The 113,380-nt window shown below is 72.5% G+C and carries 101 protein-coding genes, 4 tRNA genes and 1 pseudogene (2 of these 106 cut by a window edge); 57 read left to right on the top strand and 49 right to left on the bottom strand.

What is annotated here, in order from left to right; translation table 11 throughout:
* Positions 1-891 carry the 5' portion of an SEC-C domain-containing protein gene (locus R4Z62_RS11895; protein WP_491519796.1) on the bottom strand. The gene continues 237 nt to the left of window position 1, outside the view, so only the first 891 of its 1,128 coding nucleotides appear in the window; the start codon lies at positions 889-891; the stop codon falls past the left edge of the window.
* A 123-nt stretch (positions 892-1,014) separates the two neighbouring features.
* Here R4Z62_RS11895 and R4Z62_RS11890 point away from each other — a divergent pair, with 123 nt between their 5' ends.
* From R4Z62_RS11890 to R4Z62_RS11880, 3 genes are all read left to right on the top strand, one after another.
* Positions 1,015-1,329 (top strand): DUF6412 domain-containing protein, encoded by a 315-nt coding sequence (locus tag R4Z62_RS11890; protein ID WP_237305346.1) that lies wholly within the window; start codon positions 1,015-1,017, stop codon positions 1,327-1,329.
* A 168-nt stretch (positions 1,330-1,497) separates the two neighbouring features.
* The gene (yidC, locus tag R4Z62_RS11885; protein WP_491519795.1) at positions 1,498-2,295 is read left to right on the top strand and encodes a membrane protein insertase YidC; all 798 of its coding nucleotides are present in this window, start codon (positions 1,498-1,500) and stop codon (positions 2,293-2,295) included.
* 161 nt (positions 2,296-2,456) lie between these two features.
* Positions 2,457-3,314, top strand: a complete 858-nt coding sequence (locus tag R4Z62_RS11880; RefSeq protein WP_355477017.1) for a fumarylacetoacetate hydrolase family protein — start codon at positions 2,457-2,459, stop codon at positions 3,312-3,314.
* Between the two features lie 154 nt (positions 3,315-3,468).
* Here the strand turns inward: R4Z62_RS11880 and R4Z62_RS11875 are convergent, their stop codons facing one another.
* The 3 genes from R4Z62_RS11875 to R4Z62_RS11865 all read right to left on the bottom strand — a co-directional run bounded on the left by R4Z62_RS11875 (position 3,469) and on the right by R4Z62_RS11865 (position 6,312).
* Positions 3,469-4,365, bottom strand: a complete 897-nt coding sequence (locus tag R4Z62_RS11875; RefSeq protein WP_064533328.1) for an LLM class F420-dependent oxidoreductase — start codon at positions 4,363-4,365, stop codon at positions 3,469-3,471.
* A 253-nt stretch (positions 4,366-4,618) separates the two neighbouring features.
* The gene (locus tag R4Z62_RS11870) at positions 4,619-5,071 is read right to left on the bottom strand and encodes a heme-degrading domain-containing protein (RefSeq protein ID WP_064537438.1); all 453 of its coding nucleotides are present in this window, start codon (positions 5,069-5,071) and stop codon (positions 4,619-4,621) included.
* A 125-nt stretch (positions 5,072-5,196) separates the two neighbouring features.
* Complete coding sequence (locus R4Z62_RS11865) at positions 5,197-6,312, bottom strand: Gfo/Idh/MocA family oxidoreductase (RefSeq protein WP_491519794.1); 1,116 nt, start codon at positions 6,310-6,312, stop codon at positions 5,197-5,199.
* Positions 6,313-6,422: 110 nt separating this feature from the next.
* Here R4Z62_RS11865 and R4Z62_RS11860 point away from each other — a divergent pair, with 110 nt between their 5' ends.
* From R4Z62_RS11860 to R4Z62_RS11805, 12 genes are all read left to right on the top strand, one after another.
* Positions 6,423-7,610, top strand: coding sequence for an ROK family transcriptional regulator (locus R4Z62_RS11860; protein ID WP_491519793.1), 1,188 nt, complete (start codon positions 6,423-6,425; stop codon positions 7,608-7,610).
* Positions 7,611-7,776: 166 nt separating this feature from the next.
* Positions 7,777-8,532: a GntR family transcriptional regulator gene (locus tag R4Z62_RS11855; RefSeq protein WP_491519792.1), complete on the top strand. Its 756-nt coding sequence runs from the start codon at positions 7,777-7,779 to the stop codon at positions 8,530-8,532.
* 143 nt (positions 8,533-8,675) lie between these two features.
* Positions 8,676-9,800 (top strand): TIGR03364 family FAD-dependent oxidoreductase, encoded by a 1,125-nt coding sequence (locus R4Z62_RS11850; protein ID WP_355477011.1) that lies wholly within the window; start codon positions 8,676-8,678, stop codon positions 9,798-9,800.
* Between the two features lie 8 nt (positions 9,801-9,808).
* Positions 9,809-10,594: a phosphonatase-like hydrolase gene (locus R4Z62_RS11845; RefSeq protein ID WP_491519791.1), complete on the top strand. Its 786-nt coding sequence runs from the start codon at positions 9,809-9,811 to the stop codon at positions 10,592-10,594.
* 1 nt (position 10,595) lies between these two features.
* Entirely contained in the window at positions 10,596-11,648 is a 1,053-nt protein-coding gene (locus R4Z62_RS11840) for an ABC transporter ATP-binding protein (RefSeq protein ID WP_064533323.1), read from the top strand.
* Positions 11,638-12,558 carry a 2-aminoethylphosphonate ABC transporter permease subunit gene (locus R4Z62_RS11835; protein WP_491519790.1) on the top strand — a complete coding sequence of 307 codons (921 nt, stop codon included), beginning with the start codon at positions 11,638-11,640 and terminating at the stop codon, positions 12,556-12,558. The genes R4Z62_RS11840 and R4Z62_RS11835 overlap by 11 nt, the downstream gene beginning before the upstream one ends.
* Positions 12,545-13,342, top strand: a complete 798-nt coding sequence (locus tag R4Z62_RS11830) for an ABC transporter permease (protein ID WP_382846658.1) — start codon at positions 12,545-12,547, stop codon at positions 13,340-13,342. The genes R4Z62_RS11835 and R4Z62_RS11830 overlap by 14 nt, the downstream gene beginning before the upstream one ends.
* An 84-nt stretch (positions 13,343-13,426) precedes the next feature.
* On the top strand, positions 13,427-14,482 hold the full coding sequence (locus R4Z62_RS11825) for a 2-aminoethylphosphonate ABC transporter substrate-binding protein (RefSeq protein ID WP_491519789.1): 1,056 nt from the start codon (positions 13,427-13,429) through the stop codon (positions 14,480-14,482).
* Between the two features lie 74 nt (positions 14,483-14,556).
* On the top strand, positions 14,557-15,336 hold the full coding sequence (locus R4Z62_RS11820; protein WP_018565629.1) for an HAD-IIA family hydrolase: 780 nt from the start codon (positions 14,557-14,559) through the stop codon (positions 15,334-15,336).
* A gap of 157 nt (positions 15,337-15,493) precedes the next feature.
* Entirely contained in the window at positions 15,494-15,856 is a 363-nt protein-coding gene (locus tag R4Z62_RS11815) for a hypothetical protein (RefSeq protein WP_382846656.1), read from the top strand.
* 27 nt (positions 15,857-15,883) lie between these two features.
* A complete protein-coding gene (locus R4Z62_RS11810) occupies positions 15,884-16,120 on the top strand; it encodes a hypothetical protein (RefSeq protein ID WP_064533319.1) in 237 nt (78 codons plus the stop codon).
* A 108-nt stretch (positions 16,121-16,228) separates the two neighbouring features.
* The gene (locus R4Z62_RS11805) at positions 16,229-17,251 is read left to right on the top strand and encodes a glycoside hydrolase family 6 protein (protein WP_382846654.1); all 1,023 of its coding nucleotides are present in this window, start codon (positions 16,229-16,231) and stop codon (positions 17,249-17,251) included.
* Between the two features lie 23 nt (positions 17,252-17,274).
* On the opposite strand, the gene glxA is transcribed toward R4Z62_RS11805, so the two are convergent.
* From glxA to R4Z62_RS11775, 6 genes are all read right to left on the bottom strand, one after another.
* Positions 17,275-19,209 (bottom strand): radical copper oxidase GlxA, encoded by a 1,935-nt coding sequence (glxA, locus tag R4Z62_RS11800; protein WP_491519788.1) that lies wholly within the window; start codon positions 19,207-19,209, stop codon positions 17,275-17,277.
* On the bottom strand, positions 19,206-21,107 hold the full coding sequence (locus R4Z62_RS11795) for a glycosyltransferase family 2 protein (protein ID WP_491519787.1): 1,902 nt from the start codon (positions 21,105-21,107) through the stop codon (positions 19,206-19,208). Before R4Z62_RS11795 ends, glxA begins: the two co-directional genes overlap by 4 nt.
* A gap of 239 nt (positions 21,108-21,346) precedes the next feature.
* Positions 21,347-21,520: a hypothetical protein gene (locus R4Z62_RS11790; protein ID WP_491519786.1), complete on the bottom strand. Its 174-nt coding sequence runs from the start codon at positions 21,518-21,520 to the stop codon at positions 21,347-21,349.
* Entirely contained in the window at positions 21,517-21,717 is a 201-nt protein-coding gene (locus tag R4Z62_RS11785) for an ATP-binding protein (RefSeq protein WP_491519785.1), read from the bottom strand. Before R4Z62_RS11785 ends, R4Z62_RS11790 begins: the two co-directional genes overlap by 4 nt.
* Before the next feature lie 159 nt (positions 21,718-21,876).
* Complete coding sequence (locus R4Z62_RS11780) at positions 21,877-23,679, bottom strand: reverse transcriptase/maturase family protein (protein ID WP_491519784.1); 1,803 nt, start codon at positions 23,677-23,679, stop codon at positions 21,877-21,879.
* Positions 23,680-24,203: 524 nt separating this feature from the next.
* The gene (locus R4Z62_RS11775; RefSeq protein ID WP_491519783.1) at positions 24,204-24,398 is read right to left on the bottom strand and encodes a hypothetical protein; all 195 of its coding nucleotides are present in this window, start codon (positions 24,396-24,398) and stop codon (positions 24,204-24,206) included.
* A 159-nt stretch (positions 24,399-24,557) separates the two neighbouring features.
* Between R4Z62_RS11775 and R4Z62_RS11770 the strand changes: the two genes are divergently transcribed.
* On the top strand, positions 24,558-25,694 hold the full coding sequence (locus R4Z62_RS11770; protein ID WP_491519782.1) for an NsdA family TPR-like regulatory protein: 1,137 nt from the start codon (positions 24,558-24,560) through the stop codon (positions 25,692-25,694).
* A 102-nt stretch (positions 25,695-25,796) separates the two neighbouring features.
* On the opposite strand, the gene R4Z62_RS11765 is transcribed toward R4Z62_RS11770, so the two are convergent.
* A tRNA-Lys gene (locus R4Z62_RS11765) sits at positions 25,797-25,870 on the bottom strand.
* A gap of 189 nt (positions 25,871-26,059) precedes the next feature.
* Between R4Z62_RS11765 and R4Z62_RS11760 the strand changes: the two genes are divergently transcribed.
* The 3 genes from R4Z62_RS11760 (at position 26,060) to R4Z62_RS11750 (ending at position 28,464) form a co-directional block, all read left to right on the top strand.
* Entirely contained in the window at positions 26,060-27,184 is a 1,125-nt protein-coding gene (locus tag R4Z62_RS11760) for an SPFH domain-containing protein (protein WP_491521860.1), read from the top strand.
* A gap of 110 nt (positions 27,185-27,294) precedes the next feature.
* On the top strand, positions 27,295-27,900 hold the full coding sequence (locus R4Z62_RS11755; protein WP_018565636.1) for a lytic polysaccharide monooxygenase auxiliary activity family 9 protein: 606 nt from the start codon (positions 27,295-27,297) through the stop codon (positions 27,898-27,900).
* Positions 27,901-28,011: 111 nt separating this feature from the next.
* Positions 28,012-28,464: a DUF3592 domain-containing protein gene (locus R4Z62_RS11750; protein ID WP_491519781.1), complete on the top strand. Its 453-nt coding sequence runs from the start codon at positions 28,012-28,014 to the stop codon at positions 28,462-28,464.
* Between the two features lie 105 nt (positions 28,465-28,569).
* On the opposite strand, the gene R4Z62_RS11745 is transcribed toward R4Z62_RS11750, so the two are convergent.
* The 5 genes from R4Z62_RS11745 to ehuB all read right to left on the bottom strand — a co-directional run bounded on the left by R4Z62_RS11745 (position 28,570) and on the right by ehuB (position 31,838).
* Positions 28,570-28,643 (bottom strand) — tRNA-Lys (locus R4Z62_RS11745).
* A gap of 133 nt (positions 28,644-28,776) precedes the next feature.
* Entirely contained in the window at positions 28,777-29,577 is an 801-nt protein-coding gene (gene ehuA, locus R4Z62_RS11740; RefSeq protein ID WP_389466010.1) for an ectoine/hydroxyectoine ABC transporter ATP-binding protein EhuA, read from the bottom strand.
* A complete protein-coding gene (ehuD, locus tag R4Z62_RS11735) occupies positions 29,567-30,217 on the bottom strand; it encodes an ectoine/hydroxyectoine ABC transporter permease subunit EhuD (protein ID WP_064533310.1) in 651 nt (216 codons plus the stop codon). Before ehuD ends, ehuA begins: the two co-directional genes overlap by 11 nt.
* Positions 30,214-30,927 carry an ectoine/hydroxyectoine ABC transporter permease subunit EhuC gene (gene ehuC, locus R4Z62_RS11730; RefSeq protein WP_355476990.1) on the bottom strand — a complete coding sequence of 238 codons (714 nt, stop codon included), beginning with the start codon at positions 30,925-30,927 and terminating at the stop codon, positions 30,214-30,216. The genes ehuD and ehuC overlap by 4 nt, the downstream gene beginning before the upstream one ends.
* A complete protein-coding gene (ehuB, locus tag R4Z62_RS11725) occupies positions 30,924-31,838 on the bottom strand; it encodes an ectoine/hydroxyectoine ABC transporter substrate-binding protein EhuB (protein WP_079158914.1) in 915 nt (304 codons plus the stop codon). Before ehuB ends, ehuC begins: the two co-directional genes overlap by 4 nt.
* A 163-nt stretch (positions 31,839-32,001) precedes the next feature.
* Between ehuB and R4Z62_RS11720 the strand changes: the two genes are divergently transcribed.
* From R4Z62_RS11720 to R4Z62_RS11710, 3 genes are all read left to right on the top strand, one after another.
* Complete coding sequence (locus R4Z62_RS11720; RefSeq protein ID WP_491519780.1) at positions 32,002-32,733, top strand: maleate cis-trans isomerase family protein; 732 nt, start codon at positions 32,002-32,004, stop codon at positions 32,731-32,733.
* 234 nt (positions 32,734-32,967) lie between these two features.
* The gene (locus tag R4Z62_RS11715; protein WP_064533307.1) at positions 32,968-34,122 is read left to right on the top strand and encodes a glutathione-independent formaldehyde dehydrogenase; all 1,155 of its coding nucleotides are present in this window, start codon (positions 32,968-32,970) and stop codon (positions 34,120-34,122) included.
* A 131-nt stretch (positions 34,123-34,253) separates the two neighbouring features.
* Positions 34,254-35,342 carry an LLM class flavin-dependent oxidoreductase gene (locus tag R4Z62_RS11710; RefSeq protein ID WP_491519779.1) on the top strand — a complete coding sequence of 363 codons (1,089 nt, stop codon included), beginning with the start codon at positions 34,254-34,256 and terminating at the stop codon, positions 35,340-35,342.
* Positions 35,343-35,361: 19 nt separating this feature from the next.
* Here R4Z62_RS11710 and R4Z62_RS11705 read toward each other — a convergent pair whose 3' ends face one another.
* Positions 35,362-37,431, bottom strand: a complete 2,070-nt coding sequence (locus R4Z62_RS11705; protein ID WP_491519778.1) for a putative bifunctional diguanylate cyclase/phosphodiesterase — start codon at positions 37,429-37,431, stop codon at positions 35,362-35,364.
* Positions 37,432-37,886: 455 nt separating this feature from the next.
* On the opposite strand from R4Z62_RS11705, the gene R4Z62_RS11700 reads away from it, so the two are divergent.
* Positions 37,887-39,254, top strand: coding sequence for a M6 family metalloprotease domain-containing protein (locus R4Z62_RS11700; RefSeq protein ID WP_491519777.1), 1,368 nt, complete (start codon positions 37,887-37,889; stop codon positions 39,252-39,254).
* A 128-nt stretch (positions 39,255-39,382) separates the two neighbouring features.
* On the opposite strand, the gene R4Z62_RS11695 is transcribed toward R4Z62_RS11700, so the two are convergent.
* The 7 genes from R4Z62_RS11695 to R4Z62_RS11665 all read right to left on the bottom strand — a co-directional run bounded on the left by R4Z62_RS11695 (position 39,383) and on the right by R4Z62_RS11665 (position 45,966).
* Positions 39,383-39,459: transfer RNA gene (locus R4Z62_RS11695), tRNA-Lys, on the bottom strand.
* Positions 39,450-40,088 carry a bifunctional DNA primase/polymerase gene (locus tag R4Z62_RS11690; protein WP_064533303.1) on the bottom strand — a complete coding sequence of 213 codons (639 nt, stop codon included), beginning with the start codon at positions 40,086-40,088 and terminating at the stop codon, positions 39,450-39,452. Before R4Z62_RS11690 ends, R4Z62_RS11695 begins: the two co-directional genes overlap by 10 nt.
* A 166-nt stretch (positions 40,089-40,254) precedes the next feature.
* A complete protein-coding gene (locus R4Z62_RS11685; RefSeq protein WP_018565647.1) occupies positions 40,255-40,629 on the bottom strand; it encodes a DUF8844 domain-containing protein in 375 nt (124 codons plus the stop codon).
* Between the two features lie 271 nt (positions 40,630-40,900).
* Positions 40,901-42,280, bottom strand: a complete 1,380-nt coding sequence (locus R4Z62_RS11680) for an AAA domain-containing protein (RefSeq protein ID WP_491519776.1) — start codon at positions 42,278-42,280, stop codon at positions 40,901-40,903.
* Positions 42,277-43,872, bottom strand: a complete 1,596-nt coding sequence (locus tag R4Z62_RS11675) for a hypothetical protein (RefSeq protein WP_491519775.1) — start codon at positions 43,870-43,872, stop codon at positions 42,277-42,279. The genes R4Z62_RS11680 and R4Z62_RS11675 overlap by 4 nt, the downstream gene beginning before the upstream one ends.
* Positions 43,863-45,050 (bottom strand): hypothetical protein, encoded by a 1,188-nt coding sequence (locus R4Z62_RS11670; protein ID WP_355476977.1) that lies wholly within the window; start codon positions 45,048-45,050, stop codon positions 43,863-43,865. The genes R4Z62_RS11675 and R4Z62_RS11670 overlap by 10 nt, the downstream gene beginning before the upstream one ends.
* Positions 45,001-45,966 carry a phosphatase PAP2 family protein gene (locus tag R4Z62_RS11665; RefSeq protein ID WP_064533299.1) on the bottom strand — a complete coding sequence of 322 codons (966 nt, stop codon included), beginning with the start codon at positions 45,964-45,966 and terminating at the stop codon, positions 45,001-45,003. The genes R4Z62_RS11670 and R4Z62_RS11665 overlap by 50 nt, the downstream gene beginning before the upstream one ends.
* A gap of 222 nt (positions 45,967-46,188) precedes the next feature.
* Here R4Z62_RS11665 and R4Z62_RS11660 point away from each other — a divergent pair, with 222 nt between their 5' ends.
* Positions 46,189-46,785, top strand: a complete 597-nt coding sequence (locus R4Z62_RS11660; protein WP_355476976.1) for a histidine phosphatase family protein — start codon at positions 46,189-46,191, stop codon at positions 46,783-46,785.
* Positions 46,786-46,959: 174 nt separating this feature from the next.
* Here the strand turns inward: R4Z62_RS11660 and R4Z62_RS11655 are convergent, their stop codons facing one another.
* Positions 46,960-48,471: an NsdA family TPR-like regulatory protein gene (locus tag R4Z62_RS11655; RefSeq protein WP_491519774.1), complete on the bottom strand. Its 1,512-nt coding sequence runs from the start codon at positions 48,469-48,471 to the stop codon at positions 46,960-46,962.
* Between the two features lie 284 nt (positions 48,472-48,755).
* On the opposite strand from R4Z62_RS11655, the gene R4Z62_RS11650 reads away from it, so the two are divergent.
* Together R4Z62_RS11650 and R4Z62_RS11645 are read left to right on the top strand one after the other, a co-directional pair.
* Positions 48,756-49,166 carry a hypothetical protein gene (locus R4Z62_RS11650; protein WP_355476972.1) on the top strand — a complete coding sequence of 137 codons (411 nt, stop codon included), beginning with the start codon at positions 48,756-48,758 and terminating at the stop codon, positions 49,164-49,166.
* Positions 49,167-49,386: 220 nt separating this feature from the next.
* A complete protein-coding gene (locus tag R4Z62_RS11645; protein WP_491519773.1) occupies positions 49,387-50,256 on the top strand; it encodes a spermidine synthase in 870 nt (289 codons plus the stop codon).
* 110 nt (positions 50,257-50,366) lie between these two features.
* Here the strand turns inward: R4Z62_RS11645 and R4Z62_RS11640 are convergent, their stop codons facing one another.
* Positions 50,367-50,978 carry a hypothetical protein gene (locus R4Z62_RS11640; RefSeq protein WP_491519772.1) on the bottom strand — a complete coding sequence of 204 codons (612 nt, stop codon included), beginning with the start codon at positions 50,976-50,978 and terminating at the stop codon, positions 50,367-50,369.
* 140 nt (positions 50,979-51,118) lie between these two features.
* Between R4Z62_RS11640 and R4Z62_RS11635 the strand changes: the two genes are divergently transcribed.
* From R4Z62_RS11635 to R4Z62_RS11625, 3 genes are all read left to right on the top strand, one after another.
* The gene (locus R4Z62_RS11635) at positions 51,119-51,823 is read left to right on the top strand and encodes a response regulator transcription factor (protein ID WP_018565657.1); all 705 of its coding nucleotides are present in this window, start codon (positions 51,119-51,121) and stop codon (positions 51,821-51,823) included.
* Positions 51,820-53,202 (top strand): sensor histidine kinase, encoded by a 1,383-nt coding sequence (locus R4Z62_RS11630; protein ID WP_491519771.1) that lies wholly within the window; start codon positions 51,820-51,822, stop codon positions 53,200-53,202. Before R4Z62_RS11635 ends, R4Z62_RS11630 begins: the two co-directional genes overlap by 4 nt.
* 379 nt (positions 53,203-53,581) lie before the next feature.
* Positions 53,582-55,057, top strand: coding sequence for a glycoside hydrolase family 18 protein (locus R4Z62_RS11625; protein WP_491519770.1), 1,476 nt, complete (start codon positions 53,582-53,584; stop codon positions 55,055-55,057).
* A gap of 135 nt (positions 55,058-55,192) precedes the next feature.
* Here the strand turns inward: R4Z62_RS11625 and R4Z62_RS11620 are convergent, their stop codons facing one another.
* Both R4Z62_RS11620 and R4Z62_RS11615 read right to left on the bottom strand, forming a co-directional pair.
* Positions 55,193-56,617 carry a GH1 family beta-glucosidase gene (locus tag R4Z62_RS11620; RefSeq protein WP_491519769.1) on the bottom strand — a complete coding sequence of 475 codons (1,425 nt, stop codon included), beginning with the start codon at positions 56,615-56,617 and terminating at the stop codon, positions 55,193-55,195.
* Between the two features lie 198 nt (positions 56,618-56,815).
* A complete protein-coding gene (locus R4Z62_RS11615) occupies positions 56,816-57,859 on the bottom strand; it encodes a LacI family DNA-binding transcriptional regulator (protein ID WP_491519768.1) in 1,044 nt (347 codons plus the stop codon).
* A gap of 492 nt (positions 57,860-58,351) precedes the next feature.
* Between R4Z62_RS11615 and R4Z62_RS11610 the strand changes: the two genes are divergently transcribed.
* The 5 genes from R4Z62_RS11610 (at position 58,352) to R4Z62_RS11590 (ending at position 65,516) form a co-directional block, all read left to right on the top strand.
* A complete protein-coding gene (locus tag R4Z62_RS11610; RefSeq protein WP_064533289.1) occupies positions 58,352-59,671 on the top strand; it encodes an ABC transporter substrate-binding protein in 1,320 nt (439 codons plus the stop codon).
* A gap of 1,048 nt (positions 59,672-60,719) precedes the next feature.
* A complete protein-coding gene (locus R4Z62_RS11605; RefSeq protein ID WP_018565663.1) occupies positions 60,720-61,712 on the top strand; it encodes a carbohydrate ABC transporter permease in 993 nt (330 codons plus the stop codon).
* 14 nt (positions 61,713-61,726) lie between these two features.
* The gene (locus R4Z62_RS11600; protein ID WP_382846617.1) at positions 61,727-62,647 is read left to right on the top strand and encodes a carbohydrate ABC transporter permease; all 921 of its coding nucleotides are present in this window, start codon (positions 61,727-61,729) and stop codon (positions 62,645-62,647) included.
* A gap of 183 nt (positions 62,648-62,830) precedes the next feature.
* Positions 62,831-64,276 carry a GH1 family beta-glucosidase gene (locus R4Z62_RS11595; protein ID WP_491519767.1) on the top strand — a complete coding sequence of 482 codons (1,446 nt, stop codon included), beginning with the start codon at positions 62,831-62,833 and terminating at the stop codon, positions 64,274-64,276.
* A gap of 184 nt (positions 64,277-64,460) precedes the next feature.
* Positions 64,461-65,516, top strand: coding sequence for a LacI family DNA-binding transcriptional regulator (locus tag R4Z62_RS11590; RefSeq protein ID WP_491519766.1), 1,056 nt, complete (start codon positions 64,461-64,463; stop codon positions 65,514-65,516).
* 13 nt (positions 65,517-65,529) lie between these two features.
* Here R4Z62_RS11590 and R4Z62_RS11585 read toward each other — a convergent pair whose 3' ends face one another.
* On the bottom strand, positions 65,530-66,039 hold the full coding sequence (locus R4Z62_RS11585; protein ID WP_491519765.1) for a GNAT family N-acetyltransferase: 510 nt from the start codon (positions 66,037-66,039) through the stop codon (positions 65,530-65,532).
* A 115-nt stretch (positions 66,040-66,154) separates the two neighbouring features.
* Between R4Z62_RS11585 and R4Z62_RS11580 the strand changes: the two genes are divergently transcribed.
* Complete coding sequence (locus R4Z62_RS11580; RefSeq protein WP_491519764.1) at positions 66,155-66,619, top strand: MarR family winged helix-turn-helix transcriptional regulator; 465 nt, start codon at positions 66,155-66,157, stop codon at positions 66,617-66,619.
* 94 nt (positions 66,620-66,713) lie between these two features.
* On the opposite strand, the gene R4Z62_RS11575 is transcribed toward R4Z62_RS11580, so the two are convergent.
* The gene (locus tag R4Z62_RS11575; RefSeq protein WP_491519763.1) at positions 66,714-66,947 is read right to left on the bottom strand and encodes a hypothetical protein; all 234 of its coding nucleotides are present in this window, start codon (positions 66,945-66,947) and stop codon (positions 66,714-66,716) included.
* A complete protein-coding gene (locus tag R4Z62_RS11570) occupies positions 66,944-67,357 on the bottom strand; it encodes an ATP-binding protein (RefSeq protein WP_491519762.1) in 414 nt (137 codons plus the stop codon). The genes R4Z62_RS11575 and R4Z62_RS11570 overlap by 4 nt, the downstream gene beginning before the upstream one ends.
* Positions 67,358-67,524: 167 nt before the next feature.
* Between R4Z62_RS11570 and R4Z62_RS11565 the strand changes: the two genes are divergently transcribed.
* Together R4Z62_RS11565 and R4Z62_RS11560 are read left to right on the top strand one after the other, a co-directional pair.
* Positions 67,525-68,787 carry a helix-turn-helix domain-containing protein gene (locus R4Z62_RS11565; protein WP_491519761.1) on the top strand — a complete coding sequence of 421 codons (1,263 nt, stop codon included), beginning with the start codon at positions 67,525-67,527 and terminating at the stop codon, positions 68,785-68,787.
* Positions 68,784-69,311, top strand: coding sequence for a GNAT family N-acetyltransferase (locus R4Z62_RS11560; RefSeq protein ID WP_491519760.1), 528 nt, complete (start codon positions 68,784-68,786; stop codon positions 69,309-69,311). Before R4Z62_RS11565 ends, R4Z62_RS11560 begins: the two co-directional genes overlap by 4 nt.
* A gap of 9 nt (positions 69,312-69,320) precedes the next feature.
* On the opposite strand, the gene R4Z62_RS11555 is transcribed toward R4Z62_RS11560, so the two are convergent.
* The 6 genes from R4Z62_RS11555 to R4Z62_RS11530 form a co-directional block, all read right to left on the bottom strand.
* A complete protein-coding gene (locus tag R4Z62_RS11555; protein WP_491519759.1) occupies positions 69,321-70,058 on the bottom strand; it encodes a TIGR02391 family protein in 738 nt (245 codons plus the stop codon).
* An 82-nt stretch (positions 70,059-70,140) separates the two neighbouring features.
* Positions 70,141-70,515 carry a hypothetical protein gene (locus R4Z62_RS11550; protein WP_491519758.1) on the bottom strand — a complete coding sequence of 125 codons (375 nt, stop codon included), beginning with the start codon at positions 70,513-70,515 and terminating at the stop codon, positions 70,141-70,143.
* Between the two features lie 83 nt (positions 70,516-70,598).
* Positions 70,599-70,671: transfer RNA gene (locus tag R4Z62_RS11545), tRNA-His, on the bottom strand.
* Positions 70,672-70,783: 112 nt separating this feature from the next.
* Positions 70,784-71,392 (bottom strand): oligoribonuclease, encoded by a 609-nt coding sequence (gene orn, locus R4Z62_RS11540; protein ID WP_018565674.1) that lies wholly within the window; start codon positions 71,390-71,392, stop codon positions 70,784-70,786.
* A 178-nt stretch (positions 71,393-71,570) separates the two neighbouring features.
* Positions 71,571-72,788 carry a helix-turn-helix domain-containing protein gene (locus tag R4Z62_RS11535; protein ID WP_064533281.1) on the bottom strand — a complete coding sequence of 406 codons (1,218 nt, stop codon included), beginning with the start codon at positions 72,786-72,788 and terminating at the stop codon, positions 71,571-71,573.
* A gap of 377 nt (positions 72,789-73,165) precedes the next feature.
* A complete protein-coding gene (locus R4Z62_RS11530; protein WP_491519757.1) occupies positions 73,166-73,576 on the bottom strand; it encodes a hypothetical protein in 411 nt (136 codons plus the stop codon).
* 376 nt (positions 73,577-73,952) lie between these two features.
* Between R4Z62_RS11530 and R4Z62_RS11525 the strand changes: the two genes are divergently transcribed.
* Positions 73,953-74,480 carry a universal stress protein gene (locus R4Z62_RS11525; protein ID WP_018565676.1) on the top strand — a complete coding sequence of 176 codons (528 nt, stop codon included), beginning with the start codon at positions 73,953-73,955 and terminating at the stop codon, positions 74,478-74,480.
* A gap of 500 nt (positions 74,481-74,980) precedes the next feature.
* Here the strand turns inward: R4Z62_RS11525 and glmS are convergent, their stop codons facing one another.
* Positions 74,981-76,798, bottom strand: coding sequence for a glutamine--fructose-6-phosphate transaminase (isomerizing) (gene glmS / locus R4Z62_RS11520; protein WP_064533279.1), 1,818 nt, complete (start codon positions 76,796-76,798; stop codon positions 74,981-74,983).
* Positions 76,799-76,936: 138 nt separating this feature from the next.
* Positions 76,937-77,194 (bottom strand): hypothetical protein, encoded by a 258-nt coding sequence (locus R4Z62_RS11515; RefSeq protein WP_018565679.1) that lies wholly within the window; start codon positions 77,192-77,194, stop codon positions 76,937-76,939.
* A 165-nt stretch (positions 77,195-77,359) separates the two neighbouring features.
* On the opposite strand from R4Z62_RS11515, the gene R4Z62_RS11510 reads away from it, so the two are divergent.
* Positions 77,360-78,943, top strand: coding sequence for a purple acid phosphatase family protein (locus R4Z62_RS11510; RefSeq protein ID WP_491519756.1), 1,584 nt, complete (start codon positions 77,360-77,362; stop codon positions 78,941-78,943).
* A gap of 38 nt (positions 78,944-78,981) precedes the next feature.
* Here R4Z62_RS11510 and R4Z62_RS11505 read toward each other — a convergent pair whose 3' ends face one another.
* Positions 78,982-79,911 carry a DUF4429 domain-containing protein gene (locus R4Z62_RS11505; protein ID WP_491519755.1) on the bottom strand — a complete coding sequence of 310 codons (930 nt, stop codon included), beginning with the start codon at positions 79,909-79,911 and terminating at the stop codon, positions 78,982-78,984.
* 66 nt (positions 79,912-79,977) lie between these two features.
* Here R4Z62_RS11505 and R4Z62_RS11500 point away from each other — a divergent pair, with 66 nt between their 5' ends.
* Entirely contained in the window at positions 79,978-81,666 is a 1,689-nt protein-coding gene (locus tag R4Z62_RS11500) for a beta-N-acetylhexosaminidase (RefSeq protein ID WP_491519754.1), read from the top strand.
* 138 nt (positions 81,667-81,804) lie between these two features.
* On the opposite strand, the gene R4Z62_RS11495 is transcribed toward R4Z62_RS11500, so the two are convergent.
* From R4Z62_RS11495 to R4Z62_RS11475, 5 genes are all read right to left on the bottom strand, one after another.
* On the bottom strand, positions 81,805-82,854 hold the full coding sequence (locus R4Z62_RS11495) for an ABC transporter substrate-binding protein (protein WP_491519753.1): 1,050 nt from the start codon (positions 82,852-82,854) through the stop codon (positions 81,805-81,807).
* 119 nt (positions 82,855-82,973) lie between these two features.
* Positions 82,974-84,134: an acyl-CoA dehydrogenase family protein gene (locus tag R4Z62_RS11490; RefSeq protein ID WP_355483170.1), complete on the bottom strand. Its 1,161-nt coding sequence runs from the start codon at positions 84,132-84,134 to the stop codon at positions 82,974-82,976.
* Between the two features lie 6 nt (positions 84,135-84,140).
* Positions 84,141-85,085, bottom strand: coding sequence for a hydroxymethylglutaryl-CoA lyase (locus R4Z62_RS11485; RefSeq protein WP_064533275.1), 945 nt, complete (start codon positions 85,083-85,085; stop codon positions 84,141-84,143).
* A complete protein-coding gene (locus R4Z62_RS11480; protein WP_491519752.1) occupies positions 85,082-87,064 on the bottom strand; it encodes an acetyl/propionyl/methylcrotonyl-CoA carboxylase subunit alpha in 1,983 nt (660 codons plus the stop codon). The genes R4Z62_RS11485 and R4Z62_RS11480 overlap by 4 nt, the downstream gene beginning before the upstream one ends.
* A 16-nt stretch (positions 87,065-87,080) precedes the next feature.
* Positions 87,081-88,697 (bottom strand): carboxyl transferase domain-containing protein, encoded by a 1,617-nt coding sequence (locus R4Z62_RS11475; RefSeq protein ID WP_491519751.1) that lies wholly within the window; start codon positions 88,695-88,697, stop codon positions 87,081-87,083.
* Between the two features lie 97 nt (positions 88,698-88,794).
* On the opposite strand from R4Z62_RS11475, the gene R4Z62_RS11470 reads away from it, so the two are divergent.
* The 4 genes from R4Z62_RS11470 (at position 88,795) to R4Z62_RS11455 (ending at position 92,644) form a co-directional block, all read left to right on the top strand.
* The gene (locus tag R4Z62_RS11470; protein WP_064533272.1) at positions 88,795-89,403 is read left to right on the top strand and encodes an SACE_7040 family transcriptional regulator; all 609 of its coding nucleotides are present in this window, start codon (positions 88,795-88,797) and stop codon (positions 89,401-89,403) included.
* A gap of 201 nt (positions 89,404-89,604) precedes the next feature.
* A complete protein-coding gene (locus R4Z62_RS11465; RefSeq protein ID WP_491519750.1) occupies positions 89,605-90,762 on the top strand; it encodes an acyl-CoA dehydrogenase family protein in 1,158 nt (385 codons plus the stop codon).
* A gap of 5 nt (positions 90,763-90,767) precedes the next feature.
* Positions 90,768-91,658 (top strand): acyl-CoA thioesterase, encoded by an 891-nt coding sequence (locus tag R4Z62_RS11460; RefSeq protein WP_064533271.1) that lies wholly within the window; start codon positions 90,768-90,770, stop codon positions 91,656-91,658.
* A gap of 5 nt (positions 91,659-91,663) precedes the next feature.
* Positions 91,664-92,644: a cation diffusion facilitator family transporter gene (locus R4Z62_RS11455; RefSeq protein WP_491519749.1), complete on the top strand. Its 981-nt coding sequence runs from the start codon at positions 91,664-91,666 to the stop codon at positions 92,642-92,644.
* Positions 92,645-92,654: 10 nt separating this feature from the next.
* Here R4Z62_RS11455 and R4Z62_RS11450 read toward each other — a convergent pair whose 3' ends face one another.
* Positions 92,655-93,443: a phosphatase gene (locus R4Z62_RS11450; protein ID WP_064533269.1), complete on the bottom strand. Its 789-nt coding sequence runs from the start codon at positions 93,441-93,443 to the stop codon at positions 92,655-92,657.
* 62 nt (positions 93,444-93,505) lie between these two features.
* Positions 93,506-95,074 carry a PucR family transcriptional regulator gene (locus R4Z62_RS11445; protein WP_491519748.1) on the bottom strand — a complete coding sequence of 523 codons (1,569 nt, stop codon included), beginning with the start codon at positions 95,072-95,074 and terminating at the stop codon, positions 93,506-93,508.
* A 245-nt stretch (positions 95,075-95,319) separates the two neighbouring features.
* Here R4Z62_RS11445 and speB point away from each other — a divergent pair, with 245 nt between their 5' ends.
* From speB to R4Z62_RS11415, 6 genes are all read left to right on the top strand, one after another.
* Positions 95,320-96,291, top strand: coding sequence for an agmatinase (gene speB / locus R4Z62_RS11440; protein WP_491519747.1), 972 nt, complete (start codon positions 95,320-95,322; stop codon positions 96,289-96,291).
* On the top strand, positions 96,288-97,979 hold the full coding sequence (locus tag R4Z62_RS11435; protein WP_491519746.1) for a thiamine pyrophosphate-binding protein: 1,692 nt from the start codon (positions 96,288-96,290) through the stop codon (positions 97,977-97,979). Before speB ends, R4Z62_RS11435 begins: the two co-directional genes overlap by 4 nt.
* Positions 97,980-98,096: 117 nt before the next feature.
* The gene (locus tag R4Z62_RS11430; RefSeq protein ID WP_491519745.1) at positions 98,097-99,374 is read left to right on the top strand and encodes an AAA family ATPase; all 1,278 of its coding nucleotides are present in this window, start codon (positions 98,097-98,099) and stop codon (positions 99,372-99,374) included.
* A complete protein-coding gene (locus tag R4Z62_RS11425; RefSeq protein ID WP_491519744.1) occupies positions 99,374-100,054 on the top strand; it encodes an RloB family protein in 681 nt (226 codons plus the stop codon). The genes R4Z62_RS11430 and R4Z62_RS11425 overlap by 1 nt, the downstream gene beginning before the upstream one ends.
* Before the next feature lie 96 nt (positions 100,055-100,150).
* Positions 100,151-102,772 (top strand): type I restriction-modification system subunit M, encoded by a 2,622-nt coding sequence (locus R4Z62_RS11420; protein ID WP_491519743.1) that lies wholly within the window; start codon positions 100,151-100,153, stop codon positions 102,770-102,772.
* 46 nt (positions 102,773-102,818) lie between these two features.
* Positions 102,819-103,991, top strand: a complete 1,173-nt coding sequence (locus tag R4Z62_RS11415) for a restriction endonuclease subunit S (RefSeq protein ID WP_491519742.1) — start codon at positions 102,819-102,821, stop codon at positions 103,989-103,991.
* A gap of 59 nt (positions 103,992-104,050) precedes the next feature.
* Here R4Z62_RS11415 and R4Z62_RS11410 read toward each other — a convergent pair.
* Positions 104,051-104,273, bottom strand: a pseudogene (locus R4Z62_RS11410) (DUF397 domain-containing protein).
* 206 nt (positions 104,274-104,479) lie between these two features.
* Between R4Z62_RS11410 and R4Z62_RS11405 the strand changes: the two are divergent.
* From R4Z62_RS11405 to R4Z62_RS11390, 4 genes are all read left to right on the top strand, one after another.
* Positions 104,480-104,833: a hypothetical protein gene (locus R4Z62_RS11405; RefSeq protein WP_491519741.1), complete on the top strand. Its 354-nt coding sequence runs from the start codon at positions 104,480-104,482 to the stop codon at positions 104,831-104,833.
* The gene (locus R4Z62_RS11400; protein WP_491519740.1) at positions 104,830-105,183 is read left to right on the top strand and encodes a hypothetical protein; all 354 of its coding nucleotides are present in this window, start codon (positions 104,830-104,832) and stop codon (positions 105,181-105,183) included. The genes R4Z62_RS11405 and R4Z62_RS11400 overlap by 4 nt, the downstream gene beginning before the upstream one ends.
* 223 nt (positions 105,184-105,406) lie before the next feature.
* Positions 105,407-108,919, top strand: a complete 3,513-nt coding sequence (locus tag R4Z62_RS11395; protein WP_491519739.1) for a type I restriction endonuclease subunit R — start codon at positions 105,407-105,409, stop codon at positions 108,917-108,919.
* 79 nt (positions 108,920-108,998) lie between these two features.
* On the top strand, positions 108,999-109,703 hold the full coding sequence (locus R4Z62_RS11390) for a M48 family metallopeptidase (protein WP_491519738.1): 705 nt from the start codon (positions 108,999-109,001) through the stop codon (positions 109,701-109,703).
* A gap of 317 nt (positions 109,704-110,020) precedes the next feature.
* On the opposite strand, the gene R4Z62_RS11385 is transcribed toward R4Z62_RS11390, so the two are convergent.
* Complete coding sequence (locus R4Z62_RS11385) at positions 110,021-110,389, bottom strand: hypothetical protein (protein WP_491519737.1); 369 nt, start codon at positions 110,387-110,389, stop codon at positions 110,021-110,023.
* Positions 110,390-110,517: 128 nt separating this feature from the next.
* On the opposite strand from R4Z62_RS11385, the gene R4Z62_RS11380 reads away from it, so the two are divergent.
* From R4Z62_RS11380 to R4Z62_RS11370, 3 genes are all read left to right on the top strand, one after another.
* On the top strand, positions 110,518-111,444 hold the full coding sequence (locus R4Z62_RS11380; RefSeq protein WP_355483191.1) for a serine hydrolase: 927 nt from the start codon (positions 110,518-110,520) through the stop codon (positions 111,442-111,444).
* A gap of 53 nt (positions 111,445-111,497) precedes the next feature.
* A complete protein-coding gene (locus tag R4Z62_RS11375) occupies positions 111,498-112,550 on the top strand; it encodes an esterase-like activity of phytase family protein (RefSeq protein ID WP_355483193.1) in 1,053 nt (350 codons plus the stop codon).
* 109 nt (positions 112,551-112,659) lie between these two features.
* On the top strand, positions 112,660-113,380 hold the 5' portion of the coding sequence (locus tag R4Z62_RS11370; protein ID WP_355483195.1) for an ABC transporter ATP-binding protein. The gene runs 3,020 nt beyond the window's last position; the window shows 721 of its 3,741 coding nt (coding positions 1-721); it begins with the start codon at positions 112,660-112,662; its stop codon lies beyond the right edge, outside the window.

The following is a 113,380-nucleotide window of genomic DNA, read 5'->3' as shown; positions in this document are numbered from 1 at the left end:
GCGCTCTATCGTCGCGAGGTGGGTCTTGTGGGAGGGGTACTCCGTCGCGAGGCCGGCGTACGCCGCGACCAGTTCCTCCAGTTCCGGGGCCGGCCAGTGCAGGACCGCCACCGGGAAGGGGCGGGAGAGGGCCTCGCGGTAGGCGCCCAGCTCCGCGCGCAGGCGGACCAGTTCGGCCTGGAGCTCGGCCGGGTTCTCCGAGCCGAGGGACCAGACCCGCTTGGGGTCGTGGAGCTCGTCCAGGGAGACGGACGAGGAGTGGAGGGTGTCGGCGAGGGCGTCCCAGGAGTCGTGGGAGACCCCGAGCATGCGGCGGACGCGGTGGCGGCCGAGGAGGAGGGGGCGGGTCGCGTACGGGGGCTCCTCGACGCCGGTCAGCAGCAGCGTCACCGCCTCCGTGAACGTCTCGTGCGCCGCCTCCAGCTCGTCGTGCGACTCCAGGGACTCCGCGACGATCACCCAGGGGGCCGGGTCCCGCGGGGCGGCGGTGCGGACGCCGTCGATGATCGCCCTCGCCTCGGCCTCGTGGCCGTACTCCCACAGGTTCGACGCCTTCAGGGCGCGCACCAGCGTGGCGTTCTCCAGGGCGTCCGCGGTGGCCAGCAGGCGGTCGTAGAGCGTTGTCGCCGCGGGGCGGTCGCCGGCCAGTTCCAGGTGGGCGGCGGCGCGCACCAGCAGGGCCTCGGCGTCCTCCGGGTACAGGCCCGCGGCCCGCTCCAGACGGGCCGCCTCGGCGGTGTGGTCGGCGTTCTCGGTCCAGCCGGTGGGGCCGGGGGCACCCGCACGGCCGGCGGGGCCGGTGGGTTCCGGGGTCTCGACGTTCGCGGCGGCTTCTGCGTTCACGGCGGCTTTGGCGTTCGCGGCGTTTTCGGCGGGCGTGTCGGGGCGCATGGGGGACACCGTACTGCCGGTCCGTGACGAAGGTGAGGCACCCGCGGGCCGGACGCCCCGACGGGTGGTCCTGTATAACCGTGGAGGAGAAGTCGTAGCCAGGGCAGGTGAGGGGGGCCGGTTGTGATCCGTCGCGTTCGCCAGCGGGTCGGTGCGCCGCTCGTCCCCGTGCTGCTGTCGCTGCTCGTCCTGGTCCTCCAGCTGTCGCTGCTCGACTCGGGCAGCCTCGCCGCGACCGTCGCCGCCGGTGCCGCGCTCGTCGCGTGCGCGCTGCTCGGCTCGCGCTGCGCGCCCGCCGTGGCGCCCACGCGGGTGCGTACGGCGATCCGGGACCGCGACCGGCGTACGGCCTTCCTGCCGCAGCGCGATCCCGACGCCGCGGGCCGGCGACGGCCCCGCGCACCCGGCCGGGCCCTTCCGGCGACCGCCGCCGCGTAGGGCACATCTCCGGACCCGCCACCCGCCGCCCGGCATCTGCCGACGGCCTCAGGGCCTGAGGCCCCGGGTTCCGCGTTCACCGCGTCCACTCCGTGACCCTGCGCCGCGGGTCGTCATGCCGCCATGTCCCGCTTCCGGCACGACGAGACCCCGAAGGGCTCCTCCATCATGTCCGTCTTCTCTGCCTTCTCTGTCTCCTCCGGTTTCTCCGGCTTCTTCTCCGGTGTCCTCACGGGCTCCGCCGCTCTGGTCGAGTGCCTCGCCGACCTGATCCAGCCGCTGTTCCACGCCTCCGCTGCCGCCGCCGCGATCGTCCTGGTCACCCTGCTCGTACGGCTGCTCGTCCATCCGCTGTCCCGGGCCGCCGCGCGCGGGCAGCGGGCGCGGGCCGCGCTCCAGCCGCGCCTGGCCGAACTGCGCAGGAAGCACCGCGGGGATCCGCAGCGCCTCCAGCAGGCCGTACTGGCGCTGCACGCCGAGGAGAAGGTGTCGCCGCTGTCCGGCTGTCTGCCGGGGCTGCTCCAGATGCCCGCCTTCTTCGTCCTCTACCGCCTGTTCTCCAGCTCGACGCTCGGCGGGGACGCCAACGGCCTGCTCGGCCACCGGCTGCTGGCCGCGCCGCTGGGCGGGCGGTGGAGCGACGCCCTCGCGTACGGCGGGGTCTTCGGGGCGGCCGGGCTGGTGTACGTCGCGCTGTTCGCGGTCGTGACCGCCGTCGCCGGCTTCAACTTCACGCGCGCCCGGCGGGCGCAGGCAGCGGCCGAGGCAGCGGCCGAGGCAGCGGCCACGACCGCCGGTGCGGGCGAGGCGGCGCAGGTCCCCGGGCTCGCGGCCGTGGGCAAAGTGATGCCGTTTCTGTCGTTCGCGACGCTCGTCACCGTGGCCGTCGTACCGCTGGCGGCCGCGCTGTACGTGGTGACCAGCTCCGCCTGGAGCGCCGTGGAGCGGGCCGTGCTCCAGAGCTGAACGCGCGCCCGCCCGGCGGCCCTACGGTCCAGTACGTGAACGGGGTATTGCGGAGTGGACGCGGACCTTGGAGGATCGACCAGTCCTCCGATGGCTGTGTCCGCCGCACCCGGACGCCGTCCCACCGGACGGGCTTCCCGCGAATCGAGGGAGTTGGGAACATGAAGCTGCTGCGAGTCGGTACGGCCGGGGCTGAGCGGCCCGCACTGCTGGACGCCGAGGGCACCGTGCGCGACCTGTCGGGCGTCGTCGCGGACATCGACGGCGCCCTGCTCGCCGACGAGGCGGCACTCGGCCGGATCCGGGCCGCCGCCGACGCGGGTCAGCTGCCCGCGCTGGACGCGGACGGCCTGCGGATCGGACCGCCGCTGGCCCGGATCGGCAAGGTGGTGTGCATCGGCCTGAACTACCACGACCACGCCCGCGAGACCGGCGCCGAGCCGCCCGCCGAGCCCGTCGTCTTCTTCAAGGCGGCAGACACGGTCGTCGGGCCGAACGACACGGTGCTGGTGCCGCGCGGCTCCGCCAAGACCGACTGGGAGGTGGAACTGGCGGTCGTCATCGGCCGTACGGCCCGCTATCTGGAGACCGACGAGGACGCCCTCGCGCACGTCGCCGGGTACGCGGTGGCGCACGACGTCTCCGAGCGGGAGTTCCAGATCGAGCGCGGCGGCACCTGGGACAAGGGGAAGAACTGCGAGACGTTCAACCCGCTCGGACCCTGGCTGGTCACCGCCGACGAGGTGCCCGACCCGCAGAACCTCTCCCTGAGGCTGTGGGTCAACGGCGAGCTGAAGCAGGACGGGACGACCGCCGAGCAGATCTTCCCGGTCGCCGAAGTGGTGCGCTACGTCAGCCACTTCATGACCCTCTACCCCGGTGACGTCATCAACACCGGTACGCCCGCCGGGGTGGCGCTCGGCCGGCCGGAGCCGAAGCCGTATCTGCGCTCCGGCGACGTGGTCGAGCTGGAGGTCGAGGGGCTGGGGCGGCAGCGGCAGGAGCTGAAGGACGCTTAGGCGCTCCGCCGTTCACCGGGGGCGGGGAACCGCGGCGCGCTTTCGCGTGCCGCGCCGTGGGGGCCGGCCGTGCGGTTCCCGGCGTGGGGGCCGGCCGTGCGGTTCCCCGCGTCGAGGCCGGCCGCGCGGTTCCCCCGCCCCTCTCCAGCGGGCTCTAGCCGAGAAGCGAGGCCAGCCGGCGCCACTCCTCCCTGGGGAGTTCGTCCGGGTCCGTCGTGCCGGTGACGACCTGGAGGGCCAGGTGGTCGGCGCCCGCCGCCAGGAACTCCTCCACCCGGGCCCGGATCCGGTCCTCGTCGCCCCAGGCGTACACCGCGTCGATCAGGCGGTCGCTGCCGCCGTCCCTGACGTCGTCCTCGGTGAAACCGAGCCGGAGGAAGTTGTTGGTGTAGTTGGGGAGCTGGAGGTACATCGCCAGATAGCCGCGGGCGGTGGCGCGGGCCCGCTCGGGGTCCTCGTCCAGCACGACCTTCAGCTCGGGGGCGAGCAGCGGGCCCTCGCCCAGGATCTCGCGGGCCTGCGCGGTGTGCTCGGTGGTGACCAGGTACGGGATCGCGCCCGCGGCCCGGTCCCGGGACAGTTCGAGGGTCCTGGGGCCGAGCGCGGCCAGGACCCGGCGCCCGGCGGGCACCCCGGCGGCGTCCAGCTCGTCCAGGTAGGCGACCAGCGCCGAGTACGGGCGGCGGTACTGCTCGGCGAGCTTGGCGTGGCTCACCCCGAGGCCCAGCACGAAGCGGCCGGGGTGGGCCGCGTCCAGCTCGGCGAAGCCGGCCGCGCTCGATCCGGCGTCGTGCTGCCAGATGCTCTGGATGCTGGTGCCGACGGTGAGTGTCCGGGTCGCGCCGAGCAGGGGCGCGGCGTTGGCGGGGGCGCTGCTGCCGCCGAGCCACGCGGTGCCGTAGCCCAGCTCCTCCAGTTCGGCGGCGGCCTCGGCGATGGCGCCGCGCCGGTCCGCCTTCTCCGAGCGGAGGCCGACGCTCCAGACGCCGTAGCGTCCGACCGCCTCCTTCAGCGGGGCGGTGGTGTCCCGTGGGGCTGCCGTGTCGCTCATTCGGTTCCGATCCTTCCGGCGGTTTCCGTCCGTCACGCGTGACCGCGTCCACGCATCACCGCTGCCCCGCATGACCATTTCGCGTACAGCCAACCCCAACCGGCCCGGCCGCCCCGCTCATTCCCCGGTTCCCGGCGGGTCCGCTCTCCGGTCCTTCCGGTCCTTCCGGTCCTTCCGGTCCCTCGGGCCCCTCTGACCCCTTCGGCCCGTACGGCCCCTCCGGCGCCCCTCCGTCTGTACGGCACCGGCCCGGCTACCGCTCCAGGTACGCCTCCAGCGCCTCCACCACGAGCCGGTGGTCCTCGGCCTGCGGCAGGCCCGACACCGTCACCGCGCCGATCACACCGGCGCCCTCCACGGCGATCGGGAAGGAGCCGCCGTGAGCCGCGTAGGTGCCGGGGTCCAGGCGGGAGGAGTCCTCGAAGGTCGTCCCCTTGGCCCGGAACCGGGCACCGACCAGGTAGGAGGCGCAGCCGTAGCGCTCCACCACCCGGCGTTTGCGGGCGATCCAGGCGTCGTTGTCGGGGGTGGAGCCGGGCAGCGCCGCGTGGAACAGCTGCTGTCCGGCGCGGTGGATGTCGACGGCGACCGGGGCCCGCCGCTCCCGCGCCAGAGCGACCAGGAGCGAGCCGAGCTCCCAGGCGTCCTCGTGGGTGAACCGGGGGAGGACCAGCCGACGTTCCTGCGCCTCCAGCTCCCCGATCAGCTCGCTCGCCGTCTCCTTGCTCGCCGTCTTCCCGCCCGCCGTCTTCTCGCTCGCCCCGGCCGGCTCCGGCCCCCCGGCCGTCGCCTTCGTCGTCGCCGTTGTCGTCCTCTCGGCGCGTCCGTTCGTCACAGCCGCACCGTCACGCCGTCGCGGGCCGAGCGGCGGGCCGCCTCCAGGACGTCCAGCGCGGCGGCGGCCTCGTGCGCGGTCACCGGGTTCGGGGCGCCCTCGCGCAGCGCGGCGGCCACGGCCGCGTAGTACGCCGGGTAGTCGCCGGGCCGCGTCGGTACGGGGCTGCCGCCGCCGGTCACCGGGGACTCTCCCGCGCCGAGACGGCCCCACAGCGACTCCTCCTCGACGCCCCAGCCGACCGGCCCGGGGCCCGCCCCCCGCTCCGGTCCCGTCCCGCTTCCGGGGCGCGCGCCCGCCCGCAGCGCCGCCTCCTGCGGATCGAGGCCGTACTTGACGTAACCGGCCCGCGAGCCCAGGACGCGGAAGCGCGGGCCCAGTTGAGCGGCCGTGGAGGAGACGTAGAGGTGGGAGCGGACCCCGCCGGTGTGCGTCAGCGCGAGGAACGTGTCGTCGTCCGCCTCGGCGCCCGCGCGCCGGACCACCGACTCGGCGTACACCTGGGTGACCGGGCCGAAGAGGACCAGGGCCTGGTCGACGACATGGCTCCCGAGGTCGTAGAGCAGACCTCCGATCTCTGCGGGGTCGCCGGACTCGCGCCAGCCGCCCTTGGGCTGCGGACGCCAGCGCTCGAAGCGGGACTCGAAGCGCCAGACGTCGCCGAGTCCGCCGCGTTCGACCAGGTCGCGCAGGGTCAGGAAGTCGTTGTCCCAGCGGCGGTTCTGGAAGACGGAGAGCAGCAGGCCGCGCTCCTCGGCGAGGGCGGCGAGAGCGCGTGCCTCGGCGGCGGTGGCGGCGACCGGCTTGTCCACGACCACCGGCAGGCCCGACTCCAGCGCCCGGGTGGCGAGCGGGACGTGGGTCCTGTTCGGGGAGGCGACGACGATCAGGTCCAGTTCGCCGGCGCGGGCGAACAGGTCGTCGGGGCCGGCCGCGAGGCGGACGTCGGGGAACTCCGCGCGGGCCTGCGCCTGCCGCTCCTCGTTCGAGGTGACGACCGTGTCGAGGGTCAGGCCCTCGGTGGCGGCGATCAGCGGGGCGTGGAAGACGGAACCGGCGAGGCCGTAACCGACGAGTCCCACACGGAGGTCGCGGAGGGGGGTGCTAGTCATGGCTCCTACTTTCGCAACGCTGTTGCCTAAGTGCAAGCGCGGGGGAGAATGAGGGGGCGGCGCCGCACGGGCGGCGGCGGGCGGACGGACGGGGAGCGACGAGGGTGGAGATGGCCGGGACGGTACGCGGCTCCGGTGCGGGCGCGCGCACCCGCGCGGGCGGGGAGGCGGATGTGGGCGGTGCGGGCTCGGGCGCGAACCTGCTCGCGCTGCGCAGCCACAACACCGCGCTCGTGCTCGACCTGCTGCGCCGGGCGGGCGCTGCCGGGATCAGCAGGCTCGAACTGGCCGAGCGGACCGGCCTCACCCCGCAGGCGGTCAGCAAGATCACGGCGCGGCTGCGGGACCGCGGGCTGGCGGCCGAGGCGGGGCGCCGGGCCTCCACCGGGGGCAAGCCGCGCACGGTGCTGCGGCTGGTCCCGGAGGCGGGCCGCGCGGTGGGCGTGCACGTCGAGCGGGACGAGGTGCGGGCCGTCCTGGTGGACCTGGACGGCACCGTGACCGGCGAGCGCCGCCGGCCGCTGGACCTGGGGGCGGAGGCGGGTGCCGTCGTGGCGGCGGTGGCGGAGCAGACCGAGGCGCTGGTGGCGGAGGCGTCCGGGGTGAGTCCCCGGGAGGCGGCCGCCGCCTCGCTGCTCGGGGCCGGGGTGGCGCTGCCCGGTCCGCTCGACCATGAAAGCGGGGTGCTGCACCGCGTCACCGGCTTCCCCGGCTGGGACGGCTTCCCGCTGCGGGACGCGCTGGAGCGGCGGCTCGGGGTGCCGGTCGTCGTGGACAAGGACACCAACGCGGCGGCGCTCGGGCTCGCGGTCGCGGGCGAGGGGCGCGGCGGCTCCTTCGCCTATCTGCACCTCGGTACGGGGCTGGGGGCCGGGCTGGTCGTCGGCGGGAGCGTGCACCGGGGCGCGCGCACCGGCGCGGGCGAGTTCGGGCACCAGGTGATCCAACTGGACGGGCCGCCGTGCGAGTGCGGGGACCGGGGGTGCGTCGAGGCGCTGTGCCTGGCGGCGGTCGCGCGCGGGGACACGGCGGAGGCGGCGCGTGTGCTGGGCGCGGGCGCCGCCAACCTCGTGGGGCTCCTGGACATCGACCTGGTGCTGCTCGGCGGGCGTACGGTCGCGGCGGACCCGGAGGCGTTCGAGGCCGGGGTGGGCGCGGTGGTCGCCGCGCGCGTCCGGCGCAACGGGCTGCCGGTGGGCGCGGTCCCGGTCCGCCGGGCGCCGACCGGAGCGCGCGGGGTCGCGGAGGGCGCGGCCCAGCTGCTGCTGGCGCCGCTGTTCGGGCGAGGGGACGGATAGGCGGGGAGGCGGCGGGAGTTACCCCCCGGCGGGAGTTACCCCCCCCGGCGGGGGGCGGCCCCCCGGCGGGAGCGCCCCCACCCCCATCGCCCCCGGAGGCGACTTTGAGCCACCCCGGATCCGGCGGCGGCGCCGAGCACGCGTCCGGGTCTGCGAACATTCCCCGGTGGACTACCCGAACGACCAGGCCCCCGGCGCGCCGGTCCGCTCCGGCATCCCGGAGCACGGCCGGATCCCCAAGTACTACGCGGTGAAGGCGCGGATCGACCGCCTCATCGGCGAACTGGGCGAGGGCGGCGCGATCCCCACCGAACGCGATCTGTCCGAGGAGTACGGCGTCGCCCGCGAGACCGTGCGCCAGGCGCTGCGCGAACTGCTCCTGGAGGGCAAACTCAGGCGCCGGGGCCGCGGGACGGTCGTCGCGGGCCCCAAGCTGGAGCAGCCGTTGTCGCTGGCCAGCTACACCGAGGGCGTGCGCCGCCAGGGCCGTACGCCGGGGCGTACGCTCGTCGGTCTCGACCGCTTCCCGTGCCCCGACGCGCTGGCCGCCGAGACCGGACTCACCCGGGGCGAGCCGGTCTGGCACCTGGAGCGGATCCTGCTCGCGGACGACGAGCGGGTCGGCCTGGAGAGCACCTATGTGGCCGTGGCGCGCGTGCCGCGCCTGGACGCCGACTTCGACCCGGACTCGTCCTTCTACGGCTACCTCCAGACCCTGGGCCTGTCCTGCGGCGACGCCGTCGAGCGCATCGAGACCGTGCTCGCCACCCCGCGCGAGGCGCTGCTCATCGGCACCCCGCCCGCGCTGCCCATGCTGCTGATCCACCGTGTCTCGCGGGACGCGGCGGGCGGGGCGCTGGAGCGGGTGCGGAGCCTGTACCGGGGGGACCGGTTCTCCTTCACCGCCCGGCTGGACGGCTGACCGCCCCCGCGAACCGTGGCGCCTTTCACGCCCTCTTCGAATAACGAAAAGGTAACGGGTCTAGCCCATTTTTGGCGCCTCGTTCAGGCTCTCGTTGTCAGCAGGACTCTTCCGGTTCGTTGTTCGAGAGGAACGTTGCCGTCGTGAAAGTGACAGTCGTCGGAGCCGGCGTGGTGGGAACCATGCACGCCTGGCAAGCAGTGGAACGCGGCCACGAGGTCGTGCAGATCGAGCGCGAGGCCGAGGCCCGCGGCGCCTCGCTGCGCAACTTCGGGCAGATCTGGGTGAGCGGGCGCGCCAGTGGTGAGGAGCTGGAGACCGCGCTGCGCGCCCGGGAGCTGTGGGAGGAGATCGGCGGCCGGGTGCCCGCGCTGGGCTTCCGCGCCAACGGCTCCCTCACCCCCGTACGCGGCGCCCTGGAGCTGGCCGTGGCCGAGGCCGCCGCCGCTGCCCCGGACGCCGCCGTACGCGGTCGCGAACTGCTCACCCCGGGCGAGGCCCGCGCCCTCAACCCCGCGCTGCGCGGGGACTTCGACGCCGCCCTCTTCTGCGAGCGGGACGCGGCCGTCGAGCCGCGCACCGCCCAGCTCGCCCTGCGGGCGGAACTGCTCAAGCGGCCGGGGTACACCTTCCTGCCGGGCCGCGAGGTGCGCGAGGTCGTCGGCGCGGGCGCCGTCCGCGACGACCACGGCGACGTGCACACCGCCGACGTGGTGGTGCTCGCCACCGGCGCCTGGCTCGGCGGACTCGTGCGCGAGCTGGCCGGACCCGGCCTGCCCGTGCGCCGCGTGCGGCTCCAGATGATGCAGACCGACCCGCTGGGCGAGCCGCTGCCCACCTCGGTCGCGGACGCCGACAGCTTCCGCTACTACCCGGCGTACGCCTCCCCGGCCCTGGACGCGCTCAACGCGGGCCAGGCCCAGACCGAGACGGCCGCAGCGCACCGGATGCAGTTGCTCATGGTGCAGCGCGCCGACGGCGGACTGACCATCGGCGACACCCACGAGTACGAACACCCCTTCGCCTTCGACACCGTCGAGGACCCCTACGAGCACCTGACGGCCGTCGTCGAGTCGCTGCTGGGCCGCCCGCTGCCGAAGATCCGCCGCCGCTGGGCCGGGGTGTACGCGCAGTGCACCGACACCAGCAGGGTCGTCCACCGCCAGCAGGTCCGCGAGGGCGTCTGGCTGGTCACCGGACCCGGCGGACGCGGCATGACCTGCTCCCCGGCGATAGCCGAACGCACCGCGAACGAACTGGGCTGGTGACAGAACCCATGACCGAGACACCCACCCCCGCCACCACCGACGCCTCCGCCCCCGCCACCACCGACGCTTCCACGGCCGCCACCACCGACGCCTCCACGCAGGCCGGCCCCGCCGGCATCCGGCTGGTCGTCCTCGACATGGCCGGGACCACCGTCGCCGACGGCGGCCTGGTCGAGCGCGCCTTCGCCGCGGCCGCCGCCGAACTGGGCGTCGAGCCCGGCTCCGCCGAGCACACCGAGCAGCTCGCCTACGTCCGCGCCACCATGGGCGAGTCGAAGATCTCCGTCTTCCGGCACCTGTTCGGCACCGAGGAGGCCGCCCAGCGGGCCAACGCCGCCTTCGAGAAGGCGTACGGCGAACTCGTCGACGACGGGCTGATCGAGCCCGTGCCCGGCGCCCGCGAGGCCATCGAGGCGATCCGGGCGAACGGCCGCACCGTCGTCCTGTCCACGGGGTTCGCACGTGTCACCCAGGACGCCATCCTCGACGCGCTCGGCTGGCGCGACCTGGTCGCGCTCACCCTGTGCCCCGCCGACGCGGGCGGGCGCGGACGCCCGTACCCGGACATGGTGCTGGAGGCGTTCCTGCGGACCGGGGCGGCCGACTCCCTGGACCAGGTGGCCGTCGTCGGGGACACCTCCTACGACATGCTCAGCGGCGTCCGCGCCGGTGCCGGGCTCGTCGCCGGCGTGCTGACCGGGGCGCACCGCGAGCCCGACCTGCGCGCCGCCGGCGCCACCCATGTCCTCCCGTCCGTCGCCGACCTGCCCGCCCTGCTCGAGGGAGCCCGGTGAGATGAGCATCCGCTTCGACTCCGTCACGGTCGCCTACGACGGCAACGTCGTCCTCGACTCGCTCGACCTCACCGTCGCGCCCGGCGAGGTGATGGCGCTCCTCGGACCGTCCGGTTCCGGCAAGACCACCGCGCTGCGGGCGGTCGCCGGGTTCGTGCGGCCCGTGTCGGGACGGGTGCTTCTCGGGGAGCGGGACGTGACGGACCTGCCTCCCCACCGCCGGGGCATCGGCATGGTCGTCCAGCAGTACGCCCTCTTCCCGCACCTGCGGGTCGAGGACAACGTGGCCTTCGGCCTGAAGGCCCGCAAGACGGCCCGGTCCGAGATCCGCGCCCGGGTGGGCGAGGCCCTGGAGATGACCGGCATGGCCGCCTACGCGCGCCGCTACCCCCGGGAGCTCTCCGGCGGCCAGCAGCAGCGCGTGGCCATCGCCCGCGCGCTCGCCATCCGGCCCGCGGTGCTGCTGCTGGACGAACCGCTGTCCGCGCTGGACGCCCGGCTGCGCTCGGGCATGCTCGCCGAACTCGCGCGCCTGCACCGCGAACTGCCCGACGTGTCCATCCTGTACGTCACCCACGACCAGATCGAGGCGCTGACCCTGGCCGACCGGATCGCGGTCATGGACAAGGCCCGGCTGCGGGCCTGCGGGACACCGCAGGAGCTGTACCGGGCCCCGGCCGACGCCTTCACGGCGTCCTTCGTCGGCAACGCCAACCTGCTGCCGGTCACCGTGACCCCCGGCGGCGCCGCCCTCGGCGCCGCCGAGCTGACGGTCGACACGGCGGGCGCGGCGGCCGGCGCGCGGGCCACCCTGTGCGTACGCCCGCACCTGGTCGGGCTCGGCGACGGACCCAACCGGCTCACCGGCACCGTCAGCGAGATCCAGTGGCGCGGCTCCACCCACCGGCTCTACGTCGACGTCGACGGCCACCCGGTGATGGCCGACCTGCCCGAGCTGCGCGAGCCGCCCGCGCACGGCGCCGAGGTCAGCCTGCACTTCGCCGCCGAGGACGCGGTGCTGCTGGCCGCGGGGGTGAGCGGCGATGAGCACTGAGCCGCTGACCACCCCGGCGCCCGCCCGCGCGGCGGGCCCCAGCGCCGCCCCGGCGCCCCCCGCCGCGGTGCGCGCCCCCGCCGCGTCCCGCACGGCCCGGCGCCTGCTGTGGGCGCTGCCCCCGGTCGTACTGCTCGCCGTCTTCTTCCTCTACCCGCTCGCCCTGGTCGTGCGGCAGTCCTTCCAGCCGGACGCGGGCGGCACCTCGGTGCAGCCGTACGCCGACGTGTTCGCCTCGGACGCCTTCCGCGAGGCGCTGTGGACCACCGTGTGGCTCGCGCTCGCCTCGACGGCGGGATGCCTGGTGCTGGGCTTCGTGCTCGCGCTGGTCATCGCCTTCGTGCCGTTCCCCGGCGCGAAGGGCGTGGCGAAGTTCATCGACGTCTTCCTCTCCTTCCCGTCCTTCCTGATCACCCTGGCGCTGCTGTTCGTCTACGGGCGCACCGGACTGGCCAACGGGCTGTGGACCCAGGTCACCGGCTCCGCCGACGGGCCCTTCGAGTTCCTGACCACGCCCTGGGGCGTGCTGCTCGCGGAGATCACCTACTTCACGCCGTTCGTGATGCGCCCGCTGCTCGCCGCGTTCACCCAGCTGGACACCGCGCAGCTGGAGGCGGCCGGCTCGCTGGGCGCCCGCGCCCCGCGCATCGTCCGGCAGGTGATCCTGCCCGAGGCGCTGCCCGCGCTCGGGGCCGGCGGGAGCCTGGTGCTCGTGCTGTGCCTCAACGAGTTCGGCATCGTCCTGTTCACCGGCGCCAAGGGCGTCACCACCCTGCCGATGCTCGTCTACAGCAAGGCGATCCTGGAGTCCGACTACCCGGGCGCCTGCGTGGTCGCCGTCGTCAACGTCCTGATCTCCGTGGGCCTCTACGGCCTCTACCGGGTGGTGAGCCGCCGTGCTGGTGCATAGCCGCAAGGGCCGCTGGGCCGTGTGGGCGGTGTTCCTCGTCCTCTTCCTGCCCCTGTTCGCCCTGCCCCTCCTCGTCGTCCTCGGCGCCTCCTTCGCCACCCACTGGTCCGGTGTGCTGCCCTCGGGCCTGACCACCGGCAACTACCGCACCGCCACCCGCGGCGACGCCCTCCAGGCGCTGACCACCAGCCTGGTCACCGCCGTCACCGCGAGCCTGCTCGCGCTGGCCGTGGGCACCTGGGCCGCGCTGGCCGGAGCGGCGCTCAGGAAGAGCCACCGCCGGGTGCTGGACGCGCTGTTCGTGCTGCCGGTCGCCGTGCCGTCGGTGGTGGTCGGCCTGTCGGTCCTGGTGGCCTTCTCCAAGCCGCCGATGCTGCTCAACGGCACCAGCTGGATCGTGATCCTCGCGCACACCGTGCTGGTCACCGCCTTCGCCCACCAGTCCGTGTCGGCGGCGATCGTCCGCCTCGACCCGGCCTACGAGCAGGCCGCCGCCTCGCTCGGCGCCCGCCCCTCCCACGTCCTGTGGCGGGTGCGGCTGCCGCTGCTGCTGCCCTCGCTCACGGCCGCCGCCGGGCTCTGCTTCGCCCTGTCCATGGGCGAGCTGAGCGCCACGATGATGCTCTACCCGCCCGACTGGACCCCGCTGCCGGTGCTGATCTTCGCCGCCACCGACCGGGGCTCCCTGTTCACCGGCTCCGCCGTCGCCGTGGTGCTGATGGCGGTCACCCTGCTCGCCCTGCTGGCCGTCTCCCGCGTCCGCACCCGGGCGACCTACCGCTGACCCAACCCCCCCCCGCGCCCCACCCCGCTGGTCCCTCCCGTCCCACGTCTCAGGCTTCCGCCCCCGCAAGGAGTCCGTCCCGTCATGCCCAGGAACACCCTCAAGCTCGCCGTCGCGCTCGCCGTGCTCGCCACCCCGCTGCTGTCCGCCTGCGGCGGCTCCTCCGCCGCCGCCGACGACAAGTCCGTCACCGTCTACAGCGCCGACGGCCTCAAGGGCGAGAACGGCGACGGCTGGTACGACCGCGTCTTCAAGGACTTCGAGAAGCAGACCGGCATCAAGGTCAAGTACGTCGAGGGCGGCTCCGGCGAGATGGTGCAGCGCGCCGTCCGCGAGAAGGCCAACCCGCAGGCCGACGTGCTGGTCACGCTGCCCCCGTTCATCCAGCAGGCCGACGGCAAGGGCCTGCTCCAGAAGTACACCCCCAAGGGCGCCGACCAGGTGGCCGCCGCCGACAAGGCCGCCGACGGCACCTGGACCTCGGTCGTCAACAACTACTTCGGCTTCGTCTACGACAAGAAGGAGCTGAAGCCCGCGCCCACCACCTGGGAGCAGCTTCTGGACGCGAAGTTCAAGAACCGGCTCCAGTACTCCACGCCCGGTGTCGCGGGCGACGGCACCGCCGTCCTGGTCAAGGCCATGCACGACTTCGGCGGCAAGGACGCGGCCCTGGAGTACCTGAAGAAGCTCCAGGCCAACAACGTCGGCCCGTCCGCCTCCACCGGCAAGCTCGCCCCCAAGGTGGACAAGGGCGAACTGCTCGTCGCCAACGGCGATGTCCAGATGAACTACGCCCAGTCCAAGACCATGCCGAACCTCGGCATCTGGTTCCCGGCCCGGCATGGCGGCCGGCCCACCACCTTCGCGCTGCCCTACGCCGCCGGGCTCGTCACCAAGGCCCCGCACTCCGACAACGGCCGCAAGCTCCTCGACTTCATGCTCGCCCGGCAGGCCCAGGAGCAGGTCAGCGAGATCGGCGGCGGCTTCAGCTCGCGCACGGACGTCAAGGCCACCGACGCCAACGCCACCGCGCTGGCCAAGCTGATGACGGGCGTCGAGGTGTTCCAGCCGGACTGGGCGGACATCGACAAGAACCTCACCGCGTACGTCGACGCGTGGAAGGCGGCCACCGGGAGCTGAACCGTTCCGGCAAGATCGGGCCACTGGTTAGGCTGGGGCGACGCAGGCCCGCGTACGGCAGGAGACCGAACCCCATGGCAGACCGCAAGCCCATCGAATCGTGGCTCACCGACATGGACGGTGTACTGATCCACGAGGGTGTCCCGATCCCCGGCGCCGACGCCTTCCTGAAGAAGCTGCGCGACTCGGGCCGTCCGTTCCTGGTGCTCACCAACAACTCCATCTACACCCAGCGCGACCTGCACGCCAGGCTGCGCCGGATGGGACTGGACGTACCGGTGGACAACATCTGGACCTCGGCCCTGGCCACCGCGCAGTTCCTGGACGACCAGCGGCCCGGCGGCAGCGCCTACGTCATCGGCGAGGCCGGTCTGACCACCGCGCTGCACGACGTCGGGTACATCCTCACCGACCACGAGCCCGACTTCGTGATCCTCGGCGAGACCCGTACGTACTCCTTCGAGGCGCTGACCAAGGCCGTGCGCCTGATCAACGACGGGGCCCGGTTCATCGCCACCAACCCCGACAACGTCGGACCGTCGGTGGAGGGCGACCTGCCCGCCACCGGCTCGGTCGCCGCGCTGATCACCGCGGCGACCGGCAAGAAGCCGTACTTCGTCGGCAAGCCCAACCCGCTGATGATGCGGGCCGGGCTGAACGCGATCGGCGCCCACTCGGAGACCTCCGCCATGATCGGGGACCGGATGGACACCGATGTGCTCGCCGGTCTGGAGGCCGGGATGCGCACCTTCCTGGTGCTGTCCGGCGTGACCCAGCCCGACGACGTCGACCGCTACCCGTTCCGCCCCTCCGAGGTCGTCGCCTCCATCGCCGACCTCGTGGAGCAGATCTGAGCGCGGGCCCAGCGGCGGCACCCCGCCTTCCGGTCCAGCGCCCGCCCGGCATCCGGGCGGGCGCTGCACCATGTGCTCACCCGTTCGGAGCAGCACCGGCCCGTTGCGGATGCGGACGCCCCTGCCGTGGAGTCTCCTGGTACCCGGAGGTCTCACGATGGGTTCACTGCGCCTGACACTCTGTACAGGACTGCTGGTGGCCGGCGCCTTCGCACCGGCCCTGGGCCCCGCCTCCGGCACCGGCGACGGCACCGCCGGGGCCGGCGGCAGCCCCGCGGCGCCGTCAGCGGCGGCCGCGCCCGCCGCCGCGCCCGCACGGGCGGCGCACCCGGAGCCCTCCCCGGCGCGGGCCACCCCCGCCGCACACGCCGTCGCACCCCTGCCCGGCACGGCGCACGCGGTGACCGGGCTGGTCCTCGCGGGCGCCGCCGCGGCCGCCGTCGTCCTCCTGCCCCGGGCCCGCGCCGCCCGCGCCGGAGACGGCGCGAGCGGGCGCGGCCGGCGGCGCACCGAGCACTGAAGGCGAGCACTGAAGGACGGGATCACGATGTCGTACACCGAACGCTTCCGCGGCGCCGGCCGCCTCCTCGCCGCGGTGCTCTGGGTGGCGCTGCTGCTCGCGCTGTGGCAGTGGGGCGCCTCGGCCGACGTACAGCGGTCACCGGCCGTGCCGACGACCGGGGACATGGCCGCGGTCGGCCGGCCCGCCCAGGACCACCCGGACCGGCGCGCCGAGCTGCCCGGCCCCGCCGTCTCGGCGTACCTCACCCGAACCGGCCCGTGAGACCGCCGTCGCCTGGCAGCATGGAACGCGGCGAATGCGCCGTATGCGGCTGAAGGGCCGAATGCGCCGGCGGGGACGAGGGGGACGAGGGGGACGAGGGGGAGTCGTATGCACGGCCACAAGGGGGCCCGCGGGCGCGTCCGCGCGGCGGCGGTGGTGCTGGGGGCGGCGCTGCTGGCGGCCGGGTGCTCCTCGGCGTCCCCGGGCGGGGACGACGGGGCGGGCGCGGCGGTCACCCAGCGGCCCGGGGCGGCCGGTGACCCGTACTGGGTGAACCCGGACAGCACGGCGGCCCGCCGCCTCGCAGGTCTGGTCCGGGCCGGGCGCACGGACGAGGCCGCGCTGCTCCGCAGGATCGCCGAGCAGCCCACCGGCCAGTGGATCGGACCGGAGAACCCCGAGCGGGAGGCGCGCGGCTTCACCGAGGCCGCCGACCGGGCGGGCCGCACCGCGCTGCTCGTCCTGTACGACATCCCGCACCGCGACTGCGGCCGCTACTCGCGCGGCGGCGCCGCCGACGGCGACGCCTACCGGGCCTGGATCGCCGCGGTGGCCCGCGGCATCGGCGGCCGCGCCGCCACGGTGGTGCTGGAGCCGGACGCCGTGCCGCACCTGGTGGACGGCTGCACCCCGGCCGAGTTCCAGGAGGAGCGCTACGACCTGCTCGCCGGGGCCGTCGCCACCCTCAAGTCCCTCGGGCGCACCGAGGTCTACCTGGACGCGGGCAACCCCGGCTGGGGCCGGCCCGGCCAGATCCACGAGCCGCTGCGGCGGGCGGGCATCGAACAGGCGGACGGCTTCGCCGTCAACGTCGCCAACTTCTACTCCACCGGCCGGTCGCTCGCCTACGGCCGACAGCTCTCCGCGCTGACCGGCGGCAAGCACTTCGTCGTCGACACCAGCCGCAACGGCAACGGCCCCGCCACGGACGGCGACCCCGGCGAACGCTGGTGCAACCCGCCGGGCCGGGCCCTCGGCGAGCCGCCCACGACACGGACCGCCGACCCGCTCGCCGACGCCTACCTCTGGGTCAAGCGCCCCGGCGAGTCCGACGGCACCTGCAAGGGCGGCCCGAAGGCGGGCGACTGGTGGGAGGAGTACGCCCTCGCGCTGGCGGGAGCGGCCCGGTAGGCGCCCGGGGCCGGGTGCGCGGCTCACCGGACCCGCACCCACCGGGCGACACTGGGCGTGCCGCGGGCGTCGTCCACGAACAGCATGTACCAGCCCGGCTGCACCAGGTTCCGGTTCTCCGGCACCCGTACGGTGACCCGGTCGCCCGACACCGTGAAGTCCAGCGCGATCGAGCGCTGGTCCACGTCCGTGACGTGCGTGGAGGCGCTCGGCCGGATCAGCCGGGCCTTCCTGATCGTCGCGGCGTCCCGCGAGACGAAGGTGGCCGGGGCGCCGCGCGCCACGGTCCCCGGGCCGCCGGACAGGGCGGGCCGCGCGCCCCGGTACAGGTAGGGCGGGGTGTAGATCTCGATGCGCTGCTCGAAGGTGCCCGGCCTGGTGCCGGCCTTGTCGCCGTAGAGCGGGTCGGAGCCGAAGAACATCACCCGGCCGTCCGGCAGCAGCAGCGAACCGGAGTGGTAGTCGCGGCCCACCAGCGGATCGGCGACCCGGCGGAAGGCGCCGGTGCGCGGGTCGTACAGCCGGGCCTGGAGGATGTCGGAAGCGCCGCGCCCCCGGTAGTCCTCGGAGCCGCCGGAGACCAGCACGGTGTCGTCGGGCAGGACCGACGCCTGCGGGTAGCGGGTGCCCCGGTCCAGCGAGGGGCCGTCGGTGAAGCGCGGGTGCGCCGCCTTCAGGTCGATCAGCCGGGTCCTGCGGCTGGAGCGCGCGGACTCCCCGACGCCCCCGCCGCCGATGACCAGGTACCGCTCGTCCTGGGCGGGCGGCAGCAGCACCGTGCCGGACGTCTCCATCAGGTCCGGGTCGCTCAGTCCGGGCAGCGGGGTGAACCGGTTGCTGTCCACGTCCCACACGCCCGGGGCGCGGCCCACGTCAGCGGGCCCGTAGCCCGCGTTGGACCCGGAGTAGAAGAGCCTGCCGTCCTGCATCAGGAACAGCGCCGGGTAGGTCGGGAACTGACGGGCCTTCGGTGTGTACGCCCACGTCCGGGTCGCCGGGTCGAAGAGCTCGTTCTTGCCGGGGACCAGCTGGCCGATGTCGTCCAGACCGGAGACGCCGAGCACCTTCCCGTCGCCGAGGGTGGTGAGCGTCGGGTACCAGCGGGCCTCGTGCATCGGGTCAGCCTTGACGTACTTCTCGGCGACCGGGTCGAACTCGAAGGTGTCCCGGATTCCCTGGAAGTCCTTCTTGTCCAGGGCGAGCTTCTGCGCGATGCCGTAGGTGTTGCGGGCGTCGGCGCCGGTCAGGCCCTGGACGCGGTAGTTGTCCTGGGTGCCGGTCTCGTAGCGGGTGCCGCGGTGCTCGGCCTCGACGTAGATCCGGCCGAGTCCCGGGGTGTTGCCGCGGAACCTCCCGGTCCGGTCGAAGTTCTTCCTCGCGCGCGGGACGAGCACCGGGTCCTTGGAGACGAACGTCCGGCCGTTGGCCTTGCCGGTGAAGCGGGTGCCCGCGGGCAGGGTGACCGGCTTGTCCGGGTTCTCGTTGTGGACGATCATCAGACCGCCGGCCTTGGTGACGTCGCCCTTCAACTTCTCGTAGCGCTTGGTGCCGCCCGCGATCAGGATGCTGCCGTCCGCGAGCTGGGTGTGGCCCGTGCAGAACAGGTCGGTCGGTGTGGGCACCTTCTTGACGGTGCCCTTCACCGGGTCCCACAGCCGGGAGTCGAACCGCCTGGCGTCGAAGTTCGCCTGGTTGTTGCCCGAGCCCGCGACCAGCAGCACCTTCCCGGTGTGCAGGAGCACCGCGTGGATGGTGTCCTGCCGGTACTCCTTCGGGAACTCCACGATGGCCCAGTGGCCGTGGGACGCCTTGTATCCCGGCTCGTCGATCTTGTACTGGTGGTAGCGCTGCGCGCCGAAGCGGTAGAGCCACGGCCCGTTCATCCCGGCCAGGGCGAGCACCACCACGGCGCCGAGCCCGACCCGGCGGGCCCGGCGCAGACCGGCCCGGTCCCTCATGCCTCACGCCCTCCCGTCCCGTGCCCGGCGTACGCCCGGGGTGCGGCGTCCCGCGCCGACGGCACCGGGTGCGCCGTGTGCGCCGAGTGCGTCGGGTGCGCCGGGTTTGCCGGGTTTGCCGGGTGCGCCTCCCGCCCGGGTCCGGTCCCTGGCCGCCGCGGCGAGCAGAGCCGGACGGCGACGGGGGAGAGGGTGATCAGCAGGGCGAGCCCGGCCCAGGTGAGCATGGCCGGGTGGGAGTGCCCGCGGACGATCCCGGCCGCGATCGAGCCGCCGAAGACCAGCACGAAGAACCAGTGCACACGGAACGTGCCGAACAGCGTGTCCGGGCTGTGCGCCGCGCCCTTGGGCGTCACCACGAACCGGCTGGGGCGGCGCAGCACCGCGTCCAGCAGCGCGCGGGCGTACACCGGCGCGGACAGCGCCGACATCACCATGCCGGCCACCCCGCCGGAGCCCTCGGGTTCGTGCGGGGAGACGTTGTGCCGGCGGTTCCAGACGTAGAGGCCGATCTGGAGCGCGGACGCGTTCCCGTACAGCATCAGCCAGACCACGGGGTCGATGTTCACGCCCGAGGCGCCGAGGCCCAGGAAGAGCGCGCAGCTCAGCGCGGCCAGGATCCAGTTGAGCGCGGACAGCGGATAGAAGGCGACCAGCATCGTGTAGTTGAGGAGGCGGCCCGGCGGCAGCGAGCCGAAGCCCTTCCAGTACTGCGTGAGGATCGTCTCGTACGTCCCCCGGGACCAGCGCAGTTGCTGGGAGAAGAAGTCCGTCCAGGAGGCGGGGCCCTCGCCGACCGCGAGCACGTCCGGGGTGTACACGGACTTCCACCGGCGGCCGGTCGCGGGGTTCTTGGCGCGGTGCATCTCGAAGCCGGTCGCCATGTCCTCGGTGATCGAGTCGTGCAGCCCGCCGATCTGCTTCAGGGCACTGATCCGCACGGCGTTGCAGGTGCCGACGAACATGGGGGCGCCGTAGCGGTTCCCGGCGCGCTGGATCAGCGCGTGGAAGAGGAACTGCTGCGACTCGGCGGCCTTGGTGACGAAGGTGTCGTAGTTGCCGTAGACCTGCGGTCCGACGACGAAGCCGACGTCCGGGTCGCGGAAGTAACCGAGCATCCGCTCCAGGTAGTTGGGCAGCGGCACATGGTCGGTGTCGACGGAGGCGAGGACGTCGTAGGCGCCGCCGTGCGCCTGGAGCCAGGCGTTGTAGTTGCCGTGCTTGGTCCTGGCCCGGTGGGGGCCGCTGGGGCGGTTCCAGCGCTCGACGCCCCGGCGGGAGAAGTGGTGCACGCCCAGGCGCGCGCAGAGCGCCTTCGCCCCGGGGTCGTCGCCCTCGTCGAGCAGCCATACGTGCATGACGCCCCGGTGCCGCAGCCGGACGGCGGCCCGCAGCGTCCTGGCGGCCAGCTCCAGCGGCTCCTTGCCGGGCACGAACGTGGTGAGGAAGGCGACCCGGGTGCCGCTCTCCGGCACCACCGGGACGGGGTCGCGGGCGACCAGGGTGGCGTGCGCGTTGGACAGCACGTTCACACAGCGGAAGAGCTCGATCAGGCCGATCGAGACCAGCATCACCGCGTCCAGGAACGGCAGCCAGGAGTGGGCCGGATGGTCGCGCTCGGTCCAGTGGGCGGGCTGCATCAGCCAGGCCAGCAGGACCAGGGAGAGCAGCGGCGCGGCCACCAGCATCAGCGTGACCCGGACCCGGTGCGGCTCCTGGGCCAGCAGGGAGCGGTGGCGCACCCGGTAGGGGCGGTCCGGGTCGGGCCGGGTGAGCGGTCCGGCCAGCCGGCTGTGGTGCTCGTAGTCGTATCTGGGCAGGGTGCTCCTGATCGTGCGGAACGCCCCGGTGGTGCTGCCGCTGCGGTGCCGGGCGCCCGGCGGCGGCGTCGATGTCATGACTCATCCCCCCACGCGCGGTCCGGCGCGTGTCGATCCCGTTTCGTACCGGTTGCATGGCTGCCCGGCCCGACCCCACTCGACGCGCGGAATCCGCGCCTTCGGGGGGTGCACATGAGTGCGAGCGAGGGGTGGGGGAGTGATCGGGGAAACGCAGAAGGCACGGAAGGCCCCCCGCTCGCGCGAGGGGCCTTCCGGTGTCGTGCGCCGCCAGGGACTCGAACCCCGGACCCGCTGCCCTATTCGTCCTCCTCCGGCTCCCCGCCCTCGGAGTCGGGAGCCGGAGCCCAGCCGGTCGCGTCGGGCTCGGAGGCGGGGCTGATGCGCAGGCACCCGCCCGAGCCGAACAACTCGATCAGCTGCGACAGGTGCGCTCGGGCCAGGCTTCGACCGGGCGTCTTTTCGACGGTCATCCGCGCCCCTCCAGGTCCGCCCACACGACCTTGCCCCAGCGCCGCACGTCCGTGCCCCAGTCGGCGGCCAGCGCCGCCACGAGGCGCAGGCCGCGCCCGCCCTCGTCACCGCCGTCCGCTTCGCGCTCCATCGGACGCGCCCGGGACAGGTCCGCGACGGCCACACGCACCGTGTCCTGGGCCGTGCGCTCCACCACCACGCGGATGCTCTCGCGCCGGGCGTGCCGGAGTACCGGTAGGCCACAGGCGAGGTGGCTGCCGCGGCAGCTCCTTTTCTGTGGCCCCCGGCCCGAACCCGCCGTGCACCTTTCGGTGCAGCGGGCTCTCCAGCGATTACTGCGTGATCCTGGGCCCGGTTATGCGTGGATGTTTTCATGGCAGGGCGGACAGACCACCAGGGTTCTGCGTCGCTTCTTGACCATTAGCTGCATCCACGGAGGCTGCTCTTTCCGCGCCTGGAGCTCTGCAAGGTGGCGAACTTGGTGGACTTGCACGGCTGTTCGCTTGTTGCAGAGTTCGCACCGTCCTTTGCGGAGCCGGTCGATGAGCTGGCTTCCGCGCGGGCGGCTGCGGGGAGTGAATTGAGTAGGCGGAAGGTCGTCAATGACGGCTTTCCGCTGCCGGATCAGGGGAATACCACCGAACCGTGCGATCAGCGGTTTCCTGCCCTCACGTTTGATCCTGGCCTCAAAACATCTGCGTGGTCCGACGGGTGTCCGGATGGTTGTTTTGTACTTGTTGGCCATCGCGGTCACCCGTGACCGATGCCTGGCGGCCAGGGTCTTGAGCATGGAGGTCAGCATGACCCCCTTGAGCCGGTCGAGTTTCCAGACATCGCCGGCCAGCAGGTAGTACTGAACGATGCCCCGGTACTGCGCTCCGTAAATGCCGATGATGTCGAAGGGTGTGCAACTCGTCAGCGGGAGCAGGTGTGTGGGTTTGCCACGGTGGAGGAACGGGGCGCATTTGGCCTTGATCACACCTTTGGGTACGCGGAGTTGGATCTTCCCGTTGATGGAGCGGAGACCGCGATTGATGCGGCCGCCCCTGGAGACCTTTTCATCTGCGTGCTGGACGGTGATCTCGTAGCCGAGGAAGCGGGCCGCTTGGGTGCGGCCATGGGTGATCAGCGTTTTGCCCTGGTTGAGTTCCAGCTTGAGGTCGTCGCGGAGGAATGCGGCCAGGCGCTGTTTGATCGTCTCGGCTTCGGCCTTGGGTCCGATGAACCCGAGGAGATGATCGTCCGCGTAGCGGATGTAGCGTAGCCGCCGGTAGCCGGGATCATGCGGATCACCGACCGGATGGTGGCGCAACTCCTTTCGCCATTGGCGGACTTGAGCGGACTCGGTATTCTCCTTCCTGTAGGCGAGTCGCTTCCGGGCAGTGCCGATTGCGTTCTCCAGCTCCTTATAGGCCGGATTCTTGCGGCGAGCTGCTCCTCGGGTGAATTCCGGGATGAGAACTGTCTCGACGAATGTGTCCAACCGGTCCATGTAGATGTTGGACAGGAGTGGGGAGAGCACACCGCCTTGCGGGGAGCCCGACAGGGTGGCGTGCCATCTCCAGTCCTCCAGGTATCCCGCCTTCAGCATCTGTCGGATGAGGCGGAGGAACCGGTTATCGTGGATCTTCTCCGATAGAATGGCCAGCAGAATCTCATGATCCAGCGAGCCGAAGCAGTCGGAGATGTCTCCTTCGATGAACCAGGTTGTCCCGGTCCAGTTGTATGTCACTTCGGACAGTGCCGTGTGACAGCCCCGGCCGGGGCGGAAACCGTGAGAGCGGCTGGAGAAACGCGGCTCGTAATACGTTTCCAGAAGAAGGCGTATCACTTCACCGACGAGTTTGTCCGACCAGGACGGCAGGCCGAGCGGGCGCGTCTTTCCGTTGGATTTCGGAATGTGGACGCGCCGCACCGGGCGGAAGCGATAGCGCTCATGACGCATGGCTTCGATGATGTGTCCGATCTTGGCTTCGGACATGCCGTCAGCGGTTTCCCCGCAGACTCCGGGTGTCATCGCGCCGTGGTTGGCGTAGATGCGCCCGTAGGCCAGTAGATACAGGCTTGGATTGAACAACTGTCGATACAGTTCATCACACGGCAGGCTTCGCCTGCCGCGTTCACGCAGGACATCAAGCACCGTTTCGGCGTTCTGCATTACGCATACCTCCCAGCATCGTGATGTCCGAATCACCTGGCCCCCTTCGCCCTGTGGACGGCTTTCCCGTCCTCCTTGGCAGGTCGTTACTCCTACGACTACTACGGGGCCTCCGTCACCTTGAGGCTCGCGCCTTTTAGGTGATCCCATGTTCGTCTCTGTTGTACGTGTCTAGCGCGAGTTAGGCGCCCCACTCATCCCCTTGAATTCCCTCACTGGGAATCATTCCGCGACCCGAAGGGTGCGATGGATACGCAGTTACTCCACCGCAGGGTGCGGCGCCGGTGTCACGTGTGGCTTTCCGGCGGATGCAGTCCATTTCATCCTTTGGAGATTGGAGTTCAGGCAGTACAGCTTTCGCCATATCGCGCGGGTCCCTCAGTGCCTCGCTTCCACACGTGAACACGAGCACTGATTTCCTGGCATGCTGCTGTCCCCTTCACCTTTCGGTTCCAAGTAAGCCATCAGACCCAGAAACCTCCCTTCAGTTCCTCCCGGTTGAACCGGGGATACAACAGAGCGCCTCATGGCGCACCGGCGTTGGACACCAGCTCGGAGACGATCAGGGCGCCGTCCTCGGCCAGTTCCTCCAGCCCCCGGACGGCGCAGGCGCCTCGGACCAGCTTCCGCGCCGTAGCGGTGCTCCCGGGTTCTCCCGGCAGCGTCTCGGAGTACCCGGTGTGGCCGGTGGGGCGGGTCCGGGTTGTAGGTTGCGGCATGTCGATCTGCTCTCTCAGGTCGGCCGAGTCCCGGGGCCGTTCGCGCGGTCGCCGGGACGCTTCGCGTTCAGGTAACCGGCGTCCCCGATCGGTGGGAGGGGCCGCACGGGGGGCCAGGGGAGGGGCCATCGCGAGTAACTTGGTGGCAGGAGGCACCGCATGAACGACCGAGCGAGACGTGCCCAGTTCGGCGCGCACCTGGCGAGCCTGCACGCAGGCGTGGGCCTCTCGCAGCGCTCCCTGGCCCACCGGCTGTGCGCCGTCGCCGGGATCACCACCCTGACGCGCAATGAGGTCTCCCGGTGGGAGCGCGGCGGGCGCATCCCGGACGCGTGGCTGCCCCCGCTCGCGCAGGTGCTCGGGCAGCCGCTGGGCGCCCTGGAGCGGGAGGCCGCGCGAGCCCGGGGGGAAGCTGAGCCGCCGGACTGCGCCGACCGTGACCCGGACACGTACGTGCAGGACGCCGTGGGGTGGCTGCTCGCGCACGACAACCGCCACGGCGGGGACCACGTGGCGGACGCGGCCCTGCAGGTGTGGGAGGCGGAGCGCGGCCGGATCACCGGCGAGGACAGACAGCACCTCGCCCAAGTGGCGGAGATCGGGGAAGTGGCCGGGTGGCTGCTCCACGACGCCGCCCGGTTCCGCGAGGCGCGCGCCACGCTGGCGGAGGCACACGCCCTGGCCCGGCTCGCCGGGGACGGCCCGCTGGAGTGGTTCATCCTGGACCTGATCGCCATGATCGACGTGCACACCGGCCGCGCCGGTGAGGCCATGGCGGTCACGGACGAGATGCTGACCGGCCGCGAGGTGCGCGGCCGCGTTGCGCTCATGGCCCGCGTACGGCGCGCGCGGAGTCTCGCGCAGGCCGGAGACCGGGCCCGCGCCCTGGACGCGCTGGAGCGGGCCACAGGAGCACTCCAGGACTCGATACAGGCCAACGATCCCGCGTTCACCTGGTGGATCGACACCACGGAAGTGGAGTTGCACACCGGTGAGGCGTTGCTCAGCCTCGGAGACCCCCGGGCAGCCCTCCCGCACCTCCAGCGGAGTTCGGAGGGCTCCAGGGGCGGCGGGGGCCGCCGGGAGTTCGGCAACGTGCTTGCGGAGCTGACCGCCCTTGTGCAGCTCGGCGCGTGGCGGGACGCCGAAGCGCCGCTGCTCCGGCTCGAACCGATCCTGCGGGCGGTCACGTCGTCCCGGACCCGTGTCCGCCTCCGGTGCACGCTGCGCACCATCGACCGGGACGCCCCGGTGTGGCTCGCGGACACGGCCCGCGAGGTCGCAGCAGCCGGGTAGGCCGTCCACGCGCACCAACAAGATCAGCCAGGGGTGGGGCGGTGGGTGGTGACCGGGGAACGCGTAAGGCCCCCCGCTCGCGCGAGGGGCCTTACGGTGTCGTGCGCCGCCAGGGACTCGAACCCCGGACCCGCTGATTAAGAGTCAGCTGCTCTAACCAACTGAGCTAGCGGCGCCTGCTGACGTGGAGAACTTTACAGGAAGCAGTGAGGTGCCTGTGACCACCGCCGGGGGGTGTGGGGCGGGCGGGGAGCGGCCCCTTTGTGTCATTCAGACCGTCAGACATGCGTATTTTTGGGCTGATTGTGGCATTGATCATCGTGCATAGATCCGGACAAGTCCGTATGGAGTGTGACGTGGATCGCATGGAGCTCCCGGCCGACCTGCCGAATCGTTCCTTCCCTCGGCTCATCCAGAACGAGGCGACCACCGAGATCCCGGTCCACCTGCTCTTCCGCGACGAGGGCGGCCCGGCCCCCGCGCGGTCCTCGCCCGCGGCACCGGCGGCCCCCGTCCGGCCCGCCGTGGTGGGCAGCAGGCGGGGCGGCCCGGACGAGCCGTCGCGCCCGCGCCGCCGGGTGCCCGCGCCGGCCCGCCCGGCGCCCGGGGCGGACCCCGGCCTGGTGGAGCGGCCGGCCCGGACGCTGCCCGGCGCGGCCGGTGTCCTGGCCGGTGCCTGCGGGGCGGCGGGCTGTGTGCTCACCTCCTGGTGGGCGGGGGTGCTGCCGCCGCTCGCGGTGGAGGCGCTGCGGCTGCCGTCGGTCACGGGGGCGGGTCTCGGCCTGCCGCAGTGGGCCGCGTACGCCGGGGCCGGGGCGCTCGGACTGCTCGGCTTCGGCGGGCTGGCCCGGGGGCGGACCGGGCGGGCCTGGGTGCTCCAGCGGTTCGGCCGCTACCGGGGGACCGTCCGGCGCGGCGGGCTGCTGTGGGTCAACCCGCTGGTGCCGCGCCGCCGGATCGACGTACGGCTGCGGCACTGGCGCAGCGAACCGCTCCCGGCCGCCGACGCGGACGGGGTCGCGCTGCGGGTGGCGGTCCTCGTCGTCTGGCGGGTGCGGGACACCGCGCGGGCCGCGCTCGGCGTCGACGATCACGAGGGGTATCTGCGGGACTGTGTGGAGGCCGCGCTGGCGCGGGTGACGGTGCGCGCGGCGGGCGGCGCGCGCCAGACGGCGGAGGCGGCCGGGGAGGCGCTGACCCGGCTGGTGGCGCGGGAGGCGGAGCCGGTCGGGATCGAGGTGTTCTCGGTCCGCCCGGCCCGGGTCGTGTACGACCCGGAGGTCGCCGGGGCCATGCACCGGCGCAGCGTGGCGGCGCTGGACGCCCGCGACCGGGCCGGTGCGCTGACCTCGGTGGTGGACTCGGTCGAGGACACGGTGACCCGGCTGACCATGCGGGGACTGGTCGATCTGGACGCCGGGGAGCGCAAGGTGCTGGTGCGGGATCTGACGGTGGCGTTCTGCGCGGGACGGCGGGAAACCATCCCGTGATTGGTATGGACATGTTCAAGTGGCGGCCATAATCTGGGCTTGGTCTAGACCAGCACACCAGCACAGTTCAGCTCAGCGAACCTCCCCACACGTTCACCAGGAGCGACTCCATGCGGACCAAGGCCAAGTTGTACGCGGCCGTGCTGGGCCTCGCCACCACCGGCGCTCTCGCGCTCTCCACCGGCGGTGCCAGCAGCCACGGCTACACCGATCTCCCCATCAGCAGGCAGCTGCTCTGTGCCAACGGCACGGTGCGCGGCTGCGGCGAGATCCAGTGGGAGCCGCAGAGCGTCGAGGGGCCCAAGGGCTTCCCGGCGAGCGGAGCGGCCGACGGGCACCTGTGCTCGGGCGGCCTGGACCGGTTCGGGCAGCTCGACGGCGCCCGGACCCCCAAGGGTGCGGACTGGCCCACCACCAAGGTGACCGGCGGCCAGAGCTACACCTTCCGCTGGCAGTTCGAGGCACGGCACGCCACGACCGACTTCAAGTACTACGCCACCAAGCAGGGCTGGAACCAGGACCACGCCCTGAGCAGGAGCGACCTCAACACCACGCCGTTCCTCACGATCCCCTACGGCGGCAAGCAGCCCCCGGCCACCCTCAGCCACAGCGGCACCCTGCCCACCGGTCTGAGCGGCCACCACGTGATCCTCGCCGTCTGGACGATCGCGGACACCGGCAACGCGTTCTACGCCTGCTCCGACGTCACCTTCTGACCCGGACACCCGGCGCCGGCCGCGCGGTTCAGAGCTTCTCCTGAGCAAAAGGCGCGGCCGGTGCGGGTAGCCTCCCTCCACGCCGGCCGGTCACGGCGTACGGGGGGTCCGATGGAAACGCTGTTCTATGTCGTCCCGGGACTCATGGCCTGCGGCGCGCTCTGCGCACTGGTCGTGGTCACGAGACGCGCCGGTGAGATACGCCGCGCCTGGCGCGGCGGGCCGACCGCCGAGGCCCGCTGCCTGCGGGTGCACCTCGCGTCCGGCGGCGGGCAGACGTCCGCCGCCTCGCACCACGTGTACGAGTTCAGCACGCCCGAGGGCCGTGTCGTGCGGTTCACCGAGCGCGGGGGACCGCTGACGACCGTCGAGGGCGACATCGTCACCGTGCGCTACCCGGCCGGGCGTCCGGAGCGGGCCACGGCCCATGCCCCGGCGTCCGGCAGGCTCCTGGCGGAGCAGGGCTGCCTCTGCGCCTTCCTCGGGGTGTTCGCCGCCGTGTGCCTCGCCTTCATGGGCGTCGCCCATCTCGCTTTCGCGGTGGCAGGCGACGTGCTGCCGTGAAGCGACGCGCGGAGAAAGGCGAAAAAGCGAGGACGGTGAGAGGCGAGGACGGTGAAAAAAGCGATGAGGCCGGCCCATGGACTCATGGACCGGCCTCGCCGTCGGTGCGCCGCCAGGGACTCGAACCCCGGACCCGCTGATTAAGAGTCAGCTGCTCTAACCAACTGAGCTAGCGGCGCATGACTCCCGCCGTCCGCTTCCCGCGTTCGGCGACGAAGAAAATACTACCCGGTCCCGAGGGGTGCTCGTGACCACCCGCGCGGCGGGCGGAGCAGGGGCGGCGCGCGCACCGGCCCCGCCCGCGCGGGCGGCTCACAGCACCGCGCTCAGGAACTCCCGGGTCCGCTCCTGCTCCGGGTCCCCGAAGATCCGCTCCGGTGGCCCGGACTCCACGACCCGCCCGGCGTCGAACATCAGCACCTGGTCGGAGATGTCCCGGGCGAAGCCCATCTCGTGGGTCACGCAGAGCATCGTGATGTCGGTGGAGCGGGCGATGTCCCGCAGCACGTCCAGCACGCCCGCGACCAGCTCCGGGTCGAGCGCCGAGGTCACCTCGTCCAGGAGCAGCACCTGCGGGCGCATCGCCAGCGCCCGCGCGATGGCCACCCGCTGCTGCTGCCCGCCGGAGAGCTGGGACGGCCGGGCGTCGCACTTGTCGGCGAGACCCACCAGCTCCAGCAGCTCCCGCGCGCGCACCTCCGCCTCGTCCCTGCTCATGCCGAGCACGGTGACGGGGGCCTCGGTGATGTTCCGCAGCACCGACATGTTCGGGAACAGGTTGAAGTGCTGGAAGACCATCCCGATCTTCTTGCGGATCTCCCGGACCTGCTTCTCGGGCGCCGGGAAGAGCTGCTCGCCGTCGACCGTGATGGTGCCCTCGTCCGGCCGGGTCAGCGTCATCAGCAGCCGCAGGATGGTGGTCTTGCCCGAGCCGGAGGGGCCGATCAGCGTGACGTGCCGGCCGGCGGCGACGGAGAAGTCGAGCCCGTCCAGGACCGTGTGGTCGCCGAAGCGCTTGGTCACGTTCTCCAGGCGGACCAGTTCGCCGCCCGCCGCGCCGCCGGACCGCGGCCCGGCGGCGTCCTCGGGGTTCTTCGTGGTGTCAACGGACAAGACGTCGCTCCAGTGCTCGCAGGAGGAGGGAGGCCAGATAGGAGACGAGGATGAAGGCCACACCGATCACGGTCAGCGGCTCGGTGAACTGGAAGTGCTGCTGCGAGTACAGGCGCGCCTGCCCGAGCATCTCCAGCACCGTGATCGCCATCAGCAGCGGTGTGTCCTTGAGCATCGAGATGACGTAGTTGCCGAGCGCCGGGACCACCCGGCGGATCGCCTGCGGCAGGATCACCGCCGTCCAGGTCCGCCGCCGCGGCAGGTTCAGCGCCGTCGCGGCCTCCCACTGGCCGGCGGGCACCGCCTCGATGCCGGCGCGGTACACCTGCATCGTGTACGTCGAGTAGTGCAGCCCGATCGCGAAGACACCGGTGGTCAGCGCGGAGAACGTCAGCCCCCACTCGGGCAGCACGTAGAAGAGGAAGAACAGCTGCACCAGCAGCGGGGTGTCCCGGACGAACTCCGTGACCACCCCGACCGGCCAGCGCACCCACCGGGTCGGCGCGCGCATCAGCAGCGCCCACACCAGGCCCAGCCCGAAGGAGATCAGCGAGCCCAGCACCAGTGCCTGGAGGGTGACCAGCAGACCGTCCCAGAAGTGCGGCAGGAAGTCGCGTACGGCGCCCCAGTCCCAGTTCACGCCGCACCACCCCCGACCGAGGTGCCCACCGGCCGCGCCGAGCGGGCGGCCGCGCCGCCCGGCGCCTTGCCGACGCCCCGCTTGAGCCGCTTCTCGAGACCGCGCATCAGCCGGGTGAGCGCGAAGGCGATCACGAAGTAGATGAGCAGGATGTACGTGTAGATGTGCGCGCTCTCCTGGAGCGCGAGCCGCACCAGGTTGCCGCTGAACGCCAGGTCGCCCATGCCCATGACCGACACCAGCGCGGTGCCCTTGAGCAGTTCGACCAGCAGGTTGCTGAAGGGCGGGATCATCTCCGGCACCGCCTGCGGCAGCAGGATCAGCCGCATCCGCTGCCAGGGCGTGAAGCTGAGCGCGATCCCGCCCTCGCGCTGCGCCGGTTCCACCGCGGTCAGCGCGCCGCGCACGATCTCGGCGCCGTACGCGCCGTACGTCAGCCCGAGCGCCAGCGTGCCCGCCCACAGCGGCACCAGCTGCCAGCCGAAGGCGGGCGGCAGCACGAAGAACACCCAGAAGATCATCACCAGCGCGGAGGTCCCGCGGAACACCTCGGTGTAGAAGCCCGCCAGGAAGCGGACGATCCACAGCCGGTGGGTGCGGGCGATACCGACCACGAAGGAGACGGCACCGGCCAGCAGCGCGCTGAGGACGAGCAGCTGGACCGTGATCCACACGCCTTGGAGTACGAGTTCCCACAGTCCCGTCGTCATCCGGCGCACAGCTCCTTCGCGGTCAGCTCCGTCATCTCGTCCTTCGAGAACCCGAAGGGCCGCAGGACGCGGAAGAGTTCGCCGCTCTTCTTCAGCTTGTGCAGCTCGGTGTTGAAGGCGTCGCGCAGCTTCGTCTCGGTCGGCCGGAAGGCGAAACCGCCGCCGTCCACATGGGGCTTGCCCTTCACCAGCGGCGCGAACGCCTCGGTGGCCTCCGCCTTGGCGGACTTCTTCACCACCGCGCGGGTGGTCAGCGCCGTCCCCGCGAAGACGTCGACGCGGCCCGCCTCCACGGCGTTCAGCCCGGCCACCTGGTCCGGCACGATCAGGATGTCGCTCTCCTTGTACCCGGCCTCCACCGCGTACTGGATCTCCGCGTAGCCGGTGCCGGTGGCGAACTTCGCCTTCTTCGCCACCACGTCCCGGTAGTCGTGCAGCCCCTTCGGATTGCCCTTGCGGACGATGAAGGAGTCGAGCATCTGGTAGTCGGGGTCGGCGAAGAGCACCTGTTCGCACCGGTCGGCGTTGATGTACATCCCGGCGGCCACGACATCGAACTGCTGGGAGTTCAGCCCGGGTATGAGCGAGCCGAACTCGGTGGGCACGGGCTGCACCCGGTCCACCCCCAGCCGCTTGAAGATCACCTTCGCCAGTTCGGGCGCCTCGCCCGTCACCTTCCCGTCCTTGCCGATGTATCCGAACGGGATCTCGCCCGCGATACCGAGCCGGACGACCCCCTGGGCCCTGAGCCGGTCCAGGAGGTCGCCACCGCCGTCCGCGGACGCCGTCGCCACGCGACTGCACCCCGCCGCCCCCAGCGCACCGGCCGCCGCGACCCCCGCGAGCAGCGACCGGCGGCTGGGCCGCGCGGGCGTCCGTCTGCCTCTTCCAAGTCCATGTGGTGGAGCCATGAGCGCGCCGCTACCCAGAGCCGGAGAACTTATGCGAAGGAAAACGCGGCCCCTCCTGGGTACCCGGAGAGGCGGCCGTGGCGGGGCTACGACCGGGCAACGGCACCGGACGCGGGCCCCGGCAGGGCCGACGACGCCCGCGAACACAGCAGAAAGGCTGGTCATGACCGCACTCGGAGTCCTCTACCCGGGCCACTTCGCCGAGGACGACTATCCGCGCATCGAACAGCTCCTGGGCAGCGACATCCGGGTCGACCTCGTCCACACCCCGCAGGACGAGGACGCGTACCGGACGGACGTGCCGCGCGCCGCCCGGCCCGTCGAGGAGCTGACGCGCGGCGCGGAGGAACTGCGGCTGTCCGGCGCCGAGGCGGCGGTGTGGGCCGGTAGCGGCGGCGGCTTCACCGCCGGCTGGGACGGCGCCCACCAGCAGGTGCGCGCCCTGGCACAGGCGATCGGCATGCCCGCCTCCGCCACCTCCTTCGGCTTCGTGCACGCGGTGCACGAGATCGGCGTACGGCGCGTCGCCGTCGCCGCCACCTACCCGGACGAGGTGACCGCCCGCTTCGCCGACTTCCTGCGCGCGGGCGGTGTCGAGGTGGCCGCCGCGCACGGCGCCGGCTGCCGCTCGGCCGTCGAGGCGGCGGCCTGGGGCGAGCCGGAGGTCCTCGCCCTGGCCCGCGCCGCCGACACCGCGCGGGCCGAGGCGGTGCTCCTGCCGGACACCGCCCTGCACACCGCCTCCCACCTCATGGCCCTGGAGAAGGACCTCGGCAAGCCCGTCCTCACCGCGAACCAGGTGACTGTCTGGGAGGGGCTGCGGCTCACCGACCGCCGGGTCAACGCCCCCGACCTGGGCGCGCTGTTCACCCGGGAACCGATCGTCCAGGTGTGAGGCCGACGGGGACCCGGCGGAAAGGTGTGAGAAGGGCGGGCGCGCTTGCGGCCGCCCGCGCCGAGGCGTTACCTGGAAGTGTCCGGCGGTGCAGCGAGAACGCCCCGGGTCCGGCGCAGACACGGACCGGCGGCACCCGCCCGTCTGTGCTCCTGCGCCCTGCCCGCGTGCCCCGCCCCTGAGACGGGCCGCCGTCGCCGCCGTCATGGAGCGATGACGCGGAGGTGACCGAAGGTGAAAGCCGTCGTCTACGAGAAGCCCTTCGACGTGGCGGTGCGCGACGTCGACGATCCCCGGATCCAGCACCCCAACGACGTGATCGTCCGCATCACGTCCAGTGCGATCTGCGGATCCGACCTGCACATGTACGAGGGCCGCACGGCCGCGAAGGCGGGCATCGTCTTCGGCCACGAGAACCTGGGCGTCGTGGAGGAGACCGGCAGCGGCGTGACCTCGCTGGCCGAGGGCGACCGGGTCGTCATGCCGTTCAACGTCGCGTGCGGGTTCTGCAAGAACTGCCTCGCCGGAAAGACCGGGTTCTGCCTCACGGTCAACCCGGGCTTCGCCGGCGGCGCCTACGGCTATGTCGCGATGGGCCCCTACACCGGTGGCCAGGCCGAGCACCTGCGGGTGCCCTTCGCCGACTTCAACTGTCTGAAGCTGCCTCCGGGCGACGAGTTCGAGACCGACTTCGTGCTGCTCGCCGACATCTTCCCGACCGGCTACCACGGCTGCGAACTCGCCCAGGTCACGCCGGGTGAGTCGGTGGCGGTGTTCGGCGCCGGGCCGGTGGGCCTGATGGCCGCCTACTCGGCGCTGCTGCGCGGCGCGTCCAAGGTGTTCACCGTGGACCGGGTGCCCGAGCGGCTGGCCAAGGCGGAGGAGATCGGGGCCGTCCCCATCGACTTCACCCGGGGTGACCCGGCCGAGCAGATCAAGGAGCAGACGGGCGGCGAGGGCACCGACAAGGGCGTGGACGCCGTCGGCTACCAGGCCCAGTCGCACAAGGACGTGGGCCACGAGGAGCCCGCCGTCGTCCTGAACACCCTGGTCGAGACGGTACGGCCCACCGGCATGCTCGGCATACCGGGCCTGTACGTCCCCTCCGACCCGGGCGGGCCCGACGAGCACGCCAAGCACGGCCAGCTGCTGGTCTCCATCGGCAAGATGTTCGAGAAGGGGCAGCGGATGGGCACCGGCCAGTGCAACGTCAAGCAGTACAACCGCCAGCTCCGCGACCTGATCATCGCCGGGCGGGCCAGGCCCAGCTTCGTCGTCTCGCACGAGCTGCCCCTGGACCAGGCACCGCAGGCGTACGAGAAGTTCGACCAGCGCGTCGAGGGCTACACCAAGGTCGTCCTGCACCCCGGGCACGCCCTGGCCGCGTGAGCCCCGCCCCCGGGCCGCCCCCCTCCGGAGGGACGGGTCTGAGGGGATCTGAGGGGAAGGGGGAACAAGCGGGGACCGTCTCCTGTTGTCGCCCGGAGGAACCAGCACGGCCAACCAGCAGGAGGCACCCCGTGGCGGCAGACGAGATCCGAGGCGAGGGGCACGGCAGCGCACCCGTACCCCTCTCCGTCCTGGACCTGGTGACGGTGGGCGCGGGCCACACCGCCACCGAGGCGCTGCGCACCAGCGTGGCCCTGTCCCGGCTGGCGGAGAGCCGCGGCTACCACCGCCTCTGGGTCGCCGAGCACCACTCCATGCCCGGAGTGGCCTCCTCCTCACCTGCCGTGATCCTCGCCCACCTCGCCGCCCACACCGAGCGCATCCGCCTCGGCTCGGGCGGCGTCATGCTGCCCAACCACGCCCCGCTGGTCATCGCCGAGCAGTTCGGCACCCTGGAGGCCATGGCCCCCGGCCGCATCGACCTCGGCCTCGGCCGCGCCCCCGGCACCGACGGCGCCACAGCCGCCGCCCTGCGCCGCACAGATCACCTCAACGAGGGCGCCGACGACTTTCCGCAGCAACTCGCCGAGCTGACCCGCTTCCTCGACGACGACTTCCCCGACGGCCACCCCTACCGCCGTATCCACGCCGTGCCCGGCCCGGTCCAGGCCACCTCGCCCGGCGGGGTGCAGTCCCCGCACCGGCCGCCGATCTGGCTGCTCGGCTCCTCCGGCTTCAGCGCCCGGCTGGCCGGCATGCTCGGCCTGCCCTTCGCCTTCGCCCACCACTTCTCCGCGCAGAACACCGTCCCGGCGCTCGACCTCTACCGCGAGTCCTTCCGCCCCAGCGCGGTCCTCGACGCCCCGTACGCCCTCATCGGGGTCGCCGCCCTCGCCACCGAGGACGAGCGCGAGGCCCGCCGCCAGGTGCTGGCCGCCGCGCTCAACATGGTCCGGCTGCGCACCGGCCGCCCGGGACTCGTCCCCACGCCCGAGGAGGCGGAGGCGTACGAGTTCAGCCCGATGGAGCAGGACTTCATCGCGTCCTGGAACGCCAATGTCGTGCACGGCACGCCCGACGAGGTCCGCTCCGGCCTCGACGACCTCCAGAAGCGCACCGGCGCCGACGAACTGATGATCACCAGCAACGCGCACAGCGGCGACGTACGGCTGCGCAGCTACGAACTCATCGCGGACGCCTACGGGCTGCCCGGCGCCTGAGCCCAGCCCGAGCCGGGGCCTACCGGCGGCCGCAGGCGTGGCCGCCCAGCAGCTCGGAGATGCGGTCCGGTGACACCGGGCGGGAGTACAGCCAGCCCTGCCCGGTGTCGCAGCCGATGCGGCGCAGCCTGCTGGCCTGGTCGGTGGTCTCCACGCACTCGGCGGTGACGGTCAGCCCCAGCCGGTGCGCGAGCTGGATCATCGCCTCGACGATCACCTCGTCGGCCGGGCTCGCGGGCTCCGCGCCCGCCTCCGGCGTCCCGGTGTCCGCGAGGGCCGGCCGGACCGCCTCCCGCTCCGCGTACTGGAAGCCCCGGACGAACGAGCCGTCCAGCTTCAGCGCCGACACCGGCAGCCGGCTGAGGTAGGCGAGGTTCGAGTAGCCGGTGCCGAAGTCGTCGATGGCGATGTGCACGCCCATGTCGCTCAGCGCCCGCAGCGCCTCCAGCGGCCGCCCGGCCGAGCCCATCACCGCCGACTCGGTCAGCTCCAGCTGGAGCAGGCCCGGCGCGAGCCCCGTCTCCGCCAGCACCTCGGCCACGTCCGCGACCAGGTCGGAGTCCCACACCTGGCGGACCGCGACATTGACGCTGACGAAGATCGGCGGCTCGTCGGGGTGGTCGAGCTGCCAGCGGCGGGCCTGGCGGCAGGCGGTCGCCAGGATCCAGCGGCCCAGCGGCACGATCGAACCGTCCTCCTCCGCCAGTGCGATGAACCGATTCGGCGTCAGCATCCCGAACTGCGGGTGCCGCCAGCGCACCAGCGCCTCCACCCCGCGCAGCCGCCCGTCCTCCATGGCGACCAGCGGCTGGTACTCCAGGGTGAACTCGCCCCGCTCCACGGCCGCGCGCAGCGTGGAGACCAGCGCCTGGCGGGTCATCCGGTGCGCGTTGCGCTCCGGGTCGAACAGGGTCCAGCGGGCCCTGCCGTCGGCCTTCGCCCAGTACAGGGTCGTGTCCGCGGCCTGCATCAGGGCGGTCGCCGAGGTCCCGGCGGTCTGCCGCTCGACCACGCCGATCGACGCCGACACCGACAGCAGGCGCCCGGCGACCTCGAACGGCGCCTGGAGCGCGGTGAGCACCGACTCGGCCAGATCGGCCAGTTGTTCGGTGCCGGTGGAGTCCTCCACGAGCAGCGCGAACTCGTCCCCGCCGAGCCGGGCCACCAGCGGGGTGCTGCCCCGGCCGGAACCGGCCTCGTCCGCGCAGCCGGTCAGCCGCCGCGCCACCGCCGCGAGCAGCCGGTCGCCGACCCGGTGTCCCAGGGTGTCGTTGACCGCCTTGAAGCCGTCGAGGTCCAGGTAGCACAGACCGATCCGGCCGGTCCCGCCGCCGTCGTACGCGTCCGCCTCCAGCACGGCCGACAGGCGCTCGAAGAACAGGGTGCGGTTGGGCAGCCGGGTCACCGGGTCGTGCATCCGCAGATGCCGCAGCCGGGACTGGAGCTCACGGCGGGCGCTGACGTCGGCGATCGACAGCAGCACGCCCGGAGGGACGTCCGGCGGCCCGCCGTCCGGGGCGCCGTCCGCGGTCCCGGGCGCGCCCCGGGGCCGGTCCTCCGGCGGCAGCGGCGCGACCGTGACCTGCGCCCACAGCGAGCGGCCGTCGGCCTGTTTGAGCCGGCGGGTGCAGCGCAGCCGGGCCTGCCGCCCGCGCAGCACCTCGCGGTACGCCTGCCAGGTGCGGGCGTCGGAGCCGAGGTCCACCAGGTCGGCGGCGGGCTGTCCGGCGAGGTCGGCGGCGGACGCGCCGACCAGGGCGGCGAAGGTGTCGTTGGCGCTGACGACCAGGCCGTCGCGGTCGACGACGGCCATCGCGAGCGGGGCGGCGCCGAAGGCCGACCGGAAGGGCGGGGCGGGGGCGGGGGACTGGTCCGGCCCGGCGAATCCGGCCCCGGCGGGGACCGGTTCCGCCATTGGGGTGACGCCGGGGCTGAGGACGGGTGCGGGTGGGGGCGCGGGTGCCCTGGTGGACAGGGCGGCGCCGTGACCGCCGTGCGGCCCCGCCACGGCCATGGTGTCCGGGCCGCCGCCGCCCGGGTCGGTACCCGGCGCCTTCATGACATCACTCTGTGTGACTTTCGGCCGCATGAAGTCTGCCGCGGGCGTCGGCCCTTCGGACGTTCCGCTCACCGCTCGCTCCCGCAGTGCACTCGTTCTTCGTATCGGTCTCGTCGGGTGGCCGGCCAGGTGGGGATCGGCCGCCGGGCCCGTGTCCGCGCAGGAAGTGCCAGGAAAGTGTGCCGATCATAGATGGTGGCGCGGGGCCCCTTCCAGCCACTTGCCGGTTCCGCCGGATGGACGACCCTTCTGGCAGATCGTTTCTGCCCACACCTGGGCAGGTTCTTCAGAAGGACGACCGATTGTGACGTTCCGTGAGTGGTCCGGGGGCGTCATCCCCGTCGCGGCCGCTACGGCTCCGTATCTCGTGAACTCGCGTCCCGCACGCTCGCGCTCACCCTTCCGGTGCAGACAAACAGGGCGTACCCCTACAAACTCGCACAGGCTGGGTTCGGTGTCCCCGCGAACCGCACCCGGAGGTCCCTGTGCCGCGTCAGCTCCCCCTGAAAGCGCTCGGCCGTGACGCTTTCCAGGCGCTGGGCCGAGCGGGGACGCGCCCCCGACTGCGCAGCACCGCCGCCGTGTTCACCACCCTCTCGGCGGTCGCCGCCACCTCGATCCTCAGCGGGCCCTCGGTCGCCGAGCCCTTCGCGGCCGCCCCCTGCGCGCTGCGCCGGACCGAGGCCCACCACTCGGAGGGCGTCGACACCTGGAACCCCTCCTACACCCGGCCGGTCAGACCGCTCGACGCCGTGATGATCTTCCTGTCCTTCCCGGACGCCGCCCCGCTCACCACCCCGGCCGAACTCGCCGCCGACCACTTCCCGGCCACCAGCCGCTTCTACGCGCAGGCGTCGTACGGCCGGTTCACGCTGCGGGCCCATCCGCTCGGGCACTGGATCCGGATGCCGCGGCCGTCCACGGCGTACGCCATGCACCGCGACTGGGACGTCCGGGACCGGGCCGCCTATCTGCGCGACGCCGTCGCCGCCGCCGATCCGCAGGTCGACTTCTCCCGCTACGACATCGTCTACCTGGTCGCCGACCCGGACGCGCCCGGCGTCGACTCCGACGCCACGAAGGTCGTCAACCTCAACACCCCGCTGCGGGCGGACGGCACGGACATCCGGCGGGTGGTGACGGTGTTCGAACGGCATCCGCCGGACCGGCTGGTCCTCGCCCACGAGACCGGGCACGTCTTCGACCTGCCGGACCTGTACCACCGGCCGGCCGACGGCAAGGGCGACTGGGACACCTATGTCGGCGACTGGGACCTGATGGGCAGCCAGTTCGCGCTCTCGCCCGACCTGTTCGCCTGGCACAAGTGGAAGCTCGGCTGGCTGGACCCGCGCCAGGTCGTGTGCGTACAGGGGACCGGGCCGACCCGGCTGACCCTGGAACCCGTGGAGGCGGGACCGGCCGGCGCGGGGCCGCCCGGGGCGGCGGAACAGCCGGACACGGGGCAGCCGGCGGACGTGGCCGGGGTGCCGCTGTTCGGGCTGGGCGGCGGCACGAAGCTCGCGGTGGTACGGACCGGGAGCGACCAGGCGCTGGCCGTCGAGGCGCGCTCCTCGGTCGGCAACGACCTCACCGGATGCCGACAGGGGGTGCTGGTGTACCGGGTGCGGGGGGACACGGAGTCGGGCGGCGGCGCGGTCCAGGTGATCGACGCCCATCCGCGCACCGGGGCGTGCGCGGGCACCTCCGTCTATCCGCCGCTCGCCGACGCGCCGATCGGCGTGGGGGAGAGCTTCACCGTGCCCGGCGACGGTGTCCGGGTGGAGGTCGAGGACCGCACGGTCTCGGGGGCGTACACCGTGAGCATCACCCCGGCTCTGGAGAGCGAGGGGTGAGGGGCGGGAGGGGGTGTGGGCGAGGCGCGCGCGGACGCGTGTGCGTGGACGGGTGCGAGTGGCCGGGTGCGAGTGCACGAGAAAGGCGATGCGTGCTCGCTGAACGCGAACCCGCATCGCCTCTGTCATGGTGCGCCGCCAGGGACTCGAACCCCGGACCCGCTGATTAAGAGTCAGCTGCTCTAACCAACTGAGCTAGCGGCGCCTGCTGACGTCGTAGACCTTAGCATCCTGATCGGGGGGAGGAAAAATCGAAATCCGCACGGCCGACCGGGCCGCCCGGACGGCCGCCCACAGCAGGATCTCGGGACCCGGCAGCCACGGTCGCCGGGTGTCCGGCGCGACCAGCCAGCGGGACGCGGCGTGCGGGCGGCCGGGGCCGCCGACCGGTGCCGGGACGGTCACCGCGTCGCCGTTGCCGTGGCACAGCAGCGGCGGGACGCCGTCCGCGCGGCCCCGTCCGGCCTCTTGGCCCCGGGAGCCGAAGTCCTCCCACTCCAGCAGCGACGGCAGCCGGTGCGCGGTGCCCGGCGCGGCGAACAGCAGCATCCGTCCGCGGTGGACGGCCACCGGGCCGGAGCCGGGCCCCTCGCCCCAGAGCCGGTCCAGCATCCGGCGGCCGAAGATCGCGGGCACGCCGACCACGTCGAAGGCGGTGCCGCAGGGCAGGACGACCGGCGCGTCCGGCTGTTCGCGCCAGTGGGCGAGTGTGCTGCGCGGATACGGCCCGGCCGAGGCGAGCCAGTCGGCTCCCTCGGCGGTGACGCGGGTGGCGCCGGTGAGGTCGGCGGCGGCGGTCCGGCCGGCGAAGAGAGACGTTTCTGTGAGGCTCATGTCCCACGTCTACCGACTGTGAGGGCTTCCTTGCGCACGGTTGCAGGAAACCGGGACAGAGCGGGGGCCCGGGGCGTATCTTGCCCCGCGGGCATATGCCAGGAGGTCCGGCGGCCGGGAGCGGCCGGGCCGGGCGGGGTGAGGGTGCCGAGTGGGGCGGCCGGGGTCAGAGGGGATCGGCCGGGTTGGCGTGCACGCTGTCCTCGGCGCCGCGCAGCAGGTCCCGTCCGAACTCGACCATCCTGTGGGCGTAGTCCTCGGTCCACTGGGCGCGCTCGGCGATGTCCGCCGGCTTCAGCCGGTCGAAGCGGCGGGGGTCGGCGAGCTGGGCCGCCGCTATCGCCTGGAACTCCACCGCCCGGTCGGCCGCCGCGCGGAACGCCGTCGTCAGTTCGGTCGCCCGCTCCAGCAGCGTCCTGGGGTCGTCGATCGACTCCAGGTCGAAGAAGTGCTCCGGGTCGGAGGCGGCTGCCACGGGCTCGAAGAGCAGGGGCGCGGGGCGTAGCCGCGGTTCGTTCCGACGCGGCGTGGGCTCCGCCATGTCTTCTCCTCCTCGTACGGTCTCGGATGGCGCCGTCCTCGTGGCGGGCCACCCTCCATTCTCTCGCGTGTGCGCAAGGGGACGGGTGCTCGCTGCCCATCCCCGGACCTTCTCAAGCCCCCGCCCCCACGGGATGTTCCCGCCGCCCCACCCGTCCGGGACGGCCGGGTGCCGGGTGCCGGGTGCCGGGCGCTGGGTGCCTCCGAGGCTCAGGGTCTCCGGGGGACCCGTCCCTGAGGCCCAGGGGTTCCGGGGCGCGCGTCCCTGTGGCTCAGGGTCTCCATGGCACCCGGTGTTCGCGCAGGCGGGCCAGGACCGCGTGGTTGGCCTCCCAGCCGTCCGGGAACTTGACCGTGACGCCCAGCTGGACCGGGTCGGTGGAGGGGTGTTCGTCGAGGAGTTCGCTCACGCCCGCGCGGCAGACGACGATGCAGGCGTGCCGGTGCCGGGAGGCCAGCACGCACAGGCGGCCGGTCTCCAGGTGGAAGGCGGTGGCGTCGGGGCGGCCGGAGAGCGGGTGGAGCACGACGGTGACGTCGAACTCGCGGCCCTGGAGCCGGTTGGCCGTGTCCACGGTCACGTCCGTGACGCCCACGGAGGCGAGGGCCGCGCGGACGGCCGCCGCCTGGTCGCGGTGGGCGGTGCCGACCGCGATCCGGTCGGCGGTCAGCGGCGCCGGTTCCTCCGGCGCCCGCTCGGACAGCGCCGCGCCGCCGCGCTCCAGCAGCCGCGCCACGACCGCCGCCACCGCCCGCACCGCCTCCGGGTCGGTGCGCGGGGTGTGCCGCGCGGGCAGCTCCAGCAGGCCCCAGCCGGACTCGGCGGCCTCGTCGATCACCCGGTCGGGGCCCGAGCCGTCCGAGGGCACCGCGAAGCCGAGCCGCCGCTGCCCGGCCGCCGTACCGCTGCGGAAGGGCGTGTACGGGTAGAACGCGTCGGACACCAGCGGCGCCGCCGACGCGGGCAGCCGCCACGACACGGGCAGCCGGTGCTGCGGCAGCTCCGGGTTGTGCGCCAGCAGTGTCGTCACCGCCGAGGCCGACGGGTCGTACGACAGCCCCGCCCACTGCTCGCCCCCGACGATCGAGAACGGGTCCAGCTGCCCGGGGTCGCCCACGAACAGCGCCCGCTCGAACAGCCCGGCCACGGCCAGCAGCGCGTCCGAGCGCATCTGGTACGCCTCGTCGACGATCGCGTGCCGCCACGGCTCGGCGGTCTTCACATGCGCCCACTTCGCGGCGGTGGACAGCACGATGCCCAGCCCGGCCAGGTCGCCCGCCTTCGCGGACGTGCGGACGTTCTCCAGGGCGTCGAGCGCCTTGTCGTACGGGTCGGAGTCGCTGCTGTGCAGCCGCCCCACGGGCAGCTCGGGCTCCTTCTCCGCGAGCCGTACCACCAGGTCGTCGACCTGCGCGTTGGTCTGCGCCACGACCATCAGCGGCCGCCCGGCGGCGGCCAGCTCCAGTGCGGCGCGCACCACCAGCGTCGACTTCCCGGCGCCCGGCGGGGAGTCGACGACCACGCCGCGGTGCGTGCCGTGCAGGGTGTCGCGGAGGATCGCCTCGGTGGCGCGGGCGGCCGCCGCGCCGGGGTCGAGGCCGGGCCCGGGGGCGCCGGCCGCGGCGGAGGTCTCCTCGGTGGGGGCGGTCACAGGACGTCCTCCTCGGTCACCGGGTCAGGGGCCTGGGCGGCGCTCTCCTCGCCCGGCGGCCCGCCGTGCGTCCACGGGGTCTGCTCCGGGTCGGGCAGCTTCGCCCCGCCGCGCTGCTCGTGCTCGAAGAGCGTGAAGCAGACCCGGTCGCCCTTCTGCGGCACCGAACCGGCCTCCGGCTCCTTGCCGCGGCCCATCTTGTCGAGGATCCGCAGCACCACCAGCGTCCCGTCCTCCTCGACGGCCACGCACTGCGCCGACTGCGGCCTGCCGTCCAGCGAGCGGTACACCTTGACCCGCTCGGCCAGATGCGGACAGTCGTCGGTGCGCACGGTGACCAGCGGGCGCGGGCTGGGCCGCTTGCCGTCGCTGTACGCCATGGTCACATCGGTGACCTCCCCGGCGAACGCCTCACCGGACAGCCGCCGCCCGGCCATGACCAGCGGGTCGTCCAGTGCCTCCTGGGCGTCCAGGCGGGCCTGCTCGCGCTCGCGGGCCGCCAGTTTGTTCGCCGCGGTGACCGCGTCGTCGCGGCGCGGCTGCGGCGGCTCCCCGGCCAGTACCCGGTCGCGGTGGGCGGTGAACGACCAGCGGTCGCGCGTCCACCGCTCCGCCACGCGAGCGCCCTGAGGCAGCTCCCGCAGCAGGTCGAGGCCCTGCCAGACCTTCTCCCAGGTGGGCAGGGCGCAGCCCAGGACCAGTTCGTGGACGCGGCGCTCGGCCGCGGTGAGCGCGGCGAGCCGGTCGTCGGCCTCCAGCCCGTCGGCCGCGGCGGCCAGCTCGCCGCGCGCGCGGTCGTAGCGCTCGATGGCGGGCGCGAGGAGCTTGTTGTCGAAGGCCGGGTCGGTGGCCGGGCCCGCGGGCGGGCACAGCAACTGTCCTGCCGCGTCCCGCTCCAGCTCGGCCCGCAGCGCGGCCTCGGCGCCCGAGAGGCCGTCCGGCGGGTCGATCCAGGCGAGCAGGGCTCCCAGGTGCTGGTCCTCCAGGGCGGACTGGCCGGTGGTCCAGTGCCGGGCCAGTACGTCGCTGAGGGCCAGCAGCAGCGAGGAGCCCGGCACCCGGGCCCGCTCGCCGAAGTGGGTCAGCCAGCGCCCCAGCAGCGGCACCCGGGGCGGCGCCGGATACGGGGTCTCCGGGTCCTGCTCGGCGGTGCGGCGGAAGCGCATGGAGCGGCCGAGCAGCCGTACGAAGTCGAGGCCCGCCCGGCTCGGCACGATCAGCTGGGGCGCGTCCGCGCACAGCTCGGTCTCGACCTTGACCCGCTTGCCGGTCTCCGGGTCGGTCTCGGTGCGCTCGGCGGCCTCCACCACGTCGGCGTAGGAGTCCAGGTAGGGCAGGACGACGTCCGCCAGCTCGGCCAGGAACGCGAACCGCAGGTCGCGGTCGCGCGGCTGCGCCACGGCCAGCAGCCGGGGCGCGTCCCGGTCGGTGCCGACCAGCGCGCCGAGCGGGGCGCCCGCCTCACCGGCGGTGGTGAGCGGCACGAGCACCAGGGGCCGCCCGGACAGATGCCGGTGCCGGACGGTCGCGGCGGGCTGGGCGTGGCCGTCGTGCACCGCCTGGAGGCGCGCGAGGGTGTCGATCAGCGACATGCGGCCCCCTGCCGGTCGTCGGCGGCCGCGGTGCGCCGCGCGGGTGCCGGGCGCGGGTGGTCCCGCAGGGCCTCCGCCCGCAGCAGCGCGGCCCGGCGCAGGGCGGCCACCGCCGGGTCGTCCGCCTCGCCCGCCTCGCCGTGGGCCGCGGCGAGCACGTCCTCGACGGTCGCCAGGCCGCCCAGCTCGGCGCGGACCGAGCGGCCCAGGGCGGTCACCGCGCCGTGCGCGCGGGAGCGGGCCCGGCAGTGGAAGGCCAGCTCGCAGGCGGCCAGGCACTCGGGCGCGTAGGCGGCGGGCACCGCCTCGACCGCCGCCGTCAGCTGCTCGGCGGGCAGCTCGGGGGAGAAGCACACGCCCTCGGGGAGCAGATCGGCGATGTCCTGCAACCGGGTCAGCCGCGCCAGCTGGCGGGCGGTCACCGCGCGCTGCTTGCGCACGTCGACGGCGGAGGCGGCGGGCAGGTTGGAGAAGTCCTTGGGGCACACCAGCAGCACGCGGTGCCGTACGCGCGGGGGCGGCGCCCCGTCCGGTGAGCACCGGGCGGCGACCTCCTCCAGGGCCAGCACGTACACCGCGGCCTGGCGGGCCGCCGCACCCACCTTCGCCGGGTCGGCGGAGCCGTCCAGCATCGGGAACGACTTGATCTCCACGACGGTCCAGGCGCCGTCGGGGTGCACCACCACCGCGTCCGGTTCCAGGAAGGCGGGGGAACCCGCCACGTCCAGGGCGAGCATCGGGTGGTCCAGCAGCGTCCAGGCGCCCGCCGCGGTGGCCTCGCGCAGCGCCAGCGCCGTACGCGCCGCGCGTCCCTCGGGGCCGGTCGCGGTCAGGTCCGGGACGTGCGCCTCGTGCGGCGGCTCGGCGCCGGGGTCGAGCCGCTGGTGCACCAGCCGCAGCAGCTCGGCGCCGCCGTCCGCCTTGACCCGCGCCTCGAACGCGTTGCCCCGGGTGAGGGCGAACTGCGACTGGCCGAACGCGGAGGGGGCGCCCAGCGCGCCGGCGAGCGCCGTCTTGTCCACGCCCGCGCCGTCCAGGATCGCGCGCCGTCTGCACCCCGGGTTGGCGGCCAGGGCCGCCAGCGCGCGGGCGTCCAGGGCACGGGCCGGTACGCCGGGGCCGCGCAGCTCAGCGAGCTGCTGCCGGAGCGCCGTCCCCGGTGTCCTGGGGGGAGGCACCCGGCTCGGCTCCGGAACCGAACCGTGTTTCGCGCTGCCGTGGAATTCGCTCACCCGCCGAAGTCTGGCACTCGCCACTGACAACGGGGGAACCCGCGCCGTCCGGGCGGCCCGCCAGGGCCGGGACCCGCGCGGCCAGCAGCGTCCGGGCCCGGTCGGCGGCGCGCAGCACGTGCGGGGCGAGCAGCAGCCCGACGCCCATCACGGCCACACCCGCGACCGCGTCCAGGAAGTAGTGGTTGGCGGTGCCCATCACCACGATCGCGGTCAGTGTCGGGTAGGCGACACCGGCCGCCTTCGCCCAGCGGGTGCCGCCGTGGCGCCACAGCATCACGCCGCACCACAGCGCCCAGCCGACGTGCAGGCTGGGCATGGCCGCGTACTGGTTGGTCATGCCGCCCATGCCGCGCGGCGCGCTGGCGTCGCCGCCCCACCAGCCGTACGAGCTGTAGTGGGCCATGGTGTCCACGAAGCCGTGACCGGGCGAGAGCAGCCGGGGCGGGCAGGTCGGCAGCAGGGTGAAGCCGATCAGCCCGATGAACGTGGACGTCATCAGCCAGGTGCGGGCCGCGCGGTAGTACGCGGTGCGCCGCCGGAACAGCCACACCAGGATCGCGGGCGTCACCACGTAGTGCAGGGACGCGTACCAGAAGTCGGCCGGGACGCCGAGCCAGGGCTCGCGGGTGAACAGCCGGTTCAGGGGGTGCTCGAAGTTGATCCGCAGCACCTTCTCGATGTGCAGGATCGACAGACCGTGGTCGACGGCGCCCGCGACGTCACCGCGGACCAGCAGCCGCCCGGCCGAGTAGCAGCCGTACACGAGCAGGATCAGCGGCAGCTCGGTCCACCAGCGCGGCCGGGTCCGCGGGGGCGCCTCGGCGCGCGGTGCACGTGCCGGTGCCTCGGTCTGCGGCATCCGATGCCCTCCCCCTTCAGGTCGCTCTTGTCGTCGCTGCGGCGCCCGGTGATCTCCGGTGGTCCCCGGCCGGTCGTGCCACTTTACGGTGTATGCGCCCGCCCGCGCGGGGCGCCCCGGCCCTCAAAGACGCGAGGGCCGCCCGCCGGGTTGCCCCCGCACAGGGTGCGCGATGATGGAAATCCCCGTCCGAAGATCTGACTTTTCCCGGAAAGGCTCCTCATGGCACCGCGCATCCTGCTGGCCCGGCACGGGCAGACCCAGTGGTCGCTGTCCGGCAAGCACACCGGCAGGACCGACGTGCCCCTCCTGGAGGAGGGCCGGCGCGGCGCCAAGCTGCTCGGCGAGCGGCTGCACCGGGCACCCTTCGACGGACTGCCGGGCGTCGAGGTCCGCACCAGCCCGCTCGTGCGCGCGCGGGAGACGTGCGAACTGGCCGGTTTCGGCGAGCGCGCCACGGACTGGGACACGCTCATGGAGTGGGACTACGGCTCCTACGAGGGCATGACGCCCCGGCAGATCCAGGACGAGGCCCCCGGCTGGCTCCTGTGGCGCGACGGTGCCCCGCGCGGGGAGACGCCCGGCGAGGTGCGGGACCGCGCCGACGAGGTGGTGGCCTGGGCCCGCGGCGAGGACCGCGACGTGCTGGTCTTCGCGCACGGGCACATCCTGCGGGCGATCGGCGCCCGCTGGCTCGGCCTGCCGCTCGACTTCGCCGCCCGCGTGCGCCTCAGCCCCACCTCGCTCTCGGTGCTGGACTGGGCCTACGGCGAACCGGTCCTGCACAGCTGGAACGACGTGGGGCACCTGGAGGGCTAGGACGGCCGCCGGAACCGCCGCGCGTGGTGCCGGGGCGCCCGCCGGGCCGGCCGTGCGCGGTGCGCGCGGGCCGTGGTGCCGGACCCACGCGCGCGTGGCTGCCGTGTCGGCGTCAGTATCGCCAACCGGCCGCCGCGCCGGACCCCCGCGCGCGTGGCTGCCGTGTGGTCGGTCTCACGCCGTCCGGGGGGTGCTCGCGTGCCGTTCCAGGAACGCCGAGACGCCGCTCGCCCGGCGGTGCGGCAGCAGCACCCGTGCCGTCCCGGCCAGCATCATCTGGATCCGTGACGACTGGACCTGGTCCAGCAGGTCCAGGACCCGCATCCCGGCCGCCGCCGCCTCGTCGGGACGCCCTCCGCGCGCGAGGTCGTCGGCCAGCTCCGCCGTGTACAGCGCGATGTTCCGGGTGAAGTGCGGGTCCTGGAGGCGGGCGGCCCGCAGTGCGTACCGGGCCGCGCGCGGCCAGTCGCCCAGCGTCGACCAGCACTGGGCCTCCAGGCCCGCCAGCTCCGCCTCGCCGTAGAAGCTCATCCACTCGGGGTCGGCGTCCGAGGGACCCCGCCCGTACAGCGCCTGCGCGCGCGCGAGCGCCTGTGCGCAGCCGGTGCGGTCGGCGAGCCCCGCCCAGCCGCCCGCCTCGCGCAGCGCCAGCAGGGACATCAGCCGGGCCGAGCCCAGCTCACGGGCGGCGCGCTGGGCCGCCTGCGCGGCGCGCACCGCCTCCCGTGGCCGTCCGGCGTCGCGCGCGAGGAACGCCGTGTTGCAGAAGGCGTGCGCCTCCACGGCCGCGTCCCCGGTCATCCGGGCCGTGGCCAGCGCCTCGGCGTAGTGCGAGCGGGCGTCGTCGAAGCGGCCCGAGTCATGGGCCAGCCAGCCCACCGAGATGGCCAGCTCACCGGCGCCCGCGTGCAGCCGGTCGGCCGTGGCCCGCCGGGTCGCTCCGGCGTCGAGCAGGGCGTAGGCGGCGCGCAGCGGAGCCGCCGCGCGCCGGTAGAGGCCGTCCGCCCCGTGCCGGTCGTCGAGCAGCCGGATCCGGCGGACGGCCTCTTCGACGGCGCCCGCCTCGCTCGCACCGGCGCGGCGGACCGGGCGGTCCGCGGCCGACGCGTCGAGGGCGAGCCCCAGGGGGCCCAGCGAGGCGGCGGCCATCGTGGCGCCCCCGCGGGTCATGAATGCGCGACGCAGCACGTCGCTCTCCTCGTGGTCCTCGTGCGGGTGGTTCGGGTCTTGCTCGTCGTGCGGGTGATCCTGGTCGCGCGGGTCGCGCGGGTCGTGCGGGTCGTACCGGTGATCCTGGTGGTACGGACGGGGCGCCCCCGTCGTCTCCAGTGGTGCGTGGGCCGGGCTCTCGGTGTGCGCGGGGGGCGCGTCGCCGCTCTCCGGGGCGCGCGCGGCGCGCCCGCGCACGGACGAGCGGGGCGCGAACCCCAGGTCGGCGAGGGTGCGGCCGGGGAACATGTGCAGGAACACACGCTCGTACGCGTAGTTGGGGCAGCGGATCTCGCCCGCCTCCACCCGGCCGATGTAGCGCGCGTCGCAGCTGACCCGCTCGCCGATCTCCCGGGCGGCACGCCGCACCGCCGCGGCGAACTCGGCCGGGGAGCGCTGTCCGCGCAGCCGCCGGAAGGCGAGGTTCGGCCGCGGTGGCCGGGGGGACGGGGACGAGGTCACCGTTGACGACGCCATGGCCGGGCCCTCTCGTGCGAACCGTCGAACCGTGCCGGAACCGAGGGGAGTTGCCCGGGTTGCCCCGGTGACGCCCTGTTTCCGACGGGCAAGAACGTACCGGTTGTGTCCGGGCCGCCACGCAGTGTTTGGCTACAAACCGGATATCTCATCCGCGATCTGCCATGAAGTGCCATCCTTTGTGGCTGACTTCGGCCGTAGCCGTTGACGCCCCCGCCGCGTTGTACCCCGTGAACCGGGAGCCGCCCGACTCCCGACCCGCTCGCGCACGAGGAGGGGTATCCGTGGTGGAGTCCGGGACGCGGACCAAGGGGAGCGCCGATCGTCGGCCGTCGCCGCCGGCACCGGAGGCCGACTGCGACCTGGTGACCGTACCGGCCCGGCAGGGTCTGGAGGCGGTCGACATCCTGCGCCGCGAGGCGGAGGAGGCGGTGGGGCCCGTCCTGCACGACGACGGCGGCGACACGCTGGGATTCGTGGTCCCGGCGGGCACCGCGGCGGGGTGGGACGTACCGGGCAGCACCTGCACCAGGACGGACGGCCGCGGTCTGCGCACCGCCCCGGAGCCGCCTGTGGAGGGCTCAGACTGGCTCCTGCCGCCCGAGGAGACCGACCTCGCGACCGACCCCGCCGTGCTGCGCCGCGCCCTGGACGAGGCGGCCCGGATGCTCGCGGTGGTGGACAACTGCTGCTGACGGCTCCGCGGCGGCTGCGGTGGCTGCGGTGTACGGCGACGCAGCGCACGGCGGGTACGGCGTACGGGCGGGTTCGGCGTACGGCGAGTACGGCGTACGGCGAGTACGGCGTACGGCGAGTACGGCGTACGGCGAGTACGGCGGGTGCGTCGGACGGGGTGCGCTCCGGACCACGCCGGGCCGCCCGGTCCGGCCGGCCGGACCTTGCGACAATGGGGGAATGGGAAGGTCCAGGAGTCCCCGGCGCGAGCGCGGGAGCACGGCAGCCGTCGCCGAACAGGTGGACGGCGGTCTCGCCGAGCTCGTGCCCGACCGGGAGCGGGCGAGGGCCTGGACGCTGCTGATCGACGGGGCACCGCAGTCGCACGTCGACCTGGACGACCCGGCGTACCTCTCCTTCGAGTACCAGCGCCGGATCGGCCATGTCATCGACCTCGCCGCCCCCGCGGGCAAGCCGGTGCACGCCGTCCACCTCGGCGGCGGCGCGCTCACCCTCGCCCGCTATGTCGCCGCCACCCGCCCCCGCTCCACCCAGCAGGTCGTCGAACGGGACGCCGCGCTGGTGGGTCTGGTGCGGCGCGAGCTGCCGCTGGACGCCAACGCCCGGATCCGGGTGCGTTCCACCGACGCCCGCGAAGGGCTCGCCAAGGTGCCCGCCGGATGGGCCGACCTCGTGATCGCCGATGTGTTCAGCGGCGCCCGCACCCCCGCCCACCTCACCTCGGCCGAGTTCCTGGACGAGGTCCGCCGGGCGCTGAAGCCCGGTGCCGTCTTCGCCGCGAACCTCGCCGACGGCCCGCCGCTCGCCCATCTGCGGGGCCAGATCGCCACCGCCGCCGCCCGGTTCGCCGAACTGGCGCTCGTCGCCGACCCGGCCGTCCTGCGCGGCAGACGCTTCGGCAACGCGGTCCTCGTCGCCTGCGACCGGCCGCTGCCGATCGCCGAACTGACCCGCCGTGCCGCCTCGGACCCGCACCCCGGCCGGGTCGAACACGGCCGTGCGCTCACCGACTTCACCGGCGGCGCCGCACCCGTCACGGACGCGGCGGCCGTCGCCTCACCGGCCCCGCCCCCGTCCGTCTTCCGCTGACGTCAGGCAGCGGCCAACGGCCAACGGGCAACGGCCAACGGTCAGTGGACGACGGACGGTGGACGACGGGCGGGGGAGCGGACGGCGGGCGGATAAGAGGGGCGCGCGGGTCAGTAGTTGCCCACCTCGACCCGGGGCGGCCCGTCGTGCCACGAGCAGATGACCGACACCCGGTCCTCGCCCGAGGTGAACTCGACCCGGATCCAGCTCGCCGTCTTCCACACCTGCATCGACCAGCCCGTGCCCGGCGTCGCCGAGACCAGGCTCGCGGAGGCCGTGTCCAGGTCGAACACCACACGCCCGCCCTCGGTGTCGTAGCCCTTGACCGTCCCGGAGCCCCCCGAACCGCCGGAAGCCCCGGATCCGCCGGTGCCGCCCGAACTCCCGGACGTGCCGGGCGCGTCGGGGGAAGCCGCGGACGCGCCGCCGGTGTCCGCGGGCGGCGCGGAGCGCGACACGCTCGGGGCGGGGGGCGACGGGGTACGGGACGGTGCGGCCGGCGGCGCGGACGGGCGCTTCGACGACGGGCGCCGCGTCGCGGAGGCCGGTGGCGGTGACTCCCGCGCGTCCGCGTCACCGGCCGTGATGGGCAGGGCGCGCGGCGGGTCGTAGGCGGTGCCCGCCAGCACCGTGTGGACACCCCACCACGACAGCGTGACCGCCGCGCTCGTCGCCAGCGACCACGCCAGTACGTGTACGAATCCTCTGAGCATCGCGGCCATCCTGCCGCACGCCTCCCACCGGCGTCTCCGCGGAGTGCCCGGAGGGCAGTTGTCCACAGGTAGGACCCGGTGGGACCCCCTCCCGGGCGGTTGTCCACAGGCGCGCACCGGCCGCGCCGGTATGGCGTACGGTGCGGCGCATGGCAAGTGTGCTCGTGGTCGAGGACGACCAGTTCGTACGCTCGGCGCTGATCCGGCATCTGACCGACGCCTCGCACACCGTGCGCAGCGTCGGTACGGCACTGGAGGCGCTGCGCGAGGTCGCCCATATCCGCTTCGACGTGGTCGTCCTGGACCTCGGACTGCCCGATCTGGACGGCGCCGAGGCCCTGAAGATGCTGCGCGGCATCACCGACGTCCCGGTCATCATCGCCACCGCCCGGGACGACGAGGCGGAGATCGTCCGCCTGCTCAACGACGGCGCGGACGACTACCTGATCAAGCCCTTCTCGGTCGAGCACCTGTCGGCCCGCATGTCCGCCGTGCTGCGCCGGGTCCGCTCGGGACCCGACCGGACCGCGCGGCCCACCGTCATCCGCGTCGGCGGCCTGACCGTCGACCCGCTGCGCCGCCAGGCCGAGCTGGACGGTGCGCGGCTCGACCTGACGCGCAGGGAGTTCGACCTGCTCGCCTTCCTCGCCGGGCGGCCGGGCGTGGTCGTCGCCCGCAAGGAGCTGCTGGCCGAGGTGTGGCAGCAGTCCTACGGCGACGACCAGACCATCGACGTGCATCTGTCCTGGCTGCGGCGGAAGCTGGGCGAGACCGCCGCGCGCCCCCGCTATCTGCACACCCTGCGGGGCGTGGGCGTGAAGCTGGAGCCGCCCGGAGCGGGGCCGGACCGATGAGATGGGCCCTGGTCAAGGTCTGCCTGGCGGTCACCGTGATGGTCGTCGTCGCCTTCGCGGTCCCGCTCGGCCTGGTCGTCAAGGAGATGGCCCGCGACCGCGCCTTCTCCAATGCCGAGCGCCAGGCCGCCGCCGTCGCCCCCGCCCTGTCCATCACCACCGACCGCGAACAACTGGAGCGGGTCGTCGCCTCGGCGGACTCGGACGGCCGGATGGCCGTCCACCTGCCGGGGGCCGGCGGCGGCGCCCCCGTCGACATCGGCCGGCACCGGTCCGCCGCCGCGGACATCGCCACGGTCCGGCGGCTCGGCCGCGCCTCCACCACCCAGGTGCCCGGCGGATCCGCGCTGCTCCAGCCGGTCGCGCTCAACTCCGGTGCCATCGCGGTCGTCGAGGTCTATGTCCCCGAGGCCGAGGTCAGCAATGGCGTGGGCACGGCCTGGGCGGTGCTCGCCGGGGTGGGTGCCGCGCTGATCGTCGGCTCGGTCGCCGTCGCCGACCGGCTCGGCGTGCGGATGGTGCGGCCCGCCCGCCGGCTCGCCGAGGGCGCGCACGAACTGGGGGAGGGCAGACTGGGCGCCCGGGTCCCGGAGGAAGGACCACCCGAACTGCGCCGGGCCGCCGTCGCGTTCAACTCCATGGCCGACCAGGTCGTCCAGCTCCTCGCCAACGAGAGGGAACTGGCCGCCGACCTGTCCCACCGGCTGCGCACCCCGCTGACCGTGCTGCGGCTCAACACCGCCTCACTCGGTGACGGCCCGGCCGCCGAGCAGACCCGGGCCGCCGTCGCCCAGTTGGAGCGCGAGGTCGACACCATCATCCGCACCGCACGCGAGGCCAAGCCGCGCACGGCGGCGGCCGGACCGGGCACGGGCGCGGGCTGCGACGCGGCCGAGGTGGTCCGGGAGCGGATGGGGTTCTGGTCCGCGCTCGCCGAGGACGAGGGCCGCACCTGGCGGCTGGCAGGAGTGGAGCGGCCGGTGCGCATCCCGGTGGCCCGCGCCGACCTCGCCGCAGCCCTGGACGCCCTGCTCGGCAACGTCTTCCGGCACACCGCCGAGGGCACCGCCTTCGCGGTGGACGTGCACACCGCCGAGGACGCGGTGATCGTGCTCGTCTCCGACGCGGGCCCCGGCATACCCGACCCCGCCGCCGCCATGCTGCGCGGCAGGGGCTCGGGGAACGACGGCTCCACCGGGCTCGGCCTGGACATCGTGCGCCGTCTGGCGGAGTCCACCGGCGGTGACGTCCGGATCGGCTCCTCCGTGCTCGGCGGCACGGAGATACGCCTCTGGCTGCAACTGGACGGCCGCCGCCCCGTACGGGGCACGGGCCACCGGGGCACGGTGCGCGGCCGCCGCCGCGCTGCCACGCGATAGGGCGAGCCGCCGCGCGGTGGGGCGAGGAAGGCCGGGCGCGGGCCGGAGGGGCAGGGGCTGAGGGGAGGGAGGGGGAGGGGGGAGGGGGGAGGGGGAGGGGCCCCGGAACGGAGGCGAGGGGGAGCAGCGAAGCGAGTCACCCCACAGGTCCGGACCTTTAACCGTCCCCGATCCCTCCCTTAAGCCAACCCTAAGATCCCCGACTCCCGCCCGGAACAGCCTGATTGCCCGGTTCCGGATCGCTAGCGTGCTGCCGCACCCCACTCGCACCGCACCCCCACCCCCCCGGCCCCCCACGCACCGCACCCCCGACCCGCACGGCACCCCCACTCCCTCGGGCACCTCAGGGCTCCCGTGAACAGCGAAGGCAGGCACCGCGATGAGCACGCACCGGCGCAGGATCAGCGGCAGGAACAAGGCGATAGGCGGCCTGGTGGCGGCGGCCGTGGCCGGTGGCGGGGTGTTCCTGTTCACCGCCACCGCGCAGGCGGCCGGGACCGGTGCCGCGTACACCAGGACCAGCGACTGGTCCACGGGCTACACCGCGCAGTACGTCGTCACCAACAACAGCGGGTCGGCCGAGAAGGACTGGACCCTGGAGTTCGACCTGCCGTCGGGCACGAAGCTGGGCTCCCTGTGGAACGGCGAGGCCGCCGTCAGCGGACAGCATGTCACCGTGAAGCCCGCCAAGTGGGACACCGCGGGGCTCGCCGCGGGACAGTCCGTCACCGTCGGCTTCGTGGTCGACGGCACCGGCGACCCGACCGGCTGCCGCATCGACGGCGCGGCCTGTTCGGCGGACGGCGGAGCGACCCCGCAGCCCAGCGGCCGGCCCACCCAGTCCGCGAGCCCGGCCCCGACGCCCACCCCCACCAGGACGTCGACGCCCGCCCCGACGGCGACCGCGACGGCTCCGACCGCGAGCCCCACGTCCTCCCAGAGCCCCGGCACCGGCACGACCGCGGGCGCCGGCTTCGCGCCCTATGTCGACACCTCCCTCTACCCCGCCTTCGACCTGCTGGGGAGCGCCGACGCGACCGGCGTGAAGAACTACAACCTCGCCTTCGTCACTGACGGCGGCGGTTGCACACCCAAGTGGGGCGGGGTGACCGACCTCGGCGGCGACGCCGTGGCCGCGCAGATCGGTGCGCTGCGGGCCAAGGGCGGGGACGTACGGGTCTCCTTCGGCGGCGCCAGCGGCTCCGAGCTGGCGACGACCTGCTCCTCGGCGGACGCGCTGGCGGCGGCGTACGGCAAGGCGGTCGACCAGTTCAAGCTGACCAAGGTCGACTTCGACATCGAGGGCGGCGCGCTGCCGAACTCCGCCGCCAACACCCGCCGCGCCCAGGCCATCGCCGCGCTCCAGCGCCAACACCCGGACCTGGACGTCTCCTTCACCCTCCCGGTCATGCCCGAGGGCCTGACCCAGGACGGCGTGAACCTGCTGGCCGGTGCGAAGTCGGGCGGGGTGAAGATCTCCACCGTCAACATCATGGCGATGGACTACGGCGCCTCGTACAACGGCGACATGGGCACGTACGCCGAGCAGGCCGCCACCGCCACCCAGGCCCAGATCAAGAGTGTCCTCGGGCTGTCCGACAGCGCCGCCTGGAAGGCCGTCGCCGTCACCCCGATGATCGGCGTCAACGACGTCTCCGCCGAGGTCTTCAAGGTCGACGACGCCGGCCAGCTGGTCGCCTTCGCCCGGTCCAAGGGGCTCGGCTGGCTGTCCATGTGGTCCGCCACCCGCGACAAGCAGTGCGCGGGCGGCCCCAAGCCCACCGCGGACGCGACGTGCAGCTCCGTCGCGCAGGAGCCGTTCGCCTTCAGCAAGGCGTTCGGCGCCTACAACTGACCGGCGCGCCCCCGCGCCACGCCGGCGGGCCGTACGGAGAGGTGTTCCGTACGGCCCGCCGCGCATCAAGAAGACGCCCGTCAGAAGACCCCCGTCAGAAGACGGCCATCAAGAGCGCCCGTCAGAAGACGTTCGTCAGAAGGCGTCCACCGGCGGCAGTTGCCCGGTCCGGGCCGCCTGCCCGTACCAGAGGGCGCTGGACTTCGGGGTGCGGTCCAGGGTGGCGTAGTCGACGTACACCGCGCCGAACCGCTTGGCGTAGCCGTAGGACCACTCGAAGTTGTCCATCAGGGACCACAGGTAGTAGCCGCGGACGTCCGCGCCGTCCGCGAGGGCCCGGTGCACCGCCGCGAGGTGGGCGTGCAGATAGGCCACGCGCTCCGGGTCGCGTACGCGGCCGTCGTCGTCGACCTTGTCGGGGCAGGCGGCGCCGTTCTCCGTGACGTGGAGCGGGAGGCCGGGTGCCTCGCGGCTGTAGCGCATGATCAGTTCGTGCAGGCCGCCCGGGTCGATCGTCCAGCCCATCTCCGTGCGGTCGCCCGGCGGCTGGTGGAACGCCACGTCCCGCGCACCGGGCCACGGTGAGTGCCCGCTCGCGCCGTGGGCGTCCGCGCGCGGGCCCTCGGGCGCGTTCCGCGCCGAGGAGACCAGCGCGGGCGTGTAGTAGTTGAGGCCCAGCGCGTCCAGCGGCTGGTGGGCGGTGGCCAGATCGCCGTCGAGGACGTACGACCAGTCGGTGACCGGTGCGGTCGCCTCCAGCAGGGTCGCCGGATACGCCCCGTGCAGCATCGGACCGTGGAAGACCCCGCAGGCCAGGTCGTCGATCTGCCGGGCCGCCGCCAGGTCCTCCGGCTGCTGCGACAGCGGGCGGATCACCTGGGAGTTGAGGCTGACGGCGACCGAGGCGCGGGCCGGGAGCACCGAGCGCAGCGCCTGGGTGCCCAGGCCGTGCGCGAGGTTGAGGTGGTGCGCGGCGCGCAGCGCGGCCACCGGGTCGGTGCGGCCGGGCGCGTGCACCCCGGAGCCGTAGCCCAGGAAGGCGCTGCACCAGGGCTCGTTGAGCGTGGTCCACTGGTCCACGCGGTCGCCGAGCGCCTCGCCGACGAGGTGCGCGTACTCCGCGAAGCGCCGCGCGGTGTCGCGCTCGGGCCAGCCGCCCGCGTCCTCCAGCTCCTGCGGCAGATCCCAGTGGTAGAGGGTGACGGAGGGCTTGATGCCGTGGGACAGCAGCTCGTCGACCAGCCGGCGGTAGAAGTCGAGACCGGCCTGCACGGCGGGCCCCCGGCCGGTGGGCTGGACGCGCGGCCAGGAGACCGAGAAGCGGTAGGCGTTCAGGCCGAGCCGGGCCATCAGGGCCACGTCGTCGCGGTAGCGGTGGTAGTGGTCGACGGCGGTGTCGCCGGTGTCGCCGCCGGCCGTCGCGCCCGGCGTATGGCTGAAGGTGTCCCAGATCGAGGGGGTGCGGCCGTTCTCCCGTACGGCGCCCTCGATCTGGTAGGCGGAGGTGGCCGCGCCCCAGAGGAAGGAGGGCGGGAAGGACACGTTCTGCGCTTCGGGCATGGAATCGCTCCCATGGGTCGGATGGGCCCATTATGCATGGGAGCGCTCCCACAACAAAGGAGGATCCCGCGCGGACCACACCCCGCCCCCCGGACCACACCCCGCCAACCGAACCCGCCCCGGAACGCAGGGCCATGATCCGGTCGGCACCCGGCCTGGCACCCAGTCGGCATCCGGCGGGCACCCGCCCGGTCCCGCTCAGGCCGACTCGCGCACCACCAGCTCCGTCGGCAGGACCACCGCGCGGTGGCCGGTGCCGCGCTGGGCGATCTCGGAGAGCAGCAGGTCCGCCATGGTGCGGCCCATCTCCTCCAGCGGCTGGCGGACGCTGGTCAGCGGCGGATCGATGTGCCGGGCCACGATCGAGTCGTCGAATCCGACGACGGCGACGTCGTGCGGCACCCGCAGCCCGGCGGCGCGCAGTTCGAGCACCGCGCCCGAGGCCATCACGTCGGAGGCGGCGAAGAGCGCGTCCAGCGCGGGCCGCCGCCGCAGCAGTTGGCGCATCGCCGCGCGTCCGCCCTCCTCCGTGAAGTCGCCCCCCGCGATCAGCTCCTCGTCGGCGGGGAGCCCGGCGTCCGCCAGCGCCGTGCGGTAGCCGTCGAGCCGGGCCTGCGCCGCGTCCATGTCGAGCGGCCCGGTGATGGTGCCGATGACCCGGCGGCCCCGGGCCAGCAGGTGCCGCACCGCGGTGCGGGCGCCGCCGCTGTTGTCCGCGCGGACGTGCCCGAGCGGTTCGCGGTGGCTGCGCCGCCCGGCCAGCACGGTGGGCACCGCCAGTTCCTCCAGCCGGTCGGGCAGAGTGTCGTCGCCGTGCACCGCCATCATCAGGACGCCGTCCACGCGTTGGGCCGACAGATAGTCGGCCAGTCGCGCGTACTCTTTCTCGTCCCGGGCCAGGACCAGCAGCAACTGCATCCCGGCGTCGGCGAGTCCGGTCGACACGCCCCGGATGATCCCGGAGAAGTACGGCTCGGAGAAGAGCCTGGTCTCGGCCTCCGGGACGACCAGGGCCACCGAGTCGGTGCGGCGGGTGACCAGGGAGCGGGCGGCGCGGTTGGGGACGTAGCCGAGTTCGGCGATGGCCTGCTCCACGGCCGCCCGGGAGTGCTCGCTCACCTGGGGCGAGCCGTTGATCACCCGGGAGACCGTGCCCCGGCCGACCCCGGCGCGGGCGGCCACGGCGTTCAGGGTGGGGCGCCGGACGTCCGCGGGCCTCGGGGGCGGTTCGGCGGGGGTCATCGTTCACCTTCCGGCGGTTGCGGTGGGGGTCCGCTCATTCTGGCCCAGAAAATCCGGCGGCCACCCCGGACGATCACCCCATGGTCGACAGGGGCCCGTTCACCCGGCTGTGACCTGCGTGAATCCTGGAGGACACCGGACGGGGGCCGCAGGGTCGCGTCGCGCCGCACGACACATTCACGTGACGTGCGGAACACGCTTGCGCAACAACGCCGTTTTCAAGTCTTGACACCTGGCCCGGCAGCAACGAGTCTTCCGGCATGCCGCATGGGAGCGGTCCCACGGAGATTCCGGGACGCTCTCCCGTGCGGACCCCCGTACCAACGGCCCTTCCCTCTACCTCATATGGCACACCGTTGACCAGCAACTTCGCACCGCACTTCGGGTGCAGTGGGCTGGCCGCTGCTCGAACCGAGAGGGCAGGTCCGCACCGCCGGGATCCGGCGGTCTGATTCCTGAGGTCCCGTTCCCCCTGGAACAAGGAGTAGTGGAATGCGCATCACCCGTACCGTCGGCGGTCCAGGCCGCGGAGCAGCGGCCCTGACCACGACGGTTCTGACGGCCTCGGCCCTGCTGCTGACCGGTTGCAGCAGCGACGGCGACTCGGACAGCTCGGATGCCAACGGGAAGATCACCCTCAAGGTGGCCGACTACGGGCAGTTCGGCTACAAGGAGGCCGGCCTGTTCGCGCAGTACGAGAAGCTGCACCCGAACATCACGGTGAAGGAAGAGACCACCGCGAACGAGCAGGACTACTACCCGAAGCTCCTTCAGCAGCTGAACTCGGGCAGCGGTCTGGGGGACGTCACGGGTATCGAGGTCGGACGCATCAAGGAGGTCGTCGACACCCAGGCGGGCAAGTTCGCCGACCTCAGCAAGACGATCAACGTCGCCGACTGGGTGTCCTGGAAGGAGAAGCAGGCCACCGCCAAGGACGGCACGGTCATCGGCGCGGGCACCGACATCGGCCCGATGTCGCTCTGCTACCGCAAGGACCTCTTCCAGCAGGCGGGTCTGCCCAGCGACCGCGAGGCCGTCGCCAAGGCGGTCGCGGGCGGCTGGGAGGACTACATCAAGCTCGGCGAGCAGTACAAGACGAAGGCGCCGTCCGGCACCTTCTTCATGGACTCCGCCAGCGCCATGTACAACGCGGTCGTCAGCTCCTCCGCGAAGCAGTACTACGACGCCGAGGGCAAGCCCGTCTACAAGGACAGCGAGGCCGTCCAGCAGGGCTGGAACCTGGCCGCCGAGGCCGCCTCGAAGAAGCTGAGCCAGGGCCTGCCGCAGTTCCAGGACGCGTGGCAGGCGGCGCTGCGCAAGGGCACCGTGGCGTCCATGGCGTGCCCCGCCTGGATGGCCGCCCAGATCGCCACCTACTCCGGTGAGACCTACAAGGGCAAGTGGGACATCGCCCGCGCGCCCGGCTCGACCGCGGCCAACTGGGGCGGCTCCTTCCTCGCCGTGCCCAAGGGCGGCAAGCACGTCAAGGAGGCCACCGAGCTGGTCAAGTGGCTGACCGCCCCCGAGCAGCAGGCCGCCGTCTTCAAGGCGGTCGGTGTCTTCCCGTCGAACAAGGGCGCGTACGAGCTGGCCGGCGTGAAGGACGCGAAGCTCCCGTACTTCAGCGACGCCCCGGTCGGCCAGATCTACGCCGACGAGGCCAAGGCCATCCCCGAGGCGGTGCTCGGCCCGAAGGACGCCGCGATCAAGGACATGATCTCGACGCAGATCAACAACATGGAGCAGCGCGGCACGGCGCCCGACAAGGCATGGAAGGCCGCGACGGAATCGATCGACAAGGCGATCGGCTGACGTCCGCCGGTGCGGACGGCCCCACCGGCCGTCCGTACCGCCCGCCCGCCCGCGTCGTCCGTACCGCCCGCCCGCCTGCGCCGCCCGCCCGCACCGCGCGCGACGGTCGCATCCCGACGGCCGGTCCCGGGCGGCGGCTCCCGGTGACGGCTCCGGGCGGTGGCTCGGGGCGGTGGCTCCGGGCGGCAGTGCCCGCACCAGGCCCGGCTGCCGGCGCCGGGCCGTACGGGCGTTCGCGGGCAGGCTGGTCGGAAGCGTCGTGGCTGTCGCGGCCGGGACGGGCCCGGACAGGTGGACCCGGAGGCAGGACCGGGCGGGGACTCGCCCGGTGGGCTCGGCGGGCCTGTGCGAATCCGGGCAGGGATCGGCCGGGTCGTCGAGCCTACGCCGGGTCGGCCGGGACAGCCGGGCCCTCGGGCCTACGCCGGTCCGGCTCGCCGGTCAGTCGCCCCGCCCCGCCTCCCTGCGCACCGCCCCGGCGGCGCGGCCGAGTCCACGGGCACGGCCGTACCCCTGGGACGGCGACCGGTCCCGTGGGACGGTGAACGCTCCCGCAAGGCCGTCCCCGGCCCTGGGGAAGGGGGCCGATCCACGGTCGGCACCCGTCCCGCGGGTCGTCGGCCGACCCGGCAGGACGGCGGCTGTCCCGTGGGCCGGGCCCCGATCCCGCGGGCCGGTCCCGTCCGGTAGGTCGGACCCGTCCCCGCAGGCCGGGCCCATCCCGCCCCGCCCCCAGGCGGCGGCGGCCGGTACCGCCGTCCGTCGCCAGGACGGCGGTACCGCCCGCACCACCCAGGAGCGGCGCCGGGACGGCAGTACCACCCGCACCGCGCAGGAGCGACGCCAGGACGGCGGTACCGCCCGCACCACCCAGGAGCGACGCCGGGACGGCAGTACCACCCGCACCGCGCAGGGACGGCGGCGGGACCCGGCGGCCCCGGCGCCCGCAGCCCGCCAGAGACCGCCGACCGCACCCCGCCCGCCCCGCCCCGCCCGCACCGCCTCCCACCCGGCCCCGGCCGCACCCTCCCAGGGAAGGACTCCCCCCGTGGCAACGACAACCCCCGTACGGGGCGCCCACACCCCGCCGCCCGGCGGTTCCGGCGCCGCGCCGAGCCGTCGCGGCACATGGCGCACCCGGCTGTGGCGCTTCGACGACAAGGCGTCGCCGTACGCGTACATCGCCCCCTTCTTCCTCGTCTTCGGCGCCTTCGGGCTGTACCCGCTCCTCTACACCGGCTGGATCGCCCTGCACCGGGTGGAGCTGACCGGGCTAGACCAGTCGCAGTGGGTCGGCTTCGACAACTTCTCGAAGATCCTCCAGGACTCCGAGTTCTGGACGGCCGTCTCCAACACCTTCGTCATCGGTGTCATCTCGACCGTCCCGCAGCTGCTCGTGGCGCTGGGCCTGGCCCATCTGCTCAACTACAAGCTGCGCGCCAGCACGTTCTGGCGGACGGTGATCCTCACCCCGTACGCCACCTCCGTGGCCACCGCCGCCCTGGTCTTCGCGCTGGTCTTCCGCGCCGACGGCGGCATCCTCAACTGGGTGCTGCACTTCTTCGGCGCGGGCAACACCGACTGGGGCAACGGGGAGTGGACCTCCAAGATCGCCGTCTCGGTCATCGTCATCTGGCGCTGGACCGGCTACAACGCCCTGATCTACCTGGCGGCCATGCAGGCGGTGCCGAGCGATCTGTACGAGGCCGCGTCGATCGACGGCGCCACGCGCTGGCAGCAGTTCCGCAAGGTGACCATCCCCTCGCTGCGGCCGACGATCCTGTTCACCATCGTCATCTCGACCATCGGATCCATGCAGCTGTTCGGTGAGCCGCTGCTGCTCCAGGGCGGCACTCTCGGATCCCAGGGCGGCAGCGAGCACCAGTACGAGACGCTCAGCATCTACCTCTACAACTACGGCTGGAAGCTGGGGCATCTGGGCCCGGCCGCGGCCGTCGCCTGGGCCATGCTCGTCCTGCTGCTGCTCATCGCCCTGATCAACTGGATCGTCGGCCGGTTCGTGCGCAAGAGCGCGGCCTGACGGGAGCGACATCGATGACCACGACCAGTCCCCTCACCCCCGTGCCGGACCTCACCCCGGCTCCGGACGCCCCTGCCCCGGGCGGGTCCCGCGGCCGTTTCAAGATCGGCGCCGGCCAGCAGCTCAAGGGCGGCCCGTTCACCTACCTCGCCCTCGTCGTCGTCGGCCTGGGCTCGGTCTTCCCGCTGTACTGGACGCTGGTGGCCGCCTCCCACGACCAGCAGCGGGTCCTGGACAGCCCGCCGCCACTGGTGCCGGGCGGCAAGCTCTGGCACAACATCCAGGCCGCCTGGGAGCAGGCCAACCTCGGCAAGGCCATCGTCAACAGCGTCATCGTGGCCGGCTGCATCACCGTGGCCACGCTGTTCTTCTGCACGCTCGCCGGTTACGCCTTCGCCAAGATGCGCTTCCGGGGCCGGGGCGCGCTGATGACCGCCGTCATCGCCACGCTGACGATCCCGCCGCAGCTCAGCGTGGTCCCGCTCTTCATGCTGATGTCGGACATCGGGTGGGGCGGCAAACTGGAGTCGGTGATCTTCCCGACCCTGGTCGGCGCCTTCGGTGTCTTCTTCATGCGCCAGTACCTGCTGGAGGCGCTGCCCTACGAACTGGTCGAGGCGGCCAAGGTGGACGGCGCGAGCAATATCCGCGTCGTGTGGAGCGTCGTCCTGCCCGCGGCCCGCCCGGCGATGATGGTGCTCGGCATGCTGACCTTCGTCCAGGCGTGGAACGACTTCTTCTGGCCCTTCCTCGCCCTCAACCAGGAGAACCCGACCCTCCAGGTCGCGCTCGGCCAGCTCAGCGCCTCCTACACCCCCGACCAGAGCATCGTCATGGCGGGCGCGCTGGTCAGCACGCTTCCGCTGCTGCTGGTCTTCATCGTCTTCGGCAAGCAGATCGTCGGAGGCATCATGGCGGGCGCGGTGAAGGGCTGACCTCCCGCACCCGCCCCGCCCCCTTCCCACACCCTCTCACCCCACCCCCCTCTCACCCTCCCCGTACCGCCTCGCCCGCGGGCCGGGCGCACACCCCGGCGCCCGCCCGCATCCCCCCACCGGACCCCGGTCCGGGCCCTTTCCGCCCGTCACCTGCACGCCACCTCTGGGAGCGCTCTCACCATGACCGCCGTACGACCCGAGACCACCGCCCGGCCGTCCTCCGGCACGTCCTTCCCCACGGGTTTCGTCTGGGGCGCCGCCACCGCCGCCTACCAGGTGGAGGGCGCCGCGGCCGAGGACGGCCGCACCCCCTCCATCTGGGACACCTTCAGCCACACCCCCGGCAAGGTCCTCAACGGCGACACCGGCGACATCGCCGCCGACCACTACCACCGCTACCGCGACGACGTGGCCCTGATGAAGGACCTCGGCCTCAAGGCGTACCGCTTCTCCGTCTCCTGGTCCCGGGTGCAGCCCACCGGCCGCGGGCCCGCCGTCGAACGCGGCCTCGACTTCTACCGCCGGCTCACCGACGAGCTGCTGGCGGCGGGCATCACCCCGGTCGCCACCCTCTACCACTGGGACCTGCCCCAGGAGCTGGAGGACGCCGGCGGCTGGCCGCACCGCGACACCGCGCACCGCTTCGCCGAGTACGCCGAGATGACCGCCCGCGCCCTCGGCGACCGCGTCGGCGTGTGGACCACCCTCAACGAGCCCTGGTGCTCGGCGTTCCTCGGCTACGGCTCCGGCGTGCACGCCCCGGGGCGTACCGACCCGGCCGCCACCCTGCGCGCCGCGCACCACCTGAACCTCGCCCACGGGCAGGCGGTCGGCGCGCTGCGTTCCGTGCTGCCCGCGTCCGCGCAAACGTCCATCACGCTCAATCTGCACCAGGTGCGCCCGCTCACCGGCAGCCCCGAGGACGCCGAGGCCGCGCGGCGCATCGACGCGGTCGGCAACCGGATCTTCACCGGCCCGATCCTGGACGGCGCCTACCCGCAGGACCTGCTCGACGACACCGCGCACCTCGTGGACTGGGGCACGCTGGTGCACGACGGCGACCTGGCGGAGATCTCCCGCCCGCTGGACGTGCTCGGCGTCAACTACTACGCGCCGACCGTGGTCTCCCACTCCGCCGACGGCGCCGCCACCAAGAACGACGGCCACGGCGCGAGCGAGCACTCCCCGTGGACCGGCTCCGACCACGTCGCCTTCCACCTGGCCAACGACCAGCTCACCGCGATGAACTGGGCCATCGACGCCAGTGGCCTGCACACCCTGCTGACCGGCCTGGCCGCCTCCCACCCCGAGCTGCCGCTGATGGTCACGGAGAACGGCGCCGCCTTCGACGACTACGTCTCGCCCGAGGGCCGGGTCAACGACCCGCGCCGGATCGCCTACCTCCACGCCCACCTGGACGCCGTGCGCCGGGCGGTGGCGGACGGGGCGGACGTGCGCGGGTACTTCCTGTGGTCGCTGCTGGACAACTTCGAGTGGTCCTACGGCTACTCGAAGCGCTTCGGCGCCGTCTACGTCGACTACGGCACCCAGCGCCGCATCCCCAAGGAGAGCGCCCACTGGTACGCCGGGGTGATCCGGGACAACGCGCTGCCCTCGGCCGGCTGAGCGCGGACGCCCCCTCTCCCTTTCGCCTCCCCTTCGCCTCCCTTTCGTGTTCCTTCCGTTCCCTTCCGTCCCCCTCTCGCCGCTGCCCGCGCGGCGGTGGGGGAGGGGGCGGCCGTGCCCCCGGCTGTTAGATTCCTGGCCTGGGTTCCCGGCCTGTCGGCGGGGTGAACGGAAGGCGGCGACTATGGCGGTCAACGGTGGGCGGGGCCGGGGTGGCGGCCGGCCGACCCTGGAGGAGGTCGCCGCCCGCGCCGGGGTGGGCCGCGGCACGGTCTCCCGCGTGATCAACGGTTCGCCCCGGGTCAGCGACGCCACCCGCGCGGCCGTGGAGGCGGCCGTCGCCGAACTCGGCTACGTCCCCAACACCGCCGCCCGCGCGCTGGCCGCCAACCGCACCGACGCCATCGCGCTGGTCGTCCCGGAGCCGGAGACCCGGTTCTTCGCCGAGCCGTACTTCTCGGACATGCTGCGCGGGGTCGGCGCCGAACTGTCCGACACCGAGATGCAGTTGCTGCTGATCTTCGCGGGCGGCGACCGGGAGCGCAGGCGGCTTGCGCAGTATCTGGCCGCGCACCGGGTGGACGGGGTGCTGCTGGTGTCCGTGCACGCCGACGACCCGCTGCCGGACCTGGTCGCCCAGCTCGGCATCCCGGCGGTGATCAGCGGACCGCGCTCGGCGGCCGAGGCGCTGACGTCCGTGGACTCCGACAACTACGGGGGCGCCCGGTCGGCGGTGGAGCACCTGCTCTCCCGGGGCCGCCGCCGCATCGCGCACATCACCGGCCACATGGACGTCTACGGTGCCCAGCGGCGCGTCGACGGCTACCGCGACGCGCTCGCCGACGCCGGTCTCACCGAGGACGAACACCTCATCGAGCAGGGCGACTTCACCGAGGAGGGCGGGCACCGGGCGATGACCCGGCTGCTGGAGCGCGAGCCCGCCCTCGACGCGGTCTTCGCCGGTTCGGACGTCACCGCAGCCGGTGCCCGCCAGGTGCTGCGGGCCTCGGGCCGCCGCATCCCGGACGACGTGGCGCTGGTCGGCTACGACGACTCGGCCATCGCCCGCCACATGGACCCGCCGCTGACCAGCGTCCGCCAGCCCATCGAGGAGATGGGCCGCGCCATGATCGACCTGCTGCTCACCGAGATCGCCGACCGCCGCCCGCCCGAGTCGGCCGCCCCCGAGCGGCGGCACGCGGTGCTGGCCACCGAACTGGTGGTCCGTACGTCCTCCTGACGCGCCCCGGCGGTCACCGTAGGGGCGCCGGTGCCGTCCCCCGCCACACCCTCTCGCCGTCCTGTGTCTCCCCGGTCGGGGCGAGCCCGGCGGCGGTGGCGACCGCGGCGGAGGCGTGGTGCCCGGGGTGGATGTGCGCGACGACCGTGCCGACACCGGCCCGCCCGAGCAGGGCGACCAGCGCCCGCGCCGCCTCGGAGGCGAACCCGCGCCCCTGCCAGGCCGTCCCCACGACCCATGCGATCTCGGCCGTCTCCCGGCCGTGCACCGTGGCCTGCACGGTGCCCGCCAACTGCCCGCCGGACCGCAGCCGCAGCACCCAGTTGCACCAGGAGACCCCCACCTCCCCGGACCCGCCCACCAGCCGCTCGTAACGCGCGGCCAGCCCCTCCTCGTCCAGCGGCTCCCCGCCGATGAACCCGTACAACTCCGCGTCACCCAGCACCCCGGCCATCTCCCGGGCGTGCTCCACCCGCAGCGGGACGAGCTCCAGCCGCTCGGTACGGACACGCTCGGCACGCACGGGGCACCCTCCAGCCTCCGGGGAACGACATCCCGGTCCTTGACCTCGACCAAACCTGAGGTTCTACGGTCATCGTATTCCGTCGATCAAGAGGCATGAGGAGAGGCAGAGGCACATGAGCGCGACGCTCAAGGAGTACACGCAGGAGGAGTTGGCCGCCCAGCCCATCGGGGCGTGGACCGGCGTGGCCTACCGGCTGGTGGTCGGCGCCATCCGTGAGCAACTGGCGGTGGAGGACCTCACACAGCCGCACTGGTGGACGCTCAACCACGTGGCCGGGGCCCCTGGCAGGTGGACCCGCGCGGCACTGACCGAGCGGCTGGCGAAGTGGGACGACCTCGGTACCGACTTCGACGCCGTCTTCGACGACCTCACCCGCCGCGGCTGGCTCACGGAGGACGCGGGACTCATGACCCTGACCGAGGCGGGCGAGAGGGGCCTCGGCCGCGCCAGGCAACGCGGCGCACGCGTCCACCGGCAGACGCACGAGGGCATCGACCCGGCCGACTTCGCGACCACGGTCGACGTCCTGCGCCGCATGGTCGCCAACCTGGGCGGCGACGGGAACCTGCCGGACTGAGGGGAGGGGCGCGGCGAGCCGCCGAGAACGATGGGAGGGCCTCGGCGCGGCCGCGGTGGTCATGGCGTCGAAGTCGCGCTGGGCGGCCGCTCGGTCAGGGAGAAGGCGGTGCCACGCTCGACCACGCCTGCCTCCACTCGCGGAGCCGCTCCTCGCGAGACACGGTGACAGCGAGCTGCGCCGGGTCGGAGGCCGGCCAGGTCCCGCCCGAGTGCCTGCCGACGGGACGCAGGATGTACGTCCCCTTCTTCACGTCGGTGATCACGCCCTCCCGGTTCGCGTGTCCGTCGTGCACCTGGTCGCCCACCCAGGGCTTCCGCTCGGTCACCGGGCGGCCTCGCGATCCAGCTCGGCCCAGACCTGCTTGCCCCAGGGGTGCGGGTCGGTTCCCCAGCGCTCGGCGAGGGCGTCGACGAGCAGGAGCCCCCGGCCGTTGGTGAGAAGGCCGTTCCTGGGCTCGGCCGGCATCGGGAGTTCCCGGGCCTTGTCGACCACGCCGATCCGTACGAACCGTTCGCCAGACCGGGGGACGACGACGCGGATCACGCGGCTGTCCGTGTGCTTGACCGCGTTGGTCACCAGCTCCGAGACGACCAGTATCGAGGTATCGGCCAGTCCCTCCAGGTGCCAGGCGGCCAGGGCCGTACGGACGAGCTTGCGGGCGGTCCCGGCACTCTCCTCCAGGGCAGGGAGGGTCTCGGAGTAGCCGGGGCGCCCCGTGGGGTGTGGCCTTGCCATCACAGTCATCAGGACCTCTGGGAGTGCGGTTGCGGTGTGGCCGTACCCGAGTGAACGGCTCATGACCTCCCAGCGGCAGGAAAAGTCCGTGCTGTGCGCGTCAGCGAGCACCGGTAATTTCGCGGCAACCCTGCTACCGAGGGGAACGCGATGGCTACTTTGGGTACGTGACGGAGAACGGGAGCTTCGCCGGTGCCCTGCGCGAGAGCGGGCTGACGCAGGCCGAGTTGGCCGACAAGGTGAACGCTCGGCTGATCTGCGCGGGACACGAGGGGACGGTGAGCGATCGCACCGTTCGCAACTGGCTGACCGGGAAGACGCTGTGGCCGCACCCCAGACAGAGGGAGGCGTTGGAGGCAGTATTCGGCTGTACCGCCGTAGAGCTGGGCTTCAGCGCACCAGAGCGACGGCGCCCCTCGAACTCTCTGGAGGACCCTGTGAACCGCAGGAACTTCCTCACCACCACCACCGGCACGACCGTCGCCGTGTCCGTCCCTCTTGTCGGCGCTCCCCCTCAGGTCGGCACCTCCGATGTCATCCGCCTCCGCCGGGGCCTGGACGCTCTGATGGAGGTCGACCGCAGCCGAGGCGGTCACGAGGGCTTGGAGCGGGCCGCCCTCCTCGGAGCCCAAGAGGCCCTGGCCAAGCAGAAGCTCGGGGCCACCCAGCGCATCCGCCGACGACTCTTCTCCGTGGCCGCCGTCTACACCGCCACGGCGGCGTGGAGTGCCATCGACGCCCGTCAGCTGGACCGGGCGCATGCCTTGCTGGGGAAAGCCCTGTACCTGGCGGGGATGGCCAAGGACCCCATCGCGGAGATGCGGGTGTGGAACTCGTACGCGATGCTCGCCCACCACCGGCACGAGTTCACCGAAGCCGTCGATGCCGCCTACGCGGCACAGGGGACGGGCATCGCCCGGCGGGTTCCTTTCTTCGCCTCTCTGGCTCACGCCCGTACGGCCGTCGGCCACGCCAACCTCAGGGACCGCCAGGCCGCGCTGCGGTCCCTGGGACACGCACAGGACGCTCTGACCAAGGTGGACGCCGCAGAGCCCACCCCGTCGTGGATCGCCTTCTACGGTTCGGCCGAGCTGTTGGCCATGACCGCGATCGTCCGTGACCGTATCGGGGACGCAGTCGAGTCCGAGGCTGCCTCTCACAACGCCCTGGCCACGATCCCAAAGGAATTCAAGCGCAACCGGGCCTTGGCCATGTGCCGCCTCGCTCTGGCCCAGCTCCACCAGCGCGACATCGACCAGGCGTGTTCGACGGCCTCTACGGTCTTCACACTGATGTCCGGACACCCGATCCCCGGCAGGATGCGCTCCCTGCTCGGCGACTACTACCGCGACTTGATCACTCTTGCGCCGGACGCTTCGATCGCCCGAGAGTGGGGCGACCGTTATCGCACTGAATGGAGTCGACTGTGAGCGCCGCCGGGCTGGACATCCGACACTTCGGGACCGATGACCTGGCGGAGATCCGTCAGACGCTCATCGCCCTGCACGCGGCAGCCGCGGGGCCCGACCGTGACGACGACTTCAAGAAGAAGTTCCCCTGGTTCGTGGATCACTGGGGAGGCAAGGACGGGTTCGCCTGCGTGATCGCTTACGACGGTGCGGAGCCGGTGGGCTTCGCCTACGGTGCCCCGTCGGACGAGGGCCGGGAGTGGTGGCGCGAGTACCTGGAGGAAGCCCCCGAGAAGCACCGGACATTCGCCTACTCCGAGCTGGCCGTCCACCCCTCCAAGCGCAGGCAAGGCGTGTCGGACGCGCTCTCCCGGGCGCTCTTCGAGGACCGTCCCGAAGACCTCGTGGTCCTCCTGGTCGACGTGACCCACCCACGCGTACAGGCCCTGTACGAGGACTGGGGCTTCCGGAAGATCGGCGAGCGGCAGCCGTTCCCGGACTCCCCGGTCTACGCCGTGATGCTCGCTGAACTGCCACTGAAGTAGGCGCGGCACTCAGGAAGCTGTCTCGACCGTGCACTCCTCGATCCACCGGGCCACGACCGAGAACGTCGCCAGGTACTCCAGCGCTTCCTGCTGGGACCAGTTCACCTCGTCCTCGTGGGCGGCCAGGTTCCGGAGCGCCAGGAAGACCCCGGCAGAGATGTACTTCGCACCGTCCTGACGCGCCTTCCAGGTCGGGGTGGTCCGGTCCCCGTCGAAGCGGAGGCGCGGCTTGCCCTCCTCGGGCGCCTTCATGTCGAAACTCTGCATGCAGAGGTCCTTCTCGCCGATGTCGTGGCGGCCGAGCTTCTGCTGAAGGCGCCGGTTGACCGTGCGAGCGTCGGCGAGGACGGCGTCCTGATGGGCTTCGGCAGCCCACAGTGGCGCGGCTGGCTCCCAGACCCACGGGTGGAGTGCGTCCGCCTGGATGGCAGGTGAGGCGGGCCGCAGGAACGCCGCGATCTCATCGGCGTGCTTGGCGTGCCCCAGGGCCTCGGCCGTCCCCAACCGTACGAGTTGCCAGTACGCGAGACTCTCTGGGGCGTACTGATCCAGCTCGGTGAGAGCGCGCGGGACGTAGGCACCGATGATCTCGCGAGCGCGCGTCATCTCGATCGCGAGGTCCTGCGGCCAGTCCGGCCAGCGATCGATACCGCTCCGACTGGCCTTGGCCGCCTCCATCTTCGCGATGTGTATGTTCACGCCCTCAAGGAAGTTCCCCAGTGTCTCGACAGCGTAGGTGTGATCCATGCTCGGACTCTAGGGTGAACCGGCCGAGTGGGGCCGTGGTTCTGACCAGAGAAGCCGGTGAGGATGGGGGACGGGACGACGGTCACTCGTCGTCGAGCCGCTGAAGAACCTGCGTGAAGTCACCGGAGTCCAGCAGACCGGCGAGCACCTGGGTCATGTTGCCGATGCCGGGATCCCGGACTATCAGTCCGTCGGAGCACCGGAAGAAGCGTCCGCTCAGCTCCTCGCCTGTCCGCTCCCACCTCTTCATCAGACGCTCCACCTCGGCGAGAGTGAGCACGGTCGCACTCCAGCGCGAGCCGTCCGCTGCCAGCCGTACCTCGACATCGACGTTGCAGACGGCATCGAGATCCTCTCCGGCGCCGGCCAGGAATGACGCCTCGAACCGGGAGGTACGGACGCGGTACCAGGGTTCGTCCCAGCCCTGCTCGGGGCTCTCGTCCCCTGTGTCGGTCATCCGGCGATTGTCCAAGTCTGCCGCGGCGGAAACGGAAGAAGCCGGTGACCCTGGATTCCCGGGTCACCGGCTTCTTCGGTGAGGGTGAGTGACGGGACTCGAACCCGCGGCATCCTGGACCACAACCAGGTGCTCTACCAGCTGAGCTACACCCACCATGACCGGTGGTGGAGGAGGCTTTCGCTTCTCCGACCGGCCGAGAAAAAGTGTACAGGGTCCGAAGGGGTGCTCGCGCACGACTTTCGCGGCGCCCCTTCGAGGGACCCTTCTAGCCCTGCTGAGCAGGCAGGACGTGCTTCGCGGCGATCGCCTTGGCGGTGTCGGAATCGGGGCCGGGCTGGGGGACGAAGACGGCCTCGCGGTAGTAGCGCAGCTCCGCGATGGACTCGCGGATGTCGGCGAGGGCGCGGTGGTTGCCGTTCTTCTCGGGGCTGTTGAAGTACGCCCTCGGGTACCAGCGGCGGGCCAGCTCCTTGATCGAGGAGACGTCGACGATGCGGTAGTGGAGGTGGCCCTCCAGGGCCGGCATGTCGCGCAGCAGGAAGCCGCGGTCGGTGCCGACCGAGTTCCCGCACAGGGGCGCCTTGCCGGGCTCCTTCACATGCTCGCGGACATAGGCGAGCACCTGCTCCTCGGCGTCCTGGAGCGTCGTGCCGCCGGGCAGTTCGGCCAGCAGGCCGGACGCGGTGTGCATCTGACGCACCACCTCCGGCATCGTCTCCAGCGCCGCGTCCGGCGGGCGGATGACGATGTCGACCCCCTCGCCGAGCACGTTCAGCTCGGAGTCGGTGACGAGGGCGGCCACCTCGATGAGAGCGTCGTCGGACAGCGAGAGGCCGGTCATCTCGCAGTCGATCCACACCATGCGATCGTTCATGTGTCTCACCTTACGGCGAGCCGCGGCGGGCCGGACCGACCGTGCACCGGTCCGGCCGGACCGGTGCGGACGGACCGGTCCGGGGCGGAAGCGCGGTGTGTGCGCTCCCGCCCCGGACCGGCGTACGTGCTTCCCGGCTTCCCTGGCTTCCCCGTTTCCCGGTTTTCCAGGGGGTGCCTCAGCCGCCGCTGCGCTGGCCCGGCAGGCTGCCCGACAGGGCCGCCGGTGCCCGGCGGACCGTGTGCTGGAGCGGACCCTCCGGGTGCAGCGCGGACACCGGGCCGGAGGGCTGCGGGACGCCCAGGATCTGGGCCGTCCCGGCACCCGGGCCCGCCGCGCCCAGCGGCGCCTCGGCGGCGTCGACCGGTCGCTCGCCCTGCGGCCTGCGCGCCCGGTACGCCGCCCGGTAGGCGGCCGGGGACGAGCCCAGCTGCCGCCGGAAGTGGCCGCGCAGCGCCACCGGCGAGCGGAAGCCGCAGCGGCCCGCGACCTCGTCCACCGAGTAGTCGGACGTCTCCAGCAGCCGCTGCGCCTGGAGCACCCGCTGGGTGATCAGCCACTGCAGCGGCGCGCTCCCGGTCAGCGAGCGGAACCGGCGGTCGAACGTACGGCGGCTCATGTACGCCCGTGCCGCGAGCGTCTCCACGTCGAACTGCTCGTGGAGGTGCTCCAGCGCCCAGGCGACGACCTCGGCGAGCGGGTCGGCGCCGATCTCCTCCGGTAAAGACCTGTCCAGGTAGCGTTCCTGGCCTCCGCTGCGGCGCGGCGGGACCACCAGGCGGCGGGCCAGCGCGCCGGCCGCCTCGTTGCCGTGGTCCGTGCGCACGATGTGCAGGCACAGGTCGATCCCGGCGGCCGTGCCCGCCGACGTCAGCACGTCGCCGTCGTCGACGAACAGCTCCCGCGGATCGACGTGCACCGACGGATAGCGCTTGGCCAGCGTCGGCGCGTACATCCAGTGGGTGGTCGCCGGGCGGCCGTCCAGCAGGCCGGCGGCGGCCAGCACGAAGGCCCCGGTGCACAGGCCCACGATGCGGGCGCCCTCTTCGTGTGCCCGGCGCAGCGCGTCGAGCGCCTCCTCGGGCGGTGGCGCGGTGATCGAACGCCAGGCGGGCACGACGACCGTGCCCGCGCGTGAGATCGCTTCCAGGCCATGTGGTGCGGTGAGTTCCAGGCCCCCTGTGGTCCGCAGCGGGCCGTCCTCGCCGGCCGCCACCAGCAGGCGGTAGCGCGGCACTCCGGCGTCCTGGCGGTCGATCCCGAACACCGAAAGCGGTATGGAACTCTCGAAGATGGGGCCGCCGCTGAACAGCAGCACCGCGACGATCTCCTTGCGGCGGCGCCCGGACAGTTTCCGGACCGCGTTTTCCGGCGCGGCAGTGGAGTCGTGGCTCATACTGCTAAGCCCCCCTCGGTGGTCGCGGCTCCTCGGTTGTGTCGCTCCTGCACGTTTCCCCTCGGTCCTGCACGAGTCCCCCGCCGTAAGACATCAAGATCGAATCTACTGTGTCCCGCCGTGCCGCGGTGACCAGTTCGACACCCGGCACATTGTCGACATGGCAACTTGGCGTGAAGCATTCGATCACGAAGCGTTGCACTCCCACAGCGCGCAGGGAAGTGCGCCTTGTGGCGGTGGCCAATCCACGTAGGGTGCGCAGGGGCCCTGAGACCCTTTTCTTGCAGGTCAAACGGGGGTTGAGGGGGTGCAGGGGCGGGGGATGCGCCAGTTCAAGAAGTTGGCTGAAAAGATACGGCCGTGTGCATGGAAACCGGTCAGTCGACCGGTGTCGTTCCCCACGGTCCTCCCGGTCTCCCGGGCACTCCCGGTCCCCCCGGTCCGCCCGGATTTCCGGGCCCGCCCGGTCCCCCCAGGTGCCGGCCGCCCCGGTGGGCGCCCGTACCGGTCCGCTGGTGGCGGCCGCGGTGCGGCGCCCGCTCCTCGGCGCGCAGCCGGGCCGCGCCGCGCTCGGACTGGCGCAGCAGCGCCCGGCAGGCCGCGGTGACGGCCGCCAGGCCCAGGGCGGTGCCGACGGCGCCGGCCGACGAGGCGCCGCACCAGAGCAGCACCACCGGAACCAGGACACAGCTGAAGGCGGCCCAGCGGACCACGTCGCCCGTGCTGTCACCGGCGGGCCGCTCCGGCGGCGAGGGGCGTTTTCCGGATGCGGTACGGGGTCCGGACACGGCGTGCTCCCTACGGTGCTCCCTGCGGCGGTGCGGCTCACGGGGTTCAACGCGTGTTCGATCCGTCGGTCACTGTACGGAACCGGAGGCCACCGGTACGGCGGCACCCCGGGCGGTGTCGAGACACCGGTCTTACGTGTTCCGGGCGGCAGGGGCAAGTGAATGCTGTGCAAACCGCCTGTACGGGGCAGCAACCATTGCGTTACGGGCGGCTGTCGTGCATGCTCCGGTGAACCGCCACGGAGAGTGCGCGGGATCTGGGCCAAGGAGGAGTGCGGCCGTACCCTTGCGGGTATGGGGACGGGAAGACGATTCCCGGACACAGCTCCGCCGCAGATTGTCGTCCCCGACAAAGGATCACCTCGCCGAGACAGCCATGGCCGGTCACGAATTCTTCGAACCCGCGGACCGCAAGCGGCCGGTCGCCGACCCCACGGCGGCCGAACCCCTGGCGGCACAAGAGCCACGCCATCCCTGCGATCCGGCGTTCAAGCACGGCGTCGTCGTCGGCTTCGACGGATCCGACTCCAGCGAGCGAGCCCTCGCCTACGCGATCGGGATGGCGCACCGCACCCGATCCGGTCTGATCATCGTGCATGTGGCCAACCGGCTGCCCACCACGGTCTGGGCGGGCTGCGAGCCCCCGGTCTTCGTGGACGTCCCCGACCACCGCACCGAGGTGCTCGGTCTCGAACTGGCCTGCGCGGAGTATCTCGCCGAGGTCCCCTGGATCCTGGTCGAGCGCGGCGGGGACATCTGCCACGAACTCGAAGAGGTCGGCAAGGAGTACGCGGCGGACGCGATCGTGGTCGGCTCCACCCACGGCATCGTGGGCCGTATCTTCGGCTCGGTCGCCGGCCGCCTCGCCAAGCGCGCGCAGCGTCCGGTCGTCGTCATCCCCTGAGAGGCGCGGCCCGGACACCACGACTACCGGCCATTCCGGCTCCCTTTGTTCAACGCTCAAGTTACCTGTGCGCAGAAGGTGATTGTGCCCTTGTGAAGTGCATATACCGGTCACCCATCACCGCACCGCACCGCACAGGCAAGAAGGGAGCCCGCCGCGGCCAACGACGTCTCTGCGGGAAGCACCACCACCACGATCGCCGGACGGCTCGCCCTGTTCGTCACCCTGCCGGCCTTCGGCCTCGGACACACCAGGGTCGTCCACTCCGCCACGGCCGCCGACGCCGTGACGATCGCTCACCATGTCGGCGGTGTCGCCCTGTTCGTCGTCGGACTGCTCGCCTTCCGGGAGGGCACCCGCTCACCCAGGGCACCTACGGGCTGTTCCTCGTCTCCCTGGTCCTGCTCGCGGTGGCGGCCTTCACCGGCGGCGACGGCCCCCCACGCGCCGACAGCGAGCGCGTGGAGGGCCGTTCCGGTGATGTCGGGCCCCGGCGGGGTCTACTCCACCGTCACCGACTTCGCCAGGTTGCGGGGCTTGTCGATGTCCCGGCCCAGGGCCAGGGCCGTGTGGTAGGAGAGGAGCTGGAGGGGGATGCCCATGAGGATGGGGTCCAGCTCGTCCTCGTTCTTGGGGACGACGATCGTGCGGTCGGCCTTCTCCTGGGGCTGGTGGGCGACGGCGAGGATCGGGCCGCTGCGGGCCTTGATCTCCTCCATGGCCGCGCGGTTCTTCTCCAGCAGGTCGTCGTCCGGGACGATCGCCACGGTCGGCAGGGCCGGCTCGATCAGGGCGAGCGGGCCGTGCTTCAGCTCGGAGGCCGGGTACGCCTCGGCGTGGATGTAGGAGACCTCCTTGAGCTTCAGGGAGGCCTCGCGGGCCACCGGGTAGCCCCGGACGCGGCCGATGAAGAGCATCGAGCGGGCGTCGGCGTAGGTCTTGGCCAGCTCCTCGATCTCCGCCTCCTGCTCCATGATCGCGGAGATCTGCTCGGGCAGCTTGCGCAGGCCCTCGATGATCCGCTTGCCGTCGCGCACCGACAGGTCGCGGATGCGGCCCAGGTGCAGGGCGAGCAGCGCGAAGGCGACGCAGGTGTTGGTGAAGCACTTGGTGGAGACGACGCACACCTCCGGCCCGGCGTGCACGTAGACGCCGCCGTCCGCCTCGCGGGCGATGGCCGAGCCGACCACGTTGACCACACCGAGGACCCGGGCGCCCTTGCGCTTCAGCTCCTGCACGGCGGCCAGCACGTCGTAGGTCTCACCGGACTGGGAGACGGCGATGTAGAGGGTGTCGGGGTCCACGACCGCGTTGCGGTAGCGGAACTCGGAGGCCGGCTCCGCGTCGGCGGGGATCCGGGCCAGCTCCTCGATCATCTGGGCGCCGATCATGCCCGCGTGGTACGAGGTGCCGCAGCCGAGGATCTTCACCCGGCGCACCGCGCGCGCCTCGCGGGCGTCCAGGTTGATGCCGCCCAGGTGCACGGTGGCGAACCGGTCGTCGATCCGTCCGCGCAGCACCCGGTCCACGGCCTCGGCCTGCTCGTGGATCTCCTTGTGCATGTACGTGTCGTGGCCGCCCATGTCGTACGACTCGGCCTCCCACTCCACGGTGGTCGGCTCGGCGGTCGTCCGGGTGCCCTCGGTGGTGTACGTACGGAAGTCGTCGGCCTTGAGGGTGGCCATCTCGCCGTCGTCGAGGGTGACTATCTGCCGGGTGTGGGCGACCAGCGCGGCCACGTCGGAGGCGACGAACATCTCCTTCTCGCCGATGCCGAGGACCACGGGGGAGCCGTTGCGGGCCACCACGATCCGGTCGGGGAAGTCGGCGTGCATGACGGCGATGCCGTAGGTGCCCTCGATCAGGCGCAGGGTCTCGCGGACCCGGTCCTCCAGCTTCTGTGCCTCCGAGCGCGCGATGAGGTGGACGAGCACCTCGGTGTCGGTCTCGGAGAGGAACTCCACGCCGTCCGCCTCCAGTTTGCGGCGCAGGTCGGCGGCGTTGTCGATGATGCCGTTGTGCACGACGGCGACCTTCTGGTCGGCCGACATGTGCGGGTGGGCGTTCACGTCGGAGGGGGCGCCGTGGGTGGCCCAGCGGGTGTGGGCGATGCCGGCGGTGCCCTTGAAGCGCGCGGGGACCTTCGCCTCCAGGTCGCGGACCCGGCCCTTGGCCTTGACCATCCGCAGGCCCGGGGTCTTCGGTGAGGTGATGACGACGCCCGCCGAGTCGTAGCCGCGGTACTCCAGGCGCTGCAGGCCCTCCAGGAGCAGCGGGGCGACGTCACGCTTCCCGATGTATCCGACGATTCCGCACATACAAGTCCCTTTTCCCCGAGTTGATGCCGTGTCGATGCGCGTCGACGCGTGTCGAGCGCCGCCTCGATGCCGTGCCGTGCCGTGTCATACCGGTGCCGTGCGGGGCACTGCCGTGCCCCGGCCCGTGTGCCGCGGGCGTCAGCCGTAGACGATGCGCCGCAGTTGCCGCAGCGAGAGGTCCGGCGGTGCCACCGCGCGGTACTTCAGGTCTGCCGCGATCCGTCCGAAGATCTCCGCGTTCACCAGGCCCTGTGCCTGGAGTTCGCGGTGCCGGCGCCGGACGAACTCCTCGGTCGTCTCGTCGAAGTAGGCGAGCACGTCCTGGACCACCCGCAGCGCCTCGCCCCGGCTCAGGGGCGTGGACCGCGTCAGATGATCTACGAGTTCGTCGTGCACCCGGTAGATCCTGGGGTACCGGGATCACTTTCGCAAGAATCCTGCCCGATATCGGGCAAGCGACAGTTCAAGCGCTGGTGAGGCGCTGTTCGCGTGCCGTCCATCTGCCGTCCCGCGCGCCGTCGCACCGGTGGACCATTTTCAGACGCCATGGACATTCCTCGCATGGGCGTACCCGAGAAGCTCGCCGAGCGCATGAGCATGGCCGAGCAGCACGAGTACCTGCGTTCCAAGTTCTCGCGGCGCACGATGATCCGGGGCGGCGCGGTCACCCTCGGCACGGTCGCGGGTGGCGCGTTCGTGACGGGCACCGCCGCGCAGGCCGCGGTGCCGGCCCAGCGCACCGCGTCCCCGGCCCCCGCCTCCTCGGCCGGTGCCGTCGACGGCGCGCTGGTCGCGCCCTTCGGCCGCCATCTCGCCTTCGGCAACGACCCGCGCACCGAGATCACCGTCTCCTGGCAGGTCCCGGTCGCCGTCAAGAAGCCGTTCATCCGGGTCGGCGCGCACCCCTGGGACCTGTCGCGGAAGATACCCGCCGAGGTCCGCACCCTCTACACCCCGGCCGGAGTCGGCGCCAGCGGCGACCGCACCCAGTACTACCTGCACGCCAAGCTCACCCATCTGCGTCCCGGCCGGACGTACTACTACGGCGTCGGCCACCAGGGCTTCGACCCGGCCGAGCGCCACCTGGCCGGCACCCTGGGCACCTTCACCACCGCGCCCTCGCACAAGGCGCCGTTCACCTTCACCGCCTTCGGCGACCAGGGCGTCAGCTACCACGGCCTGGCCAACGACGCGCTGATCCTCGGCCAGGACCCGGCCTTCCACCTGCACGCCGGTGACATCGCCTACGGCGACCCGGCCGGCCAGGGCAAGACCACCGACAGCGGCTTCGACTCCCGCGTCTGGGACCAGTTCCTGTACCAGACCGAGTCCGTCGCCAAGCAGGTCCCGTGGATGGTCTCCTACGGCAACCACGACATGGAGGCCTGGTACTCGCCCAACGGCTACGGCGGCGAGGAGGCCCGCTGGACCCTCCCGGACAACGGCCCCGACCACGAGAACCTGCCCGGCGTCTACTCCTTCATCTACGGCAACACCGCCGTCATCTCGCTGGACGCCAACGACATCTCCTTCGAGATCCCGGCCAACCTCGGCATCTCCGGCGGCACCCAGACCCGATGGCTGGAGGGTCAGCTGAAGAAGTACCGGGCCAGCCGGGACGTCGACTTCGTCGTCGTCTTCTTCCACCACTGCGCCTACTGCACCTCCACCGCGCACGCCTCGGAGGGGGGCGTGCGCCAGGAGTGGGTGCCGCTGTTCGAGAAGTACACCGTGGACCTGGTCATCAACGGCCACAACCACGTCTACGAGCGCACCGACGTGATCAAGCGCGGTCAGGTCACCAAGAAGCTCCCGATCGGCGGCACCGCCTACCCGGAGACCGACGGCGTCGTCTACGTCACCGCGGGCGCGGCCGGCAAGAGCCTGTACGCGTTCAGCGCCGACCAGACCTACGAGGGCCACGAGAAGGACATCGACGCGGTGTCCTCCTTCGTCTGCCTCAAGGACGGCGCCCGGCAGAAGGAGACCGTCGACTGGTCGCGCGTGCGCTACCTCGACTACTCCTTCCTGCGCGTGGACGTCACCCCGGCCTCCCGGGGCCGCCAGGCCACGCTGACGGTGCGCGGCATCGCCGAGACCGGCGCGCAGGTCGACCACTTCACGGTCTCGCGCCGCGCCAAGTAGGGCCCCGGCACCCGCGGGCGGTCCTCTGGCGCACGGGCTCACATGCGCTTGAGGACCGCCTGTTTGGCGAGCGCGAACTCCTCCTCGGTCAGCACCCCCGAGCGGTGCAGCTCGCCCAGCTCCCGCAGCCGGCGCAGCAGCGCGTCGTGCTCGTCCTCGGCGGGCGGCGCGCCGTGCGGGGCCGCCCGTCCGGTGCCGAGCACCGCCGGGCCGTCGGCGCCGACGTCGGCGCCGGCCGCGTCCGGACCCGGCGCCAAGGCGGCGGCAGCGGCCGGATGCGGCAGCCGGGCCTGGATCGCCGCCGCGACCAGCGCCATCAGCGGGTCCTTCTTGAAGCCCCACAGCTCGACGGCGTTCGGGTCGTACTTGGGCGGGGTGGCGTCGGGGGCGCCGCGCACGGCCAGCCGCAGATGGCCGTTCTCCAGCCCGGCGGCGGGCAGCCACTCCACCCCGGTGAGGTCGGCCGGGGTGAGGACGCGCGGACCGGCGGCGGCCTTGGCGTCCTCCGTCTTCCAGTTCCACTCCAGCCGGATCCGCTCCCCGTCGAAGCTCGCCGTGCCGTCCCCGGCGGACACCGACAGCGGCACGGCCGGGCCGGGCAGCAGATACTCCGTCACCGGACCGGTGGGCACCTGCTCCAGCAGCAGCGCGTTGCGGACCTCGTCGGCCACGTACTCGGCGACGCCGAACCGGTCGGGCTCCACCAGCAGCTGGTACGGGTCGTGCGGCTCGGCCAGCCGGCCACCGGTGGCGTGCAGCAGCGGATCGGCGCCGTCGCGCAGCCGCAGCCTGAGCCGTCCGGCCCGCTTGCCCTGCTCGAACGAGATCCCGGCCAACGCCCTGAGCGGTACGGAGAGTTCACCCAGTGTCCGGCGCAGCACGCTGATGTTCCGGTCGCGCCCCGGGGTGAGCCGCAGCGCGTCGCCGTCGAACGCCCAGGCGCCGTCCTTCTGGATGATTTCCGCCATGGGGTGATTCTTTCACCGCCGTGCGGGAGAGTGGTCGGTACTGATCCGAGTGTGAAGGGAGCGCATGTGAGACGGCACCGCGGTACGACTCTCCGCAAGTCCCTCTCCACCCGAACCACCCCCACGCCCCACGCCACCCCCACCCCCGCCCCCGGCCGGGCCCCGCGCGCCGGCCGCGTCCTGGGCGCGCTGCTGCTGGTGACGGCGGCCGGCGCCTTCGCCGTCGGCGCCGCGCCGGCCGGCCGCACCGGCGGGGGAGCGGCGCCCGCCGCGACCCCGCTGAGCCAGGTGATCCCCGCCCCGGCGGCCGTCGAGCCGGGCCGGTCCCCGTACCGGATCACGTCCGGCACCCGTATCCGTGTCGACGGCTCCCGCGAGGCGCGCCAGGTCGGCACCTATCTCGCGGACCTGCTCCGCCCGGCCACCGGCTACCGGCTGCCGCTGACCACGCACGGCACGGCGGGCATCCGGCTCCGGCTGGCCCAGGGCCCCTTCGGCGCCGAGGGCTACCGCCTGGACAGCGACGCCCGGGGGGTGACGATCACCGCGGCGAAGCCGGCCGGGCTCTTCCACGGCGTGCAGACCCTGCGGCAACTGCTGCCCGCCGCCGTCGAGAAGAAGTCCGTGCAGCGGGGCCCCTGGCTGGTCGCCGGAGGCACCGTGCGCGACACCCCGCGCTACGCCTACCGGGGCGCCATGCTGGACGTCGCCCGGCACTTCTTCACCGTCGACCAGGTCAAGCGCTACATCGACCAGCTCGCCCTGTACAAGATCAACGAGCTGCATCTGCATCTGAGCGACGACCAGGGCTGGCGCATCGCCATCGACTCCTGGCCGCGCCTGGCCACCTACGGCGGCTCCACGCAGGTGGGCGGCGGACCGGGCGGCCACTACACCAAGGCCGACTACCGGGAGATCGTCCGCTACGCCGCCTCCCGCTATCTGGAGGTCGTGCCCGAGATCGACATGCCCAGCCACACCAACGCGGCCCTCGCCTCCTACGCGGAGCTGAACTGCGACGGCGTGGCGCCCCCGCTCTACACGGGCACCCAGGTCGGCTTCAGCTCGCTGTGCGCGCCCAAGGAGGTGACGTACGACTTCGTGGACGACGTGATCCGCGAGCTGGCCGCGCTCACCCCCGGCCGCTATCTGCACATCGGCGGGGACGAGGCGCACTCCACCAGCCACGAGGACTACGCGACGCTGATGAACCGGGTGCAGCCGATCGTCGCCAAGTACGGCAAGACGGTCATCGGCTGGCACCAGCTGACCGGCGCCACCCCGGCCCCGGGCGCGCTCGCCCAGTACTGGGGCCTGGACTCCACCAGCGCCGCCGAGAAGGCCCAGGTCGCCGAGGCCGCGCGGCACGGCACCGGGCTAATCCTCTCCCCGGCCGACCGGGTGTACCTGGACATGAAGTACACCAAGGACTTCCCGCTGGGCCTGGCCTGGGCCGGGTACGTCGAGGTGCGGCGCTCCTACGACTGGGATCCGGCCGCCTATCTGCCGGGGGCGCCCGCGTCCGCGGTGCGGGGTGTCGAGGCGCCGCTGTGGTCGGAGACCCTGTCGACCTCGGCGCAGCTGGACACCATGGCCTTCCCGCGGCTGCCGGGCGCCGCCGAACTCGGCTGGTCGCCCGCCGCCACGCACGACTGGGACACCTACAAGGTCCGGCTCGCCGCGCAGGCGCCGCGCTGGGACGCCCTGGGCATCGGCTACCACCGTTCGCCGCAGGTGCCCTGGACCGACGGCTGACCTGACCGGCCCGGACGGCGGCGGACCACGGGCACCCCGGAGGACCGTCTCCGGGGCGCCCGCAGTCAACTGAGGTAAGCCTAACCTAACTCGATATGCCCTGTGAAGGCGGCGCGTGAGCGTCGGCGGCCCCGGCGGTCAGGCGACCTTCTTCGCCGTCTCCAGAGCCTTGGCCAGGTCGTCGAGGAGCGGCACGCACTTGTCGTAGGACAGGATCGGCTCCGGGTTGCGCGCGATGACCTGGCCGGCCTTGACGGCGGGGAGCTTCTTCCAGGTGGCCTGGGTGATCGCGGCGGGCTGGATGGCCGAGGTGCGGTTGTCCATCATGATGATGTCGGCCGGGTACTTGTCGATGTTCTCCCAGCTCAGCGACTCGTACCAGCCGCCGCCCTGCTTCTTGGCGCTCTCCGGGGGCTCGACCAGGTCCACGCCGAGCGCCTTGAAGTACTCCAGGTCGATGGAGAGGTTGCTGCCGGAGACATAGAACAGGTCCTGGCTGGCGGAGCCGACCAGCACCTTGAGGCCGGGTTTGGCCTTGGCGGCGGCGCGCAGCCGGGCCGCGGCGTCCTCGAAGCGCTTCTTGGCCTGCTTGACCTGCTCGCTGGTGACATCGCCGCCGAGCGACCCGGCGAGCGCCCGCATCCGCTCCAGCGGCTGGGTGAGCCGGCGGTCGTAGACGGAGATGCCGACCGTCGGGGCGCCCAGCGCGAGGATCTTCTTCTTCTGCTCCTCCGGGACGTACCAGAGGGTGCCGGCGCTGTCGAACATCGTGGAGACGAGGAGGTCGGGGGAGAGGGCCGCGTACTTCTCGATGTTGAACTGGCCCCACTCGTTGCCCAGCACCGTCACCTTGGTGACGTCCAGGTCGCCGGCCTGCACGTCCGGCTTGCCGTCCTTGGTGGTCGTCGGGCCGAAGACGCCCTTGACCGGGACGCCGTAGTCGTGGAGCGCGGCGGCGACGCCGACGAACGCGACGACGGACGAGGGCGTCTTGCCGGCCTTCGCCGTCCGGCCGCGGTCGTCCTCGAACGTCCAGGGGCCGGACTTCCCGGCGCCCGTGCCGTCGCCCGAGCCCCCGTTCTTCGCCTTCTCGCTGCCGCAGGCCGCGAGCGCGGCTCCGAGTCCGAAGGCGCCGCCCGCGGCGAGGATGCCGCGGCGGGTGAGGGTGGTGGCACGGGCGTGGGACATGGATGTGGCTGCTTTCGAACAGGGCGGGAGGCCGCCGGACCGGACCAGGGGAGGTTAGCCTAACCTCACTGCCTGTCCAGGGGTGGGGCCGGGGACCCCGGCGGCCCTCCCGCGCCGGTTCAGCTCGTGAGGCCCAGCTCCCGGGCGATCAGCATGCGCTGGACCTCGCTGGTGCCCTCGCCGATCTCCAGGATCTTGGAGTCGCGCCACATCCGGGCCACCGGGTACTCGTTCATGAAGCCGTAGCCGCCGTGGATCTGGGTGGCGTCGCGGGCGTTGTCGACGGCGATCGTCGAGGAGTACAGCTTGGCGAGGGCGGCCTCCTTCTTGAAGGGCTCGCCGGCCAGCAGCCGGTAGGCCGCGTCGCGCCAGGCCAGCCGTGAGGTGTGGGCCTTCATCTCCATGTCGGCGATCTTGAACTGCACCGCCTGGTTGGTGCCGATCGGCCGGCCGAAGGCGTGCCGCTCCTTGGCGTACTTCACCGACTCGTCCACACAGCCCTGGGCCAGACCGGTGGCCAGCGCGGCGATGGCGATGCGGCCCTCGTCCAGGATCCGCAGGAACTGCGCGTAGCCGCGCCCCTGTTCGCCCAGCAGGTTGGCCGCCGGGACCCGGACGTCGGTGAAGGACAGCTCGCGGGTGTCCGAGGCGTTCCAGCCGACCTTGGAGTAGGCGGGCGCCACGGTGAAGCCGGGGGTGCCGGACGGCACGATGATCGCGGAGATCACGGGCCTGCCGTCGCTCTTGCGGCCGGTGACCGCGGTGACCGTGACCAGACCGGTGATGTCCGTGCCGGAGTTGGTGATGAAGCACTTGGTGCCGTTGATCACCCACTCGTCGGTGTCCGGGTCCAGCCGGGCCGTCGTGCGGGTCGCGCCCGCGTCCGAGCCGCCGTCCGGCTCGGTCAGCCCGAACGCGCCCAGGATCTCGCCCGCGCACAGCCGCGGCAGCCAGGTCCGCTTCTGCTCCTCGGTGCCGAACAGGTGCACGGGCATGGCGCCCAGCGAGACGCCCGCCTCCAGGGTGATGGCCACCGACGAGTCGACCCGCGCCAGCTCCTCCAGGGCGATGCCGAGCGCCAGGTAGTCGCCGCCCATGCCGCCGTACTCCTCGGGGAACGGCAGCCCGAACAGGCCCATGCGGCCCATCTCGCGCACGATCTCGTACGGGAACTCGTGCCGCTCGTAGAAGTCGCCGATCTTGGGTGCCACCACGTCGTGCGCGAACTGCTCGACGGTGCGGCGCAGTTCCTCCAGCTCGGGGGTGAGGCGGTGGTTCATCGTCGATCACTGCTCCTTGTGGGAGAGGGCGCGGAGAGTACGGGAGGGGCTCGGGCGGCCCAGGTGCGCGGCCATCCACTCGCTCGTGGCGACGAGACGGCCGAGGTCCACCCCGGTGTCGATGCCGAGGCCCCGCAGCATCCACACCAGGTCCTCGGTGGCGAGGTTGCCGGTGGCAGACTTGGCGTACGGGCAGCCGCCGAGGCCGCCCGCGGAGGCGTCGACGGTGGTGACGCCGTGCTGGAGCGCGGCCAGGGTGTTGGCGAGCGCCTGGCCGTAGGTGTCGTGGAAGTGCACACCGAGCGCGGAGGTCGGCACCCCCTGCTCGTTCAGCGCGGCCAGCAGCTCCAGGACCTGGCCGGGGGTGGCGACCCCGATGGTGTCGCCGAGGCTCAGCTCGTCGCAGCCCATCTCCAGCAGCGCCCGGCAGACCCGGACGACCTGGTGGACCGGGACGGCGCCCTCCCAGGGATCGCCGAAGCACATGGACAGATAGCCGCGCACCCGCGCGTCCGCGTCCTTCGCGCGCCGCACCACCGGCTCGAACATGGCCAGCGCCTCGTCCACGCTCCGGTTGAGGTTGGCGCGGGCGAAGGACTCGGTGGCGCTGGCGAAGACGGCGACCCGGTCCGCGTGCAGCGCCAGGGCGCGGTCCAGGCCGCGCTCGTTGGGCACCAGCACCGGGAAGGCGCCGGGCAGGTCGCGCACCAGCGGGAACAGGGCCTCCGCGTCGGCGAGCTGGGGCACCCACTTCGGATGGACGAAGCTGGTGGCCTCGATCGTCGTCAGGCCCGCGCCGGCCAGCCGGCGGATGAACTCCGCCTTGACCTCGGTGGGCACGGTCAGCTTCTCGTTCTGCAGGCCGTCGCGCGGTCCGACCTCGTAGATCCTGACCCGCTGCGGCAGGTCGGGGGCCGGGACGACCATGGGCAGGGCCTCGGGGGCGGTCATGACCGCACCGTCCCTTCCTCGTCGGGCAGCGCGGCCGGGGCGGCGGTGTCCTCCTCGTGCGGGGCGACGACCGCGAGCACCTGGTCCATGGCGACGGTCGCGCCGGGGGAGACGTCCAGCTCGGTGACGGTCCCTGCGTGCGGGGCGGAGATGACGTGCTCCATCTTCATCGCCTCGACCACCACCAGGCTCTGTCCGGCGCTCACCTCGTCGCCGACGGCCACCTTCACCACCGTGACCGTGCCGGGCATGGGCGCGGTCAGCGAGTCGGCGCCCGCCCGGTCCGCGCGGGTGAGGGAGGCGGCCACCGGGTCGTGGTCGCGCACGTGCCAGGCGTCGCCGTCGCGGCCCAGCCAGTCACCGGCCCGCTCGAAGGTGTGGCGGACGCCGCCGAGGGTGACGGAGACCGTGTCGCCGTCGACCGTGTGGCTGCCGCGGGGGGTGTACGCGACCGGGTCGGCCGCCCGCAGCCAGAAGGACACCGGCTTCGGCTCGCCGCCCAGCCGCCAGCCGCTCGGCTCGGAGAACGGGTCGGTCCAGCCGTCCGCGCCGCCGGCCTTCGGGCGCAGCGCTTCGAGGCGGACCGCGGCGGCGGCCTCGTACACCTCCTCCGGCACGCCCGCGGGGACCAGTTCGTCCACCACCCGCGCCACCAGGCCGGTGTCCAGGTCGCCCGCCACGACCGCCGGGTGGGCCAGCAGCCGGCGCAGGAACCCGGCGTTGGTCGGCACGCCCAGCGTGACCGTCCGCGCGAGGGCCGCGCGCAGCCTGCGCAGGGCGGTGGCGCGGTCGGGGCCGTAGGCGATCACCTTGGACAGCATCGGGTCGTACAGGCTGCCGACCTCGGTGCCCTCGCTCAGCCCGGAGTCGGTGCGCACCCCGTCGCCCTGCGGCTCGCGCAGCCGCAGCACGGTGCCGCCCGAGGGCAGGAAGCCGCGCGCGGGGTCCTCCGCGCACAGCCGGGCCTCCACGGCGTGCCCGGTGAGGGTGATGTCCTCCTGCGCGTACGGCAGGGGCTCGCCGGAGGCGACGCGTAGCTGCCACTCGACCAGGTCGAGCCCGGTGACCAGCTCGGTGACCGGGTGCTCCACCTGGAGGCGGGTGTTCATCTCCATGAAGTAGTACGCGGACGGGTCGCCGCCGGGCACGATGAACTCCACCGTGCCCGCGCCCCGGTAGCCGCAGGAGCGGGCCGCCTGCACGGCCGCCTCGCCCATCGCCGCGCGCGTGGCCTCGTCGAGGAGCACGCTGGGCGCCTCCTCGATGATCTTCTGGTGGCGGCGCTGGAGCGAGCACTCGCGCTCGCCGAGGTGGATCACCCGGCCGTGTCCGTCGGCCAGGACCTGGATCTCGATGTGCCGGGGGGTGTCCACCCAGCGCTCGACCAGGAGGGTGTCGTCGCCGAAGGAGGCGCGGGCCTCGCGGCGGGCGGCGGCGATCTCCTCGGCGAGCAGCGCCTCCTCGCGCACCAGCCGCATGCCCTTGCCGCCGCCGCCCGCCGAGGGCTTGAGCAGCACCGGCATGCCGATGGCGCGGGCCGCCTCGGCGAGCTGCTCGTCGCTCAGGCCCGAGCCGCTGGAGCCGGGGACCACCGGCACCCCGGCGGCCGCGACCGTCTCCTTGGCGCGGATCTTGTCGCCCATCAGGGAGATCGCGTCGGCCGGCGGTCCGATGAAGACCAGGCCGGCCGCCTCGCAGGCGCGGGCGAACTCCGCGTTCTCCGCGAGGAAGCCGTAGCCGGGGTGGACGGCCTGGGCGCCGGTGCGGGCGGCGGCCTCCAGGATCCGGTCGGCGCGCAGATAGCTCTCGGCCGCGGCCGCCGGGCCGATGCGCACCGCGGTGTCGGCCTCGCGCACATGGCGGGCGTCCGCGTCGGCGTCGGAGAAGACGGCCACCGAGCGCACGCCCAGGGCGCGCAGGGTGCGGATGACACGGACGGCGATCTCGCCGCGGTTGGCCACCAGAACTGTGTCGAACATGGTCAGCAGGTCCCCCTCACATCCGGAAGACGCCGAACTGGGGGTCACCCAGCGGGGCGTTGGCGCACGCGGTCAGGGCCAGGCCCAGCACCTGCCGGGTCTCCAGCGGGTCGATCACGCCGTCGTCCCACAGGCGTGCGGTGGCGTAGTAGGCGTTGCCCTGGCGCTCGTACTGGGCGCGCACCGGGGCCTTGAAGGACTCCTCGTCCTCCATGGACCACTCCTCGCCGCGCGCCGCGAGCTGGTCGCGCTTGACGGTGGCCAGCACGGAGGCGGCCTGCTCGCCGCCCATCACGGAGATCTTGGCGTTGGGCCACATCCACAGGAAGCGGGGCGAGTAGGCCCGGCCGCACATGGAGTAGTTGCCCGCGCCGTAGGAGCCGCCGACGACCACGGTCAGCTTGGGCACCCGGGTGCACGCCACCGCCGTGACCATCTTGGCGCCGTGCTTGGCGATGCCGCCCGCCTCGTAGTCGCGGCCCACCATGAAGCCGGAGATGTTCTGCAGGAACAGCAACGGGATGCCGCGCTGGTCGCACAGCTCGATGAAGTGGGCGCCCTTCTGGGCGGACTCGGAGAACAGGATGCCGTTGTTGCCGATGACGCCGACCGGGTGGCCGTGGATCCGGGCGAAGCCGGTGACCAGGGTCTGCCCGAACTCGGCCTTGAACTCGGCGAAGCGCGAGCCGTCCACCACGCGCGCGATGATCTCCCGCACGTCGTAGGGGGTGCGGGAGTCCACCGGCACCGCGCCGTACAGCCCGTACGGGTCCGCCTTGGGTTCCGCCGGGGCGGTGACCTCCCAGGGCAGCGGCCCGCGCGCGGGGAGGGTGGAGACGATGGTGCGCACGATGCGCAGCGCGTGCGCGTCGTCCTCGGCGAGGTGGTCGGTGACGCCGGAGGTGCGCGCGTGCACCTCGCCGCCGCCCAGCTCCTCGGCGGTGACGACCTCGCCGGTGGCCGCCTTCACCAGCGGCGGGCCGCCCAGGAAGATCGTGCCCTGGTTGCGGACGATGACCGCCTCGTCGCTCATCGCCGGGACGTACGCCCCGCCGGCCGTGCACGAGCCGAGCACCGCGGCGATCTGCGGGATCCCGGCGCCCGACAGCCGCGCCTGGTTGTAGAAGATCCGCCCGAAGTGCTCCCGGTCGGGGAAGACCTCGTCCTGCATCGGCAGGAAGGCGCCGCCCGAGTCCACCAGGTACAGGCACGGCAGCCGGTTCTCCAGGGCCACCTCCTGCGCCCTCAGGTGCTTCTTGACCGTCATCGGGTAGTACGTCCCGCCCTTGACGGTGGCGTCGTTGGCGACGATCACGCACTCGCGTCCGCTGACCCGGCCGATGCCCGCGATGACGCCGGCGGCCGGGGCCTGCCCGTCGTACATCCCGTCGGCGGCCAGCGGTGCCAGCTCAAGGAACGGCGAACCGGGGTCGAGGAGGGTGTCCACGCGCTCGCGCGGCAGCAGCTTGCCGCGCGCGGTGTGGCGCTCGCGCGCCCGCTCCCCGCCGCCCAGCCGGGCGGCGGCCAGCTTGCCGCGCAGTTCCTCCACGAGCGCCCGGTGCGCCTGTTCGTTGGCCCGCCAGGCCTCCGACGCGGGGTCTGCCGCGCTCGTCAGCTCCGGTGCCTCCTGCATCCTCGCGGTCCCCTCACCCAGTGATCCACTGTTAATGAGCGTTAACCCATTTCCCTCAGGTTAACGACCGCTAACGCCGCTGTCTAGAATTGTTCTCATGGCCACGCGAACCGACGCCCCCACCCGCCGCGAGCAGATCCTCAGGGAGGCCGCGCGGCTCTTCGCCGAACGCGGCTTCCACGGCGTCGGCGTCGACGAGATAGGCGCCGCGGTGGGCATCAGCGGACCCGGCCTGTACCGGCACTTCCCCGGCAAGGACGCGATGCTCGCGGAGCTGCTGGTCGGCATCAGCGGGCGGCTGCTGACCGGGGCGAAGCGGCGGCTGGCGGAGGCGGACGGGTCGGCGGGGCCGGAGGCGGTCCTCGACTCGCTCATCGAGGGGCACATCGACTTCGCGCTCGACGACCGCTCCCTCATCACCTTGCACGACCGCGAGCTGGACCGCCTCCGGGACAGCGACCGCAAGCTGGTGCGCCAGCTCCAGCGGCAGTACGTCGAGCTGTGGGTGGAGGTGGTCCGCCGGGTCCACCCCGGCCTGGCGGAGTCCGCCGCGCGCTCGGCGGTGCACTCGGTGTTCGGGCTGCTGAACTCGACCCCGCACCTGGGGCGGCGCGGGACCCTGCCGGGGCGGGGGCCGATGGGGGAGCTGCTGCACCGGATGGCGCGGGGCGCGTTCGCCTCGGCGGCGTCGCCCGCGACGGACTGAGCGGGGCGCCCCGGACTGAGCGGGGCGCCCCGGGCGGCGGGCCGCGCCCCGCCCCCTTCACTCCTCCCCCTGTGCTCCCCCTGCGCTCCTCACGCTCCCGCGTGACGAGCGTTACCGGCCCGGCCCTTTACTGGCCTCGTACTCGTCGGTACGTTTGTGTGAGCAAGCGCTTAGACAGTCGAGGTCGCGGAGGTGGGCGGCGTGCGCCGTACGGTGTTCAACGAGGATCACGAGGCGTTCCGGGAGACCCTCCGCGCCTTCATCGAGGCCGAGGTCGTACCGGTGTACGACGAGTGGTTCGCGGCCGGGCAGGCCCCCCGGGACTTCTACTACAAGCTGGGCGAGCTGGGCGTCTTCGGGATCAACGTGCCCGAGGAGTTCGGCGGCGCGGGCCTGGACAGCCACAAGTTCGAGGCCGTCCTGTACGAGGAGACCGCGCGCGCGGGCGTGCAGTTCGGCGGCTCCGGCGTGCATGTGCTGCTCGCCCTGCCGTACATCAAGATGCTGGCCACCGAGGAGCAGAAGAAGCGGTACCTGCCGAAGTTCGTCACCGGCGAGGAGATGTGGGCCATCGCGATGACCGAGCCGGGCACCGGCTCCGACCTCGCGGGCATGAAGACCACCGCCAGGCTGTCCGAGGACGGCACGCACTACGTGCTCAACGGCGCCAAGACCTTCATCACCGGCGGTGTGCACGCCGACAAGGTCATCGTCTGCGCCCGCACCTCCGCGCCCAGGGAGGACGACCGCCGCTTCGGCATCTCGCTGTTCGCGGTGGACACCAAGTCGGAGGGCTACTCCGTCGGCCGCAAGCTGGACAAGCTGGGCCTGCGCACCTCCGACACCGCCGAGCTGGCCTTCGTCGACGTCAAGGTCCCGGCCGAGGACCTGCTCGGCGAGGAGAACAAGGGCTTCTCCTACCTCGGCCACAACCTGGCCTCCGAGCGCTGGGGCATCGCCTTCGGCGCCTACGCGCAGGCCAAGGCCGCCGTCCGGTTCGCCAAGAGTTACGTCCAGGACCGCACCGTCTTCGGCAAGCCGGTCGCCCACTTCCAGAACACCAAGTTCGAGCTGGCCGCCTGCCAGGCCGAGGTGGACGCGGCCGAGGCCGTCGCCGACCGGGCGACCGAGGCCCTGGACGCCGGCGAGCTGACCCCGGCCGAGGCCGCCTCCGCCAAGCTGTTCTGCACCGAGGTCGCCCACCGCGTCATCGACCGCTGCCTCCAGCTGCACGGCGGCTACGGCTACATGAACGAGTACCCGATCGCCCGTCTGTACGCCGACAACCGCGTGAACCGGATCTACGGCGGCACCAGCGAGATCATGAAGTCGATCATCGCCAAGAACATGGGCCTGTAGGACCCGTGAGCACGGCACTGCGGTCCCTGCTCGATCTGCTCGACCTGGAGCGGATCGAGCAGGACATCTTCCGGGGCCGCTCCCGCTCGGCCGTCGTCCCGCGCGTCTTCGGCGGGCAGGTCGCGGCGCAGGCGATGGTCGCCGCCGGGCGCACGGTCCCCGCCGACCGGCACGCGCACTCGCTGCACGCCTACTTCCTGCGCCCCGGAGACCCCGGCGCGCCCATCGTCTACACGGTGGACCGCATCCGCGACGGCCGCTCCTTCACCACCCGCCGGGTGGTCGCGGTCCAGCACGGGCAGCCGGTCTTCCACCTCTCGGCGTCCTTCCAGACGTACGAGGAGGGCCTGGACCACCAGGTGCCCATGCCGCCCGCGCCGGACCCGGAGACCCTGCCCACCTCCGCCGAGCGGCTGCGCGGCTACGGCCATCTGGCGCCCGAGGTGGTCGAACGGCTCCTGGAGACCCGTGAGGCCGTCGACCTGCGCTACGTCGGCGAACCCCCGTACGGCGACTACGGCACACCGCGCGAGCCGCACTCGCAGGTGTGGTTCCGGGCCAACGGCAAGCTCGACGGCGACGTCGACACCCCGCTCCTGCACGTCGTCCTCGCCACCTACGTCTCGGACATGACGCTGCTCGACTCGGTGCTGCTCGCCCACGGGCGCGGCGGCTGGGCGGTCGGCGACGTCGTCGGGGCCTCCCTGGACCACGCGATGTGGTTCCACCGGCCCTTCCGCGCCGACGAGTGGCTGCTGTACGACCAGGTCTCGCCGTCGGCGTCCGGCGGGCGCGGGCTCGGGCAGGCCCGTATCCACACCCAGGACGGGCGGCTGGCCGTCACGGTGATCCAGGAAGGCGTGGTGCGCGTTCCCCGGGAACCCCGGGAACACTGAGGGGCATGGCGCAGACCGACCAGGACGACCGGGACGGCCCACAGGCACGGCGGGGCGGCGGCGAGAGCACCACCACGGTGATCGTCGCCGCCCTCGCCAACCTGGGCATCGCGCTGGCCAAGGCGGTCGCCGGCGTGCTCAGCGGATCCAGCGCGATGCTGTCCGAGGCCGCGCACTCGGTGGCCGACACGGTCACCGAGGTGCTGCTGCTGACCGCGCTCAAGCGCAGCGAGCGCCCCGCCGACGAGGAGCACCCCCTCGGCTACGGCCCCGAGCGCTACATCTGGGCGCTGCTGGCCGCCGTCGCCACCTTCGTCGGCGGCGCGGTCTTCTCCCTCTACGACGGCGTGCACACCCTGGTCGCGGGCGAGGAGCCGGGCGATCCGCTGGTGGCGTACCTGGTGCTCGCCGTGGCCTTCCTGCTGGAGGGCTTCTCGCTGCGCACGGGCCTGCGCCAGGCGCGCGGCGAGGCCGCCCGGCTCGCGGTGCCCTTCCGCCGCTGGTTCCGGCGCACCGCCGACACCGCCGTCAAGGCCGTCGTCATGGAGGACTCCGCCGCCCTGGTCGGCCTGCTGCTCGCGGCGGGCGGCCTGCTCGGCGGCCAGCTCACCGGCTCGGGCGTCTGGGACGGTGTCGCCTCGCTGTGCATCGGCGCGCTGCTGCTGTACGTCGCCTGGGTGCTGGGCCGGTCCAACGCGGAGCTGCTGATCGGCCGCCCGCTGCCGCCCGCCGCCCGGGAGCTGATCCGGCGCGAGCTGCTGGCCCTGGACGACATCGAGGACGTACTGGAGCTGGTCACGCTGGTGCAGGGGCCCCGGGAGGCGCTGGTGGCGGCGAAGGTCGACCTCCGGGACGGGGCGAGCGCCGCCCGGATCGAGTGGACGTGCGAGCAGGCCGAGCGGCGGCTGCGCGCGGCCCTGCCCCTGGTCGGCCGGGTCTATCTGGACCCGACGCCGGGCCGCGCCCGGCGCGGCCCGCTGCCGTGAGGGGCGGCGCTCAGGCCAGGCCCGCCTGCTCCAGCAGATACGCCGTCATCGGGTCGTAGTGGCGCGGGCTGACCACGTGGTCGTCGAGCGGGACCGTCACCTGGACGGTGCCCTCGGCCTCGGCGAGGAAGAGCGCCGGGTCGTTGCAGTCGGCGTAGCCGCAGGAGTCCACGCCCAGCTGTCCGGCGCAGCCCGCCCAGCCGTGGTCGGCGACGACCAGGTCGGGCAGCGGCCGGCCCGCGCGCTCCAGACCGGTCAGGATCGCCCGCATCGGCTCACCGGAGTGGGTGTGCCACAGCGTGGCGCCGTGCTCCAGCATCGCCACGTCCGCGAACTGCATGACGTAGCCCTCGTCGGTCTGCAGGCCCTCGGGGATGACGACGATCTCGCAGCCGGCGGCCCGCAGCGCGGCGGCCGTGGCGCGGTGCACGTCCAGCAGGCCGCCGGGGTGGCCGGTGGCCAGCAGCACCCGCTGCCCGCCGTCGGCCGCCTTGCGCAGCCGCCCGGCCAGCCGCTCCAGGCCGTCCACGGTCAGCTCGGGATCGATGGTGTCCTGGCCCTGGCGGTGCTCCGGGTCGTCGACGACCCCGACCCGCTCGGCCATCACCGCGAGCACGTCCTGCTCGTCGGTCCAGCGGTCGCCGAGTTCCAGGCCGAGCCAGTAGTTCCGGTCGCCGTTGGCCAGTTTGCGGTAGTGCGACAGGTTGTTCTCGCGGGGCGTGGCGACGTCCCCCGCGATACGGGTCCTGACGAGGTGGTCGACGAGTTCGGCGCGGCTGGGTGTCCCGGGTATCGGCATGGCTCCCATTGTGGGGCAGCGGGCGGCGCGCGACCGCCGTACCCGAGAGGCTGGGACGCGGGTCACTCCCGGTGCCCGAGCGCGAACCACAGCTCCATGCGGACGTCGGGATCGTCCAGGTCGGCGCCGAGCAGGGCCGCGCACCGGGCGATCCGCTGCCGCACGGTGTTGCGGTGCACGGCCAGCGCCACCGCCGTGCGGTCCCAGCCGCCGTGCAGCGACAGCCAGGCGCGCAGCGTCTCGGTGAGCGCCGGGTGCCCGGCCAGCGGGGCGAGCACGGCACGGGCGTGGGCGGCGGCCGCACCGGGCGGCACCAGGTCGTCCAGCGCGGGCCGGTCCGCGTGGCGGACCAGGGCGGCGCGGGTGGCGCGGGCGCGGGCCAGGGCGCGGGCCGCCTGGGTGTCGGCGGCGGCCCACTGCGCGGGCGCGGCGGGCGCGCTGAGCCCGAGCGTCCAGCCGGGCTGCGCGGCCGGTGCCCGGTCGGCGGGCAGCAGCACCCGTACGACCCCCGATCCGTCGTCCGCCAGGTCCACCAGGGGCGAGCCCAGGGCGGCGCCCAGCGCCGAGGCGGCGATCCGGTCGGCGGGCCGGTCCGGCCGGTCCGGCCGGTGCTCGGGACGGGCGTGCACCACGGTCCAGGGGCCCGCGCCGAGCAGCGGCGCCACCTCCTCGGCCGGTGCGCCCAGCAGCAGCCGCACCAGCGCGGCGGACCGGTCGGCGCCGCTGCCGCCCCGGTGCTCGCCGGTGAGCAGGGACAGCAGGACCGCGGCCACCGAGGCGATGGTGTGGTCGCCGGGCTCGTGCCGCGCCGAGGCGACGGCGAGGACGAAACCCCGGCCCGCGCCCAGCGCGTAGGCGGCCAGCCGGGTCCCGGCGGCGGTGTCGGTGGCCGAGCTGGGCGCCCGCGCGCCCGCCCGCTCCCCGGGCCGCACCCGGGCGGCCAGCGCCGCCAGCGCGTCCGGCACCCCGGCCGCCGGGTCCCGCCCGGCCCGCGCGACCGGTGCGCCGTCCGGCCCGTACAGCACGGCCGCGCCGGCCAGCTCCCGGGCCAGCCGGCGCAGCACCGACGGCACCGGGTCGGGCCGCGAGGCGGCGGCGGCCAGGCCCTGCTGGGCCCCGGTGACCCGGCGCAGCTCGGCCAGCCGCGCCTCGGCCATCAGCTGCCACACGGCGCGGGCCACCGCGGCGAAGGTGGTCCGCGGGGGCACCTCGACCAGCGGCAGCCCGCGCCCGGCGCAGGCGGCGGCCAGGGCGGCGGGCACGGTGTCGTGCACCGGGGCCACACCGAAGCCGAGGGCCGCCCCGCCCGCCGCGACGATCCGGTCGACATAGGCGTCGAAGTACCCGGCGGGCACGCCCCCCTCGGCGGGCCCGGGGACATGCACGCCCGCGGTCAGCAGCAGCTCGCCGCCCAGCAGGTACGGGTAGGGGTCGGCCATCTCCGTGGTGTGCGCCCCGTGGATCACGACACCCGGGCCGCACGGCCCGGCGAGCAGGCGCAGGGCCAGGTCCTCGCGGGCCAGCAGCGCGGACAGCGGGACGGGCGGGGTCGGCGGGACCGGAGGGGCTGGCGGGGCTGGCGGGGCCGGAGATGCGGGCGGGGACTGCCGCGGTGCGGGAGTGTCCGGCATGGTGTGCGTTTCCTCCTTCCGGGGCTGCTCGGATGGAGGAAACGTACACTTCGCAGCCGCTTCCCGGCCGCCTAGTGTCGGTCGGTGCGCCCCGGGCCGTCCCGACGGCCTCCGGGGCGGCCCGGGGACCCGGCGTCCCCGCCGGGAGCGGCCCGAACGCGCGTCCGGACCCGCCCGGCGCACACCAGTAGAGTCGCCTGAAGCAGGACATGCGCGACGAAGCGCAGGAAAGAAGGCTTTTCATCATGAGCAGCAACGAGACGCCCCGCGGCCCGGTCGACTCCTCCCGTATCCCCCGCTACGCCGGCCCGGCCACCTTCGCCCGGCTGCCCCGCCTCGACGAGGTGGGCACCGCCGACGTCGCGGTGGTGGGCGTGCCGTTCGACTCCGGTGTCTCCTACCGGCCCGGCGCCCGCTTCGGCGGCAACGCCATCCGCGAGGCGTCCCGGCTGCTGCGCCCCTACAACCCGGCGCAGGACGCCACCCCGTTCGCCCTCGCCCAGGTCGCCGACGGCGGGGACATCGCCGTCAACCCGTTCGACATCAACGAGGCCGTGGAGACCGTCGAGGCCGCCGCCGCCGACCTGCTCGGCACCGGCGCCCGCCTGATGACCCTCGGCGGCGACCACACCATCGCGCTGCCGCTGCTGCGTTCGGTCGCCAGGAAGCACGGCCCGGTCGCCCTGCTGCACTTCGACGCCCACCTGGACACCTGGGACACCTACTTCGGCGCCGAGTACACGCACGGCACCCCCTTCCGCCGGGCCGTGGAGGAGGGCATCCTCGACACCTCCGCCCTCTCCCACGTCGGCACCCGCGGCCCGCTCTACGGCAAGCAGGACCTGACCGACGACGAGAAGATGGGCTTCGGCATCGTCACCTCGGCGGACGTCTACCGGCGCGGCGCCGACGAGATCGCCGACCAGCTGCGCCAGCGCATCGGCGACCGGCCGCTGTACATCTCCATCGACATCGACTGCCTGGACCCGGCCCACGCGCCCGGCACCGGCACGCCCGAGGCCGGCGGCATGACCTCGCGCGAACTCCTGGAGATCCTGCGCGGTCTGGCCTCCTGCCGTCTGGTGTCGGCCGACGTCGTCGAGGTCGCCCCGGCCTACGATCACGCCGAGATCACCTCGGTGGCGGCCTCCCACACCGCCTACGAGCTGACCACGATCATGGCCCGTCAGATCGCCGAGGAGAAGGCAGCCAAGTGACCCACGACCACGACCTGGTGCTCCGCCCGACGCCCGCCCAGACGGCGGCGGCGCTCAGTCCGCCCCCGGGCCGCACCGGCGCGGACCTGGTCGTGGAGACCCTGGCCGGGCTGGGCGCGACCACCGTCTTCGGCCTGCCCGGCCAGCACGCCCTGGGCGTGTTCGACGCGCTGTGCCGCTCGGACCTGCGCTACATCGGCCTGCGCACGGAGGGCAACGCGGGCTTCGCGGCCGACGCGTACGGCCGGATCACCGGCGAGGCCGCCCCGCTGCTGGTGTCCACCGGCCCGGGAGCCCTCACCTGCCTGCCCGCGCTCCAGGAGGCGGCGGTGGCCTCGGCGCCGGTCCTCGCCATCGGCAGCCAGGTCCCCGTCGCCGGACTCGGCGGCGGACGCCACGGCTATCTGCACGAACTGCCCGACCAGGCCGCCGTGTTCCGGGGCGTGGTGAAGTCCGTCCACCCGGTGCGTACCGCCTCCCAGATCCCGTCCGCCCTCGCGGCGGCCTGGCAGTCCGCGCTCACCGCGCCGCACGGCCCGGTCTGGGTGGAGATCCCGCACGACGTGCTGCTGGCCGAGACCGTGCTGCCGCAGGTCACGGCGGTGGACGCCACCCCGCAGGAGCTGGTGCCCCGCCCCGAACTGACCGCCGTCGCCGCCCGGTTGCTGTCCACGGCGGAGCGCCCGGCGATCATCGCGGGCGGCGGGGTGGTCCGCGCCGACGCCGCCAAGAAGCTGCGGGCGCTCGCCGAACGGCTGAACGCGCCCGTGGTCACCACCTTCGGCGGCAAGGGCGCCTTCCCCTGGAACCACCCGCTCTCCCTCCAGTCCTGGCTGGAGGACCGGCACACCACCGACTTCCTGGAGGACGCCGACGTCCTGCTGGTCGTCGGCTCCGGACTCGGCGAACTCTCCTCGAACTACCACACGTTCGCCCCGCGCGGCCGTATCGTCCAGATCGAGGCCGACCTCGGCAAGCTGGAGTCGAACCACCCGGCCCTCGGCATCCACGCGGACGCCCGCCTCGCCCTCCAGGCACTCCTGGAGACCACCGGGGAGCGCCCCGACGACACGGCCGCCGACCGGGTGCGGGAGCTGCTGGCCAAGGTCCGGGGCCGCCTCGCCGCCCAGGAACTGACCCTGGAGCAGGACGTCCTGGCCGCCGTGCGCCGCGCCCTGCCCGCCGGTTCGCCGTCCTTCTGGGACATGACGATCCTGGCGTACTGGGCGTGGTCGGCCTTCGATGCCAAGGCGCCCAACACCATGCACTCCGCCCAGGGCGCCGGCGGTCTCGGCTACGGCTTCCCGGCCGCCCTCGGCGCGGCCGTGGCCGACCCGACCCGCCCGGTCCTCGCCGTCTCCGGCGACGGCGGCGCCCTGTACTCCGTCGCCGAACTGGCCACCGCCCGCCAGTACGGCCTGGACGTCACCTGGCTGATCGTGGACGACGGCGGTTACGGCATCCTGCGCGAGTACATGACCGACGCCTTCGGCCGTGCCACCGCCACCGACCTCACCCGCCCGGACTTCACGGCCCTCGCCGAGTCCTTCGGCGTGCCGGGGGTGCGGACGTCCCCCGACATGCTGGAGGCCGACCTGGCGCTGGCGCTGGCGACGCCCGGCCCTTCGGTGGTCGTCCTCCCGGCGGTGCTGCGGATGTTCGCACCTACGCACCTGGGCTCGGGCTGATCACTCGTTCGACTGTTCGAGGTGACCGCCACAGGATATGTTCCGTGAGGTTGCAGGCTCCCCGGTCGGGCCGATGTCAGACGCGGCCATTACTCTGAGCGCGGAGAGGAGGGCAGCGTGCTGCTGAGGTTTCGCGTCGCGAACGTACGGTCCCTGCGAGACGAGCAGGAGCTGTCCTTCGTCGCGCACGGCGAGGAACAGGGGGGATCGGCAAATCCGCTGGATCTCGCAGGCGGCGGCTCCGTCTCCGTCTTCCCGCTGATCGGCATTTTCGGGGCCAACGCCTCCGGTAAGTCGAACGTGCTGACCGCGATGACGGACATGCGCAATGCGGTCCTCAACTCCTACGCGCACTGGGCCTCTTACGACGGCATCCCGCGCCAGGTCTTCTCCTTGGATCCCAAGAGCGAGGGCGAGCCCTCGTTCTTCGAGGTCGACGTCGTCATCGACGAGGTCCGCTGGACATACGGCTTCGAGCTCGGAGCCACTCGCGTCGAGTCCGAATGGCTGCACAGCTACCCGCGCGGTCGCCGTCAGGAATGGCTCGACCGCGACGCCTCCCGGCCGGACGTCTTCAAGTGGCCCGGCGGACGTGTCAAGGACCGGGCCCAGCTCGTACGGCGCACGCGGCCGAACGCACTGCTGCTCTCCACAGCCGGCACGGACAACCATCCGCAGCTCTCCCCGCTGTTCCACTGGTTCCGTCGCAACTTCTGGATGATCAGCCCGGAGGTCGAGCGGGACGAGCGCGCGCGGTACACCACGAAAGAACTGTCAGGTCCCAGGGCCACCAGGATCCAGGAGCTACTGAGGGTCGCCGACCTCGGCATCACCGGAGCTACGGTCGTCCAGGACGGCCCGGGCCGGGACACGGTGAAGCTGACACACCACTCGACTGCTGGGGACGTGTCCTTCGACTGGCAGGAGGAGTCCTACGGCACCCGCTCCTGGTTCGCCCTCCTGGGCCCACTGCTCCTCGCCCTCGACGAAGGCGCGGTCCTCCTCGTCGACGAGCTCGATGCCAGCCTGCACTCCCGTTTCGCGGCCGAGGTCGTCCGGCTCTTCCATGACACGTACGCAAACCCAAGGGGCGCCCAGCTGGTCTTCACGTCGCACGACGCGACGGTGCTCACCACCCCTAGCGGTGAGCGGCTCCTCGATCCGGCGCAGGTGTGGCTGACGGAGAAGGGCAAGGACGGCGCGACCGAGCTGTATCCGCTCACCGACGCGGAGCCGGGCGAGGACGAGGACCTCACACAGTCCTATCTCGCGGGGGCCTTCGGCGGTGTTCCGGCTCTCCTGGAGGGGCAGATCGCGCGGCGGCTGCTGGTGGCGCGTGAGGCCGGCGCGTACGACGAGACGGACGATCGAGCGGACCGGGCGGGGCGCGACTGATGGGGCGGGCGCAGAGGGGCAAGGACTCGTGGGAGCGTCCGGTCCGGCGGGGCGGGCAGCGCAAGCGCCAGGTCTTCGTCTTCACCGAGGGCAAGGTGACCGAGCCCTCGTATCTCGACATCCTCAAGGACCAGGGCGTTCCACTCGCCGGCAAGGTCCCGGTGGAAATGCACATCGCCAACCGCAAGGCGGACAGCGGGCGCAAGCCGCTCGACCTCGTCGAGCAGGCGATCAGGCTGAAGCGTGAAGAAGACCGTAAGGCGAAGCGCGCCAAGCTGGAGGAGGAGTACCTGTCTCAGGTCTGGTGCCTCTTCGACCACGACAACTACAAGTACATTCGCGACGCACTGGACCAGGCGGAGGCGGCGGGTATCGGCGTCGCCTTCTCGCATCCGTGCTTCGAGGTGTGGCGCCTCGCGCACTACAAGCCGGTCAGCGGCTCGTTCGGCGGGGTGTGCGACGGGGCGGTCGAGCGGCTCCCGTTCCAGCGAGGCTCCCAGGACGCCGCGACTCCCAAGGTCGTCCTGCCGCACCAGGTCCTGGGCCGCTACAAGACGGCGCGCAAGAACGCCGAGCGGATGAACGGCCAGCACCCGGCCCGTGTGGGCAAGTGGGACAGAGACCCTTACACGGATGTGCACAAATTTGTGGAGGACGCCCTGCACATCGACACATACTGACCTCTCTCGGCCATGATCACGCGCTGATTTCGGTATGGCCCCGGCGGAGTCATAAGGTCTCTCCGTCATCTCAGGTCGGGTCATAGGGAGTCGTACGTGGCCAAGCTCACGCTCGCCCAGCTGGAACGGCATCTGTGGGCCGCCGCGGACATTCTGCGCGGCACGATGGATGCCTCCGAGTACAAGGACTACATTTTCGGGCTGCTCTTCCTGAAGCGGGCCAACGACGAGTTCGAGGCGGCCAGGGAGCGGATCAGGCGGTACGCCGTCGAGGGGCTGAAGCTCGCCGACGAGGACGTTCCTGGTTACCTGGAGCAGCCGAGCCCCTACCGCAAGCGCGATGTGCTGTACGTGCCGGAGGCGGCTCGTTGGGCCAAGGTCTCCGCCGCCACCCACAACATCAACGAGATGACCCTGCGCCCCGCGCTGCAAGCGCTTGAGGCGCAGAACAGCAAGCTCAAGGGCCTCTTCGACCACCTGGACTTCAACCGCATCGGTGGATCGGGCGCCGCGTCCGGCGCGGCCAAGCTCGCCGACCAGCGCCTGCAGCTCCTCATCGCGCACTTCGGGCGGATCCGGCTGCGTACGGAGGACTTCGAGTTCCCCGATCTGATCGGTGCCGCGTACGAGTACCTGATCAAGGAGTTCGCGGACTCGGCCGGACGCAAGGGCGGCGAGTTCTACACCCCGCGCGCAGTGGTTCGGATGATGGTCGAGCTCCTCGCCCCCACCGAGGACATGAGGATCTACGACCCGTGCGTCGGTTCGGGCGGCATGCTCATCCACGCGGCGGAGTATGTGGAGGAGCACGGCGGCGACACGTCGTCGATGTTCTTCGCCGGTCAGGACGCCAACTCCGGCTCCTGGATCATGTCGACGATGAACATGGTCCTGCACGGGGTGCGCCGCTTCGACCTGGCCACCGGGGACACGCTCTCGCAGCCGGCGCACGTTCCGCGCTCGGACGAGGACCGCTTCGACGGAGTGCTGAGCAACCCCCCGTTCTCTTTGGACTACACCCTTGCGGACCTGGCGCACCCGGCCGAGCGCGCCAAGTACGGGGCGACGAGTGAGCGCGGCAAGGCCGACCTGATGTTCCTCCAGCACATGCTGTGGGAAGCCAAGCGGGAGGGCCCTCGCGGCGGCATGGTGATCACGGTCATGCCACACGGGGTGCTGTTCCGTGGCGGCGGTGAGAAGGCGATCCGTACGGAGCTGCTGGAGAAGGACACCATCGAGGCGGTCATCGGCCTCGCCCCGAACCTCTTCTACGGGACCGGCATCCCGGCCTGCATCCTGGTGCTCCGCCCGCCCGGCCGGAAGGACCGAAAGCGTGAGGGCACGGTGCTGTTCATCAACGCCGACCGCGAGTTCCACGCGGAGCGGGCCCAGAACATCCTGCTCCCCGAGCACGCCGAGAAGATCGTCTCGACGTTCCACGCGTACGAGGAGGTACCCGGCTTCTCGCGGATCGTGACCCGCGAGGAACTCGCCGCCAACGACGACAACCTCAACATCCGCCGGTACGTCGACAACACACCGCCGCCCGAGCCGCAGGACGTGCGGGCGCACCTGGTGGGCGGCGTCCCGCGCGCCGAGATCGAGGCGAAGAAGCCGCTGCTCGACTCGTACGGGATCGGCATGACCGATCTGTTCGTGGAGCGGAAGCCGGCGGACCCGGCGTACGTCGACTTCCGGGACGAGGTGGCGGGCGGCTGTCCCGATCTGGGCGAGCTGGCCCGGCCCCGGGAGGAGGCTCTGCGGGCGGAGTTCGGCAAGTGGTGGGAGGAGGAGGCCGCCCGCCGTCTGGAAGCGGTGGCGGCCACGCCTGAGACTCTCGCCTCGTCCACATCCTCCGAGCGTAAGGCCGCGCTGATGGCAGTGCGGGGGCAGCTGATGAAGTCGTTCGGGGAACGGCTGGGCCGGGTCGGGTTGCTGGATCGGTATGCGTTGGCGGGGGCGGTTGCGGGCTGGTGGTGGGACGCCAAGTACGACCTGCTCGCGCTGTCGGAGAACGGGTTCGGCGGTGTTCTCGACGGATGGGTCGAGAACGTCGACACGATGCTCTCGCCCGAACAGGACGCACGGACGAAGAAGCTGCGGTCGCGGACGGCGGTGGAGCGACGTCAGGCGTACGACCACAAGGTGGTCGCCGCGATCGCTCCGCAGTTTCTGGAGGAACTGGCGGAGGCGGACGCGCGTAAGGCGGAGGCGGACGCCCGGTTCAAGGATCTGAGTGCGCGGCTCTCGGGGGATGGGGAGGAATCGGAGGCCGACGGCGAGTCGACCGACGGTGAGGCTGACTCGGAGGAAGTCGCTCTGAGCGTGGAAGAGCTGGCCGAGCTGACGGCTGAGCTGGCGCGGGTGAAGAAGGCACGCACGAAGGCGGGCGCGGACATCAAACGCCTTGAGGCTGACTTCCACCGGTATCCGTACCCGAGCGATCCGCCGACGCTGGGTGAGGAGCCGCCGCGCTTGTTCCGGGCGCGGGCGGAGCTGGACGCGGAAGGGGAGCGCCGGGTGGTGCTGGACCTGCTGCGGGACGACTTGGCGGCAAAGCTGGACGGGCACGTGGTGCGGTGGCAGCGGGAGCTGGCGGCGTCTTATGAGACGTGGGAGCAGAAGTACGCCGTTTCGTTGAGGGAGATTCGGTCGGGGCGGGAGCGGGCGGCGGGTGCACTGGACGCGTTTCTGAGGGGGCTGGGCTATGTGGGATAGCGTCGAGATCCAATGGACCGCGGTTCGGAACGTCGGTGACGTCCGCATGGGGAAGCAGCTCTCGCCGGCAACCCGTGATGCGCCTGGGCAGTTCCCTTATTTGCGTGTGGCGAACGTTCATCTGGGGCGGATTGACTACGCGGACGTGAACACGATGGGGTTCACTAATGCGGAGCGTGAGCTGTACGGGCTCAAGCCGGGTGACATTGTGCTAAACGAGGGGCAGAGCCTGGAACTCGTTGGGCGTAGCGCGATTTACGACGGAGCGGAGGGAAAGTTCTGCTTTCAGAACACTTTGATCCGCTTCCGGCCAGGTGCTAATGTTCTTCCTGCGTATGCCCAGTTGGTCTTCGAGCGCTGGCTAGCGACCGGGGTCTTCGCAGCGATCGCCAAACAGACGACTAGCATTGCTCACCTAGGAGGCGACCGATTCGGGAAGCTGCTGTTCCCGTTGATTCCGGTGGCTGGGCAGCGGCGGATCGTTGAGGTGCTCGCCAGCTGCACAGAACTGGAGCGGGGTATTGAGAAATCGATCATAAAGCTCCGTAATTTGCGGCGTGGTGCTCTTCTCGCGTCTATGACGCCTGTCGCTGGTGAGAGGTCAACAGCAGGCTGGGCTCGCGTGCCATTGAAGGACATTGTTCCATCGGCCGAATATGGGATCTCTGAAGCCCTTGACAGGGACGCGCGCGGCGTACCCGTGCTGCGGATGAACAATATTCAGAGTGCCAGGATCGATACAGATGAGCTTCGCTATTGTCCGGTTCCGGTTCCTTCGAAGTTGTTTCTCCGGCGCGGAGACGTCCTGTTCAACAGAACCAACAGTATGGAACACATCGGCAAGGCGGCCATGTGGCGTGACGAGTTGCCGAGTGCGACCTTCGCCTCGTATCTGGTGCGCCTCGTTCCCGACCTGCAACGCGTGACACCGGAATACCTTGTCGAATGGCTGATGCACCCTCTCGTTCGCCAGCGGGTGCGGTCGATTTCGACCGTTGCGGTGCAGCAGGTGAATGTCAATCCATCCCGGTTGAGGGAGCTGGAGATCGACCTTCCGGTCGACCTGGCTGAACAGCGGCGCATCGTAGCGACGTTGGAGGCCTGTGACGAGCAGATCGGGCGTGAGAAAGAAGAGCTGAACAAGCTTCGTCAGCTCAAGCAAGGGCTTGTGGACGATCTGCTGTCGGGGCGAGTCGCGGCCTCTGGCGTGGCGGCCTGAGAGAGCGGTGTCCGGCCGACCCCAAGGATGCGGGCCGGATGGATCGTGGCGGCGCGCGGTCAGGCGGGAAGGTGGCCGTCCTTGACCGCTGTGACGAACGATGTCCAGCCCGTTGACGGGAAGACCAGTGCGGGTCCCTCGGGGGCCTTGGAGTCACGGACCCGGGACGCCGGCCGGGTAGCTGTCCAGGACCTCGATGCAGCTACCGCCTTCGTTGCCACTGTACGTCGACTTGCGCCAGCCGTGCAGGGAGGAGGCGTTGGGGATGGTGGGTTCATCCACGATGTTCGTAGTCGTTTGCTGTCGCCCTCATCAGGATCAGTGACTCCTTGAGCGGCATTGCGTCACCTAAGGGCTGTCCCACTCTGTGAGCGGATCGCTACACAGCGATGTCCATGCATGTCGACCTGTCCTCGGGTACGGAAGACCGCCGCGACCGCTACCGACGTCCCGGGGGCATGGTCCTCAACCGCGTCGGAGTTGAAGACGTGTTGCACCATATCGCCCTCCTCGCCGAGCCGCTGCTGCGGCTCCTGTGGACCGCCTCCGGGCGGCATCGGCACCGGAACCGGCACCGTGCCGACGACCAAGCACCCAGCCCCGTCCCGGCCGCCCCCGGCCGCCGCCCCTCGCGGCACGAGACCCTCCTCCGCGGTGAGGACTCCCGGCTCGTCCACCCCTACCTCCTCGCCCACGAACAGCGCGCGCAGGTCAGGCAGCAGCGCGCCCGTCGCCGGACCCTCTGGCTCGCCGTGCACGGCCTCGACGTGGGGCCACGGCGCGTTCACGGTGTTGATGTCGGTTCCCACCGGAACCTGGTCCGGGAGGCAGTCGTCACATGATCTACAAGAGCCACGACGCCACCACCCCCGTGACCGGCCGGCCCCGCCTCCTGCCCTGGTCCAACCTCGACGGCAACCCCTGCTATCTCGTGACCGACGACAGCGGCACCAGTCGGCTCTCCCGCATGGCCGACGACGTCGAAGCCGTTCAGCTCGACATGGCCGACGACCTCGTCGGCCACGCCGTCGATCTCCTCGGCGACCGCAAGGCCACCGCGCCCCAACTCCGCTTCCTGGCCGCCCGGCTGGCCGAGTCCCTTCACGACGTGCACCGCATCGCCCGCAGTAGGGGCGCACGCCTGTCCCTCCCCGATGACCGCAGGCCACCCGAGGAGGTCCCCAGCACCTGACACGACCGCCTCACCGCAGAGTGCGCGGACGTACCGGCACAAAAGCTCCGTACGTCCGCGCACTCAGCCATGCCCTGCACCTGGACCCCTTTCCCTCCGCCCGCCCCCTGGGCGCAGAATGGATCTCCGGGGAACGGCGGGACATACGGAGAGGCGCGGGGCTGTGGTGGTACACGTCGAGCGGGACGAGGTGGAGCGGCCGTTCATCGCGCAGCTTGAAGCCATGGGATGGACACACGTCCCGGGCGTGGAGCTGGACACGCTCGACGCGGCGGTGCCGCTGCTCGTCGACCAGCTCGGGCCCGCGCTGCGGCGGATCAACCTCCGGGGCGGTGACGGTCAGTCCTGGATGGGAGAGGACGACATCCGGCGGGCGGTCGGTGAGCTCGCCTCCCTCTCCCTCGGCAAGGGCGTCGTGCAGGCGAACCTCGCCGCCACCGACATGCTGCTCCACGGCTGGACGCTTCCCTCGCCCTCCGCCGCGCACGGCGGCCCTTCCGCCACCGTCCAGTATGTCGAGTGGCATCCCGACCTCGTCGGGCACAACACCTTCACCGTCGTCGACCAACTCCGCGTGCGCAGCCGCTCCGGCGAGCTGTCGATACTCGACCTCGTCCTGTTCGTGAACGGCATCCCGCTCGTCGCTGTCGAGTGCAAGAGCCCCGATCTCGCCGAGCCCGTCCGAAGCGCCGTACTCGATCTCCGGCACTACGCCGGAAATCCCGTTCTGGACCTCGACGCCACCGGTGCTCCGGCCCCCGCCGGTGTGCCGGAACTGTTCCGGACCGTGCAGCTCCTGGTCCCCACGACCGGCGAGACCGCCCACCTGGGCACCGTCACCTCCGAGCCCGAGGACTTCCACCCCTGGCGCAGCGTCGAGCCGGAGGAGGAGGGCACGCTGCGGCGGGAGCTGCGTGCCGCCGGACTGCTCGCGGACGGCGCCGACCCGGCCGCGCCCGCGCCGCTCGGCGAGCAGCAGAAGCTCGTCGGTGTCGTCCTGCGGCCGGCCGCCCTGCTCAACGTCGTACGGCACTACGTGATCCCGATGACCGTCGAGTCGGATGCGGACGGCGGGGCCGTGCGGACCGTGAAGGCCGTCGCCCGGCACCAGCAGTACCGGGCCACCGAAAAGGCCGTGCGCAGGCTGCTGATCGGGCGGCCCCGTGCCGGGCGGGACACCGAGGACGAGCGCGGCGGTGTCATCTGGCACACGCAGGGCTCCGGTAAGTCGCTGACCATGACGTTCCTGGTGCGACGGGTGCACCTGCACCCCCGGCTCAGTGAGTTCATGGTGGTCGTGGTCACCGACCGCACCCAGTTGCAGACCCAGCTCTCACGGACGCTGAAGCTCAGCGAGTCCGACGTCGAGACGGCGGAGACCCGGACGCAGATGGAGGGGCTGCTGCGCGACGGCGGGCGGCGCGTCGTCTTCGGCATGATCCAGAAGTACGGGACCGGCTTCACCTTCGCCGGCGATGCGGAAGGCAGCGGGGACGACCGGGATCTGACGGAAGAGGGAGTGGGTCCTAGCGAGGATGAAAGCCCCGGTCTCGTACCGGACTTCCCCGAGTGCAACACCTCACCGGACATCCTCGTCCTCGTCGACGAGGCACACCGTTCCCACACCAGCGTCCTGCACGCCGCCCTGCGCAGGGCGATCCCGAACGCCGCCAAGATCGGGTTCACGGGTACGCCGATCATCACCGGGCGCGAGGAGGACACGCGCCGGATCTTCGGGCGGGGCGACTCGCCGCGGGGCTTTCTCGACGAGTACCGGATGGAGGACGCCGAGCACGACGGCGTCGTCGTCCGTATCCGGTACGAGGGGCGGACCGGGGAGGGCGAGGTCCATGACGGGGAGGTCCTCGACAGGGGGTTCGACGACCTCGTCCGGGACCGCACCCCCGAGGAGCGGGCCGCGCTCCTCAAGCGGTGGCCCACCGAGCGGGACGTCGCCGAGTCCGTGCCCATGATCGAGGCGAAGGCCGCGGACATGTTGGAGCACTGGGTGACCACCGTGCTGCCCGGCGGCTTCAAGGCCCAGGTCGCGGCCGTCAGCCGGAAGGCGGCCGTGCACTACCACCACGCCTTGCGCAAGGCTCGTGACGAACTGCTCGAGCAGTTGGCGGAGTACGACCCGGAGTCGGTGACGGGGATACCTCCGGAGAAGCTGTCCGTCAGACAGCGCTATCTCCACCAGGCTTACCGGTTCCGGGCCCTGCTGCGGCGGATCGACTTCGTCCCCGTCATCTCCCCGGGTTCCGGCCACAAGCGCGGGGAATGGAGGGAATGGACCGACGCCGGCCGCCAGGAGGCTTACACCGAGCGCTTCCAGAAGGCGTTCCCCGAACTGGCGCCTGACCCGGAGTGGGTAGCAGTAACCCCCTTCAACCCGCCGGAGGCCCCGCCCCCTCCCGCTCATTCCGCCAGAGGTACGAACGCCCCGTGGTCCGGGGCCGCGAACAGCGAGCCGCCGCCTCCCGCCACCTCGGTGCCCGATCCCGTGCACCCCGACAGTCCCATCGCCTTCCTGATCGTGAAGTCCATGCTGCTCACGGGGTTCGACGCCCCGCGCGAACAGGTGCTCTACCTGGACCGGCCGATCCGGGACGCCGAACTGCTCCAAGCCGTCGCGCGGGTCAACCGCACATCGCCCGGCAAGGAGGTCGGTTACGTCGTCGACTACTACGGCATCTTCGAGCACCTCTCCAGCGCACTCGCCGGGTACCGCAACGCCGATGTCACCGACACCATGCGCGATCTGTCGTACGAGGCGGACAAGCTGGGCCCTGCCGCCCAGGAGGTCCGCGACTTCCTGCGGCGCAACGGCATCGATGACGCACAGCTCGACCAACTCGCCAAGCTGGGGCCCGCGGCCCTCGCCCTGCAACCCGAAGACCTACGGTTCGGCTTCGACGAGGTACTGCACGAGTTCCTCGCCACCCTCGAACGCGTCCTCCCGCACGAGGACGCCCTGGACTACGTGGCGGACGCCCGGCGCTGGAGCCTGCTCCAGAAGCGGGTGCGGCGACTGTGCCGGGACGACGAGGGCGGGACGTTCACTCTGCGCCGGTACGGGCGCAAGGTCCGGGCGATGATCGCCGATCACCTCGAAGGGCCGGAGATCGACCAAGTCATCCCGCCGGTCTCGCTCACGGCTCTCACCTTCGACGATGCCGTGCGACGCCTGCCGCCACAGGAGGCGGCGGCGGAGATGGGCCACGCGCTCCGCTTCCACCTGGAGGAGCGAACGAAACGGGAGGACCCCGCAAAGTACGAGCGGCTCTCCAAGCGCCTGGAAGAAATCCTGCGCACGATGCCGGGGCGCTTCGAGGAGCAGATGGAGGCGTTCGGCCCGCTGATCGAGGAGGCCAGGCAGGAACAGGAGGAGTCCCCGGAACTCGCAGGCCTCACGCCGCTCGAACAGAGGGTGTACCGGCTGGTGGAGCAGATCCTGGAAGACACCCCCGGGATCAGGCTCGCCGGTGGCGGAGACATCAGGCGGCTCACGGGCAAGGTGTGCGACGTGGCCGCCGGGATCATGGCCAGGGCGTCGTACCAGGGGCAGCACCAGGACATCAGCATGCTGGCAGGAGACCTCCAGGATGCCCTGCTCAATCACGGCGTCCGGCCCCTGGGCGGGGACTGGGCGTCGTTGGAAAACGCCGCCGAGCGCCTGGCGTCTTTCGCGCAGGACAACCTCCGCCAGTTCCGGAGCAGGGCGAGGGGAGAATAGGCGGGTGACCGCGCTGGCCGATCCTTCGACGTACTGCACCCCCGATGACCTCCTGACTGTGGATGGGCTGTCTCTGCGGGTGCGTACCAGCACCCGCAGGAAACGGTTCGCACTGACCGTCGAGACCGACGCGACCCTCACCCTGCACACGCCGGCCGGGCGCTCGACGGCCGAGGCGGAGCAGTTCGTCCGCGCGCACCGGGACTGGCTGCTGACCAAGCGGCGGGAGCGGGAGCGCACACGCCCGCTCAGCCCCGTCAAGCGGCTCGTCGACGGAGAGGTCTTCCGCTATCTAGGGAGGACGTATCGGCTGGCCGTGTCCGGTGAGGAGGGGACGGGCGGAGGAGTCCGGCTGGTCGCGGGACGCCTCGTCATGGGCCCGGATCTGGCGGCGGAGCCCCGGGCGGGGCGGGCGGCGCTGGTCGACTGGTACTGCCGGGCGGGCCGGAAGTGGACTGGACACCGGCTCCAGCCCTGGGCGGCCCGCATGGGCGTGACCGAGCCGGAACTCGACGTGCGGGAGCTGGGGGACCGATGGGGGGCGTACCGGCCGCCGCAGGCCGGGACGGGCGCCAAGGGGCTGATGAGTCTCGGGTGGCCGCTCTTCCAGCTGCCCATGCACCTAATCGATTACGTCATCGCCCATGAACTGGCCCACGTGAAGGTGCCCGGGCACCGGGAGGACTTCTGGCGACTGCTGCGGATCGCACTGCCCGAGTACGAGGAGCGGCGGGCGGACCTCGACGAGCTGGGGCGGCGACTCTGGATGGGGGATGTCCAGTAGGACGGGCTGATTTCCGCTGAGGAAGAGGAAGTCCCGGCACAACATAGCCACCAGGTCGCCACATCCCACTCCCAGTAGACGGTGCACAAGTCGCGGTTGTTGCGCCAAACGGCCGCTGGCGTGCGAGCCGGGGGCCGTTGCCGCTGCACGGTACGGGATGCAGCCGGTGTCGGATCAGATCGGTGGCCGAGGTCACCTGGGCATCGTGCACAGCGCGGGCGGACGGGGCTGTGGCCCGTCTTGCCTTTGCATCCCGCGCCGGACACGCGCCCCGCGCAGAACACGGCATCGCGCAGGACACGCGTCCCGTCGGCGGCTCACTGCTCCAGCAGACGCCCGTACTTCTCGGTGTGGGCGGCGCGTTGCGTCTCGTAGCCCTCCGCGAACGCCTTCAGTTCGGCTTCCGACATGTTCTTGCCCGGCAGCTTCTTCGGCAGCAGGTCGGGTATCTCGCGGAAGACCTCGACCGCCGCCTCCCAGCGGTCGTTGTCCCGACCCCTGGCCGTGAGGAGACGGCCGGTGAGGGCCTTCAGTTCGCCGCCCACCAGTTCGGTGGGCATTGCTTTCGGCGGGAACGTCCCGCTCTCGGGCGGAGTTCTGCCGCTGCCGGAGAGGAGGCGTGCCGTCCACAGGGCCGCGAGGAGCTGGCCGGCCAGGACGTGGTCGTGGAACGCGGGATCGGGCATGGGCGATCTCTGCCCAGGGCGGCGGGCCGATCCACCTCCGGCGGCGTCCGGCTGCGCCGGGGAGTGACGTGCCGTCATTTCTCACTCCTCCGTGCAACCACTTCCGTACGTCTGTGCGTCAACTGTGCATGACTCACTGGATATCCCGACGCGTCAGGGTGCTCGCGGCGATCGGCGCGGGCACCGGCATGCTCCTCCCGTGCGTGGCCGCGGCGACCCCGGCCGCCGCCGCTCCCGACCAGGTCAGCTGCACGTCCGGCAAGGCGGGGCTGGCCGCCAGGCTCCAGCAGGACATCACCGCGGCGATGGCGGGCCGCAAGGGCTCCATCGCCGTCGGTGTGCGCGACCGCGCCACCGACACGACCTGCACCTTCCGCGAGTCGAGCGCCTACGACTCGGCGAGCGTGGTCAAGGTGACCGTCCTCGCCACCCTGCTGTGGGACGCGAAGAAGACCGAGCGCTATCTCACCGACCGCGAGGTGACGCTCACCAAGGCGATGATCACGCAGTCGGACAACGACGCGACCACCGCGCTGTGGAAGCAGCTCGGACTGACCAGGATCAACGGCTTTCTGGGCGCTGCCGGCATGACCCAGACCAAGCCGGACCCGGACGGCTACTGGGGCCTGACCCAGATCACCGTGCGCGACGAGCAGAAGCTGCTCGCCCTGGTCACCGCGAAGAACGCGGTCCTGAGCGACAACTCCCGCGCCTACATGCTCCAGCTGATGGGCCAGGTCACTCCCTCCCAGCGCTGGGGCACGCCCGCCGGGGCGCCGTCCACGGTCGCCGTGCACGTCAAGAACGGCTGGCTGGAGCGGGCCACGCACGGCTGGCGGGTGCACAGCGTGGGCACCTTCGACGGCGGCGGCCACGACTACACGATCACGGTGCTCACCCAGGACAACAGCACCATGGACTACGGCGTCACCACCATCCAGAACATCGCGACGGCCGTCCACAAGGACATCGCCCCCACCACGCGGTGGGCCGAGCGGCTGGTGCCGCCGGCCCGGCCCAGGGAGGCCACCGTCCCGCTGCCGCCGACCGGCTGACGCTTCACCGGGCGGTCTCCCACGAGCCACGCGGGACCCCTACGGTGACGGTCATGCGCCTGAGAACCGTACTCGCGACCGTCACCGCCGGCCTGGCGGCGGCCACCTGCCTCACCGCGGGGCCGGCCGCCGCCACCACCGCCCCGGACCACACCCGGGACCGCGCCCGGGACCACGCCTGCTCCCCGTCCGTCTCCCTCGACCGCTTCTCCGACGCGCTCGACAAGACGACCTACCGGGGCTCCTACACCGGCAACTTCTCCGCCCTCGGCCGCGACCGGCACGGCGACCTCGCCGCCCTCTCCGACCGCTCCGAGCTGTTCACCCTGGACCGCCGCACGCTCAAGCCCACCGGCGTGGTCCCGCTCGCCGACGAGCAGGGCGCGCCGCTCGACTCCGAGGGCCTGGTCGTCGACCGGGACGGCACCCGGCTGATCACCTCCGAGACCGAGCCGTCCGTACGCCGCTACTCCCGCGACGGCCGCATCCTGGACCGGCTGCCGGTGCCCGGCGCGCTGCGCGTGGCCCCCGCGGGCCGCGCCACCGCCAACCAGACCTTCGAGGGCCTGACCCTGCTGCCCGGCGGCCGGACCCTGCTCGCCTCCATGGAGTACGCGCTCAGCGGCGACGACAGCCGCACGGTGCGTTTCCAGACCTGGCAGCGCACCCGGGGCGGGCACTTCCGGCTCGCCGCCCAGTACGCCTACCGCACCGACGACGCGACCCTCGGCGTCCCCGAGGTGCAGGCCGTACCGGACGGCCGGCTGCTCGTCCTGGAGCGAGGCTTCACCGCGGGCGTGGGCAACACCGTCCGCCTCTACCTCGCCGACCCGCGCCGCGCCACCGACACCAGCGGCATCGAACACCTGACCGGACAGTCGGGGGTCCGGCTGATCGGGAAGACCCTGCTCACCGACCTCGCCGCCTGCCCCTCGCTCGGCGCCACCGCCCACCAGCCCCAGCCCAACCCGCTCCTCGACAACATCGAGGGGATGACCGTCGCCGGCCACGACACGCGGGGCCGCCTGCGCGTCCTGCTGGTCAGCGACGACAACGCGAACGCGGCCCAGACCACGCGGTTCTACTACCTCCGCGTGCGGATCTGACCGCTCTCGGAGTGTCCCCGCCCGTGCGCGAAATGTTGCGGGGGGATGAAATCCGCTGCCGTCCGTGTTGGTGCCTTCCGGAAGATCAGGCCGTCAGGGAGGCACCGACGTGGCAGCGCAGCCGGGGGAGACACGAGGGTGGGTGCGCAGGCTCGCCTCGTACGCGTGGCGCCATCCCAAGGACGTGGTCCTCGCCCTCGGTTCCTCCCTCGCCGGAATGGCCGTCCTTGCGCTGGTCCCGCTGATCACCAAGGTGATCATCGACGATGTCGTCGGTGACCGCAGCCGCCCCATGGCCCCCTGGGCCGGCGCCCTGATCGGCGCCGCCCTCCTCGTCTACGCGGCCACCTACGTCCGCCGCTACTACGGCGGCCGGCTCGCCCTCGACGTCCAGCACGACCTGCGGACCGAGATGTACGCGTCGATCACCCGGCTCGACGGCCGCCGCCAGGACGAGCTGTCCACCGGGCAGGTCATCGGCCGCGCCACCAGCGACCTCCAGCTCATCCAGGGGCTGCTGTTCATGTTGCCGATGACCATCGGCAACGTCCTGCTCTTCCTGATCTCGCTGGCGATCATGGCCTGGCTCTCGCTGCCGCTGACCCTGATCGCGCTCGCCGTCGCCCCCGCGCTCGGCTGGATCGCCTCGCGCAGCCGCCGCAGACTGCACCCCGCCACCTGGTACGCGCAGGCGCAGGCCGCCGCCGTGGCGGGCGTGGTGGACGGCGCGGTCAGCGGGGTCCGCGTGGTCAAGGGCTTCGGGCAGGAGGAGCAGGAGACCGCCAAGCTGCGCGCGGTCGGCCGCAGGCTCTTCGCCGGGCGGCTGCGCA

The organism is Streptomyces sp. PL-25, from assembly GCF_058344915.1.
Note: the sequence above shows the minus strand (reverse complement) of the source record. Positions and strands in the feature narration are given on the sequence as shown.

Coding starts and splice junctions, on each gene's coding strand:
- yidC (WP_491519795.1), top strand. CDS start 1,498: ATGTCCGTCTTCTCTGCCTTCTCTGTCTCCTCCGGTTTCTCCGGCTTC.
- R4Z62_RS11880 (WP_355477017.1), top strand. CDS start 2,457: ATGAAGCTGCTGCGAGTCGGTACGGCCGGGGCTGAGCGGCCCGCACTG.
- R4Z62_RS11875 (WP_064533328.1), bottom strand. CDS start 4,365: ATGAGCGACACGGCAGCCCCACGGGACACCACCGCCCCGCTGAAGGAG.
- R4Z62_RS11865 (WP_491519794.1), bottom strand. CDS start 6,312: ATGACTAGCACCCCCCTCCGCGACCTCCGTGTGGGACTCGTCGGTTAC.
- R4Z62_RS11860 (WP_491519793.1), top strand. CDS start 6,423: ATGGCCGGGACGGTACGCGGCTCCGGTGCGGGCGCGCGCACCCGCGCG.
- R4Z62_RS11845 (WP_491519791.1), top strand. CDS start 9,809: ATGACCGAGACACCCACCCCCGCCACCACCGACGCCTCCGCCCCCGCC.
- R4Z62_RS11840 (WP_064533323.1), top strand. CDS start 10,596: ATGAGCATCCGCTTCGACTCCGTCACGGTCGCCTACGACGGCAACGTC.
- R4Z62_RS11835 (WP_491519790.1), top strand. CDS start 11,638: ATGAGCACTGAGCCGCTGACCACCCCGGCGCCCGCCCGCGCGGCGGGC.
- R4Z62_RS11825 (WP_491519789.1), top strand. CDS start 13,427: ATGCCCAGGAACACCCTCAAGCTCGCCGTCGCGCTCGCCGTGCTCGCC.
- R4Z62_RS11820 (WP_018565629.1), top strand. CDS start 14,557: ATGGCAGACCGCAAGCCCATCGAATCGTGGCTCACCGACATGGACGGT.
- R4Z62_RS11815 (WP_382846656.1), top strand. CDS start 15,494: ATGGGTTCACTGCGCCTGACACTCTGTACAGGACTGCTGGTGGCCGGC.
- R4Z62_RS11810 (WP_064533319.1), top strand. CDS start 15,884: ATGTCGTACACCGAACGCTTCCGCGGCGCCGGCCGCCTCCTCGCCGCG.
- R4Z62_RS11805 (WP_382846654.1), top strand. CDS start 16,229: ATGCACGGCCACAAGGGGGCCCGCGGGCGCGTCCGCGCGGCGGCGGTG.
- glxA (WP_491519788.1), bottom strand. CDS start 19,209: ATGAGGGACCGGGCCGGTCTGCGCCGGGCCCGCCGGGTCGGGCTCGGC.
- R4Z62_RS11795 (WP_491519787.1), bottom strand. CDS start 21,107: ATGACATCGACGCCGCCGCCGGGCGCCCGGCACCGCAGCGGCAGCACC.
- R4Z62_RS11790 (WP_491519786.1), bottom strand. CDS start 21,520: ATGACCGTCGAAAAGACGCCCGGTCGAAGCCTGGCCCGAGCGCACCTG.
- R4Z62_RS11780 (WP_491519784.1), bottom strand. CDS start 23,679: ATGCAGAACGCCGAAACGGTGCTTGATGTCCTGCGTGAACGCGGCAGG.
- R4Z62_RS11775 (WP_491519783.1), bottom strand. CDS start 24,398: ATGCCGCAACCTACAACCCGGACCCGCCCCACCGGCCACACCGGGTAC.
- R4Z62_RS11770 (WP_491519782.1), top strand. CDS start 24,558: ATGAACGACCGAGCGAGACGTGCCCAGTTCGGCGCGCACCTGGCGAGC.
- R4Z62_RS11760 (WP_491521860.1), top strand. CDS start 26,060: ATGGAGCTCCCGGCCGACCTGCCGAATCGTTCCTTCCCTCGGCTCATC.
- R4Z62_RS11755 (WP_018565636.1), top strand. CDS start 27,295: ATGCGGACCAAGGCCAAGTTGTACGCGGCCGTGCTGGGCCTCGCCACC.
- R4Z62_RS11750 (WP_491519781.1), top strand. CDS start 28,012: ATGGAAACGCTGTTCTATGTCGTCCCGGGACTCATGGCCTGCGGCGCG.
- ehuC (WP_355476990.1), bottom strand. CDS start 30,927: ATGACGACGGGACTGTGGGAACTCGTACTCCAAGGCGTGTGGATCACG.
- ehuB (WP_079158914.1), bottom strand. CDS start 31,838: ATGGCTCCACCACATGGACTTGGAAGAGGCAGACGGACGCCCGCGCGG.
- R4Z62_RS11720 (WP_491519780.1), top strand. CDS start 32,002: ATGACCGCACTCGGAGTCCTCTACCCGGGCCACTTCGCCGAGGACGAC.
- R4Z62_RS11705 (WP_491519778.1), bottom strand. CDS start 37,431: ATGCGGCCGAAAGTCACACAGAGTGATGTCATGAAGGCGCCGGGTACC.
- R4Z62_RS11690 (WP_064533303.1), bottom strand. CDS start 40,088: ATGAGCCTCACAGAAACGTCTCTCTTCGCCGGCCGGACCGCCGCCGCC.
- R4Z62_RS11685 (WP_018565647.1), bottom strand. CDS start 40,629: ATGGCGGAGCCCACGCCGCGTCGGAACGAACCGCGGCTACGCCCCGCG.
- R4Z62_RS11675 (WP_491519775.1), bottom strand. CDS start 43,872: ATGTCGCTGATCGACACCCTCGCGCGCCTCCAGGCGGTGCACGACGGC.
- R4Z62_RS11665 (WP_064533299.1), bottom strand. CDS start 45,966: ATGCCGCAGACCGAGGCACCGGCACGTGCACCGCGCGCCGAGGCGCCC.
- R4Z62_RS11660 (WP_355476976.1), top strand. CDS start 46,189: ATGGCACCGCGCATCCTGCTGGCCCGGCACGGGCAGACCCAGTGGTCG.
- R4Z62_RS11655 (WP_491519774.1), bottom strand. CDS start 48,471: ATGGCGTCGTCAACGGTGACCTCGTCCCCGTCCCCCCGGCCACCGCGG.
- R4Z62_RS11645 (WP_491519773.1), top strand. CDS start 49,387: ATGGGAAGGTCCAGGAGTCCCCGGCGCGAGCGCGGGAGCACGGCAGCC.
- R4Z62_RS11640 (WP_491519772.1), bottom strand. CDS start 50,978: ATGGCCGCGATGCTCAGAGGATTCGTACACGTACTGGCGTGGTCGCTG.
- R4Z62_RS11635 (WP_018565657.1), top strand. CDS start 51,119: ATGGCAAGTGTGCTCGTGGTCGAGGACGACCAGTTCGTACGCTCGGCG.
- R4Z62_RS11630 (WP_491519771.1), top strand. CDS start 51,820: ATGAGATGGGCCCTGGTCAAGGTCTGCCTGGCGGTCACCGTGATGGTC.
- R4Z62_RS11625 (WP_491519770.1), top strand. CDS start 53,582: ATGAGCACGCACCGGCGCAGGATCAGCGGCAGGAACAAGGCGATAGGC.
- R4Z62_RS11620 (WP_491519769.1), bottom strand. CDS start 56,617: ATGCCCGAAGCGCAGAACGTGTCCTTCCCGCCCTCCTTCCTCTGGGGC.
- R4Z62_RS11615 (WP_491519768.1), bottom strand. CDS start 57,859: ATGACCCCCGCCGAACCGCCCCCGAGGCCCGCGGACGTCCGGCGCCCC.
- R4Z62_RS11610 (WP_064533289.1), top strand. CDS start 58,352: ATGCGCATCACCCGTACCGTCGGCGGTCCAGGCCGCGGAGCAGCGGCC.
- R4Z62_RS11600 (WP_382846617.1), top strand. CDS start 61,727: ATGACCACGACCAGTCCCCTCACCCCCGTGCCGGACCTCACCCCGGCT.
- R4Z62_RS11595 (WP_491519767.1), top strand. CDS start 62,831: ATGACCGCCGTACGACCCGAGACCACCGCCCGGCCGTCCTCCGGCACG.
- R4Z62_RS11590 (WP_491519766.1), top strand. CDS start 64,461: ATGGCGGTCAACGGTGGGCGGGGCCGGGGTGGCGGCCGGCCGACCCTG.
- R4Z62_RS11580 (WP_491519764.1), top strand. CDS start 66,155: ATGAGCGCGACGCTCAAGGAGTACACGCAGGAGGAGTTGGCCGCCCAG.
- R4Z62_RS11570 (WP_491519762.1), bottom strand. CDS start 67,357: ATGGCAAGGCCACACCCCACGGGGCGCCCCGGCTACTCCGAGACCCTC.
- R4Z62_RS11555 (WP_491519759.1), bottom strand. CDS start 70,058: ATGGATCACACCTACGCTGTCGAGACACTGGGGAACTTCCTTGAGGGC.
- R4Z62_RS11550 (WP_491519758.1), bottom strand. CDS start 70,515: ATGACCGACACAGGGGACGAGAGCCCCGAGCAGGGCTGGGACGAACCC.
- orn (WP_018565674.1), bottom strand. CDS start 71,392: ATGAACGATCGCATGGTGTGGATCGACTGCGAGATGACCGGCCTCTCG.
- R4Z62_RS11535 (WP_064533281.1), bottom strand. CDS start 72,788: ATGAGCCACGACTCCACTGCCGCGCCGGAAAACGCGGTCCGGAAACTG.
- R4Z62_RS11525 (WP_018565676.1), top strand. CDS start 73,953: ATGGCCGGTCACGAATTCTTCGAACCCGCGGACCGCAAGCGGCCGGTC.
- glmS (WP_064533279.1), bottom strand. CDS start 76,798: ATGTGCGGAATCGTCGGATACATCGGGAAGCGTGACGTCGCCCCGCTG.
- R4Z62_RS11510 (WP_491519756.1), top strand. CDS start 77,360: ATGGGCGTACCCGAGAAGCTCGCCGAGCGCATGAGCATGGCCGAGCAG.
- R4Z62_RS11505 (WP_491519755.1), bottom strand. CDS start 79,911: ATGGCGGAAATCATCCAGAAGGACGGCGCCTGGGCGTTCGACGGCGAC.
- R4Z62_RS11495 (WP_491519753.1), bottom strand. CDS start 82,854: ATGTCCCACGCCCGTGCCACCACCCTCACCCGCCGCGGCATCCTCGCC.
- R4Z62_RS11490 (WP_355483170.1), bottom strand. CDS start 84,134: ATGAACCACCGCCTCACCCCCGAGCTGGAGGAACTGCGCCGCACCGTC.
- R4Z62_RS11485 (WP_064533275.1), bottom strand. CDS start 85,085: ATGACCGCCCCCGAGGCCCTGCCCATGGTCGTCCCGGCCCCCGACCTG.
- R4Z62_RS11480 (WP_491519752.1), bottom strand. CDS start 87,064: ATGTTCGACACAGTTCTGGTGGCCAACCGCGGCGAGATCGCCGTCCGT.
- R4Z62_RS11475 (WP_491519751.1), bottom strand. CDS start 88,697: ATGCAGGAGGCACCGGAGCTGACGAGCGCGGCAGACCCCGCGTCGGAG.
- R4Z62_RS11470 (WP_064533272.1), top strand. CDS start 88,795: ATGGCCACGCGAACCGACGCCCCCACCCGCCGCGAGCAGATCCTCAGG.
- R4Z62_RS11455 (WP_491519749.1), top strand. CDS start 91,664: ATGGCGCAGACCGACCAGGACGACCGGGACGGCCCACAGGCACGGCGG.
- R4Z62_RS11450 (WP_064533269.1), bottom strand. CDS start 93,443: ATGCCGATACCCGGGACACCCAGCCGCGCCGAACTCGTCGACCACCTC.
- R4Z62_RS11445 (WP_491519748.1), bottom strand. CDS start 95,074: ATGCCGGACACTCCCGCACCGCGGCAGTCCCCGCCCGCATCTCCGGCC.
- speB (WP_491519747.1), top strand. CDS start 95,320: ATGAGCAGCAACGAGACGCCCCGCGGCCCGGTCGACTCCTCCCGTATC.
- R4Z62_RS11425 (WP_491519744.1), top strand. CDS start 99,374: ATGGGGCGGGCGCAGAGGGGCAAGGACTCGTGGGAGCGTCCGGTCCGG.
- R4Z62_RS11415 (WP_491519742.1), top strand. CDS start 102,819: ATGGGGAAGCAGCTCTCGCCGGCAACCCGTGATGCGCCTGGGCAGTTC.
- R4Z62_RS11400 (WP_491519740.1), top strand. CDS start 104,830: ATGATCTACAAGAGCCACGACGCCACCACCCCCGTGACCGGCCGGCCC.
- R4Z62_RS11395 (WP_491519739.1), top strand. CDS start 105,407: ATGGGATGGACACACGTCCCGGGCGTGGAGCTGGACACGCTCGACGCG.
- R4Z62_RS11385 (WP_491519737.1), bottom strand. CDS start 110,389: ATGCCCGATCCCGCGTTCCACGACCACGTCCTGGCCGGCCAGCTCCTC.
- R4Z62_RS11380 (WP_355483191.1), top strand. CDS start 110,518: ATGACTCACTGGATATCCCGACGCGTCAGGGTGCTCGCGGCGATCGGC.
- R4Z62_RS11375 (WP_355483193.1), top strand. CDS start 111,498: ATGCGCCTGAGAACCGTACTCGCGACCGTCACCGCCGGCCTGGCGGCG.